Annotated in this window: 112 protein-coding genes and 1 tRNA gene (2 of these 113 running past the window's edge); 53 read left to right on the forward strand and 60 right to left on the reverse strand. The window is 61.7% G+C overall.

Going from position 1 to position 113,171, the window contains the following annotated elements; genetic code table 11:
• Together AO692_RS29720 and AO692_RS29725 are read left to right on the forward strand one after the other, a co-directional pair.
• Positions 1–293, forward strand: the 3' end of a protein-coding gene (locus AO692_RS29720) for an electron transfer flavoprotein subunit alpha/FixB family protein (RefSeq protein WP_054313648.1). The gene continues 637 nt to the left of window position 1, outside the view; the window shows 293 of its 930 coding nt (coding positions 638–930); its start codon lies off the left edge, out of view; the stop codon is at positions 291–293.
• 111 nt (positions 294–404) lie between these two features.
• On the forward strand, positions 405–1,286 hold the full coding sequence (locus AO692_RS29725) for a 3-hydroxybutyryl-CoA dehydrogenase (RefSeq protein WP_054313649.1): 882 nt from the start codon (positions 405–407) through the stop codon (positions 1,284–1,286).
• A 25-nt stretch (positions 1,287–1,311) separates the two neighbouring features.
• On the opposite strand, the gene AO692_RS29730 is transcribed toward AO692_RS29725, so the two are convergent.
• From AO692_RS29730 to AO692_RS29775, 10 genes are all read right to left on the reverse strand, one after another.
• Entirely contained in the window at positions 1,312–3,567 is a 2,256-nt protein-coding gene (locus tag AO692_RS29730) for a diguanylate cyclase (protein WP_244483551.1), read from the reverse strand.
• Positions 3,568–3,725: 158 nt separating this feature from the next.
• Positions 3,726–4,364, reverse strand: coding sequence for an NrsF family protein (locus AO692_RS29735; protein WP_054313651.1), 639 nt, complete (start codon positions 4,362–4,364; stop codon positions 3,726–3,728).
• 1 nt (position 4,365) lies between these two features.
• Positions 4,366–4,902, reverse strand: a complete 537-nt coding sequence (locus AO692_RS29740) for a sigma-70 family RNA polymerase sigma factor (protein WP_054313652.1) — start codon at positions 4,900–4,902, stop codon at positions 4,366–4,368.
• 99 nt (positions 4,903–5,001) lie between these two features.
• On the reverse strand, positions 5,002–5,301 hold the full coding sequence (locus tag AO692_RS29745; RefSeq protein WP_054313653.1) for a GNAT family N-acetyltransferase: 300 nt from the start codon (positions 5,299–5,301) through the stop codon (positions 5,002–5,004).
• 2 nt (positions 5,302–5,303) lie between these two features.
• Positions 5,304–5,927 (reverse strand): alpha/beta hydrolase, encoded by a 624-nt coding sequence (locus tag AO692_RS29750; RefSeq protein ID WP_054313654.1) that lies wholly within the window; start codon positions 5,925–5,927, stop codon positions 5,304–5,306.
• Positions 5,928–5,986: 59 nt separating this feature from the next.
• Positions 5,987–6,919 carry a VOC family protein gene (locus AO692_RS29755; protein ID WP_054313655.1) on the reverse strand — a complete coding sequence of 311 codons (933 nt, stop codon included), beginning with the start codon at positions 6,917–6,919 and terminating at the stop codon, positions 5,987–5,989.
• A gap of 146 nt (positions 6,920–7,065) precedes the next feature.
• Positions 7,066–7,563, reverse strand: a complete 498-nt coding sequence (locus AO692_RS29760; RefSeq protein WP_054313656.1) for a hypothetical protein — start codon at positions 7,561–7,563, stop codon at positions 7,066–7,068.
• 13 nt (positions 7,564–7,576) lie between these two features.
• Positions 7,577–7,903, reverse strand: a complete 327-nt coding sequence (locus AO692_RS29765) for a DUF883 family protein (RefSeq protein ID WP_054313657.1) — start codon at positions 7,901–7,903, stop codon at positions 7,577–7,579.
• A gap of 120 nt (positions 7,904–8,023) precedes the next feature.
• The gene (locus AO692_RS29770) at positions 8,024–8,572 is read right to left on the reverse strand and encodes an RNA polymerase sigma factor (protein WP_054313658.1); all 549 of its coding nucleotides are present in this window, start codon (positions 8,570–8,572) and stop codon (positions 8,024–8,026) included.
• A 3-nt stretch (positions 8,573–8,575) separates the two neighbouring features.
• Positions 8,576–8,767, reverse strand: a complete 192-nt coding sequence (locus AO692_RS29775; protein WP_054313659.1) for a NepR family anti-sigma factor — start codon at positions 8,765–8,767, stop codon at positions 8,576–8,578.
• A gap of 207 nt (positions 8,768–8,974) precedes the next feature.
• On the opposite strand from AO692_RS29775, the gene AO692_RS29780 reads away from it, so the two are divergent.
• From AO692_RS29780 to AO692_RS29790, 5 genes are all read left to right on the forward strand, one after another.
• Complete coding sequence (locus AO692_RS29780; RefSeq protein ID WP_054313660.1) at positions 8,975–9,769, forward strand: response regulator; 795 nt, start codon at positions 8,975–8,977, stop codon at positions 9,767–9,769.
• Positions 9,770–9,859: 90 nt separating this feature from the next.
• Positions 9,860–10,024 (forward strand): DUF1328 domain-containing protein, encoded by a 165-nt coding sequence (locus tag AO692_RS32575; RefSeq protein WP_024922700.1) that lies wholly within the window; start codon positions 9,860–9,862, stop codon positions 10,022–10,024.
• Between the two features lie 40 nt (positions 10,025–10,064).
• Complete coding sequence (locus AO692_RS29785) at positions 10,065–11,144, forward strand: PAS domain-containing sensor histidine kinase (RefSeq protein ID WP_082407653.1); 1,080 nt, start codon at positions 10,065–10,067, stop codon at positions 11,142–11,144.
• Positions 11,145–11,271: 127 nt separating this feature from the next.
• Complete coding sequence (locus AO692_RS33255) at positions 11,272–11,445, forward strand: hypothetical protein (RefSeq protein ID WP_161808149.1); 174 nt, start codon at positions 11,272–11,274, stop codon at positions 11,443–11,445.
• Between the two features lie 160 nt (positions 11,446–11,605).
• Entirely contained in the window at positions 11,606–11,854 is a 249-nt protein-coding gene (locus tag AO692_RS29790) for a YMGG-like glycine zipper-containing protein (RefSeq protein WP_054313661.1), read from the forward strand.
• 121 nt (positions 11,855–11,975) lie between these two features.
• Here AO692_RS29790 and AO692_RS29795 read toward each other — a convergent pair whose 3' ends face one another.
• From AO692_RS29795 to xylF, 4 genes are all read right to left on the reverse strand, one after another.
• A complete protein-coding gene (locus AO692_RS29795; RefSeq protein ID WP_054313662.1) occupies positions 11,976–13,601 on the reverse strand; it encodes a CHASE domain-containing protein in 1,626 nt (541 codons plus the stop codon).
• 126 nt (positions 13,602–13,727) lie between these two features.
• Positions 13,728–14,516 (reverse strand): ATP-binding cassette domain-containing protein, encoded by a 789-nt coding sequence (locus AO692_RS29800; protein WP_054313940.1) that lies wholly within the window; start codon positions 14,514–14,516, stop codon positions 13,728–13,730.
• A 13-nt stretch (positions 14,517–14,529) separates the two neighbouring features.
• Entirely contained in the window at positions 14,530–15,846 is a 1,317-nt protein-coding gene (locus AO692_RS29805) for a sugar ABC transporter permease (RefSeq protein WP_054313663.1), read from the reverse strand.
• A gap of 235 nt (positions 15,847–16,081) precedes the next feature.
• Positions 16,082–17,122 carry a D-xylose ABC transporter substrate-binding protein gene (gene xylF, locus AO692_RS29810; protein ID WP_054313941.1) on the reverse strand — a complete coding sequence of 347 codons (1,041 nt, stop codon included), beginning with the start codon at positions 17,120–17,122 and terminating at the stop codon, positions 16,082–16,084.
• A 343-nt stretch (positions 17,123–17,465) separates the two neighbouring features.
• Here xylF and AO692_RS29815 point away from each other — a divergent pair, with 343 nt between their 5' ends.
• A complete protein-coding gene (locus AO692_RS29815) occupies positions 17,466–18,701 on the forward strand; it encodes an ROK family transcriptional regulator (protein WP_054313664.1) in 1,236 nt (411 codons plus the stop codon).
• A gap of 71 nt (positions 18,702–18,772) precedes the next feature.
• Here the strand turns inward: AO692_RS29815 and phoB are convergent, their stop codons facing one another.
• The 8 genes from phoB to AO692_RS33015 all read right to left on the reverse strand — a co-directional run bounded on the left by phoB (position 18,773) and on the right by AO692_RS33015 (position 29,286).
• A complete protein-coding gene (gene phoB / locus AO692_RS29820; RefSeq protein ID WP_054313665.1) occupies positions 18,773–19,462 on the reverse strand; it encodes a phosphate regulon transcriptional regulator PhoB in 690 nt (229 codons plus the stop codon).
• An 18-nt stretch (positions 19,463–19,480) separates the two neighbouring features.
• Entirely contained in the window at positions 19,481–20,188 is a 708-nt protein-coding gene (gene phoU / locus AO692_RS29825; RefSeq protein ID WP_054313666.1) for a phosphate signaling complex protein PhoU, read from the reverse strand.
• Between the two features lie 38 nt (positions 20,189–20,226).
• Positions 20,227–21,051: a phosphate ABC transporter ATP-binding protein PstB gene (pstB, locus tag AO692_RS29830; protein WP_054313667.1), complete on the reverse strand. Its 825-nt coding sequence runs from the start codon at positions 21,049–21,051 to the stop codon at positions 20,227–20,229.
• 14 nt (positions 21,052–21,065) lie between these two features.
• Complete coding sequence (gene pstA, locus AO692_RS29835; protein WP_054313668.1) at positions 21,066–22,382, reverse strand: phosphate ABC transporter permease PstA; 1,317 nt, start codon at positions 22,380–22,382, stop codon at positions 21,066–21,068.
• Entirely contained in the window at positions 22,379–23,836 is a 1,458-nt protein-coding gene (gene pstC, locus AO692_RS29840; RefSeq protein ID WP_054313669.1) for a phosphate ABC transporter permease subunit PstC, read from the reverse strand. Before pstC ends, pstA begins: the two co-directional genes overlap by 4 nt.
• 95 nt (positions 23,837–23,931) lie before the next feature.
• Positions 23,932–24,969, reverse strand: coding sequence for a substrate-binding domain-containing protein (locus tag AO692_RS29845; RefSeq protein ID WP_054313670.1), 1,038 nt, complete (start codon positions 24,967–24,969; stop codon positions 23,932–23,934).
• Between the two features lie 275 nt (positions 24,970–25,244).
• Entirely contained in the window at positions 25,245–29,015 is a 3,771-nt protein-coding gene (locus tag AO692_RS29850) for a response regulator (RefSeq protein ID WP_054313671.1), read from the reverse strand.
• A gap of 85 nt (positions 29,016–29,100) precedes the next feature.
• A complete protein-coding gene (locus AO692_RS33015; RefSeq protein WP_152980025.1) occupies positions 29,101–29,286 on the reverse strand; it encodes a hypothetical protein in 186 nt (61 codons plus the stop codon).
• A gap of 562 nt (positions 29,287–29,848) precedes the next feature.
• On the opposite strand from AO692_RS33015, the gene AO692_RS29860 reads away from it, so the two are divergent.
• Positions 29,849–31,045, forward strand: coding sequence for a glycosyltransferase family 4 protein (locus tag AO692_RS29860; protein ID WP_054313673.1), 1,197 nt, complete (start codon positions 29,849–29,851; stop codon positions 31,043–31,045).
• Between the two features lie 10 nt (positions 31,046–31,055).
• The gene (locus AO692_RS29865) at positions 31,056–32,108 is read left to right on the forward strand and encodes a glycoside hydrolase family 5 protein (protein ID WP_054313674.1); all 1,053 of its coding nucleotides are present in this window, start codon (positions 31,056–31,058) and stop codon (positions 32,106–32,108) included.
• A gap of 14 nt (positions 32,109–32,122) precedes the next feature.
• On the opposite strand, the gene AO692_RS29870 is transcribed toward AO692_RS29865, so the two are convergent.
• Complete coding sequence (locus tag AO692_RS29870; protein WP_152980026.1) at positions 32,123–33,349, reverse strand: UDP-phosphate alpha N-acetylglucosaminyltransferase; 1,227 nt, start codon at positions 33,347–33,349, stop codon at positions 32,123–32,125.
• 90 nt (positions 33,350–33,439) lie between these two features.
• Entirely contained in the window at positions 33,440–35,476 is a 2,037-nt protein-coding gene (locus AO692_RS29875; protein ID WP_054313676.1) for a GumC family protein, read from the reverse strand.
• A gap of 261 nt (positions 35,477–35,737) precedes the next feature.
• Between AO692_RS29875 and AO692_RS29880 the strand changes: the two genes are divergently transcribed.
• From AO692_RS29880 to AO692_RS29895, 4 genes are all read left to right on the forward strand, one after another.
• Complete coding sequence (locus AO692_RS29880) at positions 35,738–36,079, forward strand: VanZ family protein (protein ID WP_054313677.1); 342 nt, start codon at positions 35,738–35,740, stop codon at positions 36,077–36,079.
• Between the two features lie 161 nt (positions 36,080–36,240).
• Complete coding sequence (locus AO692_RS29885; protein WP_054313678.1) at positions 36,241–37,104, forward strand: glycosyltransferase family A protein; 864 nt, start codon at positions 36,241–36,243, stop codon at positions 37,102–37,104.
• Between the two features lie 100 nt (positions 37,105–37,204).
• Positions 37,205–38,719: an oligosaccharide flippase family protein gene (locus tag AO692_RS29890; protein WP_244483552.1), complete on the forward strand. Its 1,515-nt coding sequence runs from the start codon at positions 37,205–37,207 to the stop codon at positions 38,717–38,719.
• Positions 38,716–40,536 (forward strand): alpha/beta fold hydrolase, encoded by a 1,821-nt coding sequence (locus AO692_RS29895; protein WP_152980027.1) that lies wholly within the window; start codon positions 38,716–38,718, stop codon positions 40,534–40,536. The genes AO692_RS29890 and AO692_RS29895 overlap by 4 nt, the downstream gene beginning before the upstream one ends.
• 5 nt (positions 40,537–40,541) lie before the next feature.
• Here the strand turns inward: AO692_RS29895 and AO692_RS29900 are convergent, their stop codons facing one another.
• The 11 genes from AO692_RS29900 to AO692_RS29950 all read right to left on the reverse strand — a co-directional run bounded on the left by AO692_RS29900 (position 40,542) and on the right by AO692_RS29950 (position 52,047).
• Positions 40,542–42,998, reverse strand: a complete 2,457-nt coding sequence (locus tag AO692_RS29900) for a glycoside hydrolase family 2 protein (protein WP_244483553.1) — start codon at positions 42,996–42,998, stop codon at positions 40,542–40,544.
• Positions 42,999–43,006: 8 nt separating this feature from the next.
• Positions 43,007–43,975 (reverse strand): DUF1839 family protein, encoded by a 969-nt coding sequence (locus AO692_RS29905; protein WP_054313943.1) that lies wholly within the window; start codon positions 43,973–43,975, stop codon positions 43,007–43,009.
• Between the two features lie 8 nt (positions 43,976–43,983).
• On the reverse strand, positions 43,984–44,892 hold the full coding sequence (locus AO692_RS29910) for an amino acid--[acyl-carrier-protein] ligase (protein ID WP_054313680.1): 909 nt from the start codon (positions 44,890–44,892) through the stop codon (positions 43,984–43,986).
• A 3-nt stretch (positions 44,893–44,895) separates the two neighbouring features.
• The gene (locus AO692_RS29915) at positions 44,896–46,068 is read right to left on the reverse strand and encodes an acyl-CoA dehydrogenase family protein (protein WP_054313681.1); all 1,173 of its coding nucleotides are present in this window, start codon (positions 46,066–46,068) and stop codon (positions 44,896–44,898) included.
• Positions 46,065–46,328 carry an acyl carrier protein gene (locus AO692_RS29920; RefSeq protein WP_054313944.1) on the reverse strand — a complete coding sequence of 88 codons (264 nt, stop codon included), beginning with the start codon at positions 46,326–46,328 and terminating at the stop codon, positions 46,065–46,067. Before AO692_RS29920 ends, AO692_RS29915 begins: the two co-directional genes overlap by 4 nt.
• Before the next feature lie 225 nt (positions 46,329–46,553).
• Positions 46,554–47,039, reverse strand: a complete 486-nt coding sequence (locus tag AO692_RS29925; protein WP_054313682.1) for a hypothetical protein — start codon at positions 47,037–47,039, stop codon at positions 46,554–46,556.
• A gap of 77 nt (positions 47,040–47,116) precedes the next feature.
• Positions 47,117–48,238, reverse strand: coding sequence for a sn-glycerol-3-phosphate ABC transporter ATP-binding protein UgpC (gene ugpC, locus AO692_RS29930; RefSeq protein WP_054313683.1), 1,122 nt, complete (start codon positions 48,236–48,238; stop codon positions 47,117–47,119).
• 13 nt (positions 48,239–48,251) lie between these two features.
• The gene (gene ugpE / locus AO692_RS29935; protein WP_054313684.1) at positions 48,252–49,148 is read right to left on the reverse strand and encodes a sn-glycerol-3-phosphate ABC transporter permease UgpE; all 897 of its coding nucleotides are present in this window, start codon (positions 49,146–49,148) and stop codon (positions 48,252–48,254) included.
• 15 nt (positions 49,149–49,163) lie between these two features.
• Positions 49,164–50,048 carry an ABC transporter permease subunit gene (locus AO692_RS29940; protein ID WP_054313685.1) on the reverse strand — a complete coding sequence of 295 codons (885 nt, stop codon included), beginning with the start codon at positions 50,046–50,048 and terminating at the stop codon, positions 49,164–49,166.
• Positions 50,049–50,127: 79 nt separating this feature from the next.
• Positions 50,128–51,459: an extracellular solute-binding protein gene (locus tag AO692_RS29945; protein WP_054313686.1), complete on the reverse strand. Its 1,332-nt coding sequence runs from the start codon at positions 51,457–51,459 to the stop codon at positions 50,128–50,130.
• A gap of 210 nt (positions 51,460–51,669) precedes the next feature.
• Complete coding sequence (locus AO692_RS29950; protein WP_152980028.1) at positions 51,670–52,047, reverse strand: hypothetical protein; 378 nt, start codon at positions 52,045–52,047, stop codon at positions 51,670–51,672.
• A 246-nt stretch (positions 52,048–52,293) separates the two neighbouring features.
• Between AO692_RS29950 and AO692_RS29955 the strand changes: the two genes are divergently transcribed.
• Positions 52,294–53,217 (forward strand): sugar phosphate isomerase/epimerase, encoded by a 924-nt coding sequence (locus AO692_RS29955; protein WP_054313688.1) that lies wholly within the window; start codon positions 52,294–52,296, stop codon positions 53,215–53,217.
• Positions 53,218–53,469: 252 nt separating this feature from the next.
• Here AO692_RS29955 and AO692_RS29960 read toward each other — a convergent pair whose 3' ends face one another.
• Positions 53,470–53,778, reverse strand: a complete 309-nt coding sequence (locus AO692_RS29960) for a hypothetical protein (protein ID WP_054313689.1) — start codon at positions 53,776–53,778, stop codon at positions 53,470–53,472.
• Between the two features lie 340 nt (positions 53,779–54,118).
• On the opposite strand from AO692_RS29960, the gene AO692_RS29965 reads away from it, so the two are divergent.
• From AO692_RS29965 to ugpC (AO692_RS29990), 6 genes are all read left to right on the forward strand, one after another.
• Positions 54,119–55,123 carry a LacI family DNA-binding transcriptional regulator gene (locus AO692_RS29965; protein WP_054313690.1) on the forward strand — a complete coding sequence of 335 codons (1,005 nt, stop codon included), beginning with the start codon at positions 54,119–54,121 and terminating at the stop codon, positions 55,121–55,123.
• A gap of 59 nt (positions 55,124–55,182) precedes the next feature.
• Positions 55,183–56,550: a sugar ABC transporter substrate-binding protein gene (locus AO692_RS29970; RefSeq protein WP_054313691.1), complete on the forward strand. Its 1,368-nt coding sequence runs from the start codon at positions 55,183–55,185 to the stop codon at positions 56,548–56,550.
• Between the two features lie 74 nt (positions 56,551–56,624).
• The gene (locus tag AO692_RS29975) at positions 56,625–57,551 is read left to right on the forward strand and encodes a sugar ABC transporter permease (RefSeq protein ID WP_054313692.1); all 927 of its coding nucleotides are present in this window, start codon (positions 56,625–56,627) and stop codon (positions 57,549–57,551) included.
• Entirely contained in the window at positions 57,544–58,389 is an 846-nt protein-coding gene (locus tag AO692_RS29980; protein WP_054313693.1) for a carbohydrate ABC transporter permease, read from the forward strand. Before AO692_RS29975 ends, AO692_RS29980 begins: the two co-directional genes overlap by 8 nt.
• A 26-nt stretch (positions 58,390–58,415) precedes the next feature.
• A complete protein-coding gene (locus AO692_RS29985; protein WP_054313945.1) occupies positions 58,416–59,612 on the forward strand; it encodes a glycoside hydrolase family 172 protein in 1,197 nt (398 codons plus the stop codon).
• A 2-nt stretch (positions 59,613–59,614) separates the two neighbouring features.
• The gene (gene ugpC / locus AO692_RS29990; RefSeq protein WP_054313694.1) at positions 59,615–60,676 is read left to right on the forward strand and encodes a sn-glycerol-3-phosphate ABC transporter ATP-binding protein UgpC; all 1,062 of its coding nucleotides are present in this window, start codon (positions 59,615–59,617) and stop codon (positions 60,674–60,676) included.
• A gap of 163 nt (positions 60,677–60,839) precedes the next feature.
• Here the strand turns inward: ugpC (AO692_RS29990) and AO692_RS29995 are convergent.
• The 3 genes from AO692_RS29995 to AO692_RS30005 all read right to left on the reverse strand — a co-directional run bounded on the left by AO692_RS29995 (position 60,840) and on the right by AO692_RS30005 (position 61,854).
• Positions 60,840–60,914: transfer RNA gene (locus tag AO692_RS29995), tRNA-Glu, on the reverse strand.
• Between the two features lie 149 nt (positions 60,915–61,063).
• Positions 61,064–61,468, reverse strand: coding sequence for a VOC family protein (locus AO692_RS30000; RefSeq protein WP_054313695.1), 405 nt, complete (start codon positions 61,466–61,468; stop codon positions 61,064–61,066).
• A gap of 5 nt (positions 61,469–61,473) precedes the next feature.
• Entirely contained in the window at positions 61,474–61,854 is a 381-nt protein-coding gene (locus AO692_RS30005) for a hypothetical protein (protein ID WP_054313696.1), read from the reverse strand.
• Positions 61,855–61,880: 26 nt separating this feature from the next.
• Between AO692_RS30005 and AO692_RS30010 the strand changes: the two genes are divergently transcribed.
• Positions 61,881–62,942 (forward strand): RluA family pseudouridine synthase, encoded by a 1,062-nt coding sequence (locus AO692_RS30010; protein ID WP_054313697.1) that lies wholly within the window; start codon positions 61,881–61,883, stop codon positions 62,940–62,942.
• Positions 62,943–63,132: 190 nt separating this feature from the next.
• The gene (gene rpoH, locus AO692_RS30015) at positions 63,133–64,044 is read left to right on the forward strand and encodes an RNA polymerase sigma factor RpoH (RefSeq protein WP_054313698.1); all 912 of its coding nucleotides are present in this window, start codon (positions 63,133–63,135) and stop codon (positions 64,042–64,044) included.
• A gap of 83 nt (positions 64,045–64,127) precedes the next feature.
• Here the strand turns inward: rpoH and AO692_RS30020 are convergent, their stop codons facing one another.
• The 4 genes from AO692_RS30020 to AO692_RS30035 form a co-directional block, all read right to left on the reverse strand.
• Entirely contained in the window at positions 64,128–65,015 is an 888-nt protein-coding gene (locus AO692_RS30020) for an MBL fold metallo-hydrolase (protein WP_054313946.1), read from the reverse strand.
• 215 nt (positions 65,016–65,230) lie between these two features.
• Complete coding sequence (locus AO692_RS30025) at positions 65,231–65,890, reverse strand: peroxiredoxin (RefSeq protein WP_054313947.1); 660 nt, start codon at positions 65,888–65,890, stop codon at positions 65,231–65,233.
• A gap of 265 nt (positions 65,891–66,155) precedes the next feature.
• Positions 66,156–66,536, reverse strand: a complete 381-nt coding sequence (locus AO692_RS30030; protein ID WP_054313699.1) for a cell division protein ZapA — start codon at positions 66,534–66,536, stop codon at positions 66,156–66,158.
• Between the two features lie 15 nt (positions 66,537–66,551).
• A complete protein-coding gene (locus AO692_RS30035) occupies positions 66,552–66,824 on the reverse strand; it encodes a DUF4164 domain-containing protein (protein ID WP_054313700.1) in 273 nt (90 codons plus the stop codon).
• Positions 66,825–67,080: 256 nt separating this feature from the next.
• On the opposite strand from AO692_RS30035, the gene tkt reads away from it, so the two are divergent.
• From tkt to AO692_RS30065, 6 genes are all read left to right on the forward strand, one after another.
• Complete coding sequence (gene tkt / locus AO692_RS30040; RefSeq protein WP_054313701.1) at positions 67,081–69,075, forward strand: transketolase; 1,995 nt, start codon at positions 67,081–67,083, stop codon at positions 69,073–69,075.
• A 156-nt stretch (positions 69,076–69,231) separates the two neighbouring features.
• Entirely contained in the window at positions 69,232–70,242 is a 1,011-nt protein-coding gene (gene gap / locus AO692_RS30045) for a type I glyceraldehyde-3-phosphate dehydrogenase (RefSeq protein ID WP_054313702.1), read from the forward strand.
• Positions 70,243–70,617: 375 nt separating this feature from the next.
• Complete coding sequence (locus tag AO692_RS30050; protein ID WP_054313703.1) at positions 70,618–72,516, forward strand: potassium/proton antiporter; 1,899 nt, start codon at positions 70,618–70,620, stop codon at positions 72,514–72,516.
• 203 nt (positions 72,517–72,719) lie between these two features.
• Positions 72,720–73,916 carry a phosphoglycerate kinase gene (locus AO692_RS30055; RefSeq protein ID WP_054313704.1) on the forward strand — a complete coding sequence of 399 codons (1,197 nt, stop codon included), beginning with the start codon at positions 72,720–72,722 and terminating at the stop codon, positions 73,914–73,916.
• 265 nt (positions 73,917–74,181) lie between these two features.
• On the forward strand, positions 74,182–75,081 hold the full coding sequence (locus tag AO692_RS30060; RefSeq protein WP_054313705.1) for a fructose bisphosphate aldolase: 900 nt from the start codon (positions 74,182–74,184) through the stop codon (positions 75,079–75,081).
• A gap of 152 nt (positions 75,082–75,233) precedes the next feature.
• Entirely contained in the window at positions 75,234–75,971 is a 738-nt protein-coding gene (locus tag AO692_RS30065; protein ID WP_054313706.1) for a thioredoxin family protein, read from the forward strand.
• Between the two features lie 150 nt (positions 75,972–76,121).
• On the opposite strand, the gene AO692_RS33260 is transcribed toward AO692_RS30065, so the two are convergent.
• Positions 76,122–76,283 carry a hypothetical protein gene (locus AO692_RS33260; RefSeq protein ID WP_161808150.1) on the reverse strand — a complete coding sequence of 54 codons (162 nt, stop codon included), beginning with the start codon at positions 76,281–76,283 and terminating at the stop codon, positions 76,122–76,124.
• Here AO692_RS33260 and AO692_RS30070 point away from each other — a divergent pair.
• Entirely contained in the window at positions 76,282–77,016 is a 735-nt protein-coding gene (locus AO692_RS30070; RefSeq protein WP_054313707.1) for an SGNH/GDSL hydrolase family protein, read from the forward strand. The two genes, AO692_RS33260 and AO692_RS30070, sit on opposite strands and share 2 nt — an antisense overlap.
• An 11-nt stretch (positions 77,017–77,027) precedes the next feature.
• Here the strand turns inward: AO692_RS30070 and AO692_RS33460 are convergent, their stop codons facing one another.
• Entirely contained in the window at positions 77,028–77,189 is a 162-nt protein-coding gene (locus AO692_RS33460) for a hypothetical protein (protein WP_162839678.1), read from the reverse strand.
• 190 nt (positions 77,190–77,379) lie between these two features.
• On the opposite strand from AO692_RS33460, the gene AO692_RS30075 reads away from it, so the two are divergent.
• The 4 genes from AO692_RS30075 (at position 77,380) to AO692_RS30090 (ending at position 81,190) form a co-directional block, all read left to right on the forward strand.
• Positions 77,380–79,287: a propionyl-CoA synthetase gene (locus AO692_RS30075; RefSeq protein WP_054313708.1), complete on the forward strand. Its 1,908-nt coding sequence runs from the start codon at positions 77,380–77,382 to the stop codon at positions 79,285–79,287.
• A 77-nt stretch (positions 79,288–79,364) separates the two neighbouring features.
• Positions 79,365–79,532 (forward strand): hypothetical protein, encoded by a 168-nt coding sequence (locus tag AO692_RS33465; protein ID WP_162839679.1) that lies wholly within the window; start codon positions 79,365–79,367, stop codon positions 79,530–79,532.
• A gap of 271 nt (positions 79,533–79,803) precedes the next feature.
• The gene (locus tag AO692_RS30085) at positions 79,804–80,394 is read left to right on the forward strand and encodes a DJ-1/PfpI family protein (RefSeq protein ID WP_054313710.1); all 591 of its coding nucleotides are present in this window, start codon (positions 79,804–79,806) and stop codon (positions 80,392–80,394) included.
• Positions 80,395–80,473: 79 nt separating this feature from the next.
• A complete protein-coding gene (locus AO692_RS30090; protein ID WP_054313948.1) occupies positions 80,474–81,190 on the forward strand; it encodes a YafY family protein in 717 nt (238 codons plus the stop codon).
• 57 nt (positions 81,191–81,247) lie between these two features.
• On the opposite strand, the gene AO692_RS30095 is transcribed toward AO692_RS30090, so the two are convergent.
• Positions 81,248–81,940, reverse strand: coding sequence for a DUF1013 domain-containing protein (locus AO692_RS30095; protein WP_054313949.1), 693 nt, complete (start codon positions 81,938–81,940; stop codon positions 81,248–81,250).
• A 253-nt stretch (positions 81,941–82,193) separates the two neighbouring features.
• On the opposite strand from AO692_RS30095, the gene AO692_RS30100 reads away from it, so the two are divergent.
• Positions 82,194–84,395, forward strand: coding sequence for an esterase-like activity of phytase family protein (locus tag AO692_RS30100; protein WP_054313711.1), 2,202 nt, complete (start codon positions 82,194–82,196; stop codon positions 84,393–84,395).
• Positions 84,396–84,584: 189 nt separating this feature from the next.
• On the opposite strand, the gene AO692_RS32580 is transcribed toward AO692_RS30100, so the two are convergent.
• Positions 84,585–84,725, reverse strand: a complete 141-nt coding sequence (locus AO692_RS32580) for a DUF1127 domain-containing protein (protein ID WP_082407659.1) — start codon at positions 84,723–84,725, stop codon at positions 84,585–84,587.
• Between the two features lie 173 nt (positions 84,726–84,898).
• Complete coding sequence (locus AO692_RS30105) at positions 84,899–86,344, reverse strand: MFS transporter (protein ID WP_054313712.1); 1,446 nt, start codon at positions 86,342–86,344, stop codon at positions 84,899–84,901.
• A 93-nt stretch (positions 86,345–86,437) separates the two neighbouring features.
• On the opposite strand from AO692_RS30105, the gene AO692_RS30110 reads away from it, so the two are divergent.
• On the forward strand, positions 86,438–87,169 hold the full coding sequence (locus AO692_RS30110; RefSeq protein ID WP_244483568.1) for a metalloregulator ArsR/SmtB family transcription factor: 732 nt from the start codon (positions 86,438–86,440) through the stop codon (positions 87,167–87,169).
• A 61-nt stretch (positions 87,170–87,230) separates the two neighbouring features.
• Here AO692_RS30110 and AO692_RS30115 read toward each other — a convergent pair whose 3' ends face one another.
• Positions 87,231–88,241: an NAD(P)H-quinone oxidoreductase gene (locus AO692_RS30115; protein WP_054313713.1), complete on the reverse strand. Its 1,011-nt coding sequence runs from the start codon at positions 88,239–88,241 to the stop codon at positions 87,231–87,233.
• Between the two features lie 120 nt (positions 88,242–88,361).
• Here AO692_RS30115 and AO692_RS30120 point away from each other — a divergent pair, with 120 nt between their 5' ends.
• The 3 genes from AO692_RS30120 to AO692_RS30130 all read left to right on the forward strand — a co-directional run bounded on the left by AO692_RS30120 (position 88,362) and on the right by AO692_RS30130 (position 90,195).
• Positions 88,362–88,553, forward strand: coding sequence for a DUF1192 domain-containing protein (locus AO692_RS30120; protein ID WP_054313714.1), 192 nt, complete (start codon positions 88,362–88,364; stop codon positions 88,551–88,553).
• An 88-nt stretch (positions 88,554–88,641) separates the two neighbouring features.
• Positions 88,642–89,886 (forward strand): MFS transporter, encoded by a 1,245-nt coding sequence (locus AO692_RS30125; RefSeq protein WP_054313715.1) that lies wholly within the window; start codon positions 88,642–88,644, stop codon positions 89,884–89,886.
• A 45-nt stretch (positions 89,887–89,931) separates the two neighbouring features.
• Positions 89,932–90,195 carry a metalloregulator ArsR/SmtB family transcription factor gene (locus AO692_RS30130; RefSeq protein WP_054313716.1) on the forward strand — a complete coding sequence of 88 codons (264 nt, stop codon included), beginning with the start codon at positions 89,932–89,934 and terminating at the stop codon, positions 90,193–90,195.
• Between the two features lie 172 nt (positions 90,196–90,367).
• Here the strand turns inward: AO692_RS30130 and AO692_RS30135 are convergent, their stop codons facing one another.
• Complete coding sequence (locus tag AO692_RS30135) at positions 90,368–91,222, reverse strand: alpha/beta hydrolase (protein WP_054313717.1); 855 nt, start codon at positions 91,220–91,222, stop codon at positions 90,368–90,370.
• 91 nt (positions 91,223–91,313) lie between these two features.
• On the opposite strand from AO692_RS30135, the gene AO692_RS30140 reads away from it, so the two are divergent.
• Together AO692_RS30140 and AO692_RS30145 are read left to right on the forward strand one after the other, a co-directional pair.
• Positions 91,314–91,826: a helix-turn-helix domain-containing protein gene (locus AO692_RS30140; RefSeq protein ID WP_054313718.1), complete on the forward strand. Its 513-nt coding sequence runs from the start codon at positions 91,314–91,316 to the stop codon at positions 91,824–91,826.
• 250 nt (positions 91,827–92,076) lie between these two features.
• Entirely contained in the window at positions 92,077–92,508 is a 432-nt protein-coding gene (locus AO692_RS30145) for a heme-binding protein (RefSeq protein ID WP_054313719.1), read from the forward strand.
• A 78-nt stretch (positions 92,509–92,586) separates the two neighbouring features.
• Here the strand turns inward: AO692_RS30145 and rpmF are convergent, their stop codons facing one another.
• Together rpmF and AO692_RS30155 are read right to left on the reverse strand one after the other, a co-directional pair.
• Positions 92,587–92,769 (reverse strand): 50S ribosomal protein L32, encoded by a 183-nt coding sequence (gene rpmF / locus AO692_RS30150; protein ID WP_054313720.1) that lies wholly within the window; start codon positions 92,767–92,769, stop codon positions 92,587–92,589.
• A 244-nt stretch (positions 92,770–93,013) separates the two neighbouring features.
• On the reverse strand, positions 93,014–93,772 hold the full coding sequence (locus tag AO692_RS30155; protein WP_054313950.1) for a transglycosylase domain-containing protein: 759 nt from the start codon (positions 93,770–93,772) through the stop codon (positions 93,014–93,016).
• 77 nt (positions 93,773–93,849) lie between these two features.
• On the opposite strand from AO692_RS30155, the gene AO692_RS30160 reads away from it, so the two are divergent.
• On the forward strand, positions 93,850–94,773 hold the full coding sequence (locus AO692_RS30160) for a polyprenyl synthetase family protein (protein ID WP_054313721.1): 924 nt from the start codon (positions 93,850–93,852) through the stop codon (positions 94,771–94,773).
• Between the two features lie 91 nt (positions 94,774–94,864).
• Entirely contained in the window at positions 94,865–97,195 is a 2,331-nt protein-coding gene (locus AO692_RS30165; protein ID WP_054313722.1) for a response regulator, read from the forward strand.
• Positions 97,196–97,213: 18 nt separating this feature from the next.
• Here the strand turns inward: AO692_RS30165 and AO692_RS30170 are convergent, their stop codons facing one another.
• The 4 genes from AO692_RS30170 to AO692_RS30185 form a co-directional block, all read right to left on the reverse strand.
• Entirely contained in the window at positions 97,214–97,951 is a 738-nt protein-coding gene (locus AO692_RS30170) for a class I SAM-dependent methyltransferase (protein ID WP_244483556.1), read from the reverse strand.
• A gap of 17 nt (positions 97,952–97,968) precedes the next feature.
• Positions 97,969–98,832, reverse strand: a complete 864-nt coding sequence (locus tag AO692_RS30175; RefSeq protein ID WP_054313724.1) for a lytic transglycosylase domain-containing protein — start codon at positions 98,830–98,832, stop codon at positions 97,969–97,971.
• 5 nt (positions 98,833–98,837) lie between these two features.
• Positions 98,838–100,091, reverse strand: a complete 1,254-nt coding sequence (gene ispG, locus AO692_RS30180; protein WP_054313725.1) for a flavodoxin-dependent (E)-4-hydroxy-3-methylbut-2-enyl-diphosphate synthase — start codon at positions 100,089–100,091, stop codon at positions 98,838–98,840.
• 262 nt (positions 100,092–100,353) lie between these two features.
• On the reverse strand, positions 100,354–100,533 hold the full coding sequence (locus AO692_RS30185) for a DUF465 domain-containing protein (RefSeq protein ID WP_054313726.1): 180 nt from the start codon (positions 100,531–100,533) through the stop codon (positions 100,354–100,356).
• 234 nt (positions 100,534–100,767) lie between these two features.
• On the opposite strand from AO692_RS30185, the gene AO692_RS30190 reads away from it, so the two are divergent.
• The 6 genes from AO692_RS30190 to AO692_RS30215 all read left to right on the forward strand — a co-directional run bounded on the left by AO692_RS30190 (position 100,768) and on the right by AO692_RS30215 (position 104,496).
• The gene (locus tag AO692_RS30190; RefSeq protein WP_024922779.1) at positions 100,768–100,971 is read left to right on the forward strand and encodes a YdcH family protein; all 204 of its coding nucleotides are present in this window, start codon (positions 100,768–100,770) and stop codon (positions 100,969–100,971) included.
• Positions 100,972–101,038: 67 nt separating this feature from the next.
• On the forward strand, positions 101,039–101,803 hold the full coding sequence (locus AO692_RS30195; protein ID WP_054313727.1) for a carbon-nitrogen hydrolase family protein: 765 nt from the start codon (positions 101,039–101,041) through the stop codon (positions 101,801–101,803).
• A 108-nt stretch (positions 101,804–101,911) separates the two neighbouring features.
• Positions 101,912–102,409, forward strand: a complete 498-nt coding sequence (gene purE, locus AO692_RS30200) for a 5-(carboxyamino)imidazole ribonucleotide mutase (protein WP_054313728.1) — start codon at positions 101,912–101,914, stop codon at positions 102,407–102,409.
• On the forward strand, positions 102,406–103,485 hold the full coding sequence (locus tag AO692_RS30205; RefSeq protein ID WP_152980030.1) for a 5-(carboxyamino)imidazole ribonucleotide synthase: 1,080 nt from the start codon (positions 102,406–102,408) through the stop codon (positions 103,483–103,485). Before purE ends, AO692_RS30205 begins: the two co-directional genes overlap by 4 nt.
• A 208-nt stretch (positions 103,486–103,693) precedes the next feature.
• The gene (gene ykgO / locus AO692_RS30210) at positions 103,694–103,819 is read left to right on the forward strand and encodes a type B 50S ribosomal protein L36 (protein WP_040974291.1); all 126 of its coding nucleotides are present in this window, start codon (positions 103,694–103,696) and stop codon (positions 103,817–103,819) included.
• Positions 103,820–103,911: 92 nt separating this feature from the next.
• Positions 103,912–104,496: a hypothetical protein gene (locus tag AO692_RS30215; RefSeq protein ID WP_054313729.1), complete on the forward strand. Its 585-nt coding sequence runs from the start codon at positions 103,912–103,914 to the stop codon at positions 104,494–104,496.
• Between the two features lie 134 nt (positions 104,497–104,630).
• Here the strand turns inward: AO692_RS30215 and pyk are convergent, their stop codons facing one another.
• Both pyk and AO692_RS30225 read right to left on the reverse strand, forming a co-directional pair.
• Positions 104,631–106,061: a pyruvate kinase gene (gene pyk, locus AO692_RS30220; protein ID WP_054313730.1), complete on the reverse strand. Its 1,431-nt coding sequence runs from the start codon at positions 106,059–106,061 to the stop codon at positions 104,631–104,633.
• Positions 106,058–106,555: a DUF1036 domain-containing protein gene (locus AO692_RS30225; protein WP_054313731.1), complete on the reverse strand. Its 498-nt coding sequence runs from the start codon at positions 106,553–106,555 to the stop codon at positions 106,058–106,060. Before AO692_RS30225 ends, pyk begins: the two co-directional genes overlap by 4 nt.
• Before the next feature lie 246 nt (positions 106,556–106,801).
• On the opposite strand from AO692_RS30225, the gene AO692_RS30230 reads away from it, so the two are divergent.
• The 3 genes from AO692_RS30230 (at position 106,802) to AO692_RS30240 (ending at position 109,242) form a co-directional block, all read left to right on the forward strand.
• A complete protein-coding gene (locus tag AO692_RS30230; protein WP_054313732.1) occupies positions 106,802–107,599 on the forward strand; it encodes an N-formylglutamate amidohydrolase in 798 nt (265 codons plus the stop codon).
• 23 nt (positions 107,600–107,622) lie between these two features.
• Positions 107,623–107,931 (forward strand): DUF1244 domain-containing protein, encoded by a 309-nt coding sequence (locus AO692_RS30235; RefSeq protein WP_054313733.1) that lies wholly within the window; start codon positions 107,623–107,625, stop codon positions 107,929–107,931.
• A 135-nt stretch (positions 107,932–108,066) separates the two neighbouring features.
• On the forward strand, positions 108,067–109,242 hold the full coding sequence (locus AO692_RS30240; RefSeq protein WP_054313734.1) for an MFS transporter: 1,176 nt from the start codon (positions 108,067–108,069) through the stop codon (positions 109,240–109,242).
• Here AO692_RS30240 and AO692_RS30245 read toward each other — a convergent pair.
• A complete protein-coding gene (locus AO692_RS30245) occupies positions 109,227–110,114 on the reverse strand; it encodes a LysR family transcriptional regulator (RefSeq protein WP_054313952.1) in 888 nt (295 codons plus the stop codon). The genes AO692_RS30240 and AO692_RS30245 overlap by 16 nt on opposite strands.
• Before the next feature lie 98 nt (positions 110,115–110,212).
• Between AO692_RS30245 and AO692_RS30250 the strand changes: the two genes are divergently transcribed.
• Positions 110,213–111,178, forward strand: a complete 966-nt coding sequence (locus AO692_RS30250; protein ID WP_054313735.1) for an NAD-dependent epimerase/dehydratase family protein — start codon at positions 110,213–110,215, stop codon at positions 111,176–111,178.
• 66 nt (positions 111,179–111,244) lie between these two features.
• Here the strand turns inward: AO692_RS30250 and AO692_RS30255 are convergent, their stop codons facing one another.
• A protein-coding gene (locus AO692_RS30255) for an efflux RND transporter permease subunit (RefSeq protein WP_054313736.1) crosses the window boundary here: on the reverse strand, positions 111,245–113,171 show its 3' portion. 1,235 nt of this gene lie beyond the right edge of the window; only the last 1,927 of its 3,162 coding nucleotides appear in the window; its start codon lies off the right edge, out of view; its stop codon occupies positions 111,245–111,247.

Raw genomic sequence — 113,171 nt, forward strand, 5'->3', positions numbered from 1 at the left:
TCCTTCCCGTGGCCGACAAGCTGGGTGCCGCGGTCGGTGCAAGCCGCGCGGCGGTCGATGCCGGCTATGCCCCCAACGACTGGCAGGTCGGCCAGACCGGCAAGGTGGTGGCACCCGACCTCTACATCGCCTGCGGCATCTCCGGTGCCATCCAGCATCTGGCCGGCATGAAGGACTCCAAGGTCATCGTCGCCATCAACAAGGACGAGGAAGCGCCGATCTTCCAGGTCGCCGACTACGGCATCGTCGGGGATCTCTTCCAGGTCCTCCCGGAACTCCAAAAGGCGCTTTGACGCTCTTTCAGGATCGGTATTAAATGTGATGGCCGGGGTAGACGAAACCTACCCCGGCCATTTAGTTTGCATTGCACAAAATCAAGAAGAAGCATTGGCGGGATAAAAAGAATGACCGGCAAGATCGAAACGATTGGCATCATCGGCGCAGGCCAGATGGGCGGCGGCATCGCCCATGTCTCGGCATTGGCTGGCTACAACGTCTTGCTTTACGATGTCTCCGTTGACCGCATCGAAAAGGGCATTGCCACAATCAGCGGCAACCTGGCCCGCCAGGTCGCCTCCGGCAAGCTGGACGAGAAAGAGCGCAAGGATGCCGTTTCCCGCATCGGCTCCGCAGCAGCCATGGCGGATCTTGCCGCCGCAGACCTCGTTATCGAGGCTGCCACGGAAGATGAGACGGTCAAGCGCAAGATCTACGCGCAGCTCTGCCCGCAACTCAACCCGACGGCCGTGCTTGCCACCAACACGTCCTCGATCTCGATCACCCGTCTTGCCGCCCAGACTGATCGGCCGGAGCGGTTCATCGGCATTCATTTCATGAATCCTGTGCCGGTCATGAAACTGGTCGAACTGGTGCGCGGTATCGCCACCGAGGATCAGACCTTCGAGCTGGCCAAGGCCTATGTGAAGCAGCTCGACAAGACGATCACCGTCTCCGAGGATTTCCCTGCCTTCATCGTCAATCGCATCCTGTTGCCGATGATCAACGAGGCCATCTATACGCTCTATGAAGGCGTCGGCACGGTCGAAGCCATCGATACAGCCATGAAGCTTGGCGCCAACCATCCGATGGGACCGCTGCAGCTTGCCGATTTCATCGGTCTCGACACCTGTCTTTCGATCATGCAGGTGCTGCATGAAGGCCTGTCGGACTCCAAATACCGCCCCTGCCCGCTGTTGGTGAAATATGTCGAGGCCGGCTGGCTCGGTCGCAAGTCCGGTCGCGGCTTCTACGACTATCGCGGCGAACATCCCGTGCCGACGCGCTGACGCGGACGAGCGGAACTTCTGAATTTCAGGTCCCCGTCGCTACCCGCGTCATCGGTGTCGCGACACCGGGGGCGGTACCGGGTAAGGCCACGAAAGCGCAATTGCGGCCAGCCGCCTTGGCCGCGTAGCAGGCCGCGTCGGCTCTCGCGATGATCTCGTTCACCTCTCCGGAGTCGGCGGCGATCGACGTGAGGCCAATGCTTGAAGAGACGTGATGCGTCTGCCCGTCCCAGGTGAATTCCAGCGCGCTTACCGCATCCAGGATCGCCAGTACCGCCCTCTCGCCGTCGGCAAGCGAAGGCGACATCAAAACCACCGAAAACTCGTCACCGCCAAACCTGGCCACGATGTCCGACGGCGTAAGCACCGCCTTGATCGTCGAAGCCACCTGGCGCAACAACGCGTCGCCGGCGGCATGACCGCTGGTGTCGTTGACCGGCTTGAAATGATCGAGATCGATAAACATCAGCTGGTAGCGTGATGCGTCCTGTCTGGCCTTGTCGAGCAGATCCTCCACCGTTCGTATGAAGGCGGGACGGTTGGCCAGGCCGGTCAAGGCGTCGTGGGTCGCGGCATAGGCGAGTTGTCGCTGCAGTGTCCGCGCATCGGTGAAATCCTGGAAGACGATGACCGAGCCGCTGAATTCGTTCTGTTCGTTCAGGATCGGCGACACCACCTGGCGGATGCTGAATCGCGTGCCATCGTTCCGCGCCAGAACCGCGCGGCTGTTCTGTTCCGTCCGATCGAGCCTGTTGTCGGCCAGATGCGGTTCGTCGAGCCGCCGCCCGGTTTCCTCGTCAACGGCGCGGTAGACGAAACCGAGTGGCTTGCCCAGAGACGCGATGCTGGTCGCTCCAGTCAGCTTTTCCGCCACGGGGTTCATGAACGTGACGCGGTTTTCAGCGTCGGTGCCGATAACGGCATCGCCGATCGACTGAAGCATCACACGCAACCGCTCCTTCTCGTCGGCAAGAAGCGCTGCCGAAACCATCAACCGCTCCTCGGCCTCCTTCCGCTTCGTGATGTCGGTCATCGATCCGATCGCTCGCGCCACACGCCCATCAGGCTCGCGTTCGATCGCCTTGCCGTGATCCGCCATCCAGATCCAGCGCCCGCTTTTATGACGCATGCGGAACTCGAGTTCGTATTCGAGTGTGCGCCCTTCCATGTGATCGTGATCGGCGGCAACCATACGCGCGACATCGTCGGGGTGCGCGAGTTCAAGCCACAGGTCCGGATCGTTGCCCAGTTCGTGATCCTCGTAGCCGAGCATGTGCTTCCATGTTGCCGAATAGTGAACGGTGTTGTTGCGCATGTCGGCGTCCCAGACGCCTTGCCCGGCGCTGGCCAGTGCAAAGTTCCAGCGTGTCTCGGCATCGGCCAGACGCGCATGGTCCTCGCTGATCTGCTTGATGAACAAGCCAACCAGGAACGGCGTGGAGACGATGATGGCGACCGAAACCTGAAAGCCGTCGCTCAACATCTCGGTCCCGCCATTGAGGCCCGGCATGAAACCACCCATGGCGGCAGCGACGCAAACGGCTCCGACAAATGCGCAAACGAGCGCCAATTCGAGATGGGCCAGCCGTGGCGCGATCACCATGAGGGGCAGCATCGCCAACGCAAACGGAAAGCGGCTTTGGCTGAGCGCCAGATAGGCAAGACCAACGCAGATCACCGTCACCAGCGCGAAACGAAAGAGCGCCTTGGGCTTCAGCAGAGCTGAGACCTCGGACCGTGTCGCATACGTCAAGAATGGCAAAAGCAGCGCGTATCCCAGGGCATTGCCGGACAGAAAAGTCCAGGCCGTCTGGACGATCGGCCAGCCGTAGAGCGCGTAGGTGGCGCCAGCAAAGACAAAGCCGGCAATTGCGTCAGCAACGACTGCGGTGAGGAAAAGAATGAGAGAAAACGTGCGAGCCGACGGCATCGTCTTCACCGGCACTCCGCCGGCGAAACGATCGACGAGCCAGAGCGACAATGCGACGTAGCCCACATTGATGATTACGAACAGAACGCCCATTTGCCAGGACGAGCCAAAGGCAAGATTGGACGCCAATGTGGCGAGTGCAATGGCGGTGTAGTCGATCCAGCCTGCTGCATGCCGACGCCTTGCCAGCATCACAAAGGCAACCGCGGAAGCCAGCCAGAGTGCGGCAACGCCGTCGCCGACCCGCGACAGCTGGATCGAAGCCACTGCCGCTAACCAGAACCCCAAGCCCAGCGCAATCGCCGAAAGATACTTGCCCGGACCACGTCCCTCGTAGTGGTGAAACGTCACAGCGTTATCTACCTAGCTAGGCGCATCCCTTCACCATCACTATGAAGTAACTCATTTAAGCAATGATTGCATAGAGGGCGCGTCCACCATTTAGAGCTGTGACCGGGTAAACGCGCGAAAATCTGTATCTATAAGATTTTACTGTTTTATCTCCGGGTTTACCAGCGCAGGAAAAAGCGTCCCGCCAACGCTCCGATCCCACCCAGCGCAGCGATGGCCAGACCATACCAGGTCGCGACGAACAGCGGGGAATCGTCCGTGCAATGCGCCGCATAGAAGGTGGCAGCCAGACCGCCGGCCAACAGTCCCGCGACCGCCCCCGACAGCGCCGGCCTCGTTGGCGCGGCATGCTTCAGTGCCACAAGGAGAGCCACAAGAGGGACAAGACCGACCGATGGGATGAATGCCAGGCAAACCATCATATTGTTGCCGATGAGACGTCTGCCCCAGTCACTCGACGGCATCACGATCAACTCAAGCACGATCGCCACTGCCATGAGGAGCGGCGCGGCAAGGAGCCAGCGGCCATATCTGCCTGCAGGCGCGCCCGGCATTGCCAGCATCCGCAGCACCATGAAAGCGGTGATTGCCAGGGTGGCCGTGAAGACGAATTTGAACAGGAAGCGGATCGTCTGCGCCGCCTGCATGAAATCAGGACGCATGCCGATGGTCATGAAAAACACCGCGGCAGCAGCGATCACCGCAAGCATCACCGCCATGAGCCACATCCGGCCCTGCGGCAGGGTCGTCGTTTTGGCATCGGCGCCCAGTATCTTGATCAGTTCATCCGTCTTCATCTCAGCCTCGCCCGAAACGCTTGGCGATGGCCGCCAGCCCGCGATGCAACGCCACCCGCACCGCGGTCTCGTTCATGCCGAGCTTTCGCGCCGTCTCTCCGATTGAGTTGCCGTCGACGGAAATCGACGAAACCACTGAACGCTGACCCGGCGGAAGACCATCGAGCGCACGACCTATGTCGCGCTCGCTGACCGTTTCCTGTTCCGGTTCGGCCAGGGTTTCGGCAAAATCGTCCACGGCCACTTCGATGCGCCGGCCACGTCGCCGAAAAGCGTCGATCAGCTTGAAGCGGGCAATGGCGTAGATCCACGGCAGGATCGGCGCATCCTGACGCCAGGTATGCCGCTTGAGATGAATGGCCAGCAAAGTCTCCTGCACGACATCCTCGGGATCGACACCGCCTTGCACGATCTTGCGCCGCGCAAAGCCGCGAACGATCGCTGCGGTTCCGCGCAGGAATTCGGCATAGGCTTTCTCATCGCCTGCGGTGGCAGCCCGCATCAATCGGGCAAGCTCGGCTTCATTCATGCCCGCCACAGGCACTGCTCCCAGATTGTTCGCATCGACACGGCGATTTGTTACGCGCTGGAGATCTCAAATCCACGTCAAAATTCGTTGAATCGGCGGTCGAGGAACTCAGCTGGCCAGAACGTCGGCCCATTCGGCGTGTCGTCGGAACTGTGCTGCGGCAAACGGGCAGAGCGGGATGATTTTCTTTTGTGATGCGCGGGCATCCTCAACCGCTCGCGTCACCAGCCTCAAACCAGCACCTTGTCCGCGAAAAGCGTCCGGAACCTCGGTGTGATCGATGATGATCCTGTGCTCGCCGACTTTGGTGAATGTCATCTCGGCCTCGGCGCCACCGGAGCCGCGCAGCACATAGCGGCCCTTGGAGCCGTGGTCTTCGAGTTCGACCTCGGGCAGTTGGTCGGTCATGGCTAGGCTCCCTTCGCTGGTTCGGCGGACAAGAGCCGCCTCGCCGCTTCGATTTCATTCGGCCGCACCTCATGGCCGCCTTCGTGCCATTCCACTGTGACATCGGCACCTGCGGCACGCAAATAGGCATCAAGCCGGTTGGTCAGATGGGGCGGACAGATAGGGTCACGCCGGCCGGCGGTGATCAACAGACGACGTTTCGCGAGACTGCCCGCAACCTGCGGTTCGAAGGGGATCAGGGGATGCATCAGCACCGCGGCATCAAACAGCGCCGGGTCGGCAAAGACCACGGAAGCGAGCATATTGGCGCCGTTGGAATAGCCCAGTCCCAGTACCGCCGAGGGTTTCAAGGCGCGGATTTGCGCCTGGACGAATTCCGTCATCTTTGCTGTCGCTCGGGCCAGATCGTCCATATCGTAAACGCCTTCGCCGGTGCGGCGAAAGAAGCGCGCGGCGCCGAACTCGGATACGTCGCCGCGCGGCGAAACAATTGTTGCGTCAGGCAAAAGTTCGCGTCCGAGGCCCAGAAACTGCTGCTCGTCGCCTCCAGTACCGTGGAAAACGAACAGGGCCGGGCCGCCGGGCGCGCCTGCCAGAATTTTGTGGATGTAGGAATTCTCCGGCATTACGCCCTCCTTTTCCAGACAGCACTCGCCGCAGTTGGCGGCAAGTGCCCGGATTTCGTTCAACCTTCCAGCGGCTGCAGGTGCTTCTCGAGATAAGGCCGCAGGTGCTGATGCTGCGCGGGCAGCTTCAATGCTTCGCCAAGATGGGCGGTATCCTCGTCCCGGTTGAAACCGGGCTCATTGGTCGAGACCTCGAACAGCACACCGCCTGGCGTGCGGAAGTAGATCGCCCAGAAATAGTCACGGTCGATCACCGGCGTCACCTGATAACCCGTGTCGACCAGCGCCTTGCGCACCTCGAGCTGTTTGGCGCGGTCTTCCACCGCGAAGGCAACGTGATGCACGGAGCCGGCGCCAAGTCCGGCGAAGGCAGCAGTGGGCAGGGTTTCGATATCGATGACCTCGGCACCGTTACCGTCCTTCAGCGCCATTCGAAGCATGCTGCCGGAACGGTCGACTTCTTCATAGCCCATGAATTTCAGCAATTCCTCGGTAGCGCCGCCGTCCTTCAGGCGCAGCGACACGGAGTGGAAGCCACGGATCGCTTCATCGCCTGGAACACCACCCTTCAACCACGGAGCGCGAATGTCGTTTTTATCCTCGACCAAAGCAAAGCCATCGCCGTCCGGTCCGGAAAATTTCAACCGCTTTTGGCCAAATCGTTCCTCTGGCGCGGCAAGGGTGATGCCTTGTTCCGCGAAGCGCTGTTGCCAGTAAGGCAGAGTGCCTTCAGGAACAGAGAAGACAGTGGTGCCGACTTCGCCAACCCCCTGCCGGGCCGCGCCGATGTTCGGAAACGGGAAATAGGTCATTACCGAACCCGGCGTACCGAACTCGTCGGCATAATAGAGATGGTAGACGTCCGGCGCATCGAAATTGACGGTCTGCTTGACCCTGCGCAGGCCAAGCTTGTGCGTGAAGAAGTCGTTGTTCTGGCGTGCATCCGCAGCCATCGAAGTGACGTGATGCAAGCCTTTGATCTGGGTGAGCATGATTTTTGCCCTTTCTCTCCGGCGCGGCCCCTCGGCCGCTGTCAACGCCAATATGAGCGTGCAGCCGGTTCCGGCAAAGACACCGAAGACAGAATGGACTGTGCTGTGATTGTGAACGATGAAACGCCCATCGTTCACTTAACTGCTCAAGACTGGCCTGAACCGCCCTGACTGGGATCCCCCGTGCTTTCGTCGGTATCGTCCGGCTTGGATTCGGAGGGGAAGTTTTCCCGGTAGGCGGCATAGGCAAGAAGCGCTGCAAGTGGTCCTAGAAGAGTTGCGAGCCCCTCCTTGCTGCGCAGGAGCTCCGGCAACGCGGCAATCCCCGCGGCGATAGCAAACGCCGTCAGGTCGTTTTTGCGGCGTTCGGCACGTCGACGCGCGCGCCGTTTCGCACTCAGGCGGTAGGCCAGGAACACCACACCGGCCAGCACCAGGAACCCTGCCCCGAAGCCCAACGCCGCGTTGATGGGACCAAATCGGTCGGCAGCCCAGAGATAGGCTGCCAGCAGCAGAAAACTCACCCCCATCAACGCGGCGATGAGAGCCAGCCCACAGGCGATCGCCGCGCCACGAATATGCTTGACGATGGTGCCAGCCTCACCGGCAACGAGGCTGATGAAAAGGGAAGCCAGCGGTTTCACGTGCCGCCGGAATTCAACGCCGCGACAGGAGCGCGAAAAGGAAACCGACACCAGCGGCCACAGCCAGAGCCGTCATCGGTTTTTCACGGACTGTGGCAGAGAGCTGATCTTCGATGTCATGGGCGTTGCCGCGCAGTTTTTCCATGGCTGCCTCACCCCGTTCACGCAGGTGTTCGGCACCTTGGGCCGCGGCACGGCGGGCCGCACCAAATCCGTGCTCGCCGGTTTCGGCCAGTTGCTGGGTCAGCTTCGCGATATCGGCCTGCAGTTGCCGGATATCGGCCTCTAGATCCGCAGTGGACTTGGCGGTTCCGCTGATCTTGTCCGTGGTTCTGGCCATGCTGAACTCCCTGCATTTTGCCGTGCCCACACGCCCGGCACCATCTCAACCCGCTCGGAAAGGGCCGGTTCCATTGAAAATGGTTTTGACAATTCAGTCCAGCCGCAAAGGCAGCAGCCTTCAACGAACCGATGACCCTGTCACCTGGGCCGAGATCGCATCGGGTCCGAAATCTTCATCGCCGGAGATCTGAAGGATTTCCTGAAGCCGGGTACGGGCCCGGCTGACGCGGCTCTTGATGGTACCTACCGCGCAACCGCAGATTTCCGCCGCTTCCTCATAAGAGAAGCCGGAAGCGCCGATCAGGATGATGGCTTCGCGCTGGTCCTCGGGCAATTGCTCCAGCGCAGCACGAAAATCCTTGAGATCAAGTTGCCCGTGCTGGGATGGATGGATGGCCAGCCGTGCCGTCATGATGCCGTCGCTGTCCTGGATCTCGCGGCCACGCTTGCGCATCTGCGAATAGAATTCGTTGCGTAGGATGGTGAAAAGCCAGGCCTTGAGGTTGGTGCCCAGCTGAAAACTGTCCTGCTTGTCCCAGGCCTTGACCAGGGTCTCCTGGACAAGGTCGTCGGCGCGGTCGGCATTCTGGGTCAATGACACGGCAAAAGCGCGCAGGCTTGGGATGGCGCCGAGCAGGTCGGTCCGGAAGCCCTCGGATGCGGACATGCGTCAGTCCTTCTTGCGCCCTGGTTCGACCTGCTCCAGTTGCGCCAGCAACTGAGCAAACCGATCCGGAACTTCGTCCGACACGAGTTCGTCGTAATATTGCTTGAGCTTGCGGCCGATTTCGGAATTCGCGCCGAGCGCATCGGCAGAACCGGCCTGGCGCGTACCGGCGCCAGTCTTGGTGGTGTCCTTCATTCGCCTTTTGTCCAGTCCCCCGAGCTGTTTTCGGCTTGGTCCAGCAAGCAATCTCTATCCGTTCGCTTGGTTGGCTCGTAACGTCTCCCCTGGACAATGGTTCCGCCATGGTGGAACTTTTTCATGGCGAGAACGTTCGTTGTCCCGGGTATATATATACTTCTAGCTGCTACATCGCAGAGACGCCATCCGAGGGAGCCGTTTGTTATGGGTTTGTCCGCCACTATCGCGCCGCATCTTCCTTATTTGCGCAGGTTTGCGCGGGCCGTCTCCGGCTCTCAGCATAGCGGCGATGCCATGGTGGCGACGATGCTCGAGGCGATCATCGCAGACACGTCGATCTTTCCCGAAAGTTCCTCCGATCGCATCGCGCTCTACAAGATCTTCGCAAAACTGTTCACGTCGGTTGCAATCCGCGTCCCTAAAGGTGAAGAGCCGACGGGCTGGGAAGAACGGGCGGCAGCCAATCTTGACGCTCTTGCACCGTTGCCGCGCCAAGCCTTCCTGCTGGTCGCCGTCGAAGGTTTCAGCGAGGTTGAGGGAGCCGAAGTCCTCGGTATCGGCGAAGATCGCTTCACCGATCTTCTCGTCGAGGCGAGCAAGGAGATTTCCCGTCAGGTCGCGACCGACATCCTCATCATCGAGGACGAGCCGCTGATTGCCATGGATATCGAGGAGATGGTGGAAAGCCTCGGCCATCGCGTTGTCGGCATCGCCCGCACACAGGCGGAAGCCGTGGCACTTTTTGCCAAGGCTCGGCCAAAAATGGTGCTGGCCGACATTCAACTTGCCGACGGCAGCTCCGGCATCGATGCCGTCAACGACATCTTGAGAACGGCATCCGTGCCGGTCATCTTCATCACGGCCTTCCCCGAGCGTCTGCTGACTGGTGAAAGGCCGGAACCGACCTTCCTCGTTACGAAGCCGTTCAACCCTGACATGGTCAAGGCGTTGATCAGCCAGGCGCTGTTCTTTGATCGACAGGCCAAGGCTGCGGCTTGACGAAGACGGCTCCGATCGTGTTTTTCGCAGCAGAGCGGAACAAACAAGGGCGGCAGCACGTTCTGCCGCATCTAACAAAGGAGTCGGTTCATGCTGTACTGGGCGCTGGTTTTTCTGGTCGTGGCGATCGTGGCCGGCGCGCTTGGATTCGGAGGCATAGCTGGAGCATCCGCAGGTCTGGCCAAGATTCTCTTCTTCATCTTCCTGGCTTTCCTCGTGATTTCTCTGCTCGCCGGCATCTTCAAACGGGCATGAACGGCACCGCAGCCAACGCCGTGGAAAAGCAGGGCGCGCTATGAGCCTGCCGGCCAACGAGAACATCCAGGTGGTTGCAGAGGCCGCGACCACAGCACGTGTCGACAAGGTCGAGCGACTCGACCAGGTCGAGCGACGACTCGACCAGGATGACCTGCCCCCGGGTTGCGATGCGCAGATCCGGCGGGCCTTCAATATCGCCCTCAGACATACCGGCATCTATGTAGCCTACCACGATCGGACGCTGGCCAAGGTCTGGACGCGGAACATCCTCGCCCCATTGGTACCGAAGAAAAAAGGCGGCGGCCTGCCTCCGGCTCAGTTGGAGAGGATCGAAGCCGCCCAGCGCCATGTGCTGGAAACTGGAGAATCCGGGCGCATCGAGATCAGCATGCCGCATGAAGATGGGGTACGCTGGTTCGACATCTGGCTGGACGCGGACCTGGACGACGCGGGCGTCATCCAGGGCATCGTGTCTACCTGGATCGAAGTGACCGAGCAGAAGCGCCGCGAGCAGACGCTGAAGACGCTGTTGCGAGAGGTCAGTCACCGCTCCAAGAACCTGCTGGCCATTATCCAGGGTATCGCCAGCCAGACCGGCCGCTATTCAAGCGATATCGGCGACTTCTTGACCCGCTTCAGGGGTAGGCTGCAATCGCTCTCCTCCTCGCAGGATCTGGTGACCTCTTCCAATTGGCGCGGCGCCCGCCTTCGCGAACTGATCGAAGGCCAGATGGAGCGCTATGGCGCCGATCCCTCGCGAAGCCTGCGTTTCGAAGGTGTAGACCCATTCCTCAACCCCAACGCGGCACTCCACATTGGTCTTGCCGTGCACGAACTCGTCGTCAATTCGATGAGCTATGGCGCTCTGTCGCAATCGGACGCTGTCGTCGACGTTACGGCCGGGCTCGCGGATCTCGATGCGAACCCGCCCGCCTTGTGGCTGCGCTGGAACGAACGTTTCCCTTCCTGCAGCAGTCCCGACCAGAAGCGTTTCGGTTCGGTGGCACTGGAGCGGGTAGTCCCCGCCGCGCTCGATGGCATGGCCACATTCGAGATTGCTGACGACCGGGTCGAGTATCATCTGGTCGTGCCGGCGGGCAACTTCGCCGCGGATTGATCCGGACGAGCCTTAACCCGATATTCACCATGATTTGCGATACTTTGCCGGCGTTTTGGGGCCGGCGGTTTTGGGGCCGGCGTTTTGGATCGGGTCCGACGCCCGGACAAGGTGGGGGATAGGTGCGGTGACCAGCGACATGCAGGGCTTGGAGCGCGCCGCGCGCCTTTCGCTGGGCAACTTCGACGATCAGCCGGCCATCCCGGATACAAAACACCGAAACCTGGGACCAGGTCCCGTCGTGTTCGCCATCGTCGGCGGCATGGTGCTGATCGTGGCTCTCATTTCGCTCGCGGGATAAACCCCACGTCGGGGCGGCTTGGTCGTTTGCCTCGAAAAAACCACCTTGCAAGCCAAGCGATTGAGGGGGCAGACAAAATCCATCCACCCATGCTAAAGAACCGCTTGGAAGTGGACGCCGCGCTGCAATGCGAGGGACTTCAAGCGAGAGGAGTGAATTGATGCGTAAGACTATTTTGGCACTGGCGGGCGTGCTTGCCCTCAGCGCTTGTACCACCACCGAACAGGACGTTTCCGTCGGCACCGGAGTTGGCGCGCTGATCGGCGGCGCTGTCGGCGGCTGGAAGGGCGCAGCCATCGGCGCGGCCGTCGGCGCCGGCTCGGGCCTGCTGGTCCGCAACCTGCGCAATGGCTACTGCCAGTATCGCGATCCAGACAGTGGCCGGATCTATACCCGCCGCTGCAACTGATCTGCGCGGTATTAGAGCGCCGCGCACCCGTTTGAGGCGCCAAAGGACGCTCTGACACCTGAAATCCACGAAAAAGGCCGGCTTGCCGGCCTTTTTTGCGTCTCGTCCCAGCGACCGTATCTCAGCTCGAATAAGGAAGCCGGATCCTCACCCGCAATCCATCATCGCGGAATTCGCGTTCTATCGTGCCACGCAGCTCGCGCGTGATGTTCATGTCGATCAAGCGCGTACCAAAGCCGGTCTTGGCCGGCGGTTCCAGCTTCGTCTTGCCGGTTTCCGTCCAGTTGAACGCCAATGTCCGTTCACGCCCTTTGCCTTCGACCGTCCAATCCACTTTGAGTGCCCCAACTGAATTGCCGGCCTCGCCATATTTTAGGGCGTTGGTCGCCAGTTCATGGAAGGTAAGCCCGAGCGCCTGGGTCATGGTTTCATCGAGCATGATCTGCGGGCCGGAGAGCAGACCATTCGGCAGTTCTTTCCCGAAGACCTGGCTGAGCTCGACGCGCAGCAAGTCGCCGAGATCGGCCTGTTGACGCCGCGAACGCGTCAGCATGTCCTGCGATGCAGCCATCGACTGAAGCCTTGCCGAAAAGGAGTTCGTAAATTCCTTGAGGTCAGCAGAATGCGCAGCCGTCTGACGGGATATCGCCAGAACACGGGCGATGGAATTCTTGATCCGATGCCGCATCTCCTGAAGCATCAAATCCTTCTCCAGCAGGCTCTTCTCGGTCGTTTCGTGCAATTGTGCGGCCGCATCGAAAGCCCGCTCCTGGTAACGGGCGATCATCGCGATGGTGCCTGCCAGCAGCAATCCGAACAGGCCGAGCACGACCGGCACGAAGGGCGAAGAGGGCTCGGTGAAGGCAGCGGTCGGCCGCAGCACGATGGCCCAGGGTCGACCCGCAACCTCGATCATGCGAATGCTCTTGAGACCAAACCCATGCACCGGCGGCTCGTCCGAACGGAACAACAGATTGTTCGGGTCGATCGACTGATCATAGGCCTCGATATTGACGGGCAGTTGTGGAGCTTTGCCGAGGATCACATCGAACAAGTCGCGCGCGCGAAAAATCGCGTAGAGGAACCCCTTCGTGGATGCCACGGGGTCCTGATTCTGCGCCGCGTCCCGTGAACCAAGCCTGGCGAAGATCACAAACCCCGTGACCATCGATTCGGCCTGATCTTTCCAGCTGGACAGGGGATCGAGCATACGCCGGCCACTCGTATGCAAGCCGTTGTCGGCCATCGTCTGTTCCATGGCCTTTCGCGACACGGGATCGGCCGCAACATCGAAACCGAGATAGCGCCTGCTTTCCTTTTCCGCCGGCTCAAGCAACATCACAGGTGCCTGCCAGGGAACACCGGCAATCGATGAAATCGTCCGGTCGACACCGTAGTTACGCCGTATTTCCTCTTCCGCTGCAGCTTCCTCGCCCGGTCTGACCAGTTTGAGATAGCCTAGGCCAAGCAACCCGGCGAGATTCCCGTCGACGTCGAGCGTCTTGTAGAAATTCTCGAATTCGGCGCGGGAGACATCGCCTGACCGGGCGCCGAAGAATGCTTCGGTCGCCCGCAGCAGCGACATATGCAGGTCGAGCCTGCTTTCCACGCGATTGACGGCGTCGTCGGCTGCGGCCTCGAACTTGATTCGGGCCGCGTCGCGCGAGGCAAAATAAGCGAAGCCGGCCAGGACAAGGCTGGCCATGGCGACGGCAACGAAAGCAATCGTCGGGAAAAACTTTTTCAAAATCAGCCGCTAGCCCGCAAGAGCCCCCGGTGGTCCTTTTAGACTACGGAAAACCAAACCGAAAGCGGTATGCTTTGTTAGCCTGGTGACGACAAGCGCACGGGCCGGCATTGCTGACAAATGGTGCTAGGCGGCTTCCTTGAGTGCCCCTGGTCCAGGTATGGCGCCAGGCGGGCATTTGCCCAGAATGATCATGCCCAGCACCTCGTCCTTTGTGACGTCCTGGGTTCGGGCCGTGCCGACAACCTGTCCGTTCTTCATCACGCAGACGCGGTCGGCCAGGTCAAAGACGTCATGGATATCGTGGCTGATCAGGAAGATACCGAGCCCATCCGTCTTGAGCTGCCTGACAAGCTCGCCCACCTGAGCCGTTTCCTGCGGGCCCAGGGCGGCGGTCGGCTCGTCCATGATCAGGATACGCGCGTTGAACAGGATGGCGCGGGCAATCGCCACCGACTGGCGCTGGCCGCCGGACAGTTTGACGACCGGATCCTTGAAGCGCTGGAAGCGCGGATTGAGGCGCCCCATCACCTTGCGCGCCTCTGCTTCCATGGCCGCATCGTCGAGCGTGCCATATTTCGTCATCACCTCCCGGCCCAGGAAAAGGTTGGCGGCGGCATCGACATTATCGGCTAAAGCGAGCGTCTGATAGATCGTCTCGATGCCGTATTTCTTGGCGTCGCGCGGATTGGAAATCGCCGCCTCTTCGCCGTTGATGAAGATCTGGCCGGAATCGCGCTTGTAGGCGCCGGAGAGGATCTTGATGAAGGTCGACTTGCCGGCACCGTTATGACCGAGCAAGGCTACCACTTCGCCCGGATAGAGATCGCAGGATGCACCGTCCACGGCGCGAATGCCACCGAAGGCGATCGATATGTCCTTCATCTCGACGAGCGGAATGCGGTTCTGTTCCATGGTCATGCCCCTTCTAGACGCGCTTGCGGTACATGGTGTCGAGCCAGACGGCGACGACCAGGACCAGCCCCACGACGATGTTCTGCAACGGCGTTTCGAGGCGAAGCAGAACCATTCCAGACTGCAGCGACTGCATCAGCAAGGCGCCCAGCATCGCGCCGATGATCGTGCCGGAGCCACCAGCGAGCGAAGTGCCACCAATGACGGCCGCCGCGATCACCAGCAACTCGTCCAGCGTGCCGAGTGAATTGGTCGAAGCGTTGAGACGAGCCGACGAGACGGCGGCTGCAACCGCAGCCAGCACACCCATGATCATGAACACCTTCATGGTGACCCAGCGCGTGTTGATGCCGGCGAGATTGGCCGCTTCGGGATTGCCGCCGATGGCGAAGACGTAACGACCAAAACGCGTGCGGTTGGTGACGAAGGTCATGACAAGCCCGACCGCAACCGCCATCAACACGGGGATGGCCATGCCGTGAGCGATGAAAAGGCCGCCTTCGGGAACCGTGATGTTGTTGGCTTCGGCGTATCTGTTCACCACCCCGACAGGCCACGGATAAGAATTGGCGATCGTCACAGCACCGAGGATGATCGCGCAGGAGACGATACCCAGGAAAACTTCCGCCCAGACCGGGCGCAAGGGAAATTTGAAGCGCTTGCGCTGCACGCGGCCATTGAGCAGCATCGCGACCACGCCGGCGCACGCCGCAAGACCCAGTATCCAGCTCCAGGTGGACCCAATCGAACCGGCGGGACCGCCGCCCATCAGCTGAAAAGTGGCGTCCATCGGTGCGACCGTGCGACCGCTGGTGATCCACCAGGCAGCGCCGCGCCAGATCAGCAGGCCGCCAAGCGTGACGATGAAGGCCGGCACCTCCAGATAGGCGATGATGAAGCCCTGTAGCGCGCCGATTGCCAGGCCGACGACGATGCCGGTGGCCAGCGCGATGACCCACAGCCATGGATTGCCGAGTTGCATGCCCATGACCCGGATCAGGAATTCGGCCTGGGCCACGCCCATGACCATGCCGACGACACCTTCGACAGACCCGACCGACAGGTCGATGTTTCGCATGACGATGACCAGCACCATGCCGGTCGCCATGATGGCGACGGACGAGGTTTGCACCGACAGGTTCCACAGATTGCGGGGGGTCAGGAAAAGACCGCCAGACCACAGATCCAGTCCCACCCAGATGATCACCAGGGCAGCGACCATTCCGAGCATGCGGATATCGAGTTCGGTCGCCTTGAGGAAGCGTCCGATGGTTGTCAGTTCGGCTGCGCGGGCACGATCGACCGGCGCATTCGAGGTCGTATCCGTCATGATATTCCTCCCACGAGCAATTCCAGCAAAGGTGCGCAGCGGTTTTGCGTTCGCAATTGCGTAAAAACAAAGAGTTAGAGCGTTCCATGTTTCCGAGAAGAGCGGAAACGCTCTAACCATGCGCCGCTTTCGGCCATGGCGTGCCACTCTACCGGGACTTGCCGGTCCCAGAGACAGGAACCGTTGCCAAGACCACGGCACTTGTGCCGTGGTCTCCTGCGTGCCGCAGACGTGCTTAGTCGCAGGCCTTGACGGAACCGGCCTTCACACCCTGGCAGACGACGTCCTTGGAAACCCAGCCGGCGTCGATGACGACGTTGAGATTGTCCTTGGTGATCGCGACCGGTGTCAGGAACACCGACTTGACGCTGTTGCCACCTGGGGTGGTGAAGTCGGTGACGTTGGCGATGTCAGCCATCTTCTTGCCATCGGCGAGCTGGGCCGCGATTTCAGCGGCATTCTTGCCGAGGTCGCGGGCATCTTTGAACACCGAGACGGTCTGCGTGCCGAGCGCGATGCGGTTCAGCGCGGCATGATCGCCATCCTGGCCGGAAACCGGAACCGAACCGGCCAGTCCCTGTGCGGCCAGAGCCGCAATGGCACCACCGGCAGTGCCGTCATTGGCGGCCACCACTGCATCGACCTTGTTGTCGTTGGCGGTCAGGAACTGCTCCATGTTCTTCTGGGCATTCGCCGGCAGCCAGCCATCCGTATAGGCTTCGCCGACATTCTTGATCTTGCCGGCATCGATCGCCGCCTTCAGCACTTCCATCGCGCCCGAAAACAGGAAATCGGCGTTCGGGTCGGTGCTGGAGCCCTTGATGAAGACGTAGTTGCCTTCCGGCTTCGCATCGAACACACCCTTCGCCTGCAGGCGGCCAACCTCCTTGTTGTCGAAGGTCAGGTAGAAGACGTCCTTGTTTTCGATGAGGCGATCATAGGCGATGACCGGGATGCCTTCGTCCACGGCCTTCTGCACAGCAGGACCAATGGCTGAAGTGTCCTGCGCAAGGATGACGAGCGCATTGGCGCCTTGCGAGATCAGGCTTTCAACGTCGGTGAGCTGTTTGCCGGGATTCGATTGCGCATCGGCGGAAATGTACTTGTCGCCCGCCGCTTCGATCGCTTTCTTCATAGCGGCTTCGTCGGTCTTCCAGCGCTCTTCCTGGAAGTTGGACCAGGACACGCCGATCACCTTGTCCTTCGCTTCGGCGACAGCCGAAAGCGCAAGTGTCATCGCGGCACCCGCCAGAATGGCGGCCGTGAATTTCCTCATGTTTTCCTCCCCGCGCCCAAGGGCGCGCTTGTGTGCGTTGGCCATTGGAGAAGCTTTTTTTCGAGCTTCGAAAAAATAATCGCGCAGGTACGGCTTTCTGTCAACGGGTTTCAGGATGTCCGCATTATTTTTTTTCGAAGCACGAAATAATAGTGACTGAAGCGGTATGTTCTGCCACTATCTGTGGAGGAGCGCGCTGTCGTAACACGGAAAACGAAACAGGGTTTTGCATTCGTTCCCGCGTCGACCTATGCACAAAGGATGCGCTTTCAGAATACCCATAACGGACCGGGCGCAACGACTTCGGCGCGCGCGGCCGGACGGGGGGAGGAACGGCAAGGACATGACTGTCGGGATTCGTCACGACGATTTGCGCCGCAGAAACCGCGCAATGGTGCTTGCCGCGGTGCGTCGTTCCGGACAACCTTCCCGCACCGAAATCACCGCCATCACCGGCCTCAGCCATTCGACCATTTCCGCGATTTCGTCCGATCTCATCGCTGAAGGCATTCTGCGCGAGGGCCGCAGCGAACCGACGGCATCGAAACGAGGCCGCCCCCAGGTGGGATTGCAGCTCGACCCGAGCGCGGCAGCTGTCCTGACGGTCGTTCTGTCGCTTAATCTTTTGACGGCCGCAGCCATCGACTATGCCGGCAAGGTCCTCGCCGAGGAAACCTGTCGTCTGGATACGCTGTCGCTGCCGCGGGAAGCATTGATCACTGAATGCGTCGAAATGGTCAGGCGGCGACTTGGCGACAGGAGCCTGGCCGAACATCGGGTGCTGCGCATCGCCTTCGCCGTTCAGGGCACGGCCGACTCGCACGCGCGCACCATGCTTTGGACGCCGATCACGCCGCATGGCGATATCCCTTTCGCCGATATCCTGGAAAAAGCCTTCGGCATTCCCGTCATCGTCGAGAATGACTGCAACATGATGGCGGTCGCCTTGCGCTGGCGCGGCACGGACCGTTACCGCGACGACTTCATCGCCGTTCTGCTCTCGCACGGCATCGGCATGGGTATCGTGCTCAATGGCGAATTGTTCATCGGCACCCAATCGTCCGGCGGTGAATTCGGACACATGATCCACCGGCCGAAGGGCGCGTTGTGTCGTTGCGGTCGTCACGGTTGCGTCGAAGCCTATGCCGGCAATTACGCAATCTGGCGCAATGCCCACGGCCTCGATGAAAACACCGAACCAGCCGCCGACATTCCGGATGACGAGATGCTGTCCTTGGCCGAAAAGGCTCGCGCCGGCGCCGGTCCGGAACGAGACGCCTATGAGCAGGCCGGATCGGCCCTTGGTTACAGCCTCGGCTCGCTTTTTTCTGTCATCGACCCTGCGCCGGTGACTTTCGTCGGGATCGGAGCGACAGCCTTCGACCTGATCGAACCGGCACTGCGGCGCGCCATTGCCGAGACTGCCGGCGGCCAGCATTCCGAGTCGATTGTCTTCGCAACCGAACCCAAGGAACAGATCCTGATCCGCGAAGGCTGCGCCATGCGCGCGCTGACCTTCATCGATCAGGAGATCTTCGCGCTGGGCAGTCCGGCGGCATTGGCGCTTCAGGAGAGCTGAGCGCCGCTCCGTCTTTCTTGGAGCATGATCTTTTCCGAAAACCGGTTCCCACTTTTCGGGATCATGCTCTATCAATCCTCGCGGATGGCGTAACCCGAACCGCGGATCGTGCGGATGACGTCCGGCATGCGGCCGTTGTTGACCGCCTTGCGCAGACGGCCGACATGCACGTCCACGGTGCGTTCATCGATATAGATCGTCTCGCCCCAGACATTGTCGAGCAACTGGCTGCGCGAGAAGACCCGACCCGGGTGGCGCATCATGAATTCCAGGAGCCGGAACTCCGTCGGCCCGAGCCGGATCTCGCTCTTCTTGCGGTAGACCCGGTGCGACTCGCGGTCGAGCACGATATCGCCGACCTTGAGCACGGAGGACAACACTTCAGGCTTCGCACGGCGCAGCAGCGCCTTCACGCGAGCCATGAACTCCGGCATCGAGAATGGTTTGACCAGATAGTCGTCCGCGCCGGTGGAAAGGCCGCGCACCCGATCGCTTTCCTCACCGCGCGCCGTCAGCATGATGACCGGCAGACGCTCGGTCTCCGGCCGCATCCTGAGCCGCCGGCACAGTTCGATGCCGGATACCGCCGGCACCATCCAGTCGAGCACCAGAAGGTCCGGAACATTCTCCTGAAGCCTGATCTCGGCTTCGTCACCCCTGGCGACCACTTCGACCTGGTAGCCCTCGGATTCCAGATTGTAACGGAGAAGGACGCCCAACGGCTCCTCATCCTCTACCACCATGACGCGCGGCGCGATCATCTTGCCGTCCGTCCCTGATCAGGCCGCCGGAGCGGCAGCAGCCGTCTCGTCGAGCTTCGGCCGATTGGGCGGCAATTGTTCGCCCGTCAGCACGTAGAAAGCGTTTTCGGCGATGTTGGTGACATGGTCGCCGATGCGTTCGAGGTTTTTGGCGCAGAACAGAAGATGCGTGCAGGCCGTGATGTTGCGCGGGTCCTCCATCATATAGGTGAGAAGCTCCCGGAAGACGGACGTGTATTTCACATCGACGCGCTCATCGTCGGCCCTGAGCTGGGCGAGGCCCTCTGCATCCCCTGCCGCATACTTTTCGACGACGCCATCGACCTGGCCGAGCACCAGTTGCGCCATGGAATCGATCGAATGTGAGAGATCGCGCGGCGTAGCGCCTTGCCCGACCGCGCCGACACGCTTGGCGATGTTCTTGGCCAGATCGCCGATACGTTCCAGGTCTCCGGCCATGCGGATGGCACCGACCACGGCGCGCAGGTCCTGCGCCATTGGCTGGCGCTTGGCAATCAGCGTGATGGCCCGGTTGTCCAGCTCGCGCTGGCGCGCATCCATGATCGCGTCGTCGGATACGACGCGTTGGGCAAGTCCGTTATCGGACTTGAGCAGCGCCTTGGTCGAGCTCGCGACCATCGAAGAAGCAAGCTCCCCCATGTCGCTGATGAGCCTGCTGACCTGTCCGAGCTCTTCGTCGAACGAAGCGACGGTATGTTCGCCCATAGTTGTGTCCTCGCTTTTCCTCGGCAGCCGTCGCTCACTCAGCCGAAGCGGCCGGTGATGTAGTCTTGCGTGCGCTTGTCGTCGGGATTGGTGAACATCTTGTCGGTGGCACCTTCCTCGACCAGGTAGCCGAGATGGAACATCGCCGTGCGCTGCGAAACGCGGGCGGCCTGCTGCATCGAATGGGTCACGATGACGATCGTATAGTTCTGCCGCAGTTCATCGATCAGTTCCTCGACCTTGGCAGTGGCGATCGGATCGAGTGCCGAGCATGGCTCGTCCATCAGAATGACTTCGGGCGACACCGCGATCGCGCGTGCAATGCATAGGCGCTGCTGCTGGCCACCAGAAAGGCCGGTGCCCGGCTCGCCGAGACGGTCCTTCACTTCATTCCAGATCGCGGCCTTCTGCAGGCTGGACTCCACGATGCGATCCATGTCGGCCTTGTTCCTGGCCAGGCCATGGATACGCGGACCGTAGGCGACGTTCTCATAGATCGATTTGGGGAACGGGTTGGGTTTCTGGAACACCATGCCGACGCGGGCGCGCAACTCCACCACGTCGATCTTCGGATCGTAGATGTCCTCGCTGTCCAACGTGATCTGGCCGCCGACCTTGGCGGAATCGATCGTATCGTTCATGCGGTTGAGACAGCGCAGAAAAGTCGATTTTCCGCAGCCGGAGGGGCCGATCAGCGCCGTCACCTGGTTCTGGCGAATGTCGAGATTAACGTCGAACAGCGCCTGTTTCTCGCCGTAGTGCACGGTCACCTTGTCGCCGCGCATCTTGATGACTTCGTTCGTCTGGGCGCTCATCTGGCTGCTCACTGCCTGTTCGAGGGTCTTTTCCGTCATGATATTCATATCAGGCTCCCTTTCTACCAGCGCCGTTCGAAGCGGCGCCTGAGCACGATCGCTGTGATGTTCATGGCCATCAGAAAGACCAGAAGGATGATGATTGCGCCGGACATGCGTTCCACGAACGCGCGTTCGGCCTCGTTCGCCCACATGTAGATCTGCACCGGAAGCGCCGTCGCGGGATCGAAGGGGGTCGCCGGATAGTTGGCAACGAAAGCCACCATGCCGATCAAAAGCAGCGGCGCCGTTTCACCGAGTGCGCGCGCCAGGCCGATGATCGTCCCTGTCAGGATGCCGGGTGCAGCCAGCGGCAGGATGTGCTGGAACACCATCTGCATCTTCGAGGCACCCAGACCGAGCGCGGCCGAGCGGATCGAGGGTGGCACGGCGGCGAGCGCGGCACGTGTGGCGATGATGATGGTCGGCAGCGTCATCAGCGTCAGCACCAGACCACCGACGAATGAAGCCGAACGCGGCATGCCGAGGAAATTGACGAAGACGGCAAGCCCGAGCAGGCCGAAGACGATCGAGGGCACCGCTGCCAGATTGTTGATGTTGACCTCGATCAGGTCGGTGAAGCGGCTCTTCTTGGCGAATTCCTCGAGGTAGATCGAGGCTGCGACACCGATCGGCAGTGCAAGCAGCAGCACGATCACCATCATGTAGAACGAACCGATGATGGCGACACCGAGACCCGAGGTTTCAGGCCGGCTGGAAGCGCCGAAAGTGAACAGGCCGGTGTTGAAATGCTCGGCCATCGCGCCATCGGCCTTGAGCTTGTTCATCCACTCGACCTGCTGGTCGGAGACCTTGCGACGCTCTTCCGGAACCGTGAGGTCGATCTGGCCCTTGAACGCGGAATCGAGATTGGCGCCAGCAAGGATGTTAACATTGCGGGTGGTGCCGATCACGGCCGGATCGGAAACAACAACATCGCGCAACTGCACACGGGATCCATCGGACAGGAAGCCCTTCAGCCTCGTCATCATCGGCTTGTTCTTCGGATCGATACCAAGCTTCTCGGCCAGCGCCTTTTGCGCCAGGGCCGGGTAGTTGGCGGTGACCAGAACGCTCGGATCCGTCGCCCGCTTGTTGTCCGGATCGATCACCTTCTCTTCGAAATTGATCGGCAACGACACCGTCGTCTGCCAGAAGGAGGTGTACCCCTTGGTCAGGATCGACAGAAGCATGACGACCAGGAAGGCCAGGCCGACCAGGATCGCCAGCACACCATAGAGGCGGAAACGGCGTTCTGCTGCGTAGCGGCGCTTGAGGCCGATGTCGCGGCGCGCGGGAGGCGTGGCGGTGGCGACCGTATCCAGGGTGACGTCGGTCATTCGTACTGCTCCCGGTATTTGCGCACGATATAGAGGGCGACGATGTTCATCACCAGCGTCAGCACGAACAGCGTGATGCCGAGCGCGAAGGCGACAAGCGTCTGCGGCGAGTTGAACTCGAGATCGCCGGTCAGCTGATTGACGATCTTGACGGTGATGGTGGTCATTGCTTCGAACGGGTTGAGCGTGAGGTTGGCGGCAACACCGGCGGCCAGCACGACGATCATGGTTTCGCCGATGGCGCGCGAGGCGGTGAGCAGGATGGCGCCCACGATGCCAGGCAAGGCCGCGGGCAGGATCACACGCTTGATCGTCTCCGACCGCGTCGCACCAAGGCCAAGCGAGCCGTCACGCATGGCGCGCGGCACCGCCGTGATGATGTCGTCGGACAACGAAGACACCACCGGGATCAACATCACGCCCATCACCAGGCCGGCGGTCAGGATCGACTGTGCCTGGATGAAGGAAGCTCCACCGGCAAGAGCCGCGCTGAGATCGCGCAGGAAAGGTCCAAGCGTGACGAGTGCGAAGATGCCGTAGACGATGGTTGGGATGCCGGCCAGCAGTTCGAGTGCCGGCTTCACCGTGGCACGCACTCTCGGCGCGGCATATTCGGCCATATAGACCGCCGACATCAGGCCGATCGGCACCGCGACAAGCAGCGCGACGAAAGCGATGTAGAGCGTACCGGCAAGCAGCGGGATCAGGCCGAACTGGCCTTCGGAAGCGCCGGCGCCAGCCGCGGCGAAACGTGGATCCCAAACGGTACCGAAGAAGAACTGCATCGGCGGCACGCGGTTGAAGAAGTTCAACGTCTGGAACAGCATCGACAGCACGATGCCGATCGTCGTCAGGATGGCGATGGTCGAGGCGCCGAGCAGCCCCCAAAGCATCAGTCTTTCGACGTTGTTGCGGGCACGGGCGCGGAGCTGCACCTGCGAAATTCCGTAGAAGGCGCCGGCCATTGCCAGGCCTATCGTGCCGATGGCGCCGATCAACCCAAGCCTGTCGGAGGCCTGGTTGGCCTCAGCGGCGATCGGGATCATGTAGTCCTGCGTGTCGGTTGCGAGCGCCACGCCCTTGGCGGCGAGAAGCGGCTGCAGTTCAGCGAAGGTTGCCGGCAATGCCGCCAGTTGCTGTGCATCGAGCTTGCGCAGGCCGTTGGCTAGGCTCTTGGTCAGGCTGACCGCCAGCGGTTCGCTGGCCACGCCGGTCTCGGCCGGCATCTGCGCATGCAAATGGCTGTTGAGATAGACGGAGGAGCCGATGCTCCACAGAGCCAGGAAAAGGACCGCCGGCAGAACACCCAGGAGGAACGCCCACCAGCCATGATAGTGAGCACGTGAATGCGGCTTGACCTTGCCGTCGTCCTGCGCTGCCGCGCGCTGTCTTGCGATGACGAAGGCGACTATGCCGATGACAACTACGATTGCCAGCACGAGCATGGATGACATGGGGCGGCCTCTGAAAGCTCACGAAAGCTGCCGACCGCTAGCCGACAGCGGCGACCGGGGCGCAGGTCGAACCTGCACCCCGGTACCTGGGAGGATTACAGCGACTTGCCGGCGTCGAAGGCTTCGCGCTGGGCCTTGCGCTCTCCCTCGGGGGCGGCAACCAGGCCATACTCAGCCAGCGGGCCTTCCGGACCGACCATCTGGTCATCCAGGAAGAAGTCGACATATTCCTTGAGACCCGGAACGACACCGAGATGCGCCTTCTTCACGTAGAAGAACAGCGGACGCGACACCGGATACTCGCCCTTGGCGATGGTCTCGGTCGACGGAGTGATGCCGGAAACGGTGGCAACCTTCAGCTTGTCGGCGTTGTTTTCATAGAAAGCGAGGCCGAACACGCCAACGCCGGTCTTGTTGCTGTCGATGCGGGCGAGCGTCTCGGTATAGTCGCCGTCGATGTCTACAGCCTTGCCGTCCTTGCGCACGGCCTTGCAGGCAGCTTCCGCGGCCTTGTCGTCAAGACCGCCAGCCTTGCCGGCTTCCACGCCGCCGAGCTTCTTGCAGCCGGCGATCAGCAGCTTCTCTTCGAAGACTTCGCGGGTGCCGTGCTTTTCGCCCGGGATGTAAGCGGCGATATCCCAGTCCGGGAGCTTCGGATTGACCTGGTTCCACTTGGTGTTCGGGTTGTCGACCAGCTTGCCGTCGACCACGATCTTGGCGGCGAGCGCCTTGTAGACGTCTTCCGGGGCCAGCGCCCAATCCGGACCCTTGATGTCGGTGGCGAAGACGATGCCGTCATAGCCGATCTTGACTTCCTGGATGTCCTTCACGCCTGCGTCCTGGCAGGACTTCACTTCGTCCTTCTTGATCGGACGCGAGGAGTTGGCGATGTCGATGGTGTTTTCGCCGACGCCCTTGCAGAACTCCTTGATACCGGCGCCCGAACCGCCGGACTCGACCACCGGGGTCTTGAAGTTCGAGAAGGTTTCACCGAACTGCTCGGCAACGATCTTGGCATAAGGCAGCACGGTCGAAGAACCGGCAACCTGAATCTGGTCGCGCGCGGCGGCATAGCCGGCCGATGCAGCGAGCGCGAAGGCAGCAGCCGACGCGGTAAGAAGGGCTTTTTTCATTGGGCCTGCTCCTGTTAGGAAGGTGGTCTCTCGACGCCTTTCCTGTGGCGCCGGGTGAGCCCATAGCGCTCGTTTATTACAGTCGCATGACAGTTTCGTGTCACCCCGGTAACGCGCTTTGCGCAGGCCGGCAAAGCTTCGTCGAGTCCATTTCAGGGAAAGCTTGGATTCTTGCTGCAAATCAGGGGCTTGCGGGGACTCGCCCCCCATGCGAGCCGGCAAACGACTTTTCTGGCAAATTTCTGAAAACTGTAGGTGATCGTGACGCCGGCTTTCTATCCGGCGCTGCGGTAGGCACCAGTTTTGCCGCCGAGCCAGCGATCGAGCTTTTCAAGCAGGGCTTTCGGGCTGATCGGCTTGGGCAGGTAATCATCCATACCAGCTTCCAGGCAGCGTTCCCGATCTCCCTTCAGCGCATGGGCCGTAACGCCAACGATCGGCACATGCGTGCAATCTCCAGCCTCGCGTTTGCGGATTTCGCCCGTCGCCTCGAGGCCATTCATCTCCGGCATCGAGACATCCATCAGGATCATGCGCGGCTTCAGTCGGCCCGATGCCTCCAGCGCCTGCCGGCCATTGCCGACGATTTGGAAACTGTAGTCGGTATCGGCCAGGATCTGGGTGAAGACCAGTTGGTTCACCTCGTTGTCCTCGGCAACGAGAATGTCGAGCCCACCATCGCTGCCCGCGACCTCGGGATGGGAAAGAACCGGCACGACCTGTTCTGAAGTTTCGATTTTGGCCGCACGCAAAACCGACGCCTGGGTTTTGAGAGTGTTGTTCGTGGTCGGCGTGTATGGAGACATGCCACCCTTATGTTTCTGGATGGTCGAGACCAACGCTTCCAGCAGTATCGACGAGCGAGCCGGCTTGATGAGATGCGCGGCGATACCAAGATCACGATAGCTGGCATTGGACAGTGTCTGGTCAACCGAGGTCAACATGATGATGGGCGTGCTGGAAAGGCCTTCAGTGTTGCGGATCACGCGTGCGACTTCGGCACCGGTCATTTCAGGCATCTGATAGTCAAGCACCACGCAATCGACCGGTACGCCATAGGCTGCCGCCGCCGCCAGAACCTTGAGCCCTTCCGGCCCGCTCGCCGCAGCGCAGGAATCGAACGACCACGATGCCATCTGTTCGCTCAGGATCGAGCGGTTCACCGCATTGTCGTCGACAATGAGCACGCGGGCGCCAGTCACATCGATAGGCAACACGCGCTGTGCCTCGGTCTGCTCCGCGCTCGTCAACCTCAGCGTGAACCAGAACGTCGAGCCTTTGCCTTCGGTGCTCTCGACTCCAATTTCACCATCCATCAGTTCCACAAGCCGCGACGTGATCGCCAGCCCAAGACCGGTCCCTTCATGGCGCCGTGTCGAGGAGGTATCGACCTGGCTGAACTTCTCGAAGACCTGGGCAAGTTTTTCCCGTGGGATGCCGATCCCAGTGTCCGTCACGGAGATCGTCAGCTTGGTGCCGGATGGCATCTTTTGACCGGTGACATCGACCAGGACATGGCCTTCATCGGTGAACTTCACCGCGTTGCCGAGCAGATTGGTGACGATCTGGCGGATGCGCCCGACATCGCCGACAAACATCCCGTCAAGGCCGGGCTGAACACGCACGATCAGTTCGAGATCTTTCTCCTTGGCTCGCGTCGAAACCAGCGTGGCGACATCCTCGATGGCTTCGGCCAGGTTGAAGGGCGCCGGATCAAGCACAAGTTGGCCGGCATCGATCTTGGAGAAGTCGAGGATATCGTTGATGATGGTAAGCAGCGCGTTGCCGGACTTCACGATGATGTCGGTGAAGGTCTTCTGTTTGGCGTCGAGGTCCGACTTGGAGAGCAACTCCGCCATGCCAAGCACGCCATTCATCGGCGTGCGGATCTCGTGGCTCATATTGGCCAGGAATTCCGACTTGGCGCGATCTGCCAGCACCGCACGCTGGCGAGCTTCCTGCAACTCGGCCTCGCGTTCCTTCAGCTCGGTGATGTCGGTGGTCGATCCGATCAGATAAAGCGATCCATCCGATCCGATCATCGCGCTCTTGCGCGCGAACTGGTGACGTGTGGAGCCGTCGGTCGCGGTGATTTCTTCCTCGACCTCGCAGGTCTTGCCCGTGCGCAAGACAGCCAGGTCGCCTTCGACGAAGGCCTGGCCTTCCTCGCCGAAGATTTCGACATCGGTGCGGCCGATCGCATCCTCGCGTGCCACGCCCGTGAGCTCGCACCAGCCTTCGTTCACATAGAACAGCCTGAGATCCGATCGTTTGGCGTAGATCGAGACGGGAACGTTGTCGATCAATGAGCGGAACACCTCGTTCTCGCTCATCGATTCCTGCAAGGCCCGTTCACGGTCCTTCAGTTCGGAGATATCGACACGCACGCCGATGAACGTGCCGTCTTCGGTGCGCATGTCGAAAGCCTGATACCAGCGCCCGTCGGGATTCTGGCGCTCGAAGCTGGAGCTGCTTTGACGGCAACGGACCATCATGGCATCCAGCCATCCTTCGCGATCGACCTCGTAGAGTTCGTCGATTGTGGGGTCTCCACTGAGCCGGAAGCAGCCATTGTCATGACCGAGCTCCAGGGAATCGCGGAAACTGTGTCCCACCTGCCAGGCGGGCTGCAGAACGGGGATGGAATCCAGGAGCTTCCTGTTGGCGAAAACGAACTGATCGTTCCGATCGTAGATCAACACGCCCGCCGGCAGCGATTCCAGCACACTGGCGAGATAGCGGCGAGCTTCTTCGGCTTCGGCCTCGCGCTTCTTTACTTCCGAGACGTCGACATACGAGATCAGCCGCTTGCCACCGGACAGTTTCGTCACCGAATAGATCATGGTGTGACCGTCCGCCCGGCGGAACTCGCGCGGCGCGACATCGCCAGCCCTGATTTCGGCGACACGGGAGGCGACGTAGTCCTCCCACTGCTCGTCGGCGATGTCGTAGACCCCGTTGTAGCGATTGACGTCCATCAGCGCCCGGAACGGGCAGCCCACCGATACCTGCTCGGCCGTGACCTTCCAGATGTCGTAGAAAGCGCGGTTGATGATCTCTGCGTTCATCGCCGCATCGAGAATGATGACACCCATGGTCATGGAATCGATGGTCCGCTGCAGATCGGACTGCAATTGGCGCCCGCGTTCCCCGGCAGCCGCCGCTTCCGACCGGCTCGCCTCGAATTCGGTGACATCGGTGCAGATCGAGATGGTCCCGCCTTCGGCACCGTGCATTTCGCGATGCATGATGATGCGGCCATCGGCTAAACGCAGAATGGAAGATGAGGACTGCGCGTTACGTCGCTTGTCCAGCACGGCATCGCGCCAATCATCCCGGCTCAGGGTTTCGGTGTTCCAGAAATCGCGCTCGAGCCCGGCCTCGATAATATCCCGAAAGGTAGTGCCCTTGTGGATGATGTCGGCAATGCCGCGGTACATCACCGGCAAAGCGTGATTGTAGAGCACGAGCCGGTCTTCGGCATCGTAGTAACACACGGCATCGCTCATCGCGTTGAGCGCACCCATCATGTGATCGACATGAGCGTCGCGCGAATGGGCATTCTGGTTCGGCCGATTTTTCGTGTCTTCCAGCGCCTCGACCATAGCGGTGACGTTGCGGGCAATTCCGCGATAACCGCGGAATCGGCCATCGGCATCGAACTTCGGAAATCCCGAGGTTGAAACCCAGCGGAAGCCCGGAGCACTGTCCTTGGGCTGATAGACAAAATCCTTGAACGGGCGGCGTTCCTGCAGATTTTCCAGATGAGCGGTTGCGCTCTCGCTGCCTTTTTGCACCTGATCGAGGAAATCGAACCGGAAATGCCCGATGACGGTGTCCGGCTCGTTGCCTGTCACCGTTCGATAGCTTTCGGAGAGCCAGGAGAAGCGGAGATCCGCATCGGTCTCCCACAGCCAGCCGGAGTCGGCCGCGATCAATGCATGCAAGGTTTCCCGGGAAAGGGTCTCGCCAGCGGTCGCCAGCCTGATCGCGTCATGTCCGTTTGCCGCCGGAGACAAGTCGGCCCCGATCGTCTCGCCCGCCATAGCCACCCCCTCACCCCAAAAGCCCAGCCGCCTTCCCCAAGCCGGCGGCCAAATCTGCCCGAGAAGGTTTAATGGGCAATTAACCTTAACAAATCGGAACCAGCACACATGCCTGGTTGTTCTGTCGGTCAGGCGGTTGCGGAGGATGCGCCATGCGAGTAATGGAAATCCCCGGAATGATGCGGATGCGGCCATATATTCTGGGAATGATGCTCTGCCTGCCGATGGCGGCGGGCGGTTGTGCGCGCACCGATGACGGAACGGTGGTCATTCCCCCATCCATGGACATGCGGCGCGCCTGGTTGCGTGACGAACCTTCCGTGCAGACGCCACCTGTCGAAAGCGGCGCAGAGGTCTTCCCTGTCGGCCCGATTGCGGAACCCGCGGCACCACGCAGACCAGTGACTCAGCGCAGGAAACAGCGCCTGCCCGCTCGCCCGGCATCGGCATCCCGGCTCAATGCCCAGCCCGCTCCCCAGGCCTCGGCACCGATTGCGTGCGGCGAAGCCCGGCAGGCTGACGGGCGAGTGCATGTGACCTGCAAATAAGGTGGGCGGATATCGGCGCCGGGGCGCCAATTTCCTGCAATGCGACCAGCAGCTTGCGGTCTGATTCACCAAGCTGTGTTTTTTGCCTCCCCAGAACAGCCGAACTCATATCGATTTAACCCTGCCTTAGCCTCTCAACGGCCTTTGTGATATCCGCTAGAGCAATTCCAGGAAAAGTGCGCAGCGGTTTTCCGTCCGGAATGGCGTAAAAACAAAGAGTTGGAGCGGTTCCGCGTTTCCGTAAACGCTCTTGACCAGAGCCTGCCACCGCAGCCGAGAGCCCTTATGCCTGTGACGTCCGCCAACCCGACTTCCGACCGCAGCGCGCCGCTTGCCGTGCAGGTGGTGCGACAGTATCTGCCCAACCGGGGCGGGCTCGAGGAAGTCGTCGCCAACCTGGCCGGCCAGCTCCTGCAACAGGGCTACCGCGTTCGTGTCGTGACACTCGACCGGCGTTTTACCGCACTCGATGAAACCTTGCCCTCGAAAGAAATCATCAACGGGGTTGAGGTGGTGCGTGTTCCGTTTTCCGGCAGCACGCGTTATCCGGTCGCGCCGCAGGTTTTCCGGCATATCGGCGACGCCGACATTGTTCATGTGCACGCCATCGATTTCTTCTTCGATGCCCTGGCCTGGACGCGGCTCTTTCACGGCAAACCGATGATCGCCACCACTCATGGCGGCTTCTTCCACACCGAAAAATACGCCGGCTTGAAGACAATCTGGTTCAACACGGCGACGCGACTTTCCGCCCTCGCCTATCGTCGTCTGATCGGCTGCAGCGCGCAGGATACGCGGACCTTTCAAGCCATTGCCGGCAGCCGTGTCATCCAGATCGACAACGGTGTCGACACGCGAAAGTTCGCCGATGCCGGTTCGCGTCAAGCGGTGCGCCGCATGGTCACGCTCGGCCGTTTCTCGGTCAACAAGCGGCTGGACAATCTGCTCGACGCAACCCGGGCGCTGGTTTCGAGATCCGGGCACTGGCATCTCGATATCGTCGGCGTGCCGGGCGACCAGAGTGTGGCCGATGTTGAACGCATGATTGCCGAACGTCATCTGGGTGATCATGTCGCTATGCATATCGGCCTTTCCAACGAAGAAATCCGGGGCGTTCTTGGCAAATGCTCGCTCTTTGCCTCGGCTTCGGACTATGAAGGCTTCGGTCTCGTCGCCGTGGAAGCGCTGAGTGCTGCTCTCATGCCATTGCTCAACACCAACACCGCTTATAGCGATCTGGCCTCGAAACATCCCGAAATCCGCATCAGCGATTTCGCCGACAGCGATGCCACGGCCATGGCAATCGAAACCGCATTCGACGCGCTTGCAGCGGATACGGCCGGCTACCGCAACGCTGCCATGCGGGCAGCGGACGGCTATTCCTGGGACCGCGTCGCCGAACGCTATCTCGCGGTCTATCGCGAGGTGCTGGGCGCACGCGCGCCGGTTGCGGCCATGACAGTCACCTCGGAAACAGGCTAGGACATCGCATATGGCCCGTTCCCGCCTCTCGAAAACCTTGATCACCTTGATCGCATCCACGATCCTGGTATCGAACGCGGCGTTCGCGGACTGCTTGAGAGGCGTCAACCTGGCCGGTGCGGAATTCGGAGAACCGCCTGGTGCCTACGGCAAGGACTTTATCTACCCCAGCGACGCCACGATCAGCTATTTCGCCGGGAAGGGCTTCAATGCCGTGCGCCTGCCCTTCCTGTGGGAGCGCCTGCAGCCGACCCTCAACAAACCTTTCGATCAGGCCGAGCACACGCGTCTGACCGATACGGTGGCGAGGCTCAAGGGGGCGGGCATGACCGTCATCCTCGACGTGCATAACTACGCTCGTTATCGCAGCGAGTTGATCGGCTCGGATGCCGTGCCCAATGCCGCCTTTGCTGATTTGTGGAAGCGCCTGGCCAGTCAATACCGCAACGACCCGTCAATCCAGTTCGGTTTGATGAACGAACCGCACGATGTCGCCGCCACGCAATGGCTCGCTGCCGCCAATGCCGCGATTTCAGCGATCCGGCAGGCCGGCGCCGGCAACCTGATCCTGGTACCAGGCACCAATTGGACAGGCGCCCACAGTTGGCTGAGCGATGATCCTGAAGCGGCAAACGGCACCGTCATGCTGGGTGTCGAGGATTCGGCCGACAACTATGCCTACGAAGTGCATCAGTATCTCGACAGCAACTTCTCCGGCACGCACAAGACGTGCGAACGGGCAGATGATGCCGTGACCGCGCTCAAGAATGTCACCGGCTGGCTGCAGAAAAACGGCAAACGCGGCTTCCTTGGCGAATTCGGTGGCGCACCCAACAAAGTCTGCGTGGACGGCATCGCCGCCATGGCCGATTTCGTCGACAAGAATCCGGACACGTGGACCGGCTGGACCTACTGGGCCGGTGGTGATTGGTGGCCGGAAAGCGAAGACATGAACATCCAGCCGACAAAAAAAGGCGATCGGCCACAGTTGCAGGCATTGGAGGCTGCGGGAGCGCTACCGGCCCGCAAGGGTGCCTGCCCTGCACTTGAGAAGAAGGGCTGACCGGGAAAGCCTTGCTACCGCGCCAGCACGGATTGGCGGGCCTGTGTCACGCCTGCACTCGGCTTATCCGCGGCAGGTGTCCTGTAGGCATTCGATGTACCAAGCAGGAACCACAACAGCGCAGCGGTCTTGATCGAATAGAACGAGTCGCTGATCAGCATCAGAAGCAGCAGATAGACCATCACCATGCAATGAAAGCGCCAGGCGCGCGCTTCTGCGGATGGTGCATGGACGAGGATCGCCCACAGCACCACGAAGCCGAAGATGCCGAACGCGGTCAGCGAGTAGGCGAGACCGGAATCGGCCGTGAACTGCGTGGTCTGCTCGGTGCCGAGCACCACTGCAGCCGGAAGCTGGGTCAGGATATGCGCGGTCACCATGAACCGGCCGGCGAGATCGTTCGCCCCGCCGCCGGTACCGGTCATGATGCCATAGGTTGCCAGGATCGCCAGCAGAAGAAATGGCAGGACGGTCCAGGCGAGCCTCGGCACGAGGTTGTAGAAAGGGTAGAGCACCGTGATGAGGACACAGCTGTAGAGGCCGAAACGCGCGTCTGCGAGCACGATGACGGCGAACGCGATGATCAGCCCCAGCCAGAAGCCCTTGAATGCGCGGCCGCGATAGAGCGTCCACGCGTAGACGATGACAGCGAAATTGCCCATCGACACCGGTTCGAGGAAGACCGAGGAGACGCGGTGCTGGCCAAGGAAAGGCAGGATGGTGCGCGGTTCCGGGCGTGTGCCGGAAATGAACAATCCCTGCGTGGCGCCGAACAGCTGGTCCGCGGTGACGGTGCCACGGGCCAGATAATAGCCGATGACGTTGAAATAGGAGATGTAGGTGTCGACCGCGAGGTATTCGAAAAGCCCGGCAGCGATCACGATAAGCCCGCTTGCCAGCACCAGCCGGTCTCCCAGCCGCGGATCGCGCAGGCGCGCGCCGGCGAAGTAGAAGGCGATCGGAATCAGGATATCGCGCACCGATTTCAGATTCAGCTGGCCGCCCCGCAGCGCGAAGATGAGCAGCATGTAGCTGACAAACAAGCCAAGCAGCAGATAGAGCGGCGCGCGCCTGGTCGACGCGACGATGAACACCGTGCCGACGATCATCATCTCGGACAGCATCACGTAGCCGTCGGTGATGTGCATGACCCTCGTATTCACGAAGCAGAGGAAGAAGTTGAACACCAGCGCCGCGATCACCGTCACGACCGCCAGGAGCCGGATCAACCCAGGTGCCACGGCCTCTGCAGCAGGTCTTGTCGAAGCCGGGCGCGGCAAGTCCCCGCTCCAGCCTCGCGGGGCCGCGGCTGCCGCGGTCACGATCCAGCCTCAGCGATCATGCGGCTTACCGACCACGATGTTGCCGATCAGCTTTTCGCGCCACGGCTCGATCTCGTTGATCAGCAGCGCCAGATCATTCTTGTGCGTTGAACCGATCTCGGACTGCAGGATGATACCGTCTGCAAATTTGAGCAGTACCGGCAACAGTTCCTGAGCTTCGGTGCCACAGGCGTCGACCACAAAGAAAGCAGATACCTTGCCGGAATGCTCAAGATCCGAGGCCAGGGAAAGCAAAGCACTGGAACGCTTCGTGTTGTCGCCGACGCGCTCGTAAAGCAGCGCGTCCTTCAAGGGATGTCGGCCGGCGTGTTCGCCATGACCATTCGGCCGCCGGACCCCCGTTTCGGGACGCAACGTACCGTTGAACAGGTAGACATCCTCGCCGAGGCCATACAGTTGCCGGGCAATACCCGGAGCGGCGTGCTCGCTGACCATCGTCGGATCAGCCGCTGCGACCACCACAACGGTCGGCAGGCCGTCGGAGCGGCGAAGCCCTATCAGGTGATTGACCCGGGCGAGCCCCATTTCCGGTATCTGCTGGCCCTTCAGCTCGATCGGCAGATCCCCCGCGCGCCGCAATCGGAAGACCCGCATCAATCGCTGGCGCCATCCCGGCTTGCCGCTGTCCACGAGACGCGCGACGGTCCGCAGTACCGGAACACCGGTCGTCGCGATCAGCTCGCGCTCCGAACGAACCGCGCCGCTGATCGCATCGCGCAATACCGCCAGAACGGATCCAGCCGCAGTGCCGAAAAGCAAGGCAGCGATCAGCACCAGGCTTTTCGGCGCCTGGACCGGCCGTGGAGAGGCAATGGCGGTGGAAATGATGCGCGAGGATCCCTTGCCGATATTCTGCCGGCTGACGAGGTCTTCCGAACGCGTCAGGAACGATTGGTATACGGCATTGATCGAGGCGGCCTCGTTCTCCAGCTGCGCCAGCTTGATACGGGCCTCGCCTTTCTCACTGTTCATTTCAGCCAGCGCATCGAAACGCGTCTGCAATGAATTGAGATTGGCTTTCGCCCGATCGGCATTGGCTTGCGCGGTCTTGCGGATGCGATCGAGCTCATTCTCGATCGACGTGCGCATGGAGGCGATCTGCGAATGCACGGCGCGCATTTGCGGATGCTCCGCACCCAGACTGGTGGCGACCTCGGCCCGTTTGTCGAGCAATTGCGCGTAGCGGCTGCGCAGGTCGATCAGTGTCGGCGACTGCAGCGCTTCGGCAATGGCGCCGGTTTCGACATTGGACATGTTGAGCTGATTGGCCTGGTCGGCAATGGCTTTCTGTTGCTCGGCCGCTTGCCGCGCCGCAAGCAGCTGCTGGTTGAGGCCGGCAAGTTGCTGATCCGTTACCAGACCCTGCTGGCCGGCCGTAATCAGACCATTCTCGGTTCGGAATTTCTCGGCCTCGGCCAGAGCGTCGAGCAGGCGCCGGCGCAGCGTCTCCGTCTGCGCCTGCAGGGCGGTGTTGGCCCGCTGTTCCGCGTCGGTCTGCGATTGATCCGAACTGTTGAGATAGGTTTCAGCGACCGCATTGGCGATCTTGGCGGCCATTTCGCTGTCGCGGTGCTTCATGGTGATCGACAGCACCAAGGAATCTCCGGCCTGCTCGACACTGAGGTTTTTGGCCAGTGCGTCGACAACGGCATCCGTGCGATCGCCGCTCGCCGCTGGCGAGCCGCCGCCGAACAGACGCTGGCGCAATCCGCCACCGCTGGCGGCGAGGTAAGGGTCATCGGTCAATTTGAGGTTTCTGACGACGTCACGCAGCATCTCGCGCGACTGCAGCACATAGATCTGACTGCCGACCGTCTGCTGTGTGCTTACCTGCGCCTCGCCTGGATTGCCACCGGACGCGCCGCCGCGACTGGGATCCAGCAAGATCTCGGCCGTAGAGCGATAATAGGATTTCTGTGTAGCCAGAAAGACCAGAGCCAGTCCCAAACACAGCAGCGCCGTCAGCACCACATAGTGCCAGCGGCGTTTGAGAACCCCAGGCAGTTGAGAGATATCTATGTCCATAGTGCCCCGAGATAAAAGTCGTAATGCCTGAGCCTGGGCAGGCGGCACGACCTAACCCCCATTTTGCCTCGACGCGAACTGCCGCGTGCAAATTGGCGTATCTCGACTCTTCCAATTTATGGTTAAGAAACCCCTAAATTGGCCGCTTGAATCCTTCTCCTACCCACCCAGTAGGTAAAAATTCTCTTCACCAATAGCATCCCTTGAGCAGCGACAAAAGGCGTGCTTCAAACCGCCAGAATCCGGCACTAATTACGCGCAATGATTCTTGTTTCACGCCTCGCGTCGATCTTCCTTCTGGCTTTGATCGTCTTCGCCACCCTTTCGCCGATTGGGTTGAGGCCGCATGTCGGCGATCCCAATATCGAGCGTGCGGCGGCCTATCTGCTGCTGGGTGCAGCGCTTTCGCTGAGTTTCCCGAGGCATATGATGCGCGTGGCCTTCTTCGTCGTGGGCATAGCCGCTGTTCTGGAATCGCTTCAATTGATCGATCCCGGCCGGCATGGGCGGATCGAAGACATGCTCATCAAAGCCGTAGCTGGTCTCATCGGCGTCGCGGTGATCGCGCTGGCCGGCAGGCTGCTCCGCCGCGTGCCATCATGAAGCCAATGAAACAATGCGGCTTTCACCGGCTGGTTTTCACGGCAATTTAACGCGTCGAAGTCAGGGTAGACCCGTATTTCGGGCGGGATCGGGCCCGCATCCGCAATCTCGCCGCAGACAGGGCATGCATGTCCCGGAATGGTCCGAAAATCGAGACCTCGATGGTCGTCGCCACACTCGGCCGTTCGCACGAGTTGGATGGGCTGCTGCGCTCGCTGGCGGCTCAGGACCGCAATGATTTCGAGTTGATCGTCGTCGATCAGAACCCCGACGATCGGCTGATGCCGGTTCTGGCCGGCTTCGCGGAGTCGGTTACCATCATACACCTGCGTGCCGACAGGAAGGGTGTCTGCCGCGCCCGCAATCTTGGAGCAGCGCAGGCCCGTGGTCATTGGCTGGTCTTCCCGGACGATGACTGCTGGTATCCCGCGGATTTCCTCGCGCGCATCGACGCTCTCAAGAAAACTCATCCGGCTGATTTCTTCAGCGGTCGCGCCACCGATACGCAAGGTCAGACCATCATGGGCGATTTCGCCGCCGAGGCGATGCCGATCGAGCGCGCGACGATCTGGACGACACTGATTGAATGGATGCTGGTGGTGAAAAAGTCTGACTTCGATGCCGCAGGCGGCTTCGACGTCGCCATCGGCCCCGGTTCCGGCACACCCTGGGGTGCCTATGAGATCCAGGACCTGGCGCTGAAGCTTTTGTCCGCCGGACGAAAGGGTTGGTATGATCCTGCCCTTACCGGCCATCATCCGGAGGATCGCTCCGATCAGACCACAGCCGCGGCGGTCGCCAAGATACGCGTCTATTCCACAGGCCTCGGTTATGTCATGCGCAAGCACGGTTATCGTTTCAGCGACTACCTGCCCCGGCTGCTGCGCCCCTTGGCCGGCATCGTCATCTATGCGCTTTCCGGCAAACCCGGCATGGCACGCCGCTCCTGGAACATCTTCGTCGGCCGCTGGGTCAGCTGGCGCACCGCGCCAGGTCCTGCCGCGCACGGCGCCTCGGCTTCCTGAGGCTGTTTAAGGTGCATGCGAACCCCTTTCCGTCTAAGGTGAGGCCAGGATCGGTGTGCGGCGCACCATGGTTGCGGGGGACCATTTGAGCAGAAGCATCATGTCGAATTCGCTGATCAATGCGGCGGCAGGCATGCTGCTCTTGATCACCGGCTTCGCTTGCTCCGTCATCGTCGCACGCTTGCTCGGCCCTGCCGCCAACGGCACTGTCGCCTTCGCGCTGTGGGTGGCAGCCACCGGCTCGCTGGTGGCGGAACTCGGCACCGGCATCCTGCTTCTAAGGCTTTTGCCGCAATTGAAAACGAAAGGTGCCGACGCGCAAGAGCGGCGTGGCTTTGCCGCCTATCTCGCTTTACCCGTCTTCGTCGCCACGACATTGCTCACCGCACTGTACGCCCTGTTCTGCTGGAAGGGCGGCGGCATAGCGTGGACCGACAGCACGGCCGGCGTCGCGGCGCTGACCGCCGTGTTGCTGTTCATTCAGTCGATCGGTTCCTTCACCAAGAACTATCTGATCGGCGAAAAGCGGCTCGGCACGTTCTTTGTCTTCACTGCCATCACATCGACACTGCAACTCGGCATAGTCCTGGTCGGCGCGCTGGTGGCCGGTACCGAGGGTGCGCTGCTCGGCTATATCGCGGGCCAATCCGTTTTCTTCCTCTACACGCTGGGTATTCTGTCGACACGGCGCAACAAGGCCGGCCACAGTGCCCGTGCGCTTGCCGCGACCTCGCTGCTGCTGTTCTTCGAATTCGTCATCACCGCCGTGTTCCTCACCAGGCCGGAGCTGGTTTTCCTGCAGCATTTCCGCGACTCGCAGGACGTCGGCTATTATGCGGTCGCGCTGTCTCTGGCCAATCTCGCCCTGCAGCTTCCCGTGCAACTGACCGGCAGCCTGATCCCGTTTTATGCCGAGCGGCATGAAGCGAGCGAAGGCGCGGGAGCCACCGACCTGTTCGCAGCCGTCGTGCGGTCCTTCTCCTACATCACCTTTCCGCTCTGCTTCGGCCTTGCCGCGGTCGCATCGCCTCTGGTCGTCACAGTCTTCGGCGCCGCCTTCGAACCGGCTGGCGCGGTGGTCGCCATCCTCGCCATCGGCTCACCAGCCTATGTCTTCATTCAGCTCACCACCCAGTACCTCTATTCCAAGGACCAGGTGAAGGACCGCCTGGTGATCAGCAGCATCGGCGCTGTGCTCATGGTGATCGGCTGTCTGGTTGCGGTGCCTTTGTGGGGCATCGTCGGGGCCTCGAGTGTCCGTGGTCTGGTCTTCCTGGCGATGAGCGCGCTTCTGGTCAGCCATATCAAGCTGGAGAGCGGAGCAGGCAAGCTGATTGTCGTTGTGATCAAGGTGGCTCTTGCCGCCGTCGCCTGCGGCATAGTCGCCTTGATGGTCACGCGCGTCATGCATGGCGTGCCCGCCATAGCCGCCGGCATCGCTGCTGGCGCGCTCGCCTACGCTCTTGTGTTGCGCCTGCTGGCGGCAATACCGCCCGAGGACGCCACTGTGATCGATGGCTTGCAATCGCGTCTCCCGTCAGGCATCGGGCGCGTTTCACGCCTGCTCTTCGGCCTGATCGCCCCATTGCCTTCCGCCTCGCAGGCTTCGAAATGATCGCTCATCCTGCTCCCCGCCCATCCGACGATGTGGCTGCGGTGCCGGGGCCGCAAAGACAGGTTGCAGCCGCGCGCCCGGTCACGTTTTCGGATACTGTCGCGCTTTATGCGGATGCGGCACCCGGCTCCGAGCCTCGCGACAGCGCGGTGCTCTTCCTCAGCCCATGGGGCTTCGAAGAGATGTGTACGCGCAAGCTCTGGCGCGACCTTGCCGATCGCCTGGCGGCGTGCGGCATCCCCAGCCTGCGCTTCGACTATCCGGGCACCGGCGATGCGCTCGACCGGAGAGACTTCGCGGACGGTCTCGCTATCTGGGAAAGCGCCGCACTTGCCGCTGCCATGGAATTGCGCCGCCTTTCCGGGGCAACCCGGCTCGTCCTGATCGGCCATGGGCTCGGCGCAACGCTGGCCGCCACCATCGGTCCAAGGCTCGAAGTCGTCGATGCGATCGTCCTGATGGCGCCGGTGGTCAGCGGGCGGTTCTATCTACGTGAGTTGGCCGCCTGGTCGAAGATGGTGGACGAAGGCCTGGGGCTTCGGGATGACCAGCGCATCACCGATCATGTCGCCGTTGCGGGCCTGATCATGCCCGACGAGATCGCCGCCGAGGTCAAGAACCTCAACATCGAGACATTGCCCGCCCTGCCCGCCAGCCAGGTGTTGATGCTGGAACGGCCTGCGCGAGACAAGGACGTCGCGCTCTCGGCACATTTGGTGGCGCTGGGCGCCGACGTCACCCGCCTGCCCTATCTTGGCTACGACGACCTGGTCTCCAACCCGACAATCGCCAAGCAACCGCTCGAGGTCACCCGACAGATCGTTGAATGGGTCTCTGAAGCGACCGCGCGATCGGAAAGCAGAAAGGCGCAGATCCCGGAAGTGCCGGTTACGGCGCGGCTGGAAGGTCCCGGTTTCGTCGAGACACCGCTGCGCTTCGGCACCGATGATCGCCTTTTCGGCATTCTCTGCCAACCACGCGGTCAAAAGCGGGGCGCCACGGTGGTCTATCTCGGCACCGCCAATGACCGGCTGGCCGGCTGGGCACGGATGACGACCGAGACCGCCCGTTACCTAGCCGCCAAAGGCGTCGCCTCGTTGCGTTTCGACGCGGCCAATGTCGGGGACAGCCCCCCTGCCATCGGGGTGCCCGAGCAGGTGCTCTACACCGATCATCAGATCGACGACGTCATGGCCGCTATCGACCTGCTTGACGGGCTGGCGCTCGGCGTGGCGATGCTCGCCGGCCGTTGCAGCGGCGCCTATCTCGCCTTCCGCAGCGCCGTCGCGGACGAACGCTGCAAAGCGGCGGTCGTCGTCAATCCTTTCACCTTTGTCTGGGACAAGGACGACGTGGTGGACGACGCCTTGCGCTACAATGCCCGTTCACTCGAGGATTATGGCCGGCGCATGATCAGCATCGACACGTTGCGGCGCCTGCGGGCCGGCCGCGTCAACATACGCTATGCGACGGTCAACATCGCCAAGCAGCTCGCCAACCGTTTCGCTGGCAAGATGCCGGCCGTGCTGGCGCCGCTATCGAAATATGCGCGCCTGAAGGAAGCAACCTACGCATCGTTCAAGCGGCTCACCGAACGACACATGCCGCTGACGCTGATCTACAGCGCCAACGATATCGGCCTCGACCGCTTCCGTTTCTATCTCGGCAGAAATGGCGAAAATCTGAAACGCTACGGCAATGTCTCGGTCGAGATCATTCCCGGCGCCGATCACAACATCTCTCCGCCGGCGGCCAAGGCGATTGTGCGCGAACGGATCCTGGCTGCGGCTGTGAAAGCAGGCGAACCCGGGCAATAGCCTGGTCAGAACCGCGCGGTTGCCCTTGCATTCAACGCATGGACTTCGCCACTGGGCTTTCCGGCATTGCCAAGCGGAACCAGCCGCACACCCTTCGTTTCTCCCGGCGCCAGATGGAACCAGTTGTCCGAAGGACGGAAACCGGGCGCATCGACATGGACCGACTGCGCCAGACGATCGGCGGAGAACGCCAGCAACCAGCCTCCCTCGTCTTCCGAAAGCTCCGCTGTGACGACAGCCTCAGTCAATGCTTCGGCTCGGCCGAGCGGAAAATGAAACGCCTCCGCCACAAGGTTCTGATTGCCGGCGTCCTTCAGCCGGGCGACCGTCACATTATGCGAGGGCGCACCGAAACGGAAAGCATAGGCGGTATCGAAAAAGGCGCCGAACAAATCTGTGGCCGGCAAGGTGATATCCTGACGAGCTGGAACGATGACCGGCCGGGCGCCACGCACCACGGGCTGCATGCCGTCGCGCAGGCAAGCAAGCTCGACAATCAAATGGCGATCGTCGTCGGCGTCGTTGACGACATGCACGTCGACACCGTTCGTGCCTTCATCCGTCAGCATGATCTGGATCGGACGGAATGCCCGCTTCAGCGCGTACCAGGCGGGCTTCGGCATACCCGTCGCATCGACCACACCCCAACCCGCTCCCGGCAGCAGATCCTGGAACGTCCAGACCAGCGCACCGTTGCAGGCGGAACCCGGCCGCCGCCATTCGGCGAAAGTCGCCTCCATGATTTCGCCCGTCACGGCGCGCGACAGGTCGAGATACCGGACAGGATCCTCGCGGCGTAACCGCACCGGATCGACGCCATAGAGCAGCGCCAGATAATGCTCGCGGATGTCCTCGAAATCCCATGACGCGCCACGGTCGCGTGGCACGCGCGCTTTCCAGCGCGGGTCGTGCACAGCCGGCACCGGCAAGGCGTTGTCGAGCAAAGCCTGGTCCGGCACATTGGCGAAGGCCAGGCTCTCGGCGGCAAAACGCACACCGGCGCGGCGGGCATCGTCCAGCGGCCGGCAGTAGGCACCGACGCCGTAATAGTGGGTCACCCCTTCATTGGGCGAGAACGGCATCGCCCCGCCGCTCGGACTGTTCGGCACATAAGGCACGTCCGGTCTGATCGCGGCGGCGATGCCGGGCAGCAACTCGTCCGTAAGCGGTCCCGACCATGACGTTGGCGGCAATCCCAGCATCGCCGCCTGCTGCGCCATCTCGCTGCCGCCACACAGCACCGCCAGCGATGGCGAAGCTGAAATGCCGTGCAGGAACTGTTCCGCTTCCGCACGCACCAATGCCGCGAAATCGGCATCGCCAATCGGATAGTCGAAATTGGCGAACATGAAATCCTGCCAGACCATGATGCCGAGCTCATCGCAGAGCGCGAAGAATTCAGGCGTCTCGTAGACCATGGTTCCGCCGACGCGGAGCATGTTCATGCACGCATCGGCCGCAAGTTCGAGCAGCGGCGCATAGCGGTCCCGTCCGCCCGGCAGGTCGACGATGTCGGCACTGGTCCAGGCCGCTCCGCGGCAGAAGACACGCACGCCATTCACGATCAACGCGAAATCCCGCCCATCGTGCCCGCGGTCGGCACGAATGCGACGGAAACCGGTCCGGCCCAGCACGTGCCGCTTGTCACCCACCCGAAGCTCGACATCGTGCAGGACTGGCGTGCCGTGCGTGCGCGGCCACCATACGGCAACGTCCGGAATCGAAAGACGGCCCTCGAAGCGCCCATCCTTGCCGGACAGCGCAACCTCGCGACCGGCACAGCCTATCTTGATCGGGTCAGCCAATTCCGGCGCGGCAAAGCTCACCGCGAGTTGCCCGGTTCCATCCTCGTCGAGCGTCGCCGCGATGCGGACGTCACGGGCAAGCATTCGCTCTGGCCTTGCCAGCCGGATCGGCCGATAGGGCCCCGCGGCGTGGATTTCCGGGCACCAGCCAGGCATGTAACCAAGCACGGTGGTACGCACCAGCCGCAACCCCGGCGGCGTGATCATCTGCGGCCGCCAGCGCGCGCGCGGGCCGCGCTTGTCAAGGTGTGGCGCAAGCGTCCGGAAGCAGATCGCCAGCCGGTCGTTTCCAGTCAAGGCGACAGCCAGATCATGTCCGGCAAACATCGAGCTGGAAGTCTCTACCAGCTCACCGTTCCAGTAGATTTCCGCGATCGTCGCCAACCCATCGAAGTGAAGCGTGGCAGGGCCGGGTGCCTCTTCCGCTAGATCGAGAAAATACCAGGCATCCGATGTGTTCAGCGGCCGCGGTGCCGTGCGGTCGAACTGGCCGGCGCGTTCCAATGCGCCTGCAACAGTGCCAGGCACAGGTGCCTCGACAGTCGGGAAAGCCCCGGCATCCAAAGGCGGCGGACCCCAGGTTCCGGGAGGCGTCAACGCCATCCGCCAGCCCTGATCCAGGCGACGATCGCCATGGGCTGGAGTGTCTGCGCTCACGACACCGCTCAGCCGAGCCTGCCGGCCAGGCCGCGCATCAGAGCGTCCCAGGCTTCGACAGCTGGATCGAGGGCGGTCGCCAGCGGCTCGAACTTGCGCCGTGCGACGGCACGCGCCACCTGGAACTGCGTCGCCTTGGCGACTTCGGAAATGCGCAGCGCGTGCCCGGCAGCTTCAGCCAGCGAGCCGTCGGGACGCAGCCAATCAAGATGGCTGGCGGCCAGTTCGAAATTGGCGCCGAGCTGACGCAGCGTGTTGAACGCATATTTGTGGAAGAAATCGAATGGCCGCTCCGCCACCTTCTCGACCTGACCTGGAAATGCCTTGGCAAAGGCCGCCACTGGATTGTCGGCCGGCCGGCGCGCGAAATGCTGTTTTGCCAGCCGCTCGGCATGCGCATGCAGATGACCATGCGCGGGTCGTTGCGCTGGGAACCTGGCGAATTCCGTGTAGGGCAGGAACGGCAGTTCCTCCGACCCATCCTTCATGTGGAACAAACCGTCGAAATCATCGCCCTCCAGCCGGAAGAAACCGGCATTGTGGAAATAGTCGATGCTGCGGCCGGCAGGATCGAGCCGGTTGATCGCGACCGTCGTCTTGGCATGTTCATTCTTGTAGCCGACGCCGTGCGTGTCGGGCATGTAGAAGCTGTCCATCTCCACCAGACATAGCCGGCCGCGGATCAACTGTTCCGCGACATGCGCTTCCACCCGGTCATAGATGGCCAGTTCCGTGCAACGGATGCCGTACAGCGCCTCGAGGTCCTCGAGCGGCACTTTGAAGAAGGTGAACTGGTCGCCCTCGAAATCCTGCGTCAGCGTGAACCCGAGCATCGCTTCCGGTTCACTGCCGAAGGCATGCAGCGTCTCGATCCACAGATCGACGTAACAATTGGTTTCCGGCCACATGCGCTCCGGCTGGTGCAGCGCATGCGGTTTGTAGCTGGCGGGATCGAGCCCGGAAAAGACCGTCGGCAGCGCCAAGATCAGAACCCGAACGTCTTGCGAACCGGCGCCGGCCACGCGTCGATATCCAATCCGTGATGGTTGAGCAGCGCCAGCGCGATACGCTCCAGCCCGAAACCGACGCATGCGGAATGGGCGACACCACCATCGGCCGTGCTGATTTTCCAGTCCTTGCCGAAATGATCCTGATGATAATTGAAGCTCATGCAGGCCGTCGGCTTCGTGGTCGAGGTGATCGGGATCAGCAATTCGAACTTCAGGTTCTGGTCCCGCTGATTGTTCTTCATCATACGCCCGGCACGGCCGAAGAACGGATCGTTGGCGACGTCGATTTCGACCGGGAGGCCCACGGAGGCCATCAGTGCCTTGCCCCGCTCCATCCAGTCATTGCGGAAGGCCATCACCTGGTCCGGCGTACCCAGGCGCACATACTCACGCATGCGGAAAAGCTGCATGCGCGCCGGATCGTTGGATGGCTCGTGCCGGAAACAATAGGACTGCAGGTCGAACAGACCGCCATTCTCCGGCAACGGACCACGCTTGGCCACCGTCGGGTAGAGCGGATAGCAGGCCGCCGGCGTCAGCACGATGTCGGTGCCCTCCTGGGTCTTGGTCCAGTCTTCGCCGGCCTCCATGCATTGCAGCAGATTCATGTGGTCGAGATCGTTTCCACAGAAAGAATGAATCGTGCCGGCAAGCTGCGGAAAGCTCTTCATGTAGCCGCTGCCCTCGAAATGCGCGCGGTTCATGCCGGGTGGAAAACGGATCGGCTCGGCGCTGTCGCCGCCGCCGGCCTTGTCGATCAGCGCCTCGAAACGGGTGATGATGTCCTCGAAGCGGCCGCTGCGGCCGTAAAGCCCTTCGACGCCGGTAGCGATGAGCAGGCCGGTTTCGAACAGCCTGTCGAGAAGCGAGGTTTGCTGGTCCATGGCTTACCCCATCAGGCTCGTGTCCTGCTTGTGCACAAGCAGGAGGTTCGACGTGTTACCGAGAATACGATCGTTGGAGATCATCAATTGCGCCGAATGCGCGTCGCGCAGGTGGCGGCCAAGGCTGTAGGGCGTGCCGTTCTTGTAACCGAGAATACCGCACACCAGCATGGCATGGTTGATGATGGTGAGGATCGTTTCGGAAGAGCCGATCTTGACGTTGTTCATCGCCACCGCGAAACCGATGGAAGACAGCCGGTCGTGGTCGGCCTTCGCCGCCTCGAATTCGCGCAGCCCGGCGATGATGTTGGATTTCAGCAGTTGCAGCAGGCTGGAAGCCTCGGCAAGCCGCAATGCGCCGGGCGGCGGCGCACCGGGGCTCTTGCGGGCAGCCGCGCGCACGAAGCTCTGCGCGCGCGCCATGGCGTTGACGGCGATGCCGTACCAGACCGCGCTCCACAACAGATGCGAGGTCGCCAGCATCGACTGCGCGGCGATCTCTGCAAACGGCTTCGGCAGGATTTGTGCGGCCGGCGCATCGCCCTTGAACAGATAGCCGTCCGAGCAGGTGCCGCGCATGCCGAGCGTATCCCACACCTGGGTACGTTCCAGGGTGTACTGATCCTTGGTGAACGCCGTCATCACCTGGTCAGTGGAGGCAGCCTCGGCATTGGCGCGCGAGGTGATCAGGATGGCGTCGGCATATTCGCCATAGGAAATGACGGTGGCGTCTTTCTCCAGATGACAGTCGGCGCCATTCACCTCGATGGCGCAGATGCTGTTGCGCAGATTGCCGCCAATACCGCCTTCGGTGGTGGCGGATGCCAGCAACAGTTGTTCGTCGGCGATGCGACGCATGAAGGCACGGTGCCAGTCGCTTTCCGAACCGTGCGAGACAAGGCTGGAGAGCTTGATGTGGTGCATGGCGAACACCATCGCCGCCGAGGCGCAGGACTGGCCGATCAGCGAACAGATCTCGGCGACGTCCGATACCGTTGCGTCCTCACCGCCGAGCTCGCCAGGGATCTGCATGGAGAGCAGCCGTTCGAGCCGCATGGCATCGACGGCCTCCCGGGGGAAACGGCTTTTGACGTCGACATCGTCGGCATGAACGGCAGCGACTGCCGCAACACGCCCGGCGCGTTCGGCAAGACCTGTACTGGCCGGCGCGTTCATTCTGCCGCCTGAGCCCCGCTGAGAATGCCTTGCACGGCGGCGGCGATCGCATCGACGCTCTGGAACGTCTTTCGGTTGAGCAACGAATCCGGAAATTCGAGGTCGAACGCCTCTTCGAGAGCCAGCATGATCTGAACCGAGGCGAAGGAAGACAAGCCTGCCGCATAGAGATCGGACTGATCGCTGAGCGACTCTATTCCGCCCGGCAAGCCGCCCCGTGCGGCCAGAACCTCACGAATTTTCGACTTTACATCGCTCACGATAGCCACCCTGCCCAACAAGGAACATTCCGTCCTTGTCCCCTCTCTAGATCAGCGGCAATAAAATCGCATGAACGGGAATGGATAACAGCTTGTAAACCCGCCCCGGTCCTGATTTCCAGGCTATCGCATCGGCCCGAAAATCGAAATCAATTTTCGGCAAGCACGATGCGCAGCCTGAACGTATTGGAGGATCTTTCACCCATCCAGACGGAGGGCGGCGCTCTAAATTACGAAGGACCAGAACAGGCAGGCAAGCGTCGCAGCCGCGAAAACAACCAGGAAAAGGCTGCGCAAGAGAACGTTGCGCCGCAGCTCGTTCATGACGAGATGACAGCCGACGACGGCCGCGACGAACAGGAAACGCCAGTTCCACAGCGCCCACGGCGCACTGCTTTGTCCGAAAGCCCAGCGCGCCGCCAGCGAGCCGACGATGCTGGCAAACAGCACCACCACGGCCCAGACGACGATATCGGCGGCATTGAGCAGAACGATGCTCGCCGCGCGCAGAGGCAACACCATCATCAGCATGGCCGAAAAGAAATACAGCGCCGCCAGTGGCAGGAAAGTCGTTGCATCCGCGATGTCATCCAGCCGCTTCACGCCGATCGCACCGAACGGATAACCATGTTGTGCGACAGCGAGGCTTAGGGCCATCAGCAGGGCGGAGAAAACCGCAACCAGGGCGAATGAAGTGACGATCTTGCTCACGGCGTTTCCCTTACGAATCGGACGCGAGCAAGCCTAACGCCATGTCGTAAACCGCAAGTAAGCTCGAGCTGGACGCTTCAGGCACGGACCTGGATCGGCGCGGCTATTTTCGTGCGAGCCGCTGGTGTCCTCGCCTCCTCCAGGCGTCGGCCGCCATCGGCATCGAACAGCTGGATGTCCCGGGGATCGACCGAGAAGAAAAACGGCTGGCCCGACTGCAGATCTTCATGCGTCGCGACATGGACGATCATTCCCTGCCCGCCGAATGAGCCATGCAGCAATTTGGCGATGCCGAGTTCTTCGGCAAAGTCGAAGCGTGCGGAGAGTGGACCCGAACCGAACTTCACTGCTTCCGCACGAAAACCGACGACCACCGGACCGTGGCCGATCTCCGGCCATTGATTGCGGTCATAGGCAAGCTGCTGGCCATCCGGCAGCTTGATGACGCCTTCGTCCGGATGGGCGGCGCCCTTCAGCAGATTGAGCCCGGGCGAACCGATGAAATTGGCGACATAGGTGGTTTCCGGCCGTCCATAGACCTCGCTCGGCGTGCCGACCTGCTCGATGCCGCCCTTGTTCATCACCACGATGCGGTCGGCCAGGGTCATCGCCTCGACCTGATCGTGCGTGACGAAAAGTGTGGTTGCGCCGAGACGCTGGTGCAGCTTGCGGATTTCAACGCGCATGGCGACACGCAGCGTTGCATCCAGATTGGACAACGGCTCGTCATAAAGGAACACTTTCGGTTCGCGGATCATGGCGCGGCCCATGGCCACGCGCTGCCGTTGGCCGCCGGAGAGCTGAGCCGGCTTGCGCTCGAGAAAATCGGTCAGGCCGAGCGTCGCTGCCACCTTGTTGACGCGCTCGGTGCGTTCGGCCTTTGAAAGCCCGGCGATCTTCAGCGAATATCCGATGTTCTTCGCCACGGACATATGCGGATAGAGCGCATAATTCTGGAACACCATGGCGCAACCGCGTTCGCGCGGTTCCAGTCTGTTGACCACGCGTCCGGCAATCGCGACCTCCCCGGAGGTGATCGATTCCAGGCCGGCCACCATGCGCAGCAGCGTGGACTTGCCGCAGCCGGAAGGACCGAGAATGACGATCAGCTCGCCGCTGGCAACGTCGAGGTTCACGCCATGCACGACCTCGTTCTTGGCGTAGGATTTGCGCACATCGCGCAAGGTGATTTCGGCCATGGGATGTCGTCCCTTATTTTTCAGTGGAGATGAGGCCGCGCACGAACCAGCGCTGCAGGAAGATGGTGACCAGCACCGGCGGGGTCAGCACGATCAGGTTGGCGGCCATGGCCACGTTCCAGATCGGCGGTTCGCCAAACACCGGTCCCGGCACGATCTTCTGGAGCTGCATGGTGGCGGTGGCAAAGTTCTGCTGATCGGTCACCACCAGCAGCGGCCACAGATACTGGTTCCACGACCAGACGAACATGATGGTGGCGAGTGCCGCCATGTTGGTCTTGGAAAGCGGCATCAGCACTTCGAGAAAGAAGCGGACCGGCCCCGAGCCATCCATCTTTGCGGCTTCGGTCAACTCGTCGGGAACAGTGAGGAAGAACTGGCGGTAGAGGAAGGTGCCGGTGGCGGTGGCGATCAGCGGCAGGATCAGGCCGGAATAGGAATTGAGCAGGTTCCATTCCGGCAGCCCGACCGAGATCCCGAACAGTTCGAAGATCGCCTTGAATGGGCGCAACGCATCCGCGGCCACCGCATAGGTCGGCACGATGCGCACTTCCAGCGGCAGCATCAGGGTGATGAAGATCAGCCAGAACATCACCATGCGGAGTTTGTAGCGGAAATAGACGATCGAGAAGGCGGAAAGAGCCGCGATGACGATCTTGCCGATGGTGACGCCGCCAGCCACGACGATCGAATTCAGCATCACCCGGCCGAAATTGCCACGTTCCCAGGCCGTGGCCATGTTCTCGAGGAAATGGCTGCCAGGCATGAGCGGCATGGGCACCTGGTTCACCGTATGGAAGTCGTGGCTCGCCGCCACGAAGATGATCCAGAAAGGAATGAGCAGCGCCACGAGGCTGCCGATGAGCAGAGCGTGGGTGATGAAGTCGAGGACAGGGGTGCGTTCGATCACGGTTTGGCTCTCCGCTCAGCGATAGTGGACGCGCCGCTCGACGAAGCGGAACTGGATGAAGGTCAGCGCGATCACAAGCACCATCAGCACGATCGATTGCGCGGCGGCGAGCGAGTAGTCCTTGCCCTGGAAGCCGTCGGTATAGATCTTGTAGACCATCAGTTCGGTCGCCCGCGCCGGGCCACCCGACGTGGTGATGTCGACGATGCCGAAACTGTCGACGAAACTGTCGGTGATGTTGATCACGATCAGGAAGAACAGCGTCGGCGTGATCAACGGCAGTTGGATGTCCCGCATGCGCTGCAGCACGCTTGCGCCGTCCATCGCGCCGGCTTCCGAGATCGTGCGCGGGATCGACTGCAAGGCCGCCAGGAAGAAGATGAAATTGTACCCCACCATCTTCCAGCTTTGCGCCAGCACGATGAGGATGAAGGCATCATAACCGTTGAGCGCCGGGTTCCAGAGACCGGGAAAGGCGTGGTTGATGGCCGACACAAAGCCGGCGTCAGGCGAGAAGATGAAACGGAATGCCAGGCCGACCGCCGGCGCAGCCAATGCGTAAGGCAGGAAAAAGGTGAACTTGTAGACCTGGTGGCCGGGCAGCCGGCGGTCCACGAACAGCGCAAGCAACGCTGCAATGGCGAGCGACAATACCGTTGCGGAAAAGGCGAAGGTCAATGAAACGCGTACCGAGTTCCAATATTTCGGATCCTCGAAGACGGTCATGAAATTCTGCAGGCCGACCCACTGGTTGCTGCCGCCGAAGGGCGGTTCCAGCGTCACGGCCCAGTAGAGCGCTTCGCCTGAAGGCCAGTAGAAGAAGACGAAGATCAGAAGCATCTGCGGGGCAATAAAGGCCGCCGCCAGCCACAGATTGGAGAAGGTGGCACGCTTTTCCATGCGGACGCTCCTTGCCTTGTCATGATTATGAAAAGAGCGCCGCGGCTTTGCCGCGGCGCCTGGGGTCTGTCGTCTCAGCTTACGGCAGCGCCACGCCCTTGTAGGTCTGCTCGTAGCGGCGCAGGATCTGGTTGCCGCGTTCAACGACGGTATCGATCGCAGCCTGCATGTCCTTCTGGCCGGTGAAGGCAGCTTCCAGCTCCGAGCGCAGCTCGGCGCGGATCGAGGTGAAGTTGCCGAGACGGATACCGCGTGACAGCGGTGTGACGTCGGACGCGGTCAGCGAGGCAATCGCGATGTCGCGGTTGACCCGCTTCGGATCCTTGTAGAAGCCGTCGGCCTTAAGGAGCTCATAACCCTTGGTCGTGACCGGGATGTAGCCGGTATTTTCGGCGATGTACTTCTCGCCGGTGTCCGGAGCCGTGACATACTTCAGGAAAGCTGCGGCAGCTTCGTATTCTTCCTTCGACTTGCCTTCCATGACCCACAGCGAAGCACCGCCCACCATGGAGTTGGTGCGCTTGGCCGCATCGAGGACCGGCATCATCGCCACATCCCACTTCAGGTCCTTGGCCTGGGTGTTGTGGACGGTGCCATGGTTGGCGATCGACGTGATGGTGGCGGCGCAGGTGCCGTCGGCGAAGGCCTGGACGACGTCCTTGCCCATCTGCTTGGTCTGGATCTTGGCGTAACCGGCATCGAGCCAGGACTTGAAGTCCTTCATGTGGTCGACGAAGGCGGTCTTGTTGAAGGCGAGTTCGGCGCCGAGGCCGCCATAGCCGTTGTCGAGCGTGGCAAGCGGAATGGAGTTGGTGGCCGAAAACTGCTCGAGATCCATCCAGGAATCGAAGTCGAAGGCAAAGCCGCAGGGAACGCCGGCGGCCTTCATGGCCTTCAGGTCTTCGCCGAACTCGGCCCAGGTCTTCGGTGCTTCGGTCTTGCCGATCTTCGCGAAGGCTTCCTTGTTCCAGTAGAAGACGGCGGTCGATGAATTGTAGGGGAACGACCACATCTCGCCGGCGGAAGTGGCGTAGTAGTTGGCAATGCCGGGGAAGTAGGCCTTCCAGTCGATGTCGAGCTTGTAGTCGTTGGCGAACTTGGTGGCCGGATAGATGGCGCCCGACAGCATGAAGTTCACGGTGCCGGCATCATAGATCTGCACGACGGTGGGATGCTGCTTGGAACGATAAGCCGCGATGGTGTTCTGCTCAGCCTTGTCGTAGCCACCCTGCCCGGTGCAGACGGCTTCGTACTTGTCCTGCGACTGGTTGAACAGCTGGCAGTGCTTGGCCACCACCTCGCCGAGGTCGCCGGTCAGGCCGTACCAGAATTCGAATTTCGTGCGTTCGGCGGCATTGGCGCCACTGGCAAGGACGACGGCCGTCGTCGCGAGCAGGATCAATCGTTTCATTCGTCCTCTCCAGACAGGAAGGTTGCTGCGCGAGCGAAACACCCGCTACGGCGCCTCCCCTAGAGAGATCACATGACAGCCGCGTTGTGGTTTCGTGATGAAATGACGACAATCCCCACACAATCCCGCCCCCTACCGGGTTGGCAGCACGGTTATTCATTACCTGGGTCGGAGTGTTCCCAAAGATCGGACTTGCACATCCATTCCGGCTCAGACGCCGGCATCGCGGATTTCGAAGACGTTGCCGCCGCTGGTGACGAAGCGCCCACGTTCGCCGCGGCGCACGCTGTAGCACTTCTCGCCACCGTCGCGGATCTCGCTCCACACGGTACACAGTTCGCCATTGCGGAGCGCCCAGCGGCCCCTGTCGCCATGCCGAGCCGAATTGTCGCCCGAATTGTCAATCGTGATCTCCGCGGAGCCGTCGGGCGCCAATATCAATGAGCCGCCGCGCCAGCCGCCATCTTCCCACCAGGCGATCGAGCGTCCGACCAATTCATTCTTCAATTCGGTCGATGTGAGATCGGCAGCGCCCGCTTCGCCGGTGACAAGCACCGAAGCGGCCAGGACTGCCGAATGCAAAGCCATGCGACGCATCGCTCGAATCCTCATCCATGACGATCAGATGACGATTCAATGACATTTGCCGGCTGCTGTCGAGCCTTGGTTGCAGCCCCCCGCAACCGGTTTTCCCCAGGCGGCGTCAGGGAAGTGTCATGTGCCGGTCAGATGCCGGACATGAAAGCGCGGCATTGTGTCGAACGGCCTGTCGAGCATCGCTCGGCCGAACCCCAGCCCGCAAATGCCCAGCCTGTCAATTGAAGGACCACGCCCATGTCAGCCGTCACCGGCACTGGAATCTCTGCTCACAAACGCGCCAACGATCTCTCGGACTTTGCCGAGGAGCTCGACATGATTGAGGAGCTCGGCGTCGAGGCGATCGAACTGCCGACCTACGACATGGACATCGTCGTAGGCGGCAAGATCAGGAAGCCGCAGCTCACCGCCCTGAAGCGCGCCTGCGCCGGCCGCGATGTCGTCTATTCCGTACACGGCCCCCTCGCCATCAACTTCATGGACGAGACCTATCGGCTGCCGCGTCATTTCGAAGTGCTGCAGGCGTCTCTGGAAGTGGCGGCCGAGGTCGGCGCCGAACACTATGTGATCCATTCCGGCCTGATGCCGATGCAGCAGGCCAATGGCATCGAGGCCGGCTATCAGCGCCAGCGCGAATGGCTGGCCAAGAGCGGCGACATCGCCCGTCAGCACGGGCTGATCCTCTGCGTCGAGACCCTGTTTGCCGGATATGAAGGCAAGGGACTCGCAGCCTCTCCGTCACGGCTTGCCACGGAACTTGGCGCGATCAACCATCCGAACGTCATGGCGACGCTCGATTTCAGCCACGCCTATCTGAAACTCGATTTCGACGGCCGCCGCGACGCGTTTGTCGAGGAAGTAAAGGCATTGGCGCCCTACTCGCGCCATTTGCACGTTCATGACAGCTTCGGCCGCCAGGACGACATCTGGATGTTCACCGATGGCGAGCGCGTCGCCTACGGCCACGGCGACCTTCACCTGCCGGTCGGCTGGGGCGATATCCCCTGGGACAGACTGATGACCGAATGCGAATTCCCGGATGGGGTGCTGTTCAACATCGAGTTGAAAGAGCGTTACTGGTACGCCGCCCAGGATACGGTCGACGCCACCCGGCAACTCGCTGAAAAAGCACGCTTCGTGCGCACCGCCGCAGCGGCTTGAGGTGCTGGAGCAATTCCAGGAAAAGTGTGTTGCGGTTTTCCGTCCGGAATTGCGAAAAAACAAAAAAGTAAGAGCGTTTCCGTGAAAAACGGAAACGCACTAGACCGAGCTGATCGGAGATTGGCGCTCCAGAAAGCATCTGCCTGAGTATCGGCAACGGCACCAATGGCGAATGGTGAGTGACACCATTCGCATTGTCCGTTTCGTACGGAACTTCTCGTCCAAAGCCAATCAGCCAGGCATTCGAAATGCCTAGTTTGCAGGCGCTGGCTGTGCCGGTTCCTGACTGCCGGTGGAGGCAGGCGGTTGCGCCGGCGTCTCGGCTTCCTGTTCAGGCGCTTGCGTTGGTTCGGCCGAAGGCGTGTCGGGAGCCGGTGCTGTTTGCTGGGTGGGGGCAGTTGGCTCGCTGGGCTGTGCCGGCTGCTCGTTGGTCAGAACCTCGTCGGTCTTGGCTTTGATCTCGTCGGCGGTCTGCTGGCTGATGAACCCATAGTTGACGGCCAGGCCAACAACCAAGGCAACAATGATACCGATGATGGCGGTTTTCAGGTTTTTGGACATTGGAAGAGGCCTTTCGAAAGCCCACCGGCGACCGTATCAACAATCACCTGATGGTGCCCCTCCCACCGAACAGTAGCGTGCCTCAGCCTCCGGCGATGGTCAATCCTTGCGGAGACGCACAAGCATCGCAACAGGAAGCCAGGAGCTCGTTGAGAGGCAGGTACGCCGTCAGAGGCTAATGAATGAACTAATCGGGCGTCCCCATGAACGGCGATTTGATCGCAACCCAGCCTGCAGGCCGCCGCACTCAGACTGCGTAAGTGCACCTGCCACGCGACGAGCAAATCCACATTTTGTAAATCGATTTGCAAATCGATTTACAAAATGATAGCGCTACGAAATGAGCACCATTGCGAAGGTTGCCGCGAAGGCTGGCGTGTCACCGACTACGGTCTCGCATGTCATCAACCACGCCGACCGCGTGTCGAAATCGATGCGCGAGCGGGTTGAGGCGGCGATCCTGGAACTTGGCTACCGGCCAAACCCGCAGGCGCAGAGCCTGCGCACTGGGCGCACCAATCTCGTCGCGATGCTGATCCCCGACATCCGCAACCCGTTCTATCCGGAACTGGTGAAAACGGTGCAGTCGGAACTCGAGGCAGTCGGCCTCGACATGCTGATCTTCAACACCGACGTTCCAGGCGGCCACTCGCAGGATCATGGCCGGGAATATCTGCGGCAGATCAACAGCAAGCGGGTCGACGGACTGATCGTTGGCGATTTTGCGCTGCACGGCATGCATGATGCGTTGCTGCAGGTGGAAGCACCTGCGGTGTTCATCGGCAATCTGCCGAACCGCGCCGTCGACAGCATTCGCATCGATGATTTTGACGGGGGCTATCAGATGGGCGCCTATCTGGCCCGCAAGGGCCACCGTCGTGTCGCGCATGTGACCGGGCCATCCTTCTTCACCGAGGCGATGCAGCGCGCCGACGGGTTCGAGCAGGGGCTGCGCGACCATGGCGCCGAGCCTGATCCCAATCTGCGCTTCGAAGGCAGCTATCTGGCGCCATCCGGCCAGGCAGCGGCGCAATGGCTGCTCGAAACCTGTGGTGGCGCGCTGCCGTCGGTGATCTTCTTTGGCAATTATCTGATGGCCTCCGGAGCCATGGCGGAATTCTACGACCGCGGCCTGCGCGTGCCTGATGATGTGAAGCTGTGCGTCTTCGGCGATCAGCCCCAACTGGAATATGTCCGGCCACGCCTCACCCGTGTCGGCAATGCGCCGGCCGAACTCGCCGGGCGGGCCGCGCGCATGCTGCTGGAGCGGCTGAGCGGCGCCTATGCCGGCGCGCCGCGCAGCGAAATCGTGCCCTGCTTCTTGAAGGAATTCGATACCGCATAAGCCGAGCTGGCGCGGGAGGAGAACTGCGCCGTCTCAATCCAAAAAAGGGAGGAACAAAGATGAGCGACAAACCGAAACTTTTCGTGCCGTCCAGCTGGTCCCGCCGGCGCTTCCTGCGCAACAGCGCGACCTTTGCCGCGGCCGGTGTCGCCAGCGGCGTCAGCGGCTTTCCCTTCATCAACAAGCTGCCGGTCCGGGCGCAGGATGCGCCGCTGAAATTCTGCCAGTTCTACGCACCCGGCGGCCAGGTGAAGCCGCAGGTCGACTGGTTCGAAAAGATGGTGGCGGACTGGAACGACAGTCACGAGCAGAAGGTCGAGCTCGAGTTCGTCCCCAACAAGGAATATATCAACGGCCCGAAGCTGGCGACAGCCTTTGCCTCGGGGCAAGGGCCGGACATCTTCATCATCTCGCCGGGCGATTTCCTGCGTTACTACAATGGCGGCGTGCTGCAGGACCTGACGCCTTATATCGACGAAAAAGCCCGGGCCGATTTCCCCGAAAGCGTACTGGCCACCCGCATGGTCGACGGCAAGATCTACGGCCTGCCGATGGAGGTCGAGCCGATGGCCATGTATTATTCGGTCAAAGCCTTCGAAGACGCCGGGCTGAACGAAAATGATGTTCCCAAGACCTGGGATGAATTGCTGGAGCTCGGCAAGAAACTGACCACGCCGGAGCGTTATGGCCTGCTGTTCCAGACAGCGCCCGGCTACTATCAGAACTTCACCTGGTATCCCTTCCTCTGGCAGGGCGGCGGCGAGTTCCAGGGCGCGGATGGCAAGAGCGCCTTTGATTCACCCGCCACGGTGCAAGCGCTGAAATTCTGGCAGGACGCCGTCAATTCGGGCGCCGCACCCCGGCAGGTCTTGGGCAATGGCGCCAATGACAGTGTCGCCAATCTTGCCTCCGGCTACTGCGCCATCCAGAATGTCGGCATCTGGGCGATCGCGCAGTTGAAGAACAATGCCAAGGATTTTCCTTATGGCGTGTTCCGCCTGCCGACGCCTGCCAATGGCAAATACGTCACAGTCGGTGGCGGCTGGGCTTTTGTGGCCAATGCCAAGGGCAGGAATCCCGAGGCCGCCGGCCAGTTCTGTGCCTGGGCTCTGGCGTCGACCGAGCAGGGCTCAGTCGATCGCGTCGCCACCTGGTGCACCGAGGCGAAGTCCGACATGCCGCCACGCGACAGCGCGCTGAAAGCGCGCGAAGCGGCATTCGGCGAGGGTATGATCGGCAAATTCGCCAGGGATATCCATCCCGGTACGCGCGCCGAGCCGCGCGTGCCGCCGGAGGTCTACAAGATCATCTCCGACGCGATCCAGCAGACCATGCAGGGCGGCGCCGATCCGCAGGCTACGGCCTCCGCTGCCTCGCAGCAGCTGGATGCCTATCTGGCCTCCTATTCGGGCGCGCCGCTCCTTTGACATCCTCCCGGACGGCGAACGCAGCCCAGCCCCGCGGGGAGGCGTTCGCCGGTTCGGAGCCGTTGCCTGGACCCATGACCACGACAGCCAAACCCAAGTTCAAGCGCAGCCGCATTTCCGCCCGGCACCGGGAATGGATTGCCGGCTATCTGTTCGTGCTGCCCGACGCATTGGGGCTGCTCGTCTTCCTCGGCCTGCCGATGCTTCTGTCACTGGTGCTCGGCCTTTACGAGGTGGATGGTTTCGGCTCCTACCGTTTCGTCGGCATGGCCAACTACACCAAGATGATGTCGGACCGGCTGTTCTGGCAATCGGCCAAGGTGACGGCCCTCTATGCCGTCATGCTCGTCCCTCTGCTTTATGTCTGCGGACTGAGCCTGGCGCTGCTGGTGCAAAAGACCAACCGTTTCAACGGTGTTATCCGCTCGATGTTCTTCGCGCCGCACATGATCAGCCTCGTGGTCGTGGCGCTGGTCTGGCAGTTTCTGGTGGTCGACAAGATCGGCGTACTCACCCGCCTTGCGTCGGCGCTGGGATTTGCCGGCATCTCGCTTCTGGGCGACCCTGATTTCGCGCTGTTCACGGTCGTGGCGGTCAGCGTCTGGTTCCTGATGGGCTATTACATGCTGATCTTTCTCGGCGGCCTGCAGGACATACCGGCGATGTATTACGAGGCCGCGACGATGGATGGCGCCGGGCCCGTAGAGCGCTTCTGGTACATCACCTTGCCTCTGCTGAAGCCGACCAGCTTCTTCGTCATCATGATCTCGATGGTGGCGGCGGTCGCCGGCAGCCAGGCCTTCGACATCATCTGGGTCATGACCTCCGGCGGCCCGGCAAATTCGACCTCCGTGCTGATCGTCTACATCTACCAGCAGGCCTTCGGTTTTGGCGCGTTCGGCTATGCGGCGGCGATGTCGTCGATCCTGGTCATCACGTTGATGGTGCTGACTGGTCTGATGTTCCTGCTCACCCGCGGAGGTCGCTTCAGCTATGACTAAGAAGCCTTCGCTCTATTTCAGCGCCTCACAGGTCACCATGGTGCGGCTGGTCTGGATGACGGTCGCTGCGATCCTGGCGCTGATGATCATCTTCCCGCTTTTGTGGATGACCTCGATCTCGTTCAAGACGGCGCAGGACGCGTTTTCACCGACCCTTTTGCCCGCATCGCCGACATTCGGGAATTTCACCTATGTGATCACCGAAGTCCCGTTCGTCCGCTACATGGCGAACAGTCTTTTTGTCTCCGCCACCGTCACGGTGGTGGCGCTGTTCTTCCATTCCATGGCGGGCTATGCGCTGGCGCGGCTGCGGTTTCCGGGCCGTGAGCTGATCTTCCTCGCCATCTTTTCGACGCTGCTGGTGTCGCTGCCGGTCATCATCGTGCCGCTGTTCATCATCGTGCGCGCCATGGGCATGCTCAACACCTATGCCGGCATCATCGTGCCGTCGATCTTCAACGCCTTCGGCATCTTCCTGCTGCGCCAATATTATCTCTCGCTCCCGCGTGAGATCGAGGAGGCGGCGGTGATCGACGGCGCCGGCTACTGGCGCATCTACTGGAGCGTGATCCTGCCGCTGTCGAAGCCGATCCTCGCGGCGCTGGCGATCCTGTTCTTCCTGGCCAACTGGAATGCCTTCCTATGGCCGCTGACGGTGGCTTCCGACCAGGATCTCTGGGTGGTGCAGGTCGGCATCGCCAACTTCAAAAGCGAATATTCCGCCGCCTGGAACTACATGATGGCTGCGTCGACCATCGTCGCCATCCCCACCCTCGTGCTGTTCCTGATCTTCCAGCGGCAGATCATGGACTCGATCAAGACGAGCGGCCTGAAATGACCGCGAACAATGCCAAGGACATCAGAATGACCAATGCCGGGCTTTCCCCGTTGCGCGGCCTCGCCAAGCTGCGCAAGGCCAAGACGAGGCGGTTCTCCAGCTTTGACCGCACCGGCGGAAATGACGACCGGCTGCATGTGGAGCCCGGACAGACCGTCACCATCGCGGAACACGCGGGCGCCGGCATCGTCACCCACATCTGGGTCACCATCCAGTGCCAGAGCGAGAGCTATCTGCGCAAGGCGGTGCTGCGTGCCTGGTGGGACGGCGAGGCGGAACCCAGCATCGAGACGCCGATCGGCGACTTTTTCGGCATGGGTCACGCGCGCACGAAAAACTATGCGAGCCTGCCGATGCAGGCGAGCCCGGAGGACGGCAAGGCTTTCAACTGCTATTTCCCGATGCCCTTCGGCTCCGGCATGAAGTTCACCATCACCAACGAGGCCGAACACGACCTTTTGTTCTACTACTACATCGACCTCGAACTGCATGACGAACTCGAAGAGGACCTCGGCCGTTTCCATGCGCAATACAGGCAGGAACGGCCTGAACCTTTCGACGAGACCGGCTTGACCAATGAGCAGGTGCTGTTCGGCGGCGAGACCGTCGACGGCAAGGACAATTACGTCATTCTCGATGCTGCCGGCCACGGTCACTATGTCGGCGTGCTCTACAGCGTCTACTCACGTCGCCGCGCCGAGGTATGGGACTGGTATGGCGAAGGCGACGACATGATTTTCGTCGACGGCGAACCGGGCCTTTGCGTGCCGGACACCATTCGCAAGCCGGACCCCCGCATCGGGCCGAAAGCCGCGCCGATCAAGGATCGACCCGAATCCGCGCCCGGCGCCAACGATGCCTGGCCGCCCACTTTGCACGGCACCGGCACCGAGGATTATTTCAACACCGCCTGGTGCCCGACGCAGGATTATGACGCGCCCTATCACGGCATCATCGCCGCCGGCGGGCCGAACTGGACCGAACCGGTGACGCTGTATCGCTGGCATATCGAAGATCCGGTGATCTTCCAGAAGAACATTCGCGTCACCATCGAGCACGGCCACGCCAATCGCCGCGCCGACGACATCTCCTCGGTCGCATTTTGGTATCAGAATGAGCCTCACAAGCCGTTCGACGCTTTGCCGAGCGTCGCGGACCGGGTGCCGACCTTTCGCCGCCCCTATCACAACTGGCCGGCGGTGGAAGCCGGCAAGAGGCGTTGACGATGGCACGCGTCGACATTGACAATGTGGTGAAGCGTTATGGCACTGTGCAGGTCGTGCACGGCGTTTCGACCGCCATCGAGGACGGCGAGTTCGTCATCCTGGTCGGGCCTTCGGGCTGCGGCAAGTCCACTCTGCTGCGCATGATCGCCGGCCTGGAGCATGTCTCCGGCGGTACGGTCAGCATCGACGGCGAAGTGGTCAACGATGTCGCGCCGAAGGATCGCAACATCGCGATGGTTTTCCAAAACTATGCGCTCTATCCGCATATGACGGTGGCGCAGAACATGGCGTTCTCACTGAAGCTCGCGGGTGTTTCCAGGCAGGAGATGCAGGCCAAGGTGGGGAACGCCGCTCGTACGCTCGGGCTTGAAACCCTGCTTGACCGATTTCCCGGACAGCTCTCCGGCGGCCAGCGCCAGCGCGTTGCCATGGGCCGCGCCATCGTGCGCGATCCGGAGGTTTTCCTGTTTGACGAGCCGCTGTCCAATCTGGATGCCAAGCTGCGGGTACAGATGCGGGCCGAGATCAAGGCTCTGCATCAGCGGCTGAAAACGACAACGATCTATGTGACGCATGATCAGGTGGAGGCCATGACCATGGCCGACCGCATCGTCGTCATGCGTGATGGCATTATCGAGCAGGTGGGCACGCCGCTCGATCTCTACGACACTCCGGCAAACCTGTTCGTCGCCGGATTTCTTGGCAGTCCGACCATGAACTTCATCGAAGGTCGTATCGAGGGTGGACGCTTCCTGAATGATGACGGCGTCAGCATCGCAGCGCCGGGCGGACTGCCGGAAGCGCCGGTGATCGCCGGTATCCGGCCCAATCTTGTTGGCCTCGCAGACAAGGGGTCACCGTTCGAGGTGCTGGTGGTCGAGCCCACCGGCGCCGAAACCCAACTGGTGCTTCAAGCCGGCAAGACGCAGCTTGTGGCGCTGGTGCAGGGCCGTGTTGCGCTGCAACCCGGCGCCAGCGTGGGGATCACCTTTGATCCGGCAGGTTTGCATTTGTTCGATCGACGAACCGGCACGCGCCTTCCGCAGATGTCACCTAGTTGAGAAAACGAAGCAGTCGATGGCGACCCTGCGCGATCGCGCACTTTGCCATGCGTCAACGGAATGACGTCTATTTGTCAGGGAAAACGCCAGAAGCCGCTTGTCCGCTTCCGGTCCCAATGCGGCCATCGTTGCCGATAGCTCGCAGTTTTGTGCTGAATGGTGCTGGTACGCCCAAGGGGAATCGAACCCCTGTTTGCGCCGTGAGAGGGCGCCGTCCTGACCGCTAGACGATGGGCGCAGCCGAGAACGGCGATATAGGCTGGCGCGTTTGAAAAAGCAACAGGCTGAAACCGGCAAGTTTTGGCCTGGGAAGGCGTCGTCTTGCCCCTGCTCCATCTGGGCCGTTCGAAAGGGCACGGCTCTGGGAAACGGCTTCCGCCGGTCGCCTCAGTGTTTCAGCTGAATCAGATCCCATAGATTGCCGTACAAGTCCGCAAACACGGCAACCGTGCCATAAGGCTCGTGGCGCGGTGCTTCGCGGAACTCCACGCCACGCGCCAGCATGGTGGCGTGGTCGCGCGCGAAATCGTCGGTTTCGAGGAAGAAGGCGACGCGGCCGCCGGTCTGGCTGCCGATGCTGGCAATCTGCTTCGCGCCCTCGGCCTTGGCGAGAAGCAAGCGCGCTCCGCCACCGGCCGGCTCGACCGTCACCCAGCGCTTGCCGCCGCCCAGATCGACATCAGACGTCAGCGCGAAGCCGGCGCGGTCGACGTACCAGCGGATCGCTGCGTCATAGTCGGCAACCACCAGCGTGACGGTGGCGACGCGGCGTCCGGCGGCAAGATCGCTCATGGCATCTACTGAAGGCGCAGCGTGTAGCGGCCGATCATGCGCCGTTCGGCGATGTCGTAGACGAAGATCGCGCGGCTGCCGTCGGTCAGTTCCGCTTCGATGGACAGTCGATCGCCCGACAGGGACTGCGACAGAACCTTGGCGCCGACCGGCAGCACGATGTCGCCTGTCTGAGGCTCACCCGCCGGGGTCTGGATGTCGCCGGCAATCGGCGTCGTCGGCTTGGCGGTGTAGGATTTGTAGACAAGCGCCGCCACCACGACCATAAGGGCGAGGAACAAAAGGCCAAGATTGACGACCATGAAGCGGATCAGCTTCCTGCGCAGCTTGTCCACATTCGGATCGAGCGGCTTGTCTTCCTCGTCATCGGCAAGGGGCCGGGCCATGGGCGATCTATTCCGGAACTGTTTCGATGGCCGCACCTGATAACGAAGACACCGATGAATTGATAGAGCCGGGCGAATTGATAGGTGCGGCGCCGATCGAGCTGAAAGCCGGCGAAGACGCCGCCGGCCAGCGTCTCGACCAATGGCTCGCCGCGCAGCTGGCGCCGCAGCTTTCGCGCAGTCGCATCCAGGCGCTGATCAAGCAGGGTGCGGTGCGCATTGCCGGCCTGCAGGTAGACGAGGTCAAACGCAAGCTCGCCGCCGGCGACAGCATCTCCGTGGAGATGCCGGAACCCGAGCCCGCGGAACCGCAGGGCGAGGACATTCCGCTCGACGTCCTTTACGAGGACGACGCGCTGATCGTCATCAACAAGCCGGCAGGGCTGGTCGTCCATCCCGGCGCCGGCAATTGGACCGGCACGCTGGTCAATGCCCTCATCCACCATTGCGGCGCGAGCCTTTCCGGCATCGGCGGCGTCAGGCGTCCGGGCATCGTCCACCGGCTCGACAAGGACACCAGTGGCGTCATTGTGGTGGCCAAGACCGACCATGCTCACCGCGCCTTGTCCGAGGCCTTTGCCGACCACGGCCGCACCGGCGACCTGCAGCGCGCCTATGTCGCGCTGGTCTGGGGCATCCCGCCGCGCCCGACCGGCATTGTCGACGCGCCACTCGGCCGCGCCGCCGACCGGGTGCGCCGCGCCGTCGTGCCCGAGCATCGCGAAGACGCACGCCATGCCGTCACCCATTACTCGGTGGAAGAACGCTTCGGCGAAGGGCAGGACAAATTCGCCGCCGCAAGCCTCGTCGAATGCCGGCTGGAAACGGGGCGCACACATCAGATCCGCGTGCATATGGCCCATATCGGCCATCCGCTGGTTGGTGACCCCGATTACGGCCAGGCTTTCCGCACCAAGGTCAACCGCCTGCCGGAGCCGTTGAAGAGCAAGGTCGCCGCTTTTCCCCGCCAGGCCTTACATGCACGTCTACTTGAATTCAGCCATCCCGATACCCATCTGACGATGAGGTTCGAGGCGCCGATGCCAGGGGACATGGAGGATCTGGTCGGCGGCTTTCGAAATCTCTGAACCTGCCACCAAAAAACCTGACTCGTATTGTTCACTTCAGAGTGACACACTGTTCCACCTTGAACAAATACGTGGATTTTCCGGTTTTGTTCCGGTATAGTCCATACCAGCGCGATCGTGCCGTCAGGCAGGCGCGTCACATGCCCGCCGCGTTTCGGGGGCATTCCTAAAAGAGAGGAGGGCGCTATTCATGGCCCAATCACTACCCAGTATCGTTTCCGGTGAAGGCGGCCTCAGCCGCTACCTGGAAGAAATCCGCCGCTTTCCGATGCTCCAGCCGCAGGAAGAGTACATGCTCGCCAAGCGGTATCAGGAGCATGAAGACACAGGCGCCGCCCACAAGCTCGTCACCAGCCATCTGAGGCTCGTGGCAAAGATTGCCATGGGTTATCGCGGCTACGGCCTGCCGATCGGCGAAGTCATCTCGGAAGGCAATGTCGGCCTGATGCAGGCCGTCAAGAAGTTCGAGCCGGAGCGCGGTTTCCGGCTGGCCACCTATGCCATGTGGTGGATCAAGGCCTCGATCCAGGAATACATCCTGCGCTCGTGGAGCCTGGTCAAGATGGGAACGACCGCCAACCAGAAGCGCCTGTTCTTCAACCTGCGCAAGGTGAAGGGCAAGATCCAGGCGCTGGACGATGGCGACCTGAAGCCGGACCAGATCGCCGAGATCGCCACCCGCCTCAACGTTTCCGAGGAAGAAGTGGTCTCCATGAACCGTCGCCTGTCCGGCGACGCCTCGCTCAATGCGCCGATCCGCGCGACCGAGGGCGAGAGCGGCGAATGGCAGGACTGGCTGGTTGACGATCACGACAGCCAGGAAGAAATGCTGATCGAACAGGACGAACTTGACAACCGCCGCCAGATGCTGGCAGGCGCCATGTCGGTCCTGAACGATCGCGAACGCCGCATCTTCGAGGCACGCCGCCTCGCCGAGGAGCCGCTGACGCTGGAAGAGCTGTCGACTGAATTCGACATCTCCCGCGAGCGTGTGCGCCAGATCGAAGTGCGCGCTTTCGAAAAGGTGCAGGATGCGGTCAAGGCCGCCGCCAAGCGCCAGGCCCAGGCGCTGCGCACAATCGACGCGCAGCCTGCCGCCTAACGCTGCCGACGGATCCATGAGAAACGGCGCCGGGAAACCGGCGCCGTTTTTTGTTTGTCCGCGTTCGCCAGGCGACTGGGCGATTACAGCCCGTCCAGCGGGAACTTCAGATATCTTTTGCCGTTCGCTTCCGGTTCGGGCAACCGACCGCCATTCATGTTGACCTGCAGCGCATGCAGGATCAGCCGCGGCATCGGCAGGGTCTTGTCGCGTGCCTCACGCAAGGCCACGAACTCCGCCTCGGTCGTCGGAACACGGACATGCGAGTTGCCGCGCTTCTGCTCGGCCACCGTCGTTTCCCACAACGCGTCGCGCCCACCCGGCTGATAATCATGACCGACGAACAGGCGCGTTGCATCCGGCAGCGCCAGGATGCGCTGGATCGAGCTCCAAAGCCGTGCGGCGCTTCCGCCGGGAAAATCGGCACGGGCCGTGCCGCTGTCCGGCATGAACATTGTGTCGTGGATGAAGGCGGCATCGCCGGCAACATAGGTGATCGACGCCAGCGTATGGCCAGGCGAGAACAGCACACGCACCGGCAGCGAACCGACGTGGAAGATTTCCCCGTCAGCGAACAGCCGATCCCATTGCGAACCGTCGGCGCGAAACTCCGGCCAGTTGTAGATTGCCTTCCACAGCGCCTGGACGTCGACGATCCTTTCGCCGATCGCGGTCGGCGCTCCGGTCTTTTCTTTCAGATAATGGGCGGCGGAAAAATGATCCGCATGGGGATGTGTGTCGAGAATCCATTCCAGTTCGAGCCCGCTCTTTCCGATGAAAGCGAGCAGCGCATCCGCATTGCCTGTGGAGGTCGCTCCCGACTTTTCATCGAAGTCAAGGACAGGATCGACGATAGCGCAGCGTCGCGTCGCGCTATCGGCCACCACATATTGAATGGACCCGGTCGGCTTGTCGTAGAAGCCGGTCACCTGTGGCCTGGCCAAGGATGCATCCAACTGCGCCTCCCGCATCGTCCGCCTGGAATAGTTTTCTAATCCAAGATCGATGCGGAGTATCGTCATCTGCGAAGTCTAGGCAGTCAAGCACAGACTTCTCACAAACTGTTCAGACGCAAAATGCGCGTGCAATCACCCCTAGAGCGTTTCCGCTTTCTCGGAAACGCTCTATCCGCGCAATTCCGGACGCAAAACCGCTGCACCCTTTGCTGGAATTGCTCCAGGCAGGTTCAAGCCCCTGGCTGCTTGGTCTTCCTGAGATAGGGCAGGATCGTCTCGTAGGCGCCGAAACGCTTCACCGCATCCTCGTTGGAAACGGCGGCGGTGATGATGACATCGTCGCCCTGCTTCCAGTTGGCTGGCGTTGCCACCTGATGCTTGGCTGTGAGCTGGATGGAATCGATGACGCGCAGGATCTCGTCGAAGTTACGTCCCGTGGTCATCGGATAGGTGAGCACCAGCTTGATCTTCTTGTCCGGCCCGATGACGTAGACCGAGCGAACCGTTGCATTGTCGGCAGGGGTACGCCCTTCCGAGCTTTCGCCGGAGCCGGCGGGCAGCATCTCGTAAAGCTTGGCGACCTTGAGGTCGCGGTCGCCGATCAGCGGATAGTTCACGTCATAACCGGTGGCGATCTTGATATCGTCCGACCATTTGCCGTGGCTTTCGACCGGGTCGACGGAGATGCCGATGATCTTGACGTTGCGCTTGCGGAATTCACCCTCAAGGCCCGCCATGGTGCCGAGCTCCGTGGTGCAGACCGGCGTGAAATTCTTTGGGTGGCTGAACAGCACAGCCCAGCCATCGCCGATCCACTCGTGGAAATTGATGCTGCCTTGCGTTGTTTCCGCAGTGAAATCCGGCGCGACATCGTTGATACGAAGGCTCATGGCGTACCTACCCCTTGAAACGCGTTGAATGGCGGCTGCCGGCAACACACCGGCAATCATCGCATCTTCCTCCAAAAAGATGACCTTAGGGAGGTGATTTTTGCCGCACCCCGCCAGATAAATTGGAAAATCGTTTCCCGGTGCCGGCACCAACCCTGCCGATCGCCCGCTATTCCAGGAAAAGTGCGAAGCAGTTTTCCGTCTGGAATTGCGTAAAACAAAAAAATTAGAGCGTTTCCGCGTTTCCGAGAAAATTGGAAACGCTCTAGGACGGGCTTTCCGTGGGCTTCCGCACCGTGAGTGATGCCGCGAGATCTTCCATACGCTGGGCCAGCGAGCTGAGCGCACCCGTCAGGGCCTGATCGTTCTTGTCTGCCTTGGTAAGTGCCTCGTCGCGGGTCTTGCGCAGGGTCAGAACTTCGCTCTCCATGCCCTTGATGCGTTTCTGCACCTCGGACAACTCATCCATGACCATGATGCCGGCCATGACGGTGAGACGCTGATCGCCGATTTCGCCAAACGAATCCTTCAGATGCGCGACGTAGCGGTCGAAGCGCTCGGCAAGGTCGATCAGGTGCTCTTCCTGCCCCTCGTCGCAGGCCATGCGGTATTGCTTGTTGTCGATAGTGACGGTGACTTGCGCCATGCCGGACCTCCTGCGCTACCTATCCAGCACCGCGCGGATGGTTTCCATCGCGGTCACCAGCCGGCGCGACACTTCCTTGTTAGCGTCCTCGAGCCGTTCGGCCCGCGCTTCGGAATTGTCGAGCTCCTGCGCCAGACGCGAACGGTCGGCGTTCATACGCTGGACCTCGGCTTCGGCTTCGGAATAGTCGCGCTCGCCTTCGAGCTTTGCGGCGACGGCATCTTCCAGCCCTTCAATGGCCTTGCCCAGCCTCGCTATCACTTCTTTAAGGGTCGTTTCCCCGGTCATGGCCTTCGTCCTCAGCCCGTGCCCATCACCGAATCGCTCGCGTTCAGAACGCGTTATTCGTGAAACATTAGGCGGCGTGTGAAGGCCCCGTCAATAAAGTCGCCTCCCCTGTCCCCCATTAACGCCGAATTGATGAGGCCACGGCGACATTTTCCTTGACGAGAAGCCTATTAAATCGATTTAGGTTTTATTGACTCAAACGGCTGGCCTGCTATGTGTCCCGGCATCTTTTCCGAACCGAACGGCTGGAGGAACCATGGTCTCGCGCGAACAACATGACCGGATGGCCAATGCGATCCGCTTTCTGTCCATGGATGCCGTCGAGAAGGCCAATTCCGGGCATCCCGGCCTGCCGATGGGCGCCGCCGACATCGCAACCGTCCTGTTCACGCGATTCCTGAAATTCGACGCCAAGAACCCGCACTGGCCGGACCGCGACCGTTTCATCCTCTCCGCCGGCCACGGCTCGATGCTGCTCTACTCGCTGCTCTATCTCACGGGCTACGAGGACATGACCATCGAGGAGATCAAGAACTTCCGCCAGCTCGGCTCCCGCACGGCAGGCCACCCGGAATATGGCCACGCCTCCGGTATCGAAACCACCACCGGCCCGCTCGGCCAGGGCATTTCCAACTCTGTCGGCTTCGCGCTCGGCGAACGCATCCTGAATGCCGCCTTCGGCAACGACCTTGTCGACCACTACACCTATGTGCTGGCCGGCGACGGCTGCCTGATGGAAGGCATCTCCCAGGAAGCGATCTCGCTCGCCGGCCACCTGAAGCTGAACAAGCTGATCGTGTTCTGGGACAACAACAACATCTCCATCGACGGTCCGGTCACACTGGCCGACTCCACCGACCAGGTCGCGCGTTTCCAGGCATCTGGCTGGAACGCCATGCATGTCGACGGCCACGACCCGGAGGCGATCGCCTATGCCATCGAAGCCGCACGTCATTCCGACAAGCCGACGCTGATCGCTGCCAAGACGACCATCGGCTTCGGCGCACCGACAAAGGCCGGCACCAACAAGGTGCATGGTTCGCCGCTCGGCGCCGAGGAAATCGCCGGCGCGCGCAAGTTCTTCAACTGGGAGGCGCCGGCCTTCGAAATTCCGTCGGATATCCTGAGCGCCTGGCGCGCCGTTGGTGAAGCCGGCGCCAAGAAGCGCACCGAGTGGGAAAGCCGCCTCGCCAAGGCTGACGCCAAGCAGCGCGGCGAGTTCGAGCGCCGTAACTCGGGCAAGCTGCCCCAGGATTTCGACGCCGTCATCGCCGACTACAAAAAGAAGCTGGCCGCCGACAAGCCGAAGGTTGCCACCCGCAAGTCGTCGGAAATGGCGTTGGAAGTCATCAACGGCGCGGTGCCTGAAACCATCGGCGGTTCGGCCGACCTGACCGGCTCCAACAACACCAAGACCAGCCAGACCAAGGCGATCACGCCGAACGACTACGGCCAGCGCTACGTACACTATGGCGTCCGCGAGCACGGCATGGCCGCGGCCATGAATGGCCTGACACTGCACGGTGGCATCATTCCTTACGGCGGCACCTTCATGTGCTTCACCGACTATGCGCGTCCGGCCATGCGTCTTGCTTCGCTGATGGGCATCCGCTCGATCTTCGTGATGACGCATGACTCGATCGGCCTCGGCGAAGACGGTCCGACCCACCAGCCGGTCGAGCACCTGGCGGCCTTGCGCGCCATTCCGAACCACCTCGTCTTCCGACCGGCCGATGCGACGGAAGCCGCGGAGTGTTGGCAGCTGGCGCTGGAATCGGAAAAGACCCCGTCGACGCTGGCGCTGACCCGCCAGAACCTGCCCGCGGTGCGCACCGAGTATGTGGCGGAAAACCTCTGCCGCAAGGGCGCCTATGAGCTGGCCGCTGCCGAAGGCGGTGAAGCCGCCGTTACCATCTTCGCCACCGGTTCCGAAATCGAGATCGCGCTTGGCGCCCGCACCTTGCTGCAGGGTCACGGCCACCCGACCCGCGTCGTCTCGGTGCCGTGCTTCGAACTGTTCTTCAAGCAGGATCAGGCCTACCGCGAGAGGATCATCGGCAAGGCCAAGGTGAAGGTCGCCATCGAGGCCGGCATTCGCCAGGGCTGGGACCCGATCATCGGCACCGACGGCATCTTCGTCGGCATGACCGGATTCGGCGCATCCGGAACGATCGAACAGCTCTACAAGCACTTTGGCATTACCGCCGAGGATGCGGCCAAGGCGGCGGAAGCCCGTCTGCACGCCAAGTAACGTCTTCCCCGGCGAAGGATCCGCCGGGCCGTTTCGTCGCACCAGGTGACTGAAACGATTAGCCTACAGGCCGGGCGGCTGGATTATTTGGCCGCCCCCCTTTATTGAGGCGGCGGACCTTTTCATCCGCCTTTCCACGCTCCCCGGGAGAAAAACATGACCGTCAGAGTTGCCATCAATGGATTTGGCCGCATCGGCCGCAACATTTTGCGCGCCATCTACGAGTCCGGCCGCAAGGACATCGTCGTTGTTGCCGTCAACGACCTCGGCCCGGTCGAGACCAACGCCCACCTGCTGCGCTACGACAGCGTTCATGGCCGTTTCCCGCATGAAGTGAAAGTCGACGGCGACCAGATCATCATCGGCAATGAGAAGATCAGGGTCACCGCGGTCAAGGACCCGGCCCAGCTCCCCTGGAAGGAACTGAATGTCGACATCGCGCTCGAATGCACCGGCATCTTCACGTCGAAGGACAAGGCCTCGGCGCATCTGACCGCCGGCGCGAAGCGCGTGATCGTCTCGGCTCCCGCCGACGGCGCCGACCTCACCGTCGTCTACGGCGTCAACCATGACAAGATCACCAAGGATCACATCGTCATCTCCAACGCCTCCTGCACCACCAATTGCCTGGCGCCGGTGGCCAAGGTCCTCAACGATGCCTTCGGCATCGAAAAGGGCTTCATGACGACGATCCACGCCTATACCGGCGACCAGCCGACGCTGGACACCATGCACAAGGATCTCTACCGCGCCCGCGCCGCGGCGATGTCGATGATCCCGACCTCGACCGGCGCCGCCAAGGCTGTCGGCCTGGTGCTGCCGGAGCTCAAGGGCAAGCTCGACGGTGTTTCGATCCGCGTGCCGACCCCGAATGTTTCGGTCATCGACTTCAAGTTCGTGGCCAAGAAGCCGGTCACCGTCGAAGAGGTCAATGCTGCGTTGGTTGCCGCCGCCGACGGCTCGCTCAAGGGCATCCTCGCCTACACCAAGGAGCCGCTGGTCTCGGTCGATCTCAACCACGACCCGCATTCCTCGACCTTCGCGCTCGACCAGACCAAGGTCATCGACGGCAACCTCGTGCGTGTCATGTCCTGGTATGACAACGAATGGGGCTTCTCCAACCGCATGGCCGACACCGCTGTCGCCATGGGCAAGACGATCGCCTGATAGGAAGCTTCGCTTTCACTCCTTGCGAAACGCCCGGCCCTGCCGGGCGTTTTTCATTGGAGCTTCTGATGTGAAAGATGCTCCACCATCTTGAAATGGCACCTGGTGCTTTCGAAATCGATTTCGATTTTCGAGCAAGAGATGCCGACACTAAAAAAGCATGAAAGTCAGCGTGCTAGGTCAAAAAATCACCTTCACGCCTTGCAGTGGCCATGTCTTCGCCCCACTCTCCCGTAAAGCGGAAATTAGAGCAATTCCAGGAAAAGTGTGTAACGGTTTTCCGTCCGGAATTGCGTGAAAACAAAGAGTTAGAGCGTTTCCGCGTTTCCGTGAAAGACGGAAACGCTCCAGGAGCGAGCGAGGGGACAGGGAAGCATGGAGCACGCGATCTACCTCGCGACGCTGATCGGCACCGGGTTGGTGGTGGCCGCCGCGTTTTCGAGCCTGATCGCCTTTCGTTTTGGTGCCCCCTTGCTTCTGCTCTTCCTTGGCATCGGCCTTGCGACCGGCGTCGACGGTTTGGGCATCACCTTCGACAATGCCAATGTCGCTTATTTCATCGGTTCGCTGGCGCTCGCCGTCATCCTGTTCGATTCCGGCTTCGGCACGCCGCTCAAGGTGCTACGCCAGGCTGCGGGCCCCGCACTCTCCCTGGCCACGATCGGCGTCGTGCTCACCACCGCCGTTTTCGGGGCTGCCGCCTTCTATTTGCTTGACCTGAACTGGCTGGAATCCTTCCTGCTCGGCGCTTCTGTCGCGTCGACCGATGCGGCCGCAGTCTTCTTTCTGCTGCGCGCGGGCGAGATCAATCTGCGCGAACGCGTGCGTTCCACGCTTGAAGTGGAATCAGGCACCAACGACCCGATCGCCATCTTCCTCACCATAACGCTGGTCGAGGTCATCGCGGCAGGCGCCAATCCGGAAGCACCCGTGTTGCTCGCCGACCTTGCCCTCGGCTTTGTGTTGAACATGGGCCTGGGAGCCGCGGTCGGCATTGTCGGCGGCATGGCCATCGTGCGCCTCGTCGATCGGCTCAATCTCGACCACGGCCTGCTGCCGATCTTCGTGCTCACTTTGTCACTGATGGTCTTCGCCGCAGCCGGCGCCGTCGGCGGCTCCGGCTTTCTCGCGGTCTATCTGGCGGGCCTCGTCGCCGGCAATTCCGATATCCGCGCCGTCACCATCCTGAAGCGCTTCCAGGACGGCATGTCATGGCTCGCGCAGATCATCATGTTCCTTGTGCTTGGCCTGTTCGCAACGCCGTCCCAGTTCCCGGTGATTTTGCTGCCAGCCATCCTGCTTGGCCTGTTCCTGATTTTCATCGCTCGCCCACTGGCGGTATGGCTCTGCCTCTTGCCTTTCCGCTTGCCGCGCCCCGAGGTCGCCTTCGTCTCGTGGGTCGGATTGCGCGGTGCCGTCTCCATCCTGCTCGCCATCACTCCGTTGCTTGGCGGACTGGAGCATGGCCGCATGATCTTCAACGCCGCTTTCATCATCGTGCTGGTGTCGCTCGTGGTACAGGGCTGGACCGTCGGGCCGCTTGCCCGGCGACTGGGCTTGATCGTTCCCGCCCGCATCGGCCCGCTCGACAAGGTCGAGCTCGAACTGCCCGGCTCCGCTCATCACGAACTGCTTGCCTATCGCGTCGTTGCCGGAAGCCCGGTGGCACGCGGCGAACGTATCCCCCGCTGGGCGCGGCCCTCACTGGTGGTGCGCGATGGTCGTTCCATGCGCTTCCAGGACATGGGCCGCCTGCAGGCCGGCGACAACGTCTACATCTTCGTGCCGGACCGCTATCCGCGCCTGATCGACAAGCTGTTCGCCAGCCGCGCGGTGGTCGATCCCGAGGATGCGGATTTCTTCGGTGCTTTCGCCGTCGATCCCGCCCGGCCGGCCGAGGAACTGGAGCTGGCCTACGGCCCCGGCCTGACCGAAGAAGAACGCAAACTCACCATCGGCGCATTGGTGACGGAGCGCCTGGACGGCCACGCGGAATATGCCGATCGCGTTTCGCTGGGACCGATCGAGTTGATCGTCCGCGACGTCGACGAGAAGGGTCGGATCACCAGCCTTGGCCTCTCCTTCGAACCAACGGCCCCGGTGGCGCGGGTTCCGGTCTTCCTCAGTGGCGGCGAGCTTTTCGACCGCATAGCCGGCTTCATCCGCAACCTGCGCAAACCGGAAAAAGCAGAGACCGTCGCCGAAAGCGGAACACCGCAAACCAGTTCAGACGAGACCGTTCACAAGAATGACGATGCCCAGCAACCGGCCTGACATCAGCTTGTGGAGAGATATTTTCCGCTGCGCTGTTATGCGGCCTTGCATCCCCGTTTTTGACCAGTAAGGTCCGGCATCTTTTCGCCAGAGCGTTTCCGTTTTCACGGAAATGCGGAAACGCTCTCACTCTTTGTTTTTTACACAATTCCGGACGGAAAACCGCTACACACTTTTCCTGGAATTGCTCTAAAGGGACGCACATGGCTGACTTCAAGACATTGGACGATCTCAGCGACGTGAGCGGCAAGCGCGTGCTGGTACGCGTCGACCTCAATGTGCCGATTGCCGACGGCAAGGTCACCGACCTCACCCGCATCGAACGTGTCGTGCCAACCATCAAGGAATTGTCGGACAAGGGCGCGAAGGTCGTTTTGCTCGCCCATTTCGGCCGCCCGAAGGATGGCCCGTCGCCGGACCTTTCGCTGCGCCCGATCGCGGCAGCCACCGCAGAGGTGCTGGGCCGTCCTGTCGCTTTCGCTGCCGATTGCGTCGGCGAGAAGGCCGAGCAGGCAGTCGCCGCGCTGAAGAATGGCGAGGTGCTGCTGCTGGAAAACACCCGCTTCTACAAGGGTGAGGAAAAGAACGACCCCGCTCTGACCGAACAATTCGCCGCGCTCGGTGACATCTACGTCAACGACGCCTTCTCGGCTGCGCATCGCGCTCATTGCTCGACCGAAGGACTTGCCCGTGCGTTGCCGGCTTATGCGGGCCGCACCATGCAGGCGGAATTGGAAGCCCTGGAAAAGGGCCTCGGCGCGCCGGTCAAGCCGGTCATCGCCATTGTGGGCGGCGCCAAGGTCTCGACCAAGATCGATCTGCTTATGAACCTGGTCAAGAAGGTCGACGCCCTGGTCATCGGTGGCGGCATGGCCAACACTTTCCTCGCAGCCCGCGGCACCAACGTCGGCAAATCGCTGTGCGAGCACGATCTCGCCAACACGGCCAAGCAGATCATGATCGAGGCAGCGACCGCCGGCTGCGCCATCATCCTGCCGGTTGACGGTGTTGTCGCGCGCGAATTCAAGGCGGGCGCCGCCAATGAGACGGTCGCCATCGACAGCGTTCCCGCGGACGCCATGATCCTGGACGTCGGCGAAAAGACGGTCGAAGCGGTCAACCAGTGGATCGACCGCGCCGCCACGCTGGTGTGGAACGGCCCGCTCGGCGCCTTCGAGATCGAGCCCTTCGACAAGGCGACCGTCTCCGCCGCCAGGCACGCGGCCGCTCGCACCAAGGCTGGCAAGCTGATTTCGGTCGCCGGCGGCGGCGACACGGTAGCAGCCCTCAACCACGCCGGCGTCGGCGATGAGTTCACCTATGTCTCGACGGCCGGCGGTGCCTTCCTGGAATGGATGGAAGGCAAGCCGTTGCCGGGAGTCGAGGTTCTCAAAGCCTGATCCCGAACCGAAGGTCGACGAAGCAAAAAACGTGGACTTTCCGGAGGATCACGCAACAAAACAAAGAGATAGGGTGGATGCCGTTTCCCCATCATCGCATCCCGCCCCATGATCTCCCTTCATCTTGTCTCCTGCCGGATGAAACACTTCCACATCTCAATTGATATCTTTCAATCGATTCAAGGTTTTTGCTGGCATTCCATCGCAAAAACTCTTCTGATATTCGCCCGGGCAGACAATCAGGAGGCAGTAGATGAGTGGTGAGATGAACAAGGACATGGCTGCGCAGGCCGCAAACAAGGACGGCTTCATTGCAGCGCTCGACCAGTCGGGCGGCTCCACGCCGAAGGCGCTCAAGCTTTATGGTGTCGATGAAAGCGCCTGGTCGAATGACGCTGAAATGTTCGACCTCGTTCATCAGATGCGCACGCGGATCATCAAGTCGCCTGCCTTCACCGGTGACAAGGTCATGGGCGCGATCCTGTTCGAGCAGACCATGGACCGCGACATCGACGGCACGCCGACGGCCCAATATCTCTGGGAAAAGCGCCACGTCGTGCCTTTCCTGAAGATCGACCAGGGCTTGGCCGAGGCACAGGACGGCGTCAAGCTGATGAAGCCGATGCCGACCCTCGATGCGCTGCTGAAGCGCGCGGTCGCCAAGGGAATTTTCGGCACGAAGGAACGGTCGGTGATCGATGCTGCGAACCCGAAGGGCATCGCCGCCGTCGTCGACCAGCAGTTCGAAGTCGGCAAGCAGGTCCTGGCGCATGGTCTCGTCCCGATCATCGAGCCGGAAGTCACGATTTCGATCCCCGACAAGGCCGAAGCCGAGGACATTCTGCTGGCGGAGATCCGCAAGCATCTCGACCAGGTGCCAGCAGGCAAGCAGGTCATGCTGAAGCTGACGCTGCCGACCAAGGCCAACCTCTACAAGCCGCTGGTGGATGATCCCCGCGTCATGCGCGTGGTCGCCTTGTCCGGTGGCTATTCGCGCGACGATGCCAATGCGAAGCTCAGGCAGAATGACGGCATGATCGCCAGCTTCTCTCGTGCCTTGACCGAGGGATTGTCCGCGGGCCAGAGCGACAGTGAGTTCGATGCCGCACTGGGCTCGGCGATTGACAGCATCTTCGAAGCGTCTCGCGCCAAGGCAGCGGCCTGAGACAGGAGTCAAATCCGTTTTCGAAACCCGGGCTCCACGCCCGGGTTTTTGTTTTCGGCCGGTGCAATCTCGCCAGCGGAAAATATTTCGCCGCAGATGTAGAAATGGACAGCCCTCGCACGTCCTTGGACATTGGAGAAAGGAATAGATCCATGTCCAAGCGCAAGATCGTCCCGCAGGACGAGTGGTTTCGTGCCCACAAGGAACATCTGAAACGCGAGAAGGAATTGACGCGCCTGCGCGACAAGATCGCCGCGGAACGGCGCGAACTGCCCTGGCTGAAGATACGAAAGGACTATGTCTTCGAGACCGAGGCTGGGCCGAAATATCTCACCGACCTGTTCGGCGACAACAGCCAGCTCATCATCTACCATTTCATGCTGGGGCCGAGCAGCAACCGCTATTGCGAGGGCTGTTCCTTTCTGTGCGACCACATCGACGGCGCCAACCAGCATTTGCGCCACCACGATGTCTCGTTGGTGGTCGTAGCGCGGGCGCCGCTGGCCGAAACGCTGCCGTTCAAGAAACGCATGGGCTGGAAGTTCGATATGGTCTCGTCCTTCGCCAGCGACTTCAACTTCGACATGCAGGTGTCCTACACCGACAAGCAGATCGCAGCCGGCGAGACGATCTACAATTTCGAGGCACGTCCCATCACCATTCGCGATCTGCCCGGTATCAGCGTCTTCTTCAAGGACGAGGCTGGAAACATCTTCCTCACCTTCATGTCACGGGCGCGGGGTGGCGAACCGCTGATCACAACCTATGACTATCTCGACATGACCCCGAAGGGGCGCAACGAAAACGGTCCCTATTACGGCATGATCGACTGGGTACGCCTGCACGACGAATACGAAGGCACCCCGAGCGAAGATACCTGCTGCCACTAGAGCAATCCCAGCAAAAGCCCGTAGCGATTTTGCTGGAATTGCGCAGAAACAAAGAATTGGAGCGTTTCCGCGATTCGGAGAAAAGCGGAAATGCTCCAGAACCGCGTGTCGATGCGCTGACGTTGCGGCAACCGACGATGCGCAAGCTCCCTATTCATCTGTCGCCTGTCCTGCGGTAAGGCTTGGCTCGTCCTGGAGCGTTTCCGTTTTCACGGAAACGCGGAAACGCTCCAACTCTTTGTTTTCACGCAATTCCGAACGGAAAACCGCTACGCATTTTTCCTGGAATTGCTCTAGCATCGAGCCTGCCATGTCCCGCATCGCCGCCCTGCTTACCTGGTTCGCCCTGCCCGTCTATGTCTGGCAGGGCATTGGCGTGCGCCGCCGCACCACGCGCATGCTGCCAGCCTCGGGGCCGGTCATGCACGAGATCACAGGCAGGAAGCCGCCGCTCTCGCTGCTGGTGCTGGGCGATTCCTCTGCTGCCTCAGTCGGCATCGGTCGTTCCGAGGATGGCCTGGCCGCTCAATTGGCCACGCTGATCTCGGAACAGACCGGCCAAGCTGTGCGCTGGCGTGCCGCCGGCTTCAATTCGGCGACGTCTGGCCAGATCCGCGATCACGTCCTGCCCAATCTGTCAGCCGATGCCTGGACGCATATCGTGCTCTGCATCGGCACCAACGACACCAAGAATTTTCACTCGGTCCCACGCTTCAAGAAGGAATTCGGCGGCTTGCTCTATGCCTTGCGCGCCAAGTGGCCGGAGGCGCGCGTGGTGTGGTCGCCGGTGCTGGAGTTCACCCGCGCACCGGCGATGCCTCCGCTGCTCGGCAAGATCCTGGAAATCCGCGCGCAGGAAATGAACCGCATGGGAACGCGGCTGTGCTATGAGCGCGGCGCAGTACCCGCCTCACGGCTGCCGATCACCAACCCGCAAGCCGGCTTCGCCAGCGACGGCTTCCATGCTTCGGCGGCGGGCTACCGCGCCTGGGCCGAACATCTGCTGCGCTTTGTACTTGGGGACGACGAGACCCCGTCGACCTGACGACGTTGCGTCTACCACTGGTGACCGAGCAGTGCTGTCACCGAAATGGCCGCGAGGGCAACGACCGCAAGCTTCCAGCAATCGCGCCGCCGTCTCAGTCCTGGCAGGCCAAGCGGCTTGATGACCTGGATGGCCATCATGGCAAGGATAATGAGAGCGAGCAGCTTCGACATGGCCGCTTTTTGAGCAGGGTCGGAGCCAGCTGTCAAAGGCTGCATGACGGCATCACCGTCCTTAGTCAGATAGACGCTGAGGGCAGGTAGACGCTAGATTTCCTCCTGCAGCAATTCCGGGAAAAGTGCGTATCCGCGTTTCCGTGAAAAACGGAAACGCTCTGAAAAGAAAAAGCAGGGAGGAAACGGGATGGCCAGCCGCTACCATGAGGTCTATGCCAACTGGAAACGCGACCCGGATGCCTTCTGGGCCGAAGCAGCCGAAGCAATCGACTGGTATCGCCGCTGGGACCGCGTCTTCGATCCGCGCGAGGATGTCTACGGCCGCTGGTTCACCGGCGCCGTCTGCAACACCTGCTATAATACGGTTGACCGTCACGTTACCGGTGGTCGCGCCGACCAGCTCGCGCTGGTCCATGACAGCGCCTATAGCGGAAAAGTCACGCGTTACACCTATGCCGAGCTGATGCGCGAGGTGGTTGCAACGGCATCGGTGCTCTGGAACCAGGGCGTACGCAAGGGCGACCGCGTCATCATCTACATGCCGATGGTGCCGGAGGCAGCGATCGCCATGCTCGCCTGCGCTCGTCTCGGCGCCATACATTCGGTGGTCTTCGGCGGCTTTGCCGCGCGCGAACTCGCGACCCGCATCGATGACGCGACACCAAAAGTCATCGTGTCCGCTTCCTGCGGCATCGAACCCGGCCGCGTCGTCCCCTACAAGCCGCTGCTCGACGGCGCCATCGAACTGGCCCGCCACAAGCCGGACGCTTGCCTTGTGCTCCAGCGCGAGGAATTACGCTGCGACCTCGTTTCCGGCCGCGACTTCGATCTTGCCGACCAGGTCGCGCGCGAACGCGCCGCTGGCGCCTGGGTCGACTGCGTGCGCGTCGCCGCGACCGACCCGCTTTATGTGCTCTATACATCGGGCACCACGGGCCAGCCCAAGGGCGTGGTGCGCGACAATGGCGGCCATATGGTCATGCTGCGATGGACCATGGAAAATGAGTTCAGCGTCAAGCCGGGCGAAGTCTTCTGGGCAGCCTCGGACGTCGGATGGGTGGTCGGCCATTCCTATATCGTCTACGCGCCCCTGCTCGCCGGCTGCACGACGGTGATGTTCGAAGGCAAGCCGGTGGGCACCCCTGATGCCGGCACCTTCTGGCGCGTCATTGCCGACCATGGTGTCGCCGCGCTCTTCACCGCGCCGACCGCCTTTCGTGCCATCAAGGGTCAGGACCCGCAGGGCAGGCTCGTACCGGCTTACGATCTCAGCAAATTCCGCACCCTGTTCCTTGCCGGCGAACGCGCTGATCCCGAGACCATCAAATGGGCTGAACGGAACCTGAAAGTGCCGGTGATCGACCATTGGTGGCAGACCGAGACCGGTGCGCCGATTACCCAGAACCCGGTAGGCTTGGGTACGCTGCCGGTGAAATACGGCTCGCCCGGCGTGCCGATGCCCGGTTACGATATCCGCGTGCTCGATGATGCCGGTCACGAAGTGGCAAAAGGCGCACTCGGCAATGTCGTGTTGAAGCTGCCGCTGCCGCCCGGCTGCCTGCCGACGTTGTGGAAGGCGGACAAACGCTTCCGCCAGTCCTATCTCGATGAGTTTCCCGGACACTACAAGACCGCCGACGCCGGCATGATCGACGAAGACGGCTATCTCTTCGTCATGGCCCGTACCGACGACATCATCAACGTCGCCGGCCACCGCCTTTCGACCGGCGCCATGGAGGAAGTATTGGCCGAGCATCCAGACGTTGCGGAATGTGCAGTCATCGGCATAGCCGACACGATGAAGGGTCAGGTGCCGCTTGGCCTGGTCGTTCTCAACGCTGGCGCAGCGCGCGAGGATGGTGCGGTCGAGAAGGAAGCCGTGGCCCTGGTGCGTGACCGCATCGGCCCCGTCGCCGCCTTCAAGACGGTGGTGACCATCAAGCGCCTGCCCAAGACCCGCTCCGGCAAGATCCTGCGCGGCACCATGCAGAAAATCGCCGACAAGGAAGCGTGGAAAATGCCCGCGACCATCGATGATCCTGCCATTTTGGACGAGATCGCCGAAGCTCTGAAGGCCCGCGGAATAGGTGCCTGAACTGCCTTCCGCACTCCTGACAGACTGCTGTCAGGAGGGGTATGCGATGATGCCTCCATCAAATGAAGGAGGCTGTCATGAACCGTTTCGTCATCATCGATTCGCTGCATCGTTATGTCGGCAAGATCCGCACGATCCGCAACGAGATCCGTACCGAGCGTCTGTTGAACAGCCTGCCATCCGAGATCCGCGCCGACATCGGCTGGCCGGATATGTATAGCGGCATGCGCCGCCGCGAAGACTAGAGCGTTTCCGTTTTCACGGAAACGTGGAAACGCTCTGACTCTCTGTTTTGACGCAATTCCGGACGAAAAACCGCTGCGCACTTTTCCTGGAATTGCTCTGAGTGACTTTTTTCGGCGAACCCTTGGATTGACAGATTGTCACACCCAAGTAAGGGACCACGACTGACGCGCGCCATCCGGTTGGAGCATGTCCCAGGGAAGCGTGCCGGCCATTTGAGGTGTCGCGAAGAGCTGCGGAGGCGCGGCATCGAGACTAGGAAGGAACGGGATCGTGCCGCAGAGCAAGAAGATCGGTTTCGTTTTCATCAACCGCTTTGCCGACTGGGAATACGGGCTTTTGGCGGCTTCCGCCGTCGAATGGTTCGGTGCGGAAGCCATCTCATTGACGCCTGAAGGCCAGCCCGTCACCTCGACAAGCGGTTTTCAGCTGACGCCGCAACGCTCGATCGACAGCACGGAGAATGCCGACCTCGACGCAGTCGCGGTCATCGGTTCCGATGTCTGGGCGAGCGACGGCGCGCCGGATGTTTCCGGCCTGGTCAATGCTGTTGCAGCACGCGGCGGCGTTGTCGGCGGCATTTGCGCCGGCACCCTGGCGCTTGCACGGGCCGGCCTGTTCAAGGACAAGGCCCATACCAGCAACGGCCAGGATTGGATCCTGAAGCACCTGCCCACCTATGTGGGCGCGGAGCGCTACAACGACGTGCCGCATGCCGTAGCCGATGGGACGATCGTATCGGCGCCCGGGTCGGCACCAGGCACCTTCGCCAAGGAATTCATCGGCGCACTGTATCCTGACAAGCAATCCGAGCTGACCGAGATGCGCGCGCTGTTTGCCCGGGAGTACGGTGCAAGCTCCTGACAATATGCTGTCAGGAGCACAATGCCATACTGACAGAATGGAACGAATGCTCTTCGTTCGAACGGATGGGATCAAGACGATGCGACGTGCCGACAGGCTTTTCCAGATCGTCCAGCATCTGCGTGGCGGCCGTCTCGTCACCGCGCAGAAGCTAGGCATGTGGCTCGAAGTGTCCGAGCGCACCATCTACCGCGATATCGCCGATCTGCAGTCGACCGGTGTGCCGATCGATGGCGAGGCGGGCGTGGGCTACATGATGCGGGAAGGGTTCGACCTTCCGCCGCTGATGTTCACCCGCGACGAGATCGTGGCGCTGGTTGCGGGCGCCCGCATGGTGCGTGCCTTTGGCGGTGCTACCATGGCACGTGCCGCCGACGAAGCACTGGTCAAGATAGGTGCCGTGCTGCCGGACACCGAGAAGGACCGTATCGCCCGCACCGAAATCCATACACCAATGTGGGTAGTGAGCGATGCCGCCCGCGAAGCCATCGATCTGATCGAACGCTCGATCGAGAAGCGCCAGGTCTTGACCATCGACTACAATGACGAAGCCGGGCGCAGCACCGCACGCGACGTGCGCCCGCTCGGACTGTGGTTCTGGGGCAAGGTGTGGACGCTGGTGGCCTGGTGCGAGATGCGCGACGACTTCCGTGCCTTCCGCATCGACCGTATCGCTTCGCTCGATGTTGCCGGCCGTACCTTCAAGCCGGAACGCGGCAAGCAGCTCGCTGATTTCTACCGTGCGGTCGAGCGTAGCGAAGCCTACGGCATGGGACCGACCGCAAGGGGGGCGTGAGGCAGCAACGCCATCTCCCCTCATCGGGGAGATGGACATGATTGCCGCGGGCTTCGCTTATTCTTCGTCTTCTTCCTCGTTCTTGCCCTTCAGCGCCGAGAGCTTGGCGAAGACGGCATTGGCATCGAGTTCCTCGTCTTCTGCCTTCGGCTTGTCGATCTCGGGCACGAGGCGTTCGGTAAGCGCGGCCGGCAGCAGCGTGTCGCCAACCGGTTGAACCTGCTCGCGGCCACGCGAGGCGCGCTGCACTTCAAGGTCGAGATCGATCTGCGAGCAAAGCCCCAGCGTAACGGGATCCATCGGCGCCAGATTGGCCGAGTTCCAGTGCTTGCGCTCACGGATCTGCTCGATGGTCGACTTGGTCGTGCCGACGAGACGGGAAATCTGCGCATCCTTCAGTTCCGGATGGTTACGCACCAGCCAGAGAATGGCATTCGGTCGGTCCTGGCGCTTGGACAACGGCGTGTAGCGCGGGCCCTTGCGCTTGGATTCCGGCACACGCACCTTCGGCTCAGACAGCTTCAGACGATGGTTGGGATCCTTCTCGGCGCGGGCGATCTCGTCGCGGGTGAGCTGGCCGGTGATGATCGGGTCCATACCCTTGATGCCTTGCGCCGATTCGCCGTCGGCGATCGCCTTCACCTCGAGCGGATGCAGCGAGCAGAACTGCGCGATCTGGTCGAAAGAAAGGGCGGTGTTGTCGACCAGCCAGACCGCGGTCGCCTTGGGCATCAGAAGTGTGTTGGCCATTTTCAGAAAATCCTTCTCGTTCGCCCGCGTTCCCGCGCGGGCGGTGGTTTGAGGCCACCAGTAAGGGAAATCGCGCCGTATATAGCGGTTAACAGGCCCGATCGCAACGTTTTTACGGACCACTTGGAAATAGCCGAGCAACGGCAAAACACCGACAGCCTCGATTGTCATCGAAGCTTCATGTTTCCGTCATGCCGCTGAAATGTGGCTCGCTCATGGGAGAGCGGTTCCCACATTCTCCGAGAGATCAACGATGTCACGCTCTTCCATCCTTTTGGCGCTGACCGCCGCGCTCGCCGCCTCGGCTGCCCCGCCCGCACATGCCGACCAGGCCTTCAACCGCATCGCCACTTTCGCCGTCGCCGAAAACCTGCCTGCCGACGCCGACAAGAAAGCGAAGACCTCGGCTGAAATCATCACCGCGACCGAAGATGGCAACACACTGGTCTACTCCGACAGTCCCTATGGCGCAGTCGGCTTTGTCGACATCACCGATCCCAAGGCGCCGAAGGCCGGAGGTCTCGTCAAGATCGATGGCGAGCCGACTTCCGTCACAGTCGCCGGCGGCAAGGTCCTGGCGGGCGTAAACACCTCCAAGAGCAAGGCTGAGCCTTCGGGCAACCTGACGGTCGTTGACATTGCCTCGAAGAAGATCGAGGCAAGCTGCGATCTCGGCGGTCAGCCCGATTCCGTGGCGCTGAGCAAGGACGGCAAGTTCCTGGCTGTCGCCATCGAGAATGAGCGCGACGAGGAACTCAACGAAGGCGCGCTGCCGCAACTGCCCTCCGGTAATCTCAAGATCGTGCCGGTTGCCGCTGGCGTGCCGGATTGCGCCGGCATCAAGACAGTGGAAGTCACCGGCCTCTCCGAGATCGCGCCGGACGACGCGGAGCCGGAATTCGTTGCTTTCAACGAGGCTGGCGAGATCGCACTGACGTTGCAGGAAAACAACCACATCGTCATCGTCGACGCTGCAACCGCCAAGGTCGTCTCGCATTTCTCGGCGGGTTCGGTCACGCTGGAAAATGTCGACACCAAGAAGGACGGCGCGTTCAACTTCTCCGGCAAGGTCGAAAACCAGAAGCGTGAACCGGATGCGGTGAAGTGGCTGGACAATAACCGGCTCGTCATCGCCAACGAAGGCGACTGGAAAGGCGGCTCGCGCGGCTTCACCATCTTCTCGAAGAAAGGCGAAGTGCTCTACGAATCCGGCCCGAGCTTCGAATACGAAGCCGCCAATCTCGGCCACTATCCGGAGCATCGCAACAAGAAGGGCATCGAGCCGGAAGGCGTCGAAGTCGGCGCCTATGGCGACAGCAAGCTGCTGTTCGTCGGCTCCGAGCGGGCTTCGCTGGTAGGCGTCTACCAGGACACCGGCGCCGAGCCGAAATTCCTGCAGGCACTGCCTTCCGGCATCGGCCCTGAAGGACTGCTCGCCATCCCCGCGCGCAACCTCTTCGTCACGGCCAATGAAACCGACCTCGGCGAAGACGGTCTCGCCCGCTCGCACGTCATGGTTTTCGAACGCGCGGAGGGCAACCCTGCCTATCCGATGATCGCCGCCGATCTGACCGACAAAGGCGTTCCGCTCGGCTGGGGCGCACTGTCCGGTCTCGCCGCCGATCCGGAAACCGCCGGCAAGCTCTATGCGGTTTCGGATTCGGTCTACGGCAACCAGCCGGCGATCTACACGATCGACGCGACCCAGACACCGGCGAAGATCACCGGCAAGATCGTCGTCACCCGCAATGGCAGCCCCGCGCAGAAGCTCGACCTCGAAGGCATCGCGCCCGACGGCAAGGGTGGTTTCTGGCTGGCGTCGGAAGGCAACAGCGAGAAGCTGGTGCCGCATGCCATCTACCGCGTCGACGAGAAGGGCGAGATCAAGCAGGAGATCGCCTTCCCGGCGGAACTGCTGCCCAACGAGACCCGCTTCGGCCTCGAAGGCATCACCACCATCGGCGAAGGCGACGATCTTACCCTGGTCGCCGCTGTCCAGCGCGAATGGAAGGACGATCCGAAGGGCCAGGTGAAGCTGCTCGCTTACAAGCCTAAGGCCAAGGAATGGTCAGCCGTGCGCTATCCGCTGGAAAAGGCCGAAAAGGGTTGGATGGGCCTTTCGGAGGTCACGGCCCATGACGGCAGGCTCTATATCATCGAGCGTGACAATCTGATCGGCTCGGAAGCCAAGGTGAAGCGCGTCTACAGCGTCGCACTCGACGGCTTCAAGCCGGCGAAACTCGGCGGCGAGTTGCCGGTCGTGGAAAAAACGCTGGTGCGTGACCTGCTTCCCGACCTGAAGTCGGCCACCAACGGCTATGTCGTCGACAAGGTCGAAGGCTTCACCATCGACAAGCGGGGCAATGCCTATGTCGTGACCGACAATGACGGCGTCGACGACTCCTCCGGCGAAACCCTGTTCCTGAACCTCGGCAACAGCGTCAAGACCAACTGAACCGCTTGAGTTCCCTGCCCCGGGTGACCTCCCGCCCGAGCAAAAAAATGGCCACGGCAGTGATGCCGTGGCCATTTTCGTCAAAGGGTTTGGAGGCCGAAGGGTCGGCCCAAAAACAAAACCCGCCGGACGGGGTCCAGCGGGCTCGGAACCGGCGGCGCGATAGATTGCGCCAGGCGTCGGCTCTGCTTAGATGGCCGCGCGAGCGACCCGTTCGATGTCAGAGCGGCTGATGCCGAGGTCATCCAGTTCGCGGTTGTTGAGACGGCTCAGTTCGCGAACGGTCTGGTTGTAACGGCGCCAATTCTTGTAGCTGCGGATCAGGTTCATCTGTCCCTCCTAAGTTTCACAATCTCTGTATGCCGCTCAAATAGGCATTCCTGCTCATTTGTTGAACAGACGCTTTTGCATGGCAGCAATGCTTTGCTGCATTGCAGCATTACCAAAAAGAAAACGCCCGGGCCGTTGCCAGCCCTGGCGTTAAGCATTCGGCGATGAGTGGCTCAGGCTGCCTCTGGCTCCACCGCGATTGGCCTCTTCACGGGGCATGTACGCGCGACCTGCCGGACCGTGATGAAGCAGATGAGCGGTGCCAGCGCGAACAGGCTGAACAGCCATCGCGAAGCGCTCGCCGTGCCAGCCACGCCGCCGGGATCGAGCAGTCCGCCGAGATTGGCCACCATGCCTGCCAGCGCCGCACCGAAAGCCGTTGCAAACAGCGTGACAGTGGAGATGGAGGCCGATGTGATATCCTGTTCGTCCGCGGGTGCAGCCTTGAAAATCCGCGTCAGGATATGCGGCCAGGCAATTCCGACGCCGAGGCCGATGGCGGCGAAGGCAACGCAGACCGACGCCAGCATGAGCCAATCATGGCCGTTGCCGAGCGGGAAGAGCACGGCAAGTGCCGCCATCCCGGTAAAGCTGAACAAGGGTGCGGCGAAGATCGCCCGGTCAATGCCTTTGCCTTGCGCGCCCGAGCTCCACAACGAGCCGATTGTCCAGCCAGCCGACATGATGGCTGCCAGATACCCGGCGATCAGCGGCGTCTGCTCATAGAGCACCTGCAGGAACAGCGGGACGAAGATTTCCGAACCGGTCACGGTGACGCCGAGCAATGCCATGGTGGCGAAAAGCGCGCCCAATGCCGTTGTGGGACGGAACGAGCCGCGCGGCAGAAGCCGGTTGCGCGCCCGGCTCTCGACGCCGATCAGCAGGGCAATGAGCACGACGGCCGCGCCGAGACCGAAGAGATTGTAGATGGGATCTGGCGACACACTGCCGGCCGAAACCGCAAGCACGGCGCCAAGCAGAAGTGCCAACTGCAGGATCGGCACCGTCGAACGCTCATTCCTGTCGGGGTTTTGTCCGGGCAGCACCGCAACCGCCAGCACGGCAAACACGATGGCGATCGGCGCCAGCGACCAGAAGGCCGCCCGCCAGACACCGTACTCGGCGAAAATACCGCCAATGGCCGGGCCAACCAGCGTTGCCACGCCCCACATGCCCGACACCAGCCCCATGGCGCGTGGCCACAGTGATTCCGGGAAGACGATGCGGATCATCGCATAGGAAAGCGCGAACAGGAATCCGCCGCCGAAACCCTGTACGGCACGACCGGCAAGCAACGCCGGCATGGACGACGCGAAGCCACAGAACAAGGTGCCGGCAGCGAAGATGAGCGCGGCCACCAGATAGGCGCCGCGTGGTCCGGCGACACCAAGCAGTTTTGCCGAAAGGGCGGAGCCCAGGATGGACGTGGCGACGAAAATCGTGGTGTTCCAAGCATAGTAGTCGATGCCGCCGATGTCCTTGACCACCGAGGGCAGAATGGTGGTGGCGACATAGACATTGATGGCGTGAAGCGCGACGCCGCCGGCAAGCGCCAGCGTACGGACGGCATTCGAGCCGGAGAGCAAGGCACCCCAGCCTGTTTCATGTTCTTGGGACATGGAGGATCCTCTGACGAAGCGAGCTTGCGCAGGCGTTCGACGTTGACTATTTTCAAAGAGAAGACTTGGTTTAATATTGAGCCCATGCCGAATATGTCAAGCAATGACTTGGAAAAAAGAAATCAGCTGCCGCGTCCGGCTGCGGATCGGCTGCTGACGCTGTTGAAGACTCGCGGTCCGCAGACGGCCGCCGACCTTGGCAAGGCCTTGGGGACCACCGGGGAAAACGCCCGCCAGCAGCTCGGCAAACTGGCAGCGGAGGGGCTTGCTGAAGCGCATGCCGAAGCACGCGGCGTCGGCCGCCCGGTTCAGCTTTGGCAGCTTACCGAAGCCGGCGACGCCCGTTTCCCGGACACGCACGCCGAATTGACGGTGCAATTGCTGCGCGCCGTGCGGACCACGTTCGGGCCTGCAGGTCTCGACAAGCTGATCGACGCGCGCGAGATAGAAACGCTAGCGAATTACCGGCGCGAGATGGATGGCATCGACAGCCTGAGGGAGCGTGTTGCGAAGCTGGCCGAGATTCGCTCGCGCGAAGGCTACATGGCCGAATGGCGCGAGGAGGACGACGCGTTCATGCTGATCGAGAACCACTGCCCGATCTGCGCCGCCGCCCTCGCCTGCCAGAATTTCTGCCGATCGGAACTCGCCGTCTTCCAGGACGTGATCGGCCCAGATGCCGTTGTCGAACGGTTGGACCACATCCTGGCCGGCGCGCGTCGCTGCGCCTATCGGGTCATGCCGAAGGTCGAACACGCGCAAGAGCATGATCCCGAAAAGTGGGAACCGGTTTTCGGAAAAGATCATGCTCCGACAAAGAGATAGAGCGGAATATCCGCTCCATCAGAGTGTTCGAGATTCGAGGAAGCCAGCCCCTGGCTGCGTCTCACCCGACGTCGAGCACGATCTTGCCGATATTATCCCCTTCTTCCATGCGCTCATGCGCGCGCCAGGCTTCCTTGAGGGGGAAGATCATGTCCATCACCGGCGCCACGCGACGGGTTGCGAGCAGCGGCCAGACCTGCGTTTCCAGCGCCGCTGCCACGGCGCCCTTGAATTCCACCGTGCGCGGCCTGAGTGTCGAGCCGGTATGGACAAGCCGCTTGACCATCAGCTTGGAGAAATCAGCCGAAGCGACTGCGCCGGTCTGTGTGGCGATCTGCACGATACGCCCTTCGACGGCCGCGGCATCGTAGTTGCGTCCGATATAGTCTCCGCCGACCATGTCCAGGATGACATTGGCGCCCCTGCCATCGGTCGCTTCCTTGACCGCCTTGACGAAATCTTCCTCCCGGTAGTTCACGGCCCGATCAGCGCCAAGCTTCAGGCACGCCTCGCATTTCTCAGCGCTGCCGGCGGTCGCGATCACATAGGAGCCTAGTGCCGAGGCGAGCTGGACTGCGGTGGTGCCGATGCCAGATGCGCCGCCATGGATGAGCACCGTCTCGCCCGCCTTCAGTGCACCGCGTTCGAATACATTGTGCCATACGGTGAAGTAGGTTTCCGGCACGGCTGCGGCTTCCGTATAGGTGAAGCCCGCCGGCAGCGGCAGCGCGTTGGAAGCGTGAACCTTGACATATTCGGCATAGCCACCGCCCGGCGTCAGCGCACAGACCTGGTCGCCGATACGCCAGCGCGTAGCCCCCTCGCCCAACGCCGCGACCTCACCCGCGACCTCCAGTCCCGGCAAGTCGGATGCTCCAGGCGGCGCCGGATAGGCGCCCTTGCGCTGCATCACATCAGGCCGGTTGACGCCGGCAGCATGGACACGGATCAGGATTTCGCCGGCCCCGGGCGTCGGCACGTCGCGCTTCTCCGGCTTCAACACCAGAGGTCCGCCGGGGGTCGATATTGCGACCGCTGTCATCTTCTCCGGGATTTTCTGTCCGTTCACCATGTTCCTTACCAATTTGCTCCGCTCGTTCGGCGGGATGATTTTGCCCCCTGCCCCATATATGCTTTTCTATGTATGCGGATTGGCGGGTCAGGCAAACCGCAAAACAACGGAGGAGCGACGATGGCGATCTTCGACGACGAACCCGTAAAGAAAGTACGCACCCATGAGATCGGCCAGGATCTCGCGTTGCTTTCGGTGGGCGAACTCACCGAACGCATCGATCTCCTGCGCACCGAGATCGCACGGCTGGAGGCAGAGCTCGCACAGAAGGGCGCGACCAAGTCCGCCGCCGAGGCGCTGTTTCGCCGTTGATGGTCGCAAACGGCGGCACCATGCCGCCAAAATGCCTGAAAACATCGTCCCCACTGGCCTCGCCTGATTCGCGCACCGGACCGACCTGATGTTCGCAGCCTACCGACCGATCCTGTCCCTGCTTCGTGGCACCGCGTTCTTGCTTGCCGCCTCCGGTCTGCATGGCCTGTTGCTGCCGTTGCGCGGCCAGGTCGAAGGGTTCTCCACCGCATCGCTCGGTCTGATGGGCACCGCCTGGGCGGGCGGCTTCGTCGCCGGCTGCTTCTTCGCGCCGCGTCTGGTGCGCCGCGCAGGCCATGTGCGGGCCTTCAGCACCTTTGCCTCGGTAGGCGCCATTATCGCACTGCTCACCGGCCTTCTGATCGACGAATATACCTGGATCGCACTGCGCGCCTTCACCGGTTTCACCATGGCCGGCGCCTTCATGGTCATCGAGAGCTGGCTGAACGAGAAAGCCACCAATGAAAACCGTGGCACCGTCTTCGGTCTCTATATGATGGTCACCTATGCCTCGATCATGGGCGGTCAGATGATCGTGGCCGGTGGCGACGTGAAATCGGCCTCGTTGTTCATGATCACCGGCATCTTCTTCTGCCTTTCGCTGATCCCGACCGCGGTCTCCAGCGCCTCGCACCCGAAACCGCTGCAGGATGTGAAGCTCGACCTGAAAGGCCTTTATTCCAACTCGCCGGTATCGGCGGTAGCCTGCGTGCTCATCGGCGTCGCCAACGGCGCATGGGGCACGCTGGGCGCGGTCTATGGCGCACGCATCGGCATTTCAACGGCGCAGATCGCGCTGATGATGAGCCTTGTCGTCGTGGCCGGCGCCGCCATGCAGATCCCGGCCGGACGCATCTCCGACCGCACCGACCGCCGCTATGTGCTGGCGGCGGCGGCCGTCGGGGCCGCCCTTTGCGCCCTCGTGATGTTCCTGTTCGAATTCCGCTCCGGCACACTGGTTATCATCTTCGCGGCCGCCTATGGCGCTTTCGCTTATACGCTCTATTCCATCGCCGTAGCCCACGCCAACGATCACGCTTCCCCCGAGGAATTCGTCAAGGTTTCCGGCGGGCTGCTGCTGCTCTACGGCTTCGGCACGATGATCGGGCCGCTGCTGGCGGCAGCCCTGATGGGTTGGATCCGACCGGAAGGGCTGTTCCTGGCAACGGCATTCGCGCATCTCGCCCTGGCCGGCTATACGGCGCTGCGCATCAGCCGCCGGGCACCGGTGCCGGTCGAGGAGCGCGAAGCCTTCAAGACCCAGCCGTCGGAGCGCGCGGTAACGCCGGAAGCGGTTCGTTTGGATCCTCGCACGAAACCTGAAACAACCTAAACGTTTCCTGTTGAGATTTACTGCAACTTGCCTCACAAATGGGGCATGATGCTTTCCGATGCTTTCGTCGCCATTGCTGATCCCAACCGGCGTTATCTTCTGGAAGAATTGAGACGAGGTCCCAAAACAGTCAACGAGTTGGCCTCGGGCCTGCCCGTTTCCAGGCCTGCGGTTTCCCAGCATCTCAAGGTTTTGCTCGAGGCTGGCCTGGTCAGCGCCAAGGCCGATGGCACGAGGCGAATCTACGCCGTCGCCAATGGTGGCTTCTTCCGGCTCAACCTTTGGCTCGACCAGTTCTGGGAAGAGTGAAACCAAGCCGAATACACGGGCCGCCAAGAACTTTGTAGCCGGAGGCCGTCCGGTTGCAGTTTTCACGGGCTTTTTTCTTTAGAGCGTTTCCGTTTTTCACGAAAACGCTCTAACTCTTTGTTTTTACGCAATTCAGGACGGAAAACCGTTACGCATTTTTCCTGGAATTGCTCTAGGCTTCAACCGCCGTTCGGACGTGCTCCGCAATGGCGTCGATCATGATTGGCCAGTCTTCACGGTGCAACTCATGCCCGCCACCGGACACTTCGACCAGCCGGCTACCCGGCACGGCCGACGCGAAGGCCCTGCCGTGTTCGACTGGAAAGATCGGGTCCGCGGTGCCGTGGATGACCAGAAGCGGCGCCGAGAGATCGCGAATGCTTTCGCTGGCAGTGCCATCCACCAGCATGAAATGATTGGTCGCACTCGCCAGGCCGCCTGCCCTGTCGTAGTCGCGGCTGACGAAGCCGCGCAGCCGAGCGGCATCGAACGGATGGGCCATGCTTGCCAGCATGCGGCTGTCCTCCACCATGAACTCGATCACCTGAGCCCTGTTCGACCAATCCACGTCGCCGCCGGTAGCCGAATGCGCCTGATAGGCGGCCGTCATTCCCGGAAGCTTCGACGTATCGATACCGATCGGTGACGTGCTGATCGTGGAAAGGGACGCAATGCGCGCCGGATATCGCAGCGCCAGCATCTGCGCGAGCATGCCGCCCATCGACATCCCAACGACATGCGCCTTGCCGACGTCATGGCCATCGAGCACGGCGACGGCGTCGTCAACCATATCGCCGAATGCATAGGTGGGTTTGCCTGGCGGATATTTGGTGGAAAGTCCGGTGTCGCGGTTGTCGTAGCGAACCACATGCAGCCCCTTTTCCGCCAGAGCCTGGCAGAAATCGTCCGGCCACCACAGCATCGAGGCCATGGCGCCCATGACCAGAAGCGCGGATGGGTTACGCTTCTCACCAAAGGTTTGCGTCGCAATCCGGACGTTGCCGGGACGAGAAATCTCAAGCTGCATGCCACCCTCCAAACTGCTTGCATTTTGCAATTGGTTGAACCATAATAAAACCGATCCTATAATGCAACTGGTTTTTTGGTGAGATGCATCCATGACACTCGACCGCCGCTCCGGCTGCCCGATCAATCTTTCGCTGGAAGTCTTCGGCGATCGCTGGAGCCTCATCATCCTGCGCGATATGATCTTCGGCGGCAGGCGGCATTTCCGGGAATTGCTGAACCATTCGATGGAAGGCATTGCCTCCAACATCCTCGCCGACCGGCTGAAGCGGCTGGTGGAACTCGGCATGCTGACCAAGGCCGATGACCCGACCCACAAGCAGAAAGCAATCTACAGCCTGACCGAAATGTCGATCACGCTGGTGCCGATCATGGCGCAGCTCGGCGCATGGGGGCGTGTCTGGCTGCCTGTCACCGAGGACTTGTCCATCCGCGCGAAACTTCTGGAGGAAGGCGGCCCGTCCCTGTGGCAGGATTTCATGGACGAACTGCGGTTCGAACATCTGGGTATCGGCACGCCCAAGCCCGCCGACGCCACGGTACGCGCCAAACTTCAAGCGGCCTATCAGGCTGTCGTCGACGCACAGACGCGCAAGGCTTCCTAGAGCAATTCCAGGAAAAGTGCGTAGCGGTTTTCCGTCCGGAATTGCGTCAAAACAGAAGTTAGAGCGTTTCCGCGTTTCCATTGAAAAACGGAAACGCTTTAGGCTCCACCAACCATTGCGGGACGTCGAAGCGGCGCGAAGCAGTTTCAAGCGGATGGCCGCTTGCCCGCAAAATCTCCGGATTGGAAGATCGCAATGGCATCGGCAATCGTTGTGCCGAGCCATTCCGTTGACCGCAGGAGCGTCGTCTATGACCAGTTTTCCGATCGACAAGGCCAATCAGATCATCGCCGGCGCTTTCGCCAAGGCAGCTGCATTGGAGCTGAAACCGCTTGGCGTGTCCGTTCTCGACGCCGGTGGCCACCTCGTTGCCTTCCAGCGCCAGGACGGCGCTTCCTTCCTGCGTCCGCAGATGTCCTCGGGCAAAGCCTATGCGGCGCTCTCGGTCGGCATGGGCGGTCGCCGCGTCGAGGCGATCGCCAAGGAGCGGCCGCACCTGACGGCCGGCGTCTCGGATCTGTCGGGCGGCAAGGTCCTGCCAGTGGTCGGCGGCGTCCTGATCCGCGACAGCGCGGGCATGGTGATCGGCGCCGTCGGCATTTCAGGCGACACCTCCGACAATGACGAGATTGCCGCCATCGCCGGCATCGAAACGGCTGGCCTCGCCGCGGACGCCGGCTGAACAACCTCTCCCTCCGCACAAACACAAAAAGACCGGCCGGTGGCCGGTCTTTTCATTCGTCCCACAGAGGAGAGCTGCTTAGCTTTCCTTCGGCTCCAGGACCTGGCGGCCACGATACATGCCGGTCTTCAGGTCGACGTGGTGCGGGCGGCGCATTTCGCCGGAATTCTTGTCCTCGACATAGGTCGGGGCCTTCAGTGCGTCAGCAGAACGGCGCATGCCGCGCTTGGACGGGGAGGTTTTTCGTTTCGGCACAGCCATGGATATGCTCCATTCGATCGGTCAATGGCCCGCAACGCCCTCGTGAAAGGGCCGCGTACAGCCGAGTTCTAGAAGAAAGTGGCGTGCCTATACACGGCTGATCGCCTTTTGGCCAGTGTTGCCGCGACTTTTTTTGACCCGGCTCAGGCGATTTCGAAGAACTATCGCGTCTACCCGCCGATGGCCAGCCATTCGTCAAGCGAGACCTTGATCCAAGTTCAGTGGATAGCTCTTCGACGTCGCCTCAATTCACACAGCCGACATACGCGCCCGAACGCGATGCCCGGCGTTCGATCAACGAGGCCAGCCGCCTCAAGCCTGGGCCGGGTTTGCCGGGATCGCGCGTGATCGGATTGGGCAGGGCGACGGCCAGCAGCGCGGCCTGCCGGCGCGAAAGGTTCTTGGCGGAAACGCCGAAATGATAGCGCGCTGCCGCCTCGATGCCGTAGATGCCAGGCCCCCATTCCGCGATGTTGAGGTAGATTTCCATGATGCGCCGCTTCGACATCAGCGCGTCGAAATAGACCGCGAGCGGCAGCTCGATCACCTTGCGCACGGTGCCCAGCGGCCGTGACCATAAAAACAGGTTCTTCACCGTCTGCATGGTGATGGTCGAGGCGCCGCGCGTGATCTCGCCCGACATGGCATCGTCGACGACGCCTTTGAGCTCGCCCAGATCGACGCCTCTGTGGAAACAGAACTGGCCGTCCTCCGACATGATGACGGAGTTGGCCAGCACGGGCGCCACATCGTCGATCGATACCCAGCGCCGATCGTAGCCGGAGAAGGTGACGAGATCCTTCAGCATCAGTGTCGACACCGGATGCACGAAGGAAGGCATATAAAGAAAGGTCAGCACCGCCGGAACGATGGCCAGCACGATGGCAATACGCAACGCCCGCTGCAGCCAACCTCGGTAACCACCGCGTCTGCCCCTCGGTCGCGACGCCCTGTCCAACCCTTCGGTCTCGTGATCGATGATCGGCTCTGCCACCCGCCCAATCCAGTCACAGTTCCCCCTTCGCATAAAGGCGCTTGGCTTCTTGCGCAATGTCTGACTGTCGGCTACCGCTCGCCGCCATGGCAATGGATACCGATATTCCCTTCGAGGCAGCCCTGCTTGTGCGCGCCGAACAGGTCGAGGCGCGGTTGCGCGCACTGCTCGATGGCCGGGCTCTGTCCGGGGAGATCGTTCGCCCACAGCGCCTGCTTTCGGCGATGCGCCATGGGGTCTTGAATGGCGGCAAGCGTCTGCGCCCCTTCCTCGTTCTGGAAAGTGCGGCATTGCTGGCCCCTGACCATGACGAAGCGCCGGCCCTGACCGTGGCCGCGACGCTCGAATGCGTCCATTGCTATTCTCTTATCCACGATGATCTGCCGTGCATGGACGATGATGACCTGCGCCGCGGCCAGCCGACCGTCCACAAGGCTTTTGACGAGGCGACCGCGATTCTGGCCGGCGACGCATTGCTGACGCTTGCCTTCGATACATTGGCAGACGAAGCACTTGGCCTGCCTGCCGATCGCCGCGCCGCCCTGGTGCTGGCGCTGGCGCGCGCAGCCGGAGCCGGCGGCATGGTCGGTGGCCAGATGCTCGACATCGAGGCGGAGAAATCCGCTCCCGATGAGGCTGGCATCATCCGCCTGCAGGCGATGAAAACAGGCGCTCTGATCCGTTTCGCATGCGAGGCCGGCGCGATCCTGAGCGGTGCTTCCGCCACCGATCGCGAGAGGATGGCAGAGTTCGGCTCCGCCATCGGCCTTGCCTTTCAGCTTGCCGACGACCTCCTCGACCTGACTGCCGATGCCGGCACCATGGGCAAGGCCACGGGCAAGGACGCGGCCGCGGGCAAGGGCACGTTGGTTGCGCTGCACGGAGAAGCCTGGGCGCGAAAGCAGCTGAACGGTCTTGTTGGGCAGGCTCACGCATTGCTCGAGCCATTCGGCGAGCAGGCAGCGATGCTGAAGGCTGCAGCCAGCTTCGTGGCGGATCGAAACAGCTGACTGGCTGCAGTCAATCAGCCGGAACGAAATCTTAATGGTAATAGAGCGTAATCCCGGCCGTTAAAATGGCGCGTATGGGTTGGGGTTACGCATGCCTGACTACACTTCCTTTATCCGGTCGATCCGGATCCGTTACCTTTCCGGCTTGCTGATCCTGGCCATTGCGGTCACCGGCACCATCTTCGCCCTGAATCGCGCCGGCGCCTATCGCGCCGAGATCGATGTCCTGGGCGGCCATATCGTCAATTTCGCCCGCGATTTGAACAGTGCCACCGGTTTCGCCGAAACCGCAGTCAGTTCATGGCGGCCGGACACGAGCGCGGCACTCGCGGCATCCGCCAAAGATCACGCGCAGCGCCTCAAAGCCGGCATGGAGGCGCTCAGTGCCGAGATCGCCGCCATCACGCCCAAACTCTCGAAGCCAACCCAGGATGAACTCAACGCGGCTTCCGTCAACGGCTATCTGCTGTGGTCCGCGCGTGACATCCTGCGCAATTTCGACCTGATGATTGCGGCGACACGCGCCCAGGATTGGAATTACCGGGAAATCCGCAACCAGAACGACCTGTTCGCGCAGCCGATGCTGGCGCGTGCCCGCACCGCGATGGATGTCGAGCGTCGCATGGCCGAAACCCGCAGCGACAGGTTGCTGTTGTGGGCGAGCCTGTCGCTTTGCGCCGCCCTGATCGTGGTCGCCATCTGGATCTTCCGCCCGATGGAAAAGGCGATTCGCCGAGCCTTCGCCGAGACGGCGGAATCTCTGTTCAAGGCAGAGGCTGCCGACCGTGCCAAATCGGAATTCCTGGCCAATATGAGCCATGAAATACGCACGCCGATGAACGGCGTGCTCGGCATGGCCGAACTGCTTGCCAAGACCGAGCTCAATCCACGCCAGAAAACCTTCACCGATGTCATCGTGAAGTCTGGCAATGCGCTGCTCACCATCATCAACGACATTCTCGACTTCTCCAAGATCAACGCCGGCCAGCTGACGCTCGACCCCGCCCCCTTCCGCCTCGCCGAGGCGGTCGAAGATGTCGCCACACTGGTTTCAGCCCGCGTCGCCGAGAAGAACCTGGAACTCATCGTGCGTGTCGACCCGCGCCTGCCGCATCATGTCGTCGGCGATGTCGGCCGCTTCCGCCAGATCATCACCAACCTGCTCGGCAATGCCGTGAAATTCACCGAGAAAGGCCATGTGCTGGTCGACGTTTCCGGCGAGGTCGTGGACGATCATGTCCAGATGAAGGTCCGCGTCGAGGATACCGGCATCGGCATCCCGGCGGACAAGCTGCAGAGCGTGTTCGAGAAATTCGCTCAGGTGGATTCGTCCTCGACCCGCCGCCACGAAGGCACTGGACTGGGCTTGGCGATCGCTGCCCGCCTGGTCGATCTCATGGGTGGCCAGATCGGCGTCGAGAGCGAGATCGGCCGCGGCTCGGTGTTCTGGTTCGCCGTCCCGCTTCCTATCCACCAGGCGACAGGCAATGAAGACATCGTGCCCGTCGACGTCACCGGCGCGCGCGTGCTCGTCATCGACGACAATCCGGTCAATCGCGAAATCCTGCTGGAACAGTTGCGCAGTTGGAGCTTCGACTGTGCGGCGGCCGAAAGCGGCGCGGTCGGCCTTGCCTTCCTCGATCGCGCTCATCAGCTCGGCGCATCGGTGGATTGCGTCATCCTCGACTACCAGATGCCCGGCATGAACGGCGCCGACGTCGCCAAGGCGATCGCCGCCGACAGTCGCCTCTCCTCGATCCCGGTCATCCTGCTCACCTCCGTCGACCAGGTCGATTTCGCCAAGTTGATCCTCGACTTCGGCATCGCCGCGCACCTCACCAAGCCGTCGCGTTCAGCCGTGCTTCTGGGGACAGTCATCTCCGTCATCCAGAAGGCCCGCAGCCAGGCCGGCAAAGCGCATTTCGTGCGCGAGCCGATCCATGTTGCCACACCGGCGCAACCGGCCTTCACGGTCATTCGCGGTACACCAGCCCCGCTGCCCAAGCCGGACGCATTGGCCAACCCCACCCGCCCGATCGATATCCTGATCGCCGAGGACAACGAGGTGAACCAGATGGTCTTCGGGCAGATCCTGAACGGGCTGGGCTTGAGCTACCGTATCGCGGCCAACGGCCGCACAGCGGTCGAGATGTACAAGACGCTGAATCCCAAGCTGGTCCTCATGGATGTTTCGATGCCCGAATTGAACGGCTACGAGGCGACACGCGCCATCCGCACGATCGAAGCAGCCAACGGCACCCGCACGCCGATCATCGGGGTTACCGCACATGCCTTGAAGGGCGATCGCGATAAATGCATCGAGGCCGGCATGGACGACTATCTGGCCAAGCCGGTCTCGCCGGACCGGCTCGGCGCCAAGATCGGCACATGGCTCAGCGAAACGGTGGCCAAGACCGCCTGAGCCGATTGCACCGGCCAGCTATCGAAGCCGGCCGAACGGGATGATCTCGCGCGAGGCCGGCGTCCAGGCACCGCCCTCCCAGTCGCCGAACCAGCTTTCGGCGACAAGACCTGTTGCTTCGATGCCTGCGGCAATTTCTTCCTTGGACGGAAAAGCGATCTTCGATTCTGCCGTCAGCATCTGGCCCGTTGCGGCGACCTCGTACCAGGTCCGATAGCTGACAACACCGTCCGCTTCCATGCGAGCATCGTACCAGCCCTTGACCATGCCGAAGCGTGGGTGGCTGACCATTTCTTCCGATCGCTCCGGAACCCAGTCGCGCCATGCTTCGACCACTGGATTGCGACTGTCGAAGACGAAATGTCCACCCGGCGCGAGATGCGCCGCGATGGTTCCGAGCACGGCCAGCTGGTCTTCCCGGGTCAGGAAGACCTGAAAGGCGTGACCGGTCAGGATGACGAGATCGAAGGTACGTCCGATCCTGATCGTGCGGGCATCGGCCTCGACCCATTCCACGTGCTCGCCGCCCGGCCGCCGGCGAGCCACGTCGAGCATCGCGCCGGCTGGATCGACACCGACCACGGCACGACCGTCGGCGAATGCCGCAGCCAATTGTCCGGTGCCACAACCAAGATCGAGCACGGACTTCGCGTCGCCAGCCAATGCCAGGCAGCGCCTCAGTTCGGCATCGCCAGTGTTGACCAGGTCGTAGAAATCGACGAGGGCCGGATCGTTGTAGAGAAGATCAGCCGTCAAGTTCCGTCCGGCCCCGGTCATCTGTTCCTCAGCACGATACAGGAGCCGCCGACGCTGTGCAGCTTGTCGCAGATCTCGTTGGCAGCCTTGCGGTTGTCGGCGCCGATGCGCACGGCATAGACGCCGCGCCGCCCCATCGGCGTGCGCACGCGACTGACCACGGGGTCGGCATTCGCAAGCACGGCCGGAAAGCGTGCCTGTACCCTTTGCCATTGCCGCACGGCAGCGGACCGGCGGAAGTTTCCGGCCACCTGGACACCCCAGGGCTTCACGTGCACAGCCGCCATCGGCACCGTTCTCGCCTTGCTCACCGGCAGTCGCCTGCAAGCGGCGGAAAAATTCTGCTGCTTGGGATCGAGTGGCAGCACCACCCCCGCATAGGCCTTGTCGGAGAACTTGTCGGCCGGCTCACCCATGACGTCGAGCACATACTCTTCCGTTTCCAGCGGCAGGAATCCGCCGGAACCCAGCCAGCGCGTCACCCGGTTCTCGCCGGCATTGTAGGCGGCGGCCGCGAGTCCCAGATTGCCGAAGCCGGATTTCAACTCGGACAGATATTTGGCCGAAGCAGGTATCGCCTGTTCGATGTCGAAGGAGTTGACGAGGCCGCGCATCTTGGCGGTACCCGGCATGAACTGGGCAATGCCCTCGGCGCCGACCGGGCTGACCGCGTTCGGATCGAACCGGCTTTCCTTCCAGATCAACCGGGCGAAGAAATCCTTCGGCAGGCCCTGTTCGGCCGCGTGCGCTTCGATCAGATCGCAAACACGCCCAATCAGCCGTTTCTGTGCCGAATGCGTATGAGGAGGGTCGGCCTGCGCAGGAGAACCCCCCAGCAGTGCCGACAGAACCAAACAAGCGAAACCGGCAGCGCGCCGCATCGGTATTATTCTGCCGCCGCCTGGCCGTGCCCGCCGAACCGTTGTTCGATGTAGTCGGCGACCATCTTCTCGAAATCGGCGGCAATATTCGGTCCGCGCAGGGTTGCCGTCTTGCGGCCGTCGACGAACACCGGCGCGCTCGGCGTCTCGCCGGTGCCAGGCAGCGAGATACCGATATCTGCGTGTTTGGATTCGCCCGGGCCGTTGACGATGCAACCCATCACAGCGACCTTCAATTCCTCGACGCCGGGATATTTCTCGCGCCAGACCGGCATGTTCTTGCGCAGATCCTCCTGGATCGACTGGGCGAGTTCCTGGAAAACGGTCGAGGTCGTGCGACCGCAACCCGGACAGGCCGCCACGATCGGCACGAACTGACGAAAACCCATGGTCTGCAGCAATTCCTGCGACACCTGCACCTCGCGGGTGCGGTCGCCGCCGGGTTCCGGTGTGAGCGAAATGCGGATCGTATCGCCGATGCCCTGCTGCAGAAGAATCCCCATCGCCGCCGACGAGGCGACGATGCCCTTCGAGCCCATGCCTGCCTCGGTAAGCCCGAGATGCAACGCATGATCGGAACGGGTCGCAAGCATGGTGTAGACGGCAATCAGATCCTGCACGCCGCTGACCTTGGCCGACAGGATGATCTTGTCGCGGCCAAGCCCGATTTCCTCGGCAAGCTCCGCCGACAGGATGGCAGACTGCACGATCGCCTCGCGCATGACCTGGTTGGCCGTCAACGGCGAACCCTTCTCCTGGTTTTCGTCCATCAGCCGGGTCAACAGCTCCTGGTCGAGCGACCCCCAATTGACGCCGATGCGCACCGGCTTGTCGTGGCGGATCGCCATCTCGACGATCTCGGCGAACTGCTTGTCCTTCTTGTCCTTGAAGCCGACATTGCCAGGGTTGATGCGATATTTCGCCAGCGCCTCGGCACAGGCCGGATGATCGGCCAGAAGCTTATGGCCGATATAGTGGAAGTCGCCGACGAGCGGCACGTTGACGCCGAGCCGCTCCAGCCGCTCGCGGATCTTCGGCACGGCGGCAGCGCTTTCGTCGCGGTCGACGGTGATGCGAACGATCTCCGACCCCGCACGATGCAGTGCCGCGACCTGAGCTACCGTCTGGTCGATATCGGCCGTGTCGGTGTTTGTCATCGACTGCACGACAACAGGCGCGGCACCGCCGACGAGCACGCCACCGACGTCGACGCCTACCGACTGCCGGCGCGGAAATGGAGAGGAAAAATACCCGGTCATGCCGGTCGCCTCATGAGAAATGCGTCCGGGCATGAGGTGGAGGAGCAGCACAGCCTTGTCAATGGCAAGGTGGACGAAGGTCCGTCAAATCACCTTGCAACGGCCGATTCCACCGCTGCCACGCACGGCGATGAACGGCAAATGCGAGGCATCTGCTTGTTTCGCCCGGCGTAAGCCCTGTGGGAATATTGAATGGCCTCTGGCCGGCGGCTATGCGCCGCCGGGAGCATTTCGGCGCTGAACGCCGATTTGGAAGGCCGAATTAATGGGTCGAGGGTCTGCCTCTCAATTTTGCCATTTCGTCCTTAATAGCCAGCTTGCGTCGCTTGAGGCACACGATTTCAAGATCGTCCACCGACGGGTGCAACAGTGCGTCATCGATCTCGCGTTCGATGTCGCTGTGTTTCCGCTGAAGCTCTTCAAGATGGGACGCTAGAGACATGAATGGTTCTCCCTTTCATATTCCTTGCCAGCGACCGACGCACGACGTCCACCGCGGGCGCCCGCGTGACGGCCAAATGACAGTGTGCCACCATTGCTTCGCCTTGTCGAATGCCATGTGGTAGCATTCCACCGCGTCATGAAATGTGATAATGCGGTCGCGCCGCTGACGAAGGTCGGCGGCCCCCGCCCATCAGAGGCGCGCATGGGCGCCGGAGTCAGCAGAACGGTGGACATGTCGGAACAGGAACAGGCCGAGATTCGTCTCGAGTTTGCACGCTTGAAGCAGGAACATGCCGATTTCGACGCGGCCATCAACGCGATGATCGCCACGGGCTGTGATCCGCTGCAGGTGCAGCGCATGAAGAAGAAGAAGCTGGCGCTCAAGGACCGGCTGAGCGCGCTCGAAGATCGCATCATTCCCGATATCATCGCCTGAGCGATCCTGGTCATGCATCATGGCCGGAGCTCTCCGATTCTGATCCAGACATTCTTGTGAGGGCAAGATGCGTGTTGGTTTCGTGGAGTGGCCGGAAGACTTGAAAGCACAGAGTGCGGAGTGGACCCTGATTGCGAGCCGGGTCACCGAGGCGCGACCGGACATCCTGATCACCAACGAACTGCCATTTGGGCCTTGGATCGCGAACCAGCCGGAATTCAGCGCCAGTTTGGCCCAGAAAAGCATCGACGCTCACGCCATGGGGCTCGATGCGCTCGCAGCGCTCGATATCCCGGCCATCCTTTCCTCCATACCGGTGCCGACGGAAGGCCGGCTCGCCAATGAGGCGGTCGTGATCGAGAACGGCGTTGCACGCGCCGTCCACCGCAAGCATTACTTTCCGCAAGAACCCGGCTGGTATGAGGCGAGTTGGTATGTTCCCGGGAGGAATGGCTTCATCGCCGCGACCGCTTCCAGCCTGAGCGTCGGTGTGATGCTTTGCACGGATGCGATGTTCAATGAACACGCACGCGGTTACGGGCGCCAGGGGGCAACGCTTATCGCCATGCCTCGCGCGACGGGGACTGCGACCGAGAACTGGTTGACCGCAGGCAAGATGGCCGCGATGGTCTCGGGCAGCTATGTCGTGAGTTCCAATCGAAGCGGTCGTACGCGCGATGGCGTCATGTTTGGCGGCAGCGGCTTCGCGTTTGCGCCGGGTGGCGAGCTTCTGGCCACAACCGATACCGCAAATCCGTTGCGCATCATCGAAATCGACCCTGAACGCAGCGTCCGGCAGCGCGGTGAATACCCATGTTACGTTCAGGGATGAGTTGTCGCTTATTCGGATTGCGCACTCGGCGTGCCTGGACCTCGCCGCAATCCTTGCCCGACAAGGCAAATTCCGCTACCTCGCCATTTTGTCGCCGGGGAGAGCAACTTGGCCGAGCATAAAGCCGATGTCGCCATCATCATGGGCAGCCAGTCCGACTGGGCGACCATGCGCCATGCCGCGGAATTGCTGGAGGTGCTGGAGATCCCGCACAAGGCGCTGATCGTCTCGGCCCACCGCACACCCGACCGGCTCTATGAGTTCGCCAAGGGCGCCAGGGCCTCCGGTTACAAGGTGATCATCGCCGGTGCCGGCGGCGCCGCCCACCTGCCCGGAATGACGGCTGCGATGACCTCGCTGCCAGTGTTCGGCGTGCCGGTGGAATCGAAAGCACTGTCGGGCCAGGACTCCCTGCTTTCCATCGTGCAGATGCCGGCCGGCATTCCTGTCGGCACGCTGGCCATCGGCAAGGCGGGAGCGGCTAATGCGGCACTGCTGGCTGCAGCCGTGCTTGCTTTGAACGACAAGGCTTTGGCCGAACGGCTCGATGGCTGGCGCGCCGGCCAGACCGCCCGGGTTGCCGTCGAGCCGGTGGACCAGCCGTGACCGCTGCTCTTCCCGCAGGTTCCGTCATCGGCATCATCGGCGGCGGCCAGCTTGGCCGCATGCTGGCAATGGCCGCCGCAAAACTCGGCTATCGGACCATCATCCTCGAACCACAAGCGGATTGCCCGGCGGCCCAGGTCGCCAACCGGCAGATCGTCGCAGCCTATGACGACCCGGCCGCCCTTGCCGAACTCGCAGCCGCCTGCGCGATCGTAACCTATGAATTCGAGAATGTTCCGGTCAGCGCCGCGGAAACGCTCTCGACGACACGGCCGGTGCGGCCTTCGGCAAGGGCACTGCAGGTGGCACAAGACCGTGTGACCGAAAAACAGTTCTTGAACGATGTTGGCGTCGCAACCGCAGCCTTCCACGCAATCGACAACGACGCCGATCTTGCCGCTGCGCTGAACGCGTTCGACGGCAACGGCGTGCTGAAGACCCGGCGCCTCGGTTACGACGGCAAAGGCCAGCGCGTGCTGCGCGGCATCAGGGAGGCCGGAGGCACCTATGAGGCGATGGGCGGCGTGCCGCTGATCCTGGAATCACTGGTCGCCTTCGAATACGAAATCTCCATGATTGCCGCGCGCGGCGCCGATGGCGCTCTCGCCGTCTACGACCCCGCGCGCAACGTGCATCGCGACGGCATTCTTCACACATCGACCGTGCCCTCCGGCATCTCGAGCGCTACGGCGGATGCGGCCAAGCAGGCAGCCATGACGATCATCACCGCACTCGACTATGTCGGCGTGATCGGCATCGAGTTCTTCGTGCTTCCCGACGGCAGCCTGCTTGCCAACGAGATGGCGCCGCGCGTGCACAATTCCGGCCATTGGACGGAGGCCGCCTGCACTGTCTCGCAGTTCGAACAGCATATCCGCGCCGTCGCCGGTTTGCCGCTTGGCGATGCCAGCCGGCACTCGGATTGCGTCATGCAAAACCTGATCGGCCACGACATCGATCAGGTGCCGGCATTGCTCGCCGAGCCGGACCTGATGTTGCATCTCTATGGCAAGGCCGAAGCCCGGCCGGGACGCAAGATGGGGCACTTCACGCGCATCCGCGCATTTGCCGGCTGAAAGCGTGATCAAGCCGCCTGCGAGGTTGACATGCACGGGGCGCCCCGGTATGAGCCGATCGCAACAGGGCGCGTCTTCGGGCGCGCCTTTCAAGTTCAGCCCGAAACCGGGCAGAGCATGATCCTGAACCGAAGGTCAGCGCAGCAAAAAGTTGCAGACTTTTCGGACAAGGTCATGCGAAGAGATTCAAAGACCGACGGGCAAGACCATGAAGATCAAGAATTCGCTCAAGGCGCTCAAGGCGCGTCATCGTGACAACCGCCTGGTTCGCCGCAAGGGCCGTATCTACATCATCAACAAGACCGCTCCGCGCTACAAGGCGCGTCAGGGCTGATCCCTTTGTGGCGCCTATCTACAGGCGCCGCGTGATGATGCTGAACTCAGATTCAGTTTGAACGTCCGGCATCCCGGAGATAGAATCCGGGAATGCGGACGTTGTTTGCCGTTTGTACGGCGCTTTCCTTCTCTATTTCGCTGATGCCGGCCATCGCGGCCGACAATGCCGTCAAGCCTGCGCTAGCGCAGACGCGCGAACAGCGTGTCGACCAGCTTTTCATCGACCTGAAACATGCCCGCAGCCCTCGGTCTGCTGAACTCGTGGCCGGTCGCATCTGGAACGAGTGGAGCCGGTCGGGCAGCGCGTCGGTCGATCTGATGATGCAGTGGTCGCAAAAAGCGATCGAGGAAAAGAAGTTCGACGTTGCGCTCGACTTCCTCGACCAGGTGGTGACGCTGCAACCAAAATACGCCGAGGGATGGAATCGCCGCGCCACGGCGCACTTCCTGATGAAGAACTATGCCAAGTCGATGGCCGACATCGAGCAGACGCTGGAACTGGAGCCGCGCCATTTTGGTGCCCTGTCGGGCATCGCCCAGATCATGGCCGAGACCGGCCGCAAGCAGGCCGCGCTCGATGCCTGGCTGAAGGTACTCGACCTCTACCCGATGCTGCGCAATGCGCAGGACCAAGTGTCGAAGCTGTCAGAGGAATTGGCGGGCGAGGCGATCTAAAGGCAGTAGGCAGTAGGCAGTAGGCAGTAGGCAGTAGGCAGTAGAGAAGATGATCTAGCTGCTTTCGCTTGCCACCCCGCTCGCTACTGCCAATTATCCATTGCCGACTGCCTATTCCCTAATGCCTGATCTTTTCACTGCCTCACATCCGCGCCGAGATAGGCGATCCGCAGCATGTTGGTGGAACCGGGTGTCCTTAGCGGCACGCCTGCAGTGATGATGATGCGGTCGCCCGGCTTGCCGAAACCCTGTTCGGAGGCGATTCGGCAGGCACGATCGACCATGTCGTCGAGATCGGTCGCATCTTCCGAAACCACGCAATGCGTGCCCCACAACAGCGAAAGGCGTCGCGCTGTAGCAAGGATCGGCGACAGTGCGATGATCGGAACCTGCGGCCGTTCGCGCGCCGCACGCAGGCCCGTCGTACCGGAAGCGGTGTAGGTGACGATCGCCGACAGCTTCAGCGTCTCGGCGATTTCGCGCGCCGCCAGCGAAATGGCGTCGGCGCCGGTCGCCTCCGGCTCGGAGCGCTGGGCATTGATGATACCGGCATAGGTCGGGTCGCGTTCGACACGTTCAGCGATGCGGTTCATGGTCGTCACCGCTTCGACCGGATAGGAACCGGCGGCGGATTCGGCCGACAGCATGATGGCATCGGCACCTTCGAACACAGCGGTGGCCACATCCGATACCTCGGCGCGGGTCGGCACCGGAGCGGAAATCATCGATTCCAGCATTTGCGTCGCCACCACGACCGGCTTGCCGGCACGGCGCGCGGCGCGGGTGATCTGCTTCTGGATGCCAGGCACTGCCTCCAGCGGAAGCTCGACCCCGAGATCGCCGCGTGCCACCATCAGCGCGTCCGACAGCTCGATGATCTCGGCCAGCCGCGCCACCGCCTGCGGCTTCTCGATCTTGGAAAGCAGCAGTGCCCGCCCGCGTGCGATCTTGCGGGCCTCGGCGAGATCTTCCGGACGCTGGATGAAGGAAAGCGCCACCCAGTCGACGCCGGCCGCCAGCACCGCATCGAGATCGGCGCGGTCCTTTTCGGTCAGCGCGCCGACCGGCAGTTCGGTATCGGGCAGCGACACGCCCTTCTTGTCGGAAATCTTGGTGCCCACCACCACGGTGGCGACGATCGAGCGGCCGTCGACCATAACGGCCTTCAGCTCGACTTTGCCATCATCGATCAGCAACCGGTCGCCGACGGCCACAGAGCGCAGGATCTCGGGATGCGGCAGATGAACACGGTTGGAATCGCCTGGCGCCGGATTGTCATCCAGCGTAAAGGTCTGGCCAACTTTCAACTCTTCCGCGCCGTTGGCGAATTTGCCGACACGCAGCTTCGGTCCCTGCAAGTCGGCAAGGATGCCGATCGGACGACCGACAGCAGCCTCGACCGAACGAATGCGACCGACAAGTGTACGCATCAGGTCATGATCGGCATGGCTCATATTGATGCGGAACACGTCCGCGCCTGCCTCGAAGAGCTTCTTCAGCATCGCTTCCTCGGAGGAAGCGGGACCGATGGTGGCTAGGATCTTGACCTTGCGGCTGCGTCTCATTGACTATTCTGACCATTGCTTGGCGGAGCGGCCGGGGTGCCATCCGCAGTGGGCTGCTCGGTCAGCTGGACCATCCAGCTCGCCTGCTCGCCTGTGTCGTATTCCTGGAATCCGGCGCGCTGAAAGCCCCGGGCGACGCAATCGGTTACGCCGGCAATCTTGAATTCCTTTTCGGCCACGCACATCGAGATCGGACCATCCCAACGGCCGCCGCGCTCGGCATCTTCTGCATAGAGATAATAAAACCTCGATGACAGCGGACCCTCGATCAGCGTCTTGCAGGTCGAACCTTCGATGTGCCACCAGCCTTCGGTGATCCAGCCCGTCTTGGCGCGATAGCCGATGCCGACGCCCACCAGATTCTGGGTGGCGTTGCACACGCGGAAATCAGCCTTGGCCGGAGAAGCCATCACCAGGGGCGCCGCGAACAGGACGAGCAGCGGCAGCAACAGGGCAAAGCCCTTTCGCCTACGCTGCCGGCTGGCGGATGCCATTCGAGACCCCTCGCTGAGTGAAACTTGCATGATCAGGCGCCCTTTTCGAAGATGTCCGGGCGCATGTCAACGCGCGCCCCACTGTGAATCCAATCGATTTAATTGGCAAGCCGGCGCATGCTATGCCGGAGGATGAAAGTTTTTCGCAAAAACCTTGACCAAACAACGGCATTGCGCGGACTTCCGCTTCATGGGATCACGTTACCATCCCGCCCAGAGACGCCACCGCTTGATTTTCCCCGTGCCATGACCCGATCCACAGTTTTTGCGCCATTCGACCTGATCGAGGGTGACCGCAGTCGCGGCATCGTGCTGGTGGCCGACCATGCCCGGCGCGAGCTGCCGGAAGAATATGGTGCCCTTGGCCTGCCGGCTGCCGAATTCGAGCGCCATATCGCCTACGATATCGGCGTCGAGGCGGTAACCCGCGAGCTTGCTGCCTTGCTCGGCGCACCGGCCGTGCTCGCCAACTTCTCGCGTCTGCTGATCGACCCAAACCGCGGCGAAGACGACCCGACGCTGATCCGCCAGCTCTATGACGGCACCGTCGTGCCGGGCAACTATCCGATGTCGCCCGAAGAGCGCGAGACGCGGCTGGAGCGTTTCTACCGTCCGTACCACGAGGCTGTGGCCGCGGTGATCGCCTCGGTTGCGAAAGAATCCGGCCGCGCGCCCTTCATCTTCTCGGTGCACTCTTTCACCCCCGTCATGCAGGGCCGCGCAAGGCCTTGGCATGTCGGCATCCTGTGGGACCGCGACGATCGCGCCCCGCACCCGATCATCGAGGCGCTGGCTGCGGACAAAGATCTCGTGGTTGGCGACAATGAACCCTATGACGGTGCATTGCGCGGCGACACCATGTTCCGCCATGCCATCGTCAACGGCTTCGCGCATGCTTTGATCGAGATCCGCCAGGACCTGATCGCCGATGCCAGGGGCGCACTTGCCTGGGCAGAGCGGCTGGCACCGATCGTTGACGCGGTCAATCGCCGTCCCGATATACAAGCGGTGAAGATGTTCGGCTCGCGTACCGGGCCGCTGTAAAGCGCCAAGACGAGGATACCGCCATGACCGATCTGAGCGACGAACAGAAACGCGACTTCGAAGCCGCCGCCTTCCGCAGGCTGGTCGCGCACCTGCGCGAGCGTACCGACGTGCAGAACATCGACCTGATGAACCTCGCCGGCTTCTGCCGCAACTGCCTGTCCAATTGGTATCGCGAGGCGGCAGAGGCGGAAGGCGTTGCCCTTTCCAAAGACCAGTCGCGCGAGATCGTCTACGGCATGCCCTATGCCGAGTGGCAGACACAGCACCAGACTGAGGCCTCCAACGCCCAGAAGGCCGCCTTCGAGATCAATCGCCCGAAGGACCATTGATCTCCAAGGCAATCATCACGCCTCTGCACCCTTGCTGCAACCACTGAGTCAAGCCGGCTTCCTCCGATCCCTTGACGATACGGTTGATTCGATCTAACGATTGAATCGTTCCAATTCCTGTTTCGAGCTCTCGCCATGACCGCAGTTTCCTCCCTGCAAAATGCCGCGCGCGGTCGCTGGGCGGTGGCGGCGATGTTCTTCATCAATGGCCTTCTGACCGGCAGCTGGGCACCGCAGATCCCGGTTTTCCTGACCCGGCTGGACATCAGCAAGGCGACGCTCGGCCTGCTTATCCTGCTGTTCGGCCTTGGCGCGCTGACGTTCATGCCGTTGTCCGGCTATCTCATGTCCAGGCACGGCTCGCGTGCCGTCGTGCGCGGTTTTGCCTCCGTCTGCGTGTTCGGCCTGTTGCTGGTGGCGCTGGCGCCAAGCGTTCCGCTGGCGGTCGTGGCGATGTTCCTGTTCGGCGGTTTGATCGGCGGCATGGACGTGGCCATGAACGCCAATGCCGTTGCGGTGGAGCGCCGGCTGTCGCGCGCCGTCATGTCATCCTCGCACGCCTTCTGGAGTCTCGGCGGCTTCGCCGGCGGCGGAGCCGGTGGTCTTATCATCCAGCATTACGGACACGTCACCCACGCGATCATCGTCACCGTGATTGCGATCATCTTTCTCGCAGTTGCCTGGCGGTACCTGATCACCGACCGGAAGCCGGTGGCACAAGAGCATCACAAGTTCACGCTGCCGAAGACCGCGACCGTCTACCTTGTCGGCCTGATGGCGCTGATGTCGATGATCCCTGAGGGTGCAGTACTCGATTGGGCGGCGCTTTATCTGAAGCAGGAGCTTGGTGCGGAACTCGCGACCGCGGGTCTTGCCTATGCCTTCTTCTCCGGCGCGATGGCTTTGATGCGCTTTGCCGGCGATGGCGTGCGCAACCACTTCGGCGCCGTGACGACCTTGCGCATTTCTTCGTTGATCGCAGCATCCGGCATGCTGGTTGCAGCACTGTCGCCCTGGCCCTGGCTGGTCATCGCAGCCTTCGCCTTTTCGGGCCTGGGCATCGCCAACATGGTGCCGATCGCCTTCTCGGCCGGAGGCAATCAGCCCGGCATGGCATCCGGCACGGGAATGAGCGTCGTCACCACCATGGGCTATTCCGGCATACTGCTGGCGCCGTCGCTGATCGGCTTTGCCGCCGAACACGTCGGCTTCTCGACCGTGTTCGTGGTGCTGTCCGGCTTCCTCGTTATCGTTTTCCTGATGTCGAGCCTTGCCCACACGGCCGATTTCGCCGCTCAACCGGCGGAATAGCGCTTCAGCGCTTCGTGCAGGAAATCCACGACGCGGCGGATGCGCAGCGAACCGCGCACATCGCGGTGCATGGCGAGCCACACCGGCAGTAACGGGAGTGCAAGGTCGGGCAGCAGTGGCTCGACCAGCGGATCCCGATCGACCAGGGGACGCTGCGTGAAGCCGATGCCATTGCCGGCGCGCACGGCCTGCCAATGCACGATCTGGTTATCGCAGCGGAAGCGGAAAGCATTGCGCTCCAATGCGATGCCTGCAGCGGCAAACCCGCGGATGATGCTGTCATCGCGGTCGAAGCCGACAATGTCGTGGTTGACGATATCGGCCGCGGTTTCAGGCCGGCCGCGCCGCTCGACATAGCTGGTCGCGGCACAGGCACATAGCGCGATGTCGGTGACTTTGCGGGCAACCAGCTCGTTCTGTACGGGCCGGACCATGCGGATGGCGATATCGGCGTCACGGCGCAGCAGGTTCTCGACCTGATTGGAAGCGACCACCTCGATCTCGATGCCGGGTTCCTCCAGACCAAGCCTGGCAAGGATCTCAGGCAGGACGTAAGCGGCCACCATCTCGCTGGCCGCGATGCGAACCGTTCCCTCGATCGCCTCCACGGAGCCCAGCGCAAGCAACGAAAAAGCCGTCGCCTGCGCGGCGACCGACTGGCCGCGTTCATAAAGCAACGCGCCCGCCTCGGTAAGTTCGTGCCCTTGCCGGCCACGCCGGAACAGCGTGACGTCGAGCGCCTGCTCCAATTCGGTGATGTGGCGCCCAAGCGTCGGCTGGCTGGCGGAAAGCTTGCGCGCCGCCGCCGACAGGCTGCCGGTCTCGGCCACCGCCACGAAGCTCTTGATCAGGTTCCAGTCGATATCCTTCATATTCAAAAATGAATAACAGAAAGCCGAAATCAGTCAATTTCCATTCGTTCATGAAAGGAGAAAATAAGGCCATCGCAACATCGACCAGGAGACTTCACATGACCAGCATTGCAATCCTCGGCGCCAACGGACGGCTCGGCCGGGCCGTCGGCAAGGCATTCGTTCAGGCCGGCTACGACGTCCGTGGCATCACCCGCAGCGGCAAGCTGCCGGCCGATCTCGCCGGTGCAACCGGCATCGCCGCCAACGCCCTCGACCGCGAGGCGCTGGTGCGTGCCACTGCCGGTGTCGACATCGTGTTCCATGGCCTGAACCCGATCTATTCCGACTGGAGCACGGTACTGCCGATGGCCGAGAATGTCGTTGCCGCCTGCGAAGCCAATGACGCAGTCCTGCTCTTCCCTGGCAATGTCTACAATTACGGCTCGCCCATCCCCGAAATGATCACCGAGGATGCGCCCATCCACCCCACAACCGAGAAGGGCCGCATCCGCGTCGCGGTCGAAAACTTGTTGCGCGCGGAAGCGGATGCCGGACGCCTGCGCACCATCCTGCTGCGCGCCGGCGATTTCTTCGGTGGTACCGGTACGGGCTCATGGTTCGATCTGGTCATGGTATCGAAGATCGAAAAGGGCATCTACACGGCCGCCGGCCCGACCGACATTGTGCATGAATGGGCTTATCTGCCCGACCTCGCCGATGCCTTTGTCGCGCTTGCGGATCGTCTGGATGATCTGGGCAACTATGAGAACCTGCACTTCCCCGGTCACGCCATCACCGACCTGGAGATGAAGGCTGCCCTCGAACATGCCGTCGGCCGCAAGCTCGGCATGGCCTCGATGCCCTGGTGGGTGTTCAAGGTCGCCGCTCCCTTCGTGCCGATGTGGAAGGCGATCCTTGAGATGTCCTACCTGCGCTTCCAACCACATCGGCTGGTTTCCGACCGGCTGGGAGGATTGATCGGACGGATCCCGCACACACCTATCGATCGCGCTGTTGCCGAGGCCCTGACGGATCTTGGCATCCCGGTGGCCAGCCTCACCGCGCCGATGGAAGCCGCCTGACGGCACCGGGCCTCAAAGAAAGAAAAAGGCCGCCACGTGGCGGCCTTTTTCTTTCATCCATGTGTTTTACTCGGCAGCCTTGGGCAATGCGTCCACCGGACCGAGATCCGGCAGGTCGTCGTTCGAGGCCGCCTTGCGACCGCGGAACAGCCGGCCAAGCCAGCTGCGCTGCCCGGGCTTGCGCTTGGCGCGAGTGAACACCATCAGCATGGCGGGCGTCACCACCAGCGTCAGCAGTGTCGCAAAGGACAGGCCGAACACGATCGCCGACGACAGCGATATCCACCACTGCGTCGACGGTGCGTTGATCGTCGTCTCGTGGTGGAATATCTCGAGGCCGAGGCCGAAGGCGATCGGCAAAACGCCGAGGATCGCCGAAACAGCCGTCAGCACAACCGGGCGCGCACGCTCGCGACAGGTCTGCAGGACCGCTTCCGTCTTGTCCCAGCCTTCCTCGCGCAGCCGGTCATAAGTGTCGATCAGCACGATGTTGTTGTTCACCACCACACCCGCCAACGCGATCACGCCGATACCGGACATGACGATGCCGAACGGCTGGCCCGTCATCATGAGCCCGAGGAACACACCGATCGTCGCCATGACCACGCAGGACAGCACAAGCCAGACGGATGTGAACTTGTTGAACTGCGCCAGCAGCACCAGGAAGATCAGGAAGATCGCGGCGCCGAATGCTTTCGACAGAAAGGCGCTTGCCTCCGCGCTGTCTTCGTTGGAACCGGCCAGCTTCCAGCGGAAGTTGTCGGGAAGCCCCATGTCGGAGATCGCCTTGGTCACCTCCGCCTGCACGGCCGCCACCTGCGCGCCAGCCGCGACATTTGCCTGCACCACCACGGTGCGGGCGCCGTCGATACGGTTCAGCGTACCGACGCGCGGCTCCGGCTTGCGGATGACGAAGTTCGAGATCGGCACCGAACCTTGGCTGGTCTGCACGCGCAGTTCATCCAGCGTCGACAGCGTTCGCCGGTCTTCCGGCAGGCGCAGGCGGATATCGACGGCGTCGTCAGCACCGGCCGGACGGTACTCGCTGAGCTTCAGCCCATTGGTAACCAGCTGCACCACGGTGCCGACCGAAGTCGGATTGATGCCATATTGCGCCGCCTTGCTGCGATCGACCTCGAGCGCCCAGTCGATGCCGGGCGGCGGCAGGCCGTCTGACACGTCTATGACGCTTGGCACCTTGGCGATGCCGGATGCAACCTCGCGCGCCACCTTTTCGATGCCGGCCGGGTCGACCGCGGAGATGCGCACCTGGATCGGCTTGCCTGTCGGCGGGCCTGCCTCCGGCACGCGCACCTCGACATCGACGCCCGGAATTCCGGCCGTTGCCTTGCGCAGGTCGTCGAGAATCTGGTTCGCAGCCTTGCGCTCGCGCCAGTCGACGAACTCGTACTGGATGACGCCGACGACATCTTCCGGAATATCGGCGCCGCCGCCCTGGGTCTTGCCGACGCGGGTGTAGACCGATTTCACGCCCGGCCAGCCGAGCAGCTTTTCCTCGGCCATGCGCGTCGCCGCATCCATCTCGGCAAGCGAAAGATTGCCGCGCGCATGCACGTAAAGCAGGCCGTAGTCCGGCTCGACATTCGGGAAGAATTCGACGCCGGCGCCGTATTTGGAATAGGCAACCTGCACGCCGACCAGCAGCGCGACCGTCAGCACCAGTACGGTCTTGGGGTACTGCACGGCCTTGCGCACCACCGCCATGTAGGCGCCGTCCTTGCGCTCTTCCTCGCTGTGGACCTCCGCTTTGGCGAAAATCGCGCCGAGCGTCGGCGTGAACACCAAAGCATAGAGCATCGACGCGGCCAGCGTGACGATCAATGTGATCGGCAGGTATTTCATGAAGTCGCCGATGATGCCGGGCCAGAACAGAAGTGGCGAGAAGGCCGCGATGCGCGTCATGGTGGCCGCGATGACCGGGCCGGCCATGCGCTTGGCGGCCAATGCGAAGGCTTCCTCCTTCGGCATGCCT

Origin of the sequence: Mesorhizobium sp. 1M-11 (assembly GCF_001303895.1) — a bacterium.
Lineage (GTDB): Bacteria > Pseudomonadota > Alphaproteobacteria > Rhizobiales > Rhizobiaceae > Mesorhizobium.

Bases quoted from the DNA above. Each gene is read 5' to 3' on its own strand.
- AO692_RS30230 (WP_054313732.1), top strand. From the start codon at position 106,802: ATGACCCGATCCACAGTTTTTGCGCCATTCGACCTGATCGAGGGTGAC.
- AO692_RS29745 (WP_054313653.1), bottom strand. From the start codon at position 5,301: ATGACCGACCAACTGCCCGAGGTCGAACTCGAAGACCACGGCTCCAAG.
- AO692_RS29875 (WP_054313676.1), bottom strand. From the start codon at position 35,476: ATGGACATAGATATCTCTCAACTGCCTGGGGTTCTCAAACGCCGCTGG.
- AO692_RS29785 (WP_082407653.1), top strand. From the start codon at position 10,065: ATGAGCCTGCCGGCCAACGAGAACATCCAGGTGGTTGCAGAGGCCGCG.
- rpoH (WP_054313698.1), top strand. From the start codon at position 63,133: ATGGCCCAATCACTACCCAGTATCGTTTCCGGTGAAGGCGGCCTCAGC.
- AO692_RS30065 (WP_054313706.1), top strand. From the start codon at position 75,234: ATGTCCAAGCGCAAGATCGTCCCGCAGGACGAGTGGTTTCGTGCCCAC.
- AO692_RS32575 (WP_024922700.1), top strand. From the start codon at position 9,860: ATGCTGTACTGGGCGCTGGTTTTTCTGGTCGTGGCGATCGTGGCCGGC.
- AO692_RS33460 (WP_162839678.1), bottom strand. From the start codon at position 77,189: ATGTCGAAGCTGCTCGCTCTCATTATCCTTGCCATGATGGCCATCCAG.
- AO692_RS30175 (WP_054313724.1), bottom strand. From the start codon at position 98,832: ATGCGGCGCGCTGCCGGTTTCGCTTGTTTGGTTCTGTCGGCACTGCTG.
- AO692_RS29765 (WP_054313657.1), bottom strand. From the start codon at position 7,903: ATGGCCAGAACCACGGACAAGATCAGCGGAACCGCCAAGTCCACTGCG.
- AO692_RS30240 (WP_054313734.1), top strand. From the start codon at position 108,067: ATGACCGCAGTTTCCTCCCTGCAAAATGCCGCGCGCGGTCGCTGGGCG.
- AO692_RS30100 (WP_054313711.1), top strand. From the start codon at position 82,194: ATGTCACGCTCTTCCATCCTTTTGGCGCTGACCGCCGCGCTCGCCGCC.
- AO692_RS30235 (WP_054313733.1), top strand. From the start codon at position 107,623: ATGACCGATCTGAGCGACGAACAGAAACGCGACTTCGAAGCCGCCGCC.
- AO692_RS29945 (WP_054313686.1), bottom strand. From the start codon at position 51,459: ATGAAACGATTGATCCTGCTCGCGACGACGGCCGTCGTCCTTGCCAGT.
- AO692_RS30075 (WP_054313708.1), top strand. From the start codon at position 77,380: ATGGCCAGCCGCTACCATGAGGTCTATGCCAACTGGAAACGCGACCCG.
- ugpC (WP_054313694.1), top strand. From the start codon at position 59,615: ATGGCACGCGTCGACATTGACAATGTGGTGAAGCGTTATGGCACTGTG.
- AO692_RS30005 (WP_054313696.1), bottom strand. From the start codon at position 61,854: ATGGCCCGGCCCCTTGCCGATGACGAGGAAGACAAGCCGCTCGATCCG.
- AO692_RS29880 (WP_054313677.1), top strand. From the start codon at position 35,738: ATGATTCTTGTTTCACGCCTCGCGTCGATCTTCCTTCTGGCTTTGATC.
- AO692_RS29890 (WP_244483552.1), top strand. From the start codon at position 37,205: ATGTCGAATTCGCTGATCAATGCGGCGGCAGGCATGCTGCTCTTGATC.
- gap (WP_054313702.1), top strand. From the start codon at position 69,232: ATGACCGTCAGAGTTGCCATCAATGGATTTGGCCGCATCGGCCGCAAC.
- AO692_RS29775 (WP_054313659.1), bottom strand. From the start codon at position 8,767: ATGAAGGACACCACCAAGACTGGCGCCGGTACGCGCCAGGCCGGTTCT.
- ykgO (WP_040974291.1), top strand. From the start codon at position 103,694: ATGAAGATCAAGAATTCGCTCAAGGCGCTCAAGGCGCGTCATCGTGAC.
- AO692_RS29865 (WP_054313674.1), top strand. From the start codon at position 31,056: ATGGCCCGTTCCCGCCTCTCGAAAACCTTGATCACCTTGATCGCATCC.
- AO692_RS30105 (WP_054313712.1), bottom strand. From the start codon at position 86,344: ATGTCCCAAGAACATGAAACAGGCTGGGGTGCCTTGCTCTCCGGCTCG.
- AO692_RS30250 (WP_054313735.1), top strand. From the start codon at position 110,213: ATGACCAGCATTGCAATCCTCGGCGCCAACGGACGGCTCGGCCGGGCC.
- AO692_RS29985 (WP_054313945.1), top strand. From the start codon at position 58,416: ATGACCAATGCCGGGCTTTCCCCGTTGCGCGGCCTCGCCAAGCTGCGC.
- AO692_RS29800 (WP_054313940.1), bottom strand. From the start codon at position 14,516: ATGGAACAGAACCGCATTCCGCTCGTCGAGATGAAGGACATATCGATC.
- AO692_RS29915 (WP_054313681.1), bottom strand. From the start codon at position 46,068: ATGAACGCGCCGGCCAGTACAGGTCTTGCCGAACGCGCCGGGCGTGTT.
- AO692_RS29805 (WP_054313663.1), bottom strand. From the start codon at position 15,846: ATGACGGATACGACCTCGAATGCGCCGGTCGATCGTGCCCGCGCAGCC.
- AO692_RS30095 (WP_054313949.1), bottom strand. From the start codon at position 81,940: ATGGCCAACACACTTCTGATGCCCAAGGCGACCGCGGTCTGGCTGGTC.
- AO692_RS30135 (WP_054313717.1), bottom strand. From the start codon at position 91,222: ATGCAGCTTGAGATTTCTCGTCCCGGCAACGTCCGGATTGCGACGCAA.
- AO692_RS29955 (WP_054313688.1), top strand. From the start codon at position 52,294: ATGTCAGCCGTCACCGGCACTGGAATCTCTGCTCACAAACGCGCCAAC.
- AO692_RS29885 (WP_054313678.1), top strand. From the start codon at position 36,241: ATGGTCGTCGCCACACTCGGCCGTTCGCACGAGTTGGATGGGCTGCTG.
- AO692_RS33260 (WP_161808150.1), bottom strand. From the start codon at position 76,283: ATGGCAGGCTCGATGCTAGAGCAATTCCAGGAAAAATGCGTAGCGGTT.
- AO692_RS29975 (WP_054313692.1), top strand. From the start codon at position 56,625: ATGACCACGACAGCCAAACCCAAGTTCAAGCGCAGCCGCATTTCCGCC.
- rpmF (WP_054313720.1), bottom strand. From the start codon at position 92,769: ATGGCTGTGCCGAAACGAAAAACCTCCCCGTCCAAGCGCGGCATGCGC.
- AO692_RS30020 (WP_054313946.1), bottom strand. From the start codon at position 65,015: ATGCGGGAGGCGCAGTTGGATGCATCCTTGGCCAGGCCACAGGTGACC.
- pstC (WP_054313669.1), bottom strand. From the start codon at position 23,836: ATGTCATCCATGCTCGTGCTGGCAATCGTAGTTGTCATCGGCATAGTC.
- AO692_RS30030 (WP_054313699.1), bottom strand. From the start codon at position 66,536: ATGGCGCAAGTCACCGTCACTATCGACAACAAGCAATACCGCATGGCC.
- AO692_RS29735 (WP_054313651.1), bottom strand. From the start codon at position 4,364: ATGAAGACGGATGAACTGATCAAGATACTGGGCGCCGATGCCAAAACG.
- AO692_RS30165 (WP_054313722.1), top strand. From the start codon at position 94,865: ATGCCTGACTACACTTCCTTTATCCGGTCGATCCGGATCCGTTACCTT.
- AO692_RS29750 (WP_054313654.1), bottom strand. From the start codon at position 5,927: ATGCCGGAGAATTCCTACATCCACAAAATTCTGGCAGGCGCGCCCGGC.
- AO692_RS30195 (WP_054313727.1), top strand. From the start codon at position 101,039: ATGCGTGTTGGTTTCGTGGAGTGGCCGGAAGACTTGAAAGCACAGAGT.
- AO692_RS30215 (WP_054313729.1), top strand. From the start codon at position 103,912: ATGCGGACGTTGTTTGCCGTTTGTACGGCGCTTTCCTTCTCTATTTCG.
- AO692_RS29770 (WP_054313658.1), bottom strand. From the start codon at position 8,572: ATGTCCGCATCCGAGGGCTTCCGGACCGACCTGCTCGGCGCCATCCCA.
- AO692_RS29940 (WP_054313685.1), bottom strand. From the start codon at position 50,048: ATGGAAAAGCGTGCCACCTTCTCCAATCTGTGGCTGGCGGCGGCCTTT.
- AO692_RS30130 (WP_054313716.1), top strand. From the start codon at position 89,932: ATGATGCTTTCCGATGCTTTCGTCGCCATTGCTGATCCCAACCGGCGT.
- AO692_RS29965 (WP_054313690.1), top strand. From the start codon at position 54,119: ATGAGCACCATTGCGAAGGTTGCCGCGAAGGCTGGCGTGTCACCGACT.
- AO692_RS29780 (WP_054313660.1), top strand. From the start codon at position 8,975: ATGGGTTTGTCCGCCACTATCGCGCCGCATCTTCCTTATTTGCGCAGG.
- AO692_RS33465 (WP_162839679.1), top strand. From the start codon at position 79,365: ATGAACCGTTTCGTCATCATCGATTCGCTGCATCGTTATGTCGGCAAG.
- AO692_RS33015 (WP_152980025.1), bottom strand. From the start codon at position 29,286: ATGACCACCGTTCCGTCATCGGTGCGCGCACAACCGCCCGCCGCCATC.
- ugpC (WP_054313683.1), bottom strand. From the start codon at position 48,238: ATGGCCGAAATCACCTTGCGCGATGTGCGCAAATCCTACGCCAAGAAC.
- AO692_RS29895 (WP_152980027.1), top strand. From the start codon at position 38,716: ATGATCGCTCATCCTGCTCCCCGCCCATCCGACGATGTGGCTGCGGTG.
- AO692_RS30070 (WP_054313707.1), top strand. From the start codon at position 76,282: ATGTCCCGCATCGCCGCCCTGCTTACCTGGTTCGCCCTGCCCGTCTAT.
- ispG (WP_054313725.1), bottom strand. From the start codon at position 100,091: ATGACCGGGTATTTTTCCTCTCCATTTCCGCGCCGGCAGTCGGTAGGC.
- AO692_RS30060 (WP_054313705.1), top strand. From the start codon at position 74,182: ATGAACAAGGACATGGCTGCGCAGGCCGCAAACAAGGACGGCTTCATT.
- AO692_RS30000 (WP_054313695.1), bottom strand. From the start codon at position 61,468: ATGAGCGATCTTGCCGCCGGACGCCGCGTCGCCACCGTCACGCTGGTG.
- phoU (WP_054313666.1), bottom strand. From the start codon at position 20,188: ATGGGCGAACATACCGTCGCTTCGTTCGACGAAGAGCTCGGACAGGTC.
- AO692_RS30145 (WP_054313719.1), top strand. From the start codon at position 92,077: ATGACCAGTTTTCCGATCGACAAGGCCAATCAGATCATCGCCGGCGCT.
- AO692_RS30090 (WP_054313948.1), top strand. From the start codon at position 80,474: ATGCGACGTGCCGACAGGCTTTTCCAGATCGTCCAGCATCTGCGTGGC.
- AO692_RS30025 (WP_054313947.1), bottom strand. From the start codon at position 65,890: ATGAGCCTTCGTATCAACGATGTCGCGCCGGATTTCACTGCGGAAACA.
- AO692_RS30185 (WP_054313726.1), bottom strand. From the start codon at position 100,533: ATGTCTCTAGCGTCCCATCTTGAAGAGCTTCAGCGGAAACACAGCGAC.
- AO692_RS30050 (WP_054313703.1), top strand. From the start codon at position 70,618: ATGGAGCACGCGATCTACCTCGCGACGCTGATCGGCACCGGGTTGGTG.
- AO692_RS29815 (WP_054313664.1), top strand. From the start codon at position 17,466: ATGACTGTCGGGATTCGTCACGACGATTTGCGCCGCAGAAACCGCGCA.
- pstA (WP_054313668.1), bottom strand. From the start codon at position 22,382: ATGACCGACGTCACCCTGGATACGGTCGCCACCGCCACGCCTCCCGCG.
- AO692_RS30225 (WP_054313731.1), bottom strand. From the start codon at position 106,555: ATGGCATCCGCCAGCCGGCAGCGTAGGCGAAAGGGCTTTGCCCTGTTG.
- AO692_RS29910 (WP_054313680.1), bottom strand. From the start codon at position 44,892: ATGGACCAGCAAACCTCGCTTCTCGACAGGCTGTTCGAAACCGGCCTG.
- AO692_RS29970 (WP_054313691.1), top strand. From the start codon at position 55,183: ATGAGCGACAAACCGAAACTTTTCGTGCCGTCCAGCTGGTCCCGCCGG.
- AO692_RS30055 (WP_054313704.1), top strand. From the start codon at position 72,720: ATGGCTGACTTCAAGACATTGGACGATCTCAGCGACGTGAGCGGCAAG.
- AO692_RS29960 (WP_054313689.1), bottom strand. From the start codon at position 53,778: ATGTCCAAAAACCTGAAAACCGCCATCATCGGTATCATTGTTGCCTTG.
- AO692_RS29980 (WP_054313693.1), top strand. From the start codon at position 57,544: ATGACTAAGAAGCCTTCGCTCTATTTCAGCGCCTCACAGGTCACCATG.
- phoB (WP_054313665.1), bottom strand. From the start codon at position 19,462: ATGATCGCGCCGCGCGTCATGGTGGTAGAGGATGAGGAGCCGTTGGGC.
- AO692_RS30245 (WP_054313952.1), bottom strand. From the start codon at position 110,114: ATGAAGGATATCGACTGGAACCTGATCAAGAGCTTCGTGGCGGTGGCC.
- AO692_RS29860 (WP_054313673.1), top strand. From the start codon at position 29,849: ATGCCTGTGACGTCCGCCAACCCGACTTCCGACCGCAGCGCGCCGCTT.
- AO692_RS29950 (WP_152980028.1), bottom strand. From the start codon at position 52,047: ATGGCTTTGCATTCGGCAGTCCTGGCCGCTTCGGTGCTTGTCACCGGC.
- AO692_RS29790 (WP_054313661.1), top strand. From the start codon at position 11,606: ATGCGTAAGACTATTTTGGCACTGGCGGGCGTGCTTGCCCTCAGCGCT.
- AO692_RS30125 (WP_054313715.1), top strand. From the start codon at position 88,642: ATGTTCGCAGCCTACCGACCGATCCTGTCCCTGCTTCGTGGCACCGCG.
- AO692_RS30120 (WP_054313714.1), top strand. From the start codon at position 88,362: ATGGCGATCTTCGACGACGAACCCGTAAAGAAAGTACGCACCCATGAG.
- AO692_RS30010 (WP_054313697.1), top strand. From the start codon at position 61,881: ATGGCCGCACCTGATAACGAAGACACCGATGAATTGATAGAGCCGGGC.
- AO692_RS30140 (WP_054313718.1), top strand. From the start codon at position 91,314: ATGACACTCGACCGCCGCTCCGGCTGCCCGATCAATCTTTCGCTGGAA.
- AO692_RS30160 (WP_054313721.1), top strand. From the start codon at position 93,850: ATGGCAATGGATACCGATATTCCCTTCGAGGCAGCCCTGCTTGTGCGC.
- tkt (WP_054313701.1), top strand. From the start codon at position 67,081: ATGGTCTCGCGCGAACAACATGACCGGATGGCCAATGCGATCCGCTTT.
- AO692_RS30110 (WP_244483568.1), top strand. From the start codon at position 86,438: ATGTCAAGCAATGACTTGGAAAAAAGAAATCAGCTGCCGCGTCCGGCT.
- AO692_RS30190 (WP_024922779.1), top strand. From the start codon at position 100,768: ATGTCGGAACAGGAACAGGCCGAGATTCGTCTCGAGTTTGCACGCTTG.
- AO692_RS29850 (WP_054313671.1), bottom strand. From the start codon at position 29,015: ATGGCGGGCGAGACGATCGGGGCCGACTTGTCTCCGGCGGCAAACGGA.
- AO692_RS32580 (WP_082407659.1), bottom strand. From the start codon at position 84,725: ATGAACCTGATCCGCAGCTACAAGAATTGGCGCCGTTACAACCAGACC.
- AO692_RS30035 (WP_054313700.1), bottom strand. From the start codon at position 66,824: ATGACCGGGGAAACGACCCTTAAAGAAGTGATAGCGAGGCTGGGCAAG.
- AO692_RS29725 (WP_054313649.1), top strand. From the start codon at position 405: ATGACCGGCAAGATCGAAACGATTGGCATCATCGGCGCAGGCCAGATG.
- AO692_RS29755 (WP_054313655.1), bottom strand. From the start codon at position 6,919: ATGCTCACCCAGATCAAAGGCTTGCATCACGTCACTTCGATGGCTGCG.
- pyk (WP_054313730.1), bottom strand. From the start codon at position 106,061: ATGAGACGCAGCCGCAAGGTCAAGATCCTAGCCACCATCGGTCCCGCT.
- AO692_RS30115 (WP_054313713.1), bottom strand. From the start codon at position 88,241: ATGGTGAACGGACAGAAAATCCCGGAGAAGATGACAGCGGTCGCAATA.
- xylF (WP_054313941.1), bottom strand. From the start codon at position 17,122: ATGAGGAAATTCACGGCCGCCATTCTGGCGGGTGCCGCGATGACACTT.
- pstB (WP_054313667.1), bottom strand. From the start codon at position 21,051: ATGAATATCATGACGGAAAAGACCCTCGAACAGGCAGTGAGCAGCCAG.
- AO692_RS29845 (WP_054313670.1), bottom strand. From the start codon at position 24,969: ATGAAAAAAGCCCTTCTTACCGCGTCGGCTGCTGCCTTCGCGCTCGCT.